77 protein-coding genes and 6 pseudogenes (1 of these 83 cut by a window edge) are annotated in these 86,222 nt (G+C 71.0%); 41 read left to right on the forward strand and 42 right to left on the reverse strand.

Going from position 1 to position 86,222, the window contains the following annotated elements:
* Positions 1-423, reverse strand: partial view of an AAA family ATPase gene (locus AB0D93_RS20015; RefSeq protein ID WP_362121002.1) — the 5' portion only. 2,361 nt of this gene lie to the left of the window's left edge; the window shows 423 of its 2,784 coding nt (coding positions 1-423); the start codon lies at positions 421-423; its stop codon lies beyond the left edge, outside the window.
* Between the two features lie 868 nt (positions 424-1,291).
* On the opposite strand from AB0D93_RS20015, the gene AB0D93_RS20020 reads away from it, so the two are divergent.
* Together AB0D93_RS20020 and AB0D93_RS20025 are read left to right on the forward strand one after the other, a co-directional pair.
* Positions 1,292-1,606: a hypothetical protein gene (locus AB0D93_RS20020; protein ID WP_362121003.1), complete on the forward strand. Its 315-nt coding sequence runs from the start codon at positions 1,292-1,294 to the stop codon at positions 1,604-1,606.
* A gap of 366 nt (positions 1,607-1,972) precedes the next feature.
* Positions 1,973-2,272 carry a hypothetical protein gene (locus tag AB0D93_RS20025; protein WP_362121004.1) on the forward strand — a complete coding sequence of 100 codons (300 nt, stop codon included), beginning with the start codon at positions 1,973-1,975 and terminating at the stop codon, positions 2,270-2,272.
* A gap of 139 nt (positions 2,273-2,411) precedes the next feature.
* On the opposite strand, the gene AB0D93_RS20030 is transcribed toward AB0D93_RS20025, so the two are convergent.
* On the reverse strand, positions 2,412-2,834 hold the full coding sequence (locus AB0D93_RS20030) for a hypothetical protein (RefSeq protein WP_362121005.1): 423 nt from the start codon (positions 2,832-2,834) through the stop codon (positions 2,412-2,414).
* A gap of 247 nt (positions 2,835-3,081) precedes the next feature.
* Here AB0D93_RS20030 and AB0D93_RS20035 point away from each other — a divergent pair, with 247 nt between their 5' ends.
* Together AB0D93_RS20035 and AB0D93_RS20040 are read left to right on the forward strand one after the other, a co-directional pair.
* Positions 3,082-4,227, forward strand: coding sequence for a glutamate--cysteine ligase (locus tag AB0D93_RS20035; RefSeq protein ID WP_362121006.1), 1,146 nt, complete (start codon positions 3,082-3,084; stop codon positions 4,225-4,227).
* A 157-nt stretch (positions 4,228-4,384) separates the two neighbouring features.
* Entirely contained in the window at positions 4,385-4,822 is a 438-nt protein-coding gene (locus tag AB0D93_RS20040; protein ID WP_362121007.1) for a PPOX class F420-dependent oxidoreductase, read from the forward strand.
* A 40-nt stretch (positions 4,823-4,862) separates the two neighbouring features.
* On the opposite strand, the gene AB0D93_RS20045 is transcribed toward AB0D93_RS20040, so the two are convergent.
* Positions 4,863-5,672 carry a hypothetical protein gene (locus tag AB0D93_RS20045; protein ID WP_362121008.1) on the reverse strand — a complete coding sequence of 270 codons (810 nt, stop codon included), beginning with the start codon at positions 5,670-5,672 and terminating at the stop codon, positions 4,863-4,865.
* A 347-nt stretch (positions 5,673-6,019) separates the two neighbouring features.
* Between AB0D93_RS20045 and AB0D93_RS20050 the strand changes: the two genes are divergently transcribed.
* Positions 6,020-6,661, forward strand: a complete 642-nt coding sequence (locus AB0D93_RS20050; protein ID WP_362121009.1) for a phosphoribosyltransferase — start codon at positions 6,020-6,022, stop codon at positions 6,659-6,661.
* 34 nt (positions 6,662-6,695) lie between these two features.
* A complete protein-coding gene (locus AB0D93_RS20055; RefSeq protein ID WP_362121010.1) occupies positions 6,696-8,108 on the forward strand; it encodes an RtcB family protein in 1,413 nt (470 codons plus the stop codon).
* A 42-nt stretch (positions 8,109-8,150) separates the two neighbouring features.
* On the opposite strand, the gene AB0D93_RS20060 is transcribed toward AB0D93_RS20055, so the two are convergent.
* Both AB0D93_RS20060 and AB0D93_RS20065 read right to left on the reverse strand, forming a co-directional pair.
* The gene (locus tag AB0D93_RS20060) at positions 8,151-8,609 is read right to left on the reverse strand and encodes an archease (protein WP_362121147.1); all 459 of its coding nucleotides are present in this window, start codon (positions 8,607-8,609) and stop codon (positions 8,151-8,153) included.
* Positions 8,610-8,763: 154 nt separating this feature from the next.
* On the reverse strand, positions 8,764-9,201 hold the full coding sequence (locus tag AB0D93_RS20065; protein ID WP_362121011.1) for a VOC family protein: 438 nt from the start codon (positions 9,199-9,201) through the stop codon (positions 8,764-8,766).
* 139 nt (positions 9,202-9,340) lie between these two features.
* Between AB0D93_RS20065 and AB0D93_RS20070 the strand changes: the two genes are divergently transcribed.
* The gene (locus AB0D93_RS20070) at positions 9,341-9,856 is read left to right on the forward strand and encodes a hypothetical protein (RefSeq protein ID WP_362121012.1); all 516 of its coding nucleotides are present in this window, start codon (positions 9,341-9,343) and stop codon (positions 9,854-9,856) included.
* Here AB0D93_RS20070 and grpE read toward each other — a convergent pair.
* From grpE to AB0D93_RS20095, 5 genes and pseudogenes are all read right to left on the reverse strand, one after another.
* Positions 9,822-10,388 carry a nucleotide exchange factor GrpE gene (gene grpE, locus AB0D93_RS20075; protein ID WP_362121013.1) on the reverse strand — a complete coding sequence of 189 codons (567 nt, stop codon included), beginning with the start codon at positions 10,386-10,388 and terminating at the stop codon, positions 9,822-9,824. The two genes, AB0D93_RS20070 and grpE, sit on opposite strands and share 35 nt — an antisense overlap.
* Before the next feature lie 2 nt (positions 10,389-10,390).
* Positions 10,391-12,271, reverse strand: coding sequence for a molecular chaperone DnaK (gene dnaK / locus AB0D93_RS20080; RefSeq protein WP_362121014.1), 1,881 nt, complete (start codon positions 12,269-12,271; stop codon positions 10,391-10,393).
* A 163-nt stretch (positions 12,272-12,434) separates the two neighbouring features.
* Positions 12,435-13,250: an alpha/beta fold hydrolase gene (locus AB0D93_RS20085; protein ID WP_362121016.1), complete on the reverse strand. Its 816-nt coding sequence runs from the start codon at positions 13,248-13,250 to the stop codon at positions 12,435-12,437.
* Between the two features lie 109 nt (positions 13,251-13,359).
* Positions 13,360-13,492, reverse strand: a pseudogene (locus AB0D93_RS20090) (gluconate permease); the annotation flags it as partial.
* A 97-nt stretch (positions 13,493-13,589) separates the two neighbouring features.
* On the reverse strand, positions 13,590-13,784 hold the full coding sequence (locus AB0D93_RS20095; protein WP_362121018.1) for a hypothetical protein: 195 nt from the start codon (positions 13,782-13,784) through the stop codon (positions 13,590-13,592).
* Positions 13,785-14,207: 423 nt separating this feature from the next.
* Between AB0D93_RS20095 and AB0D93_RS20100 the strand changes: the two genes are divergently transcribed.
* A complete protein-coding gene (locus tag AB0D93_RS20100; RefSeq protein WP_362121020.1) occupies positions 14,208-14,762 on the forward strand; it encodes a L,D-transpeptidase family protein in 555 nt (184 codons plus the stop codon).
* Positions 14,763-14,937: 175 nt separating this feature from the next.
* On the opposite strand, the gene AB0D93_RS20105 is transcribed toward AB0D93_RS20100, so the two are convergent.
* The gene (locus AB0D93_RS20105) at positions 14,938-15,381 is read right to left on the reverse strand and encodes a hypothetical protein (protein WP_362121021.1); all 444 of its coding nucleotides are present in this window, start codon (positions 15,379-15,381) and stop codon (positions 14,938-14,940) included.
* 747 nt (positions 15,382-16,128) lie between these two features.
* Here AB0D93_RS20105 and AB0D93_RS20110 point away from each other — a divergent pair.
* The gene (locus AB0D93_RS20110) at positions 16,129-17,289 is read left to right on the forward strand and encodes a hypothetical protein (RefSeq protein ID WP_362121023.1); all 1,161 of its coding nucleotides are present in this window, start codon (positions 16,129-16,131) and stop codon (positions 17,287-17,289) included.
* Positions 17,290-17,459: 170 nt separating this feature from the next.
* Entirely contained in the window at positions 17,460-19,766 is a 2,307-nt protein-coding gene (locus AB0D93_RS20115; RefSeq protein ID WP_362121025.1) for an FUSC family protein, read from the forward strand.
* A gap of 149 nt (positions 19,767-19,915) precedes the next feature.
* Here AB0D93_RS20115 and AB0D93_RS20120 read toward each other — a convergent pair whose 3' ends face one another.
* From AB0D93_RS20120 to AB0D93_RS20130, 3 genes are all read right to left on the reverse strand, one after another.
* Entirely contained in the window at positions 19,916-21,820 is a 1,905-nt protein-coding gene (locus AB0D93_RS20120; protein ID WP_362121027.1) for a glycosyltransferase family 39 protein, read from the reverse strand.
* A 23-nt stretch (positions 21,821-21,843) separates the two neighbouring features.
* The gene (locus AB0D93_RS20125) at positions 21,844-22,239 is read right to left on the reverse strand and encodes a hypothetical protein (protein WP_362121029.1); all 396 of its coding nucleotides are present in this window, start codon (positions 22,237-22,239) and stop codon (positions 21,844-21,846) included.
* A gap of 356 nt (positions 22,240-22,595) precedes the next feature.
* Positions 22,596-23,933: a hydrolase gene (locus AB0D93_RS20130; RefSeq protein ID WP_362121031.1), complete on the reverse strand. Its 1,338-nt coding sequence runs from the start codon at positions 23,931-23,933 to the stop codon at positions 22,596-22,598.
* A 646-nt stretch (positions 23,934-24,579) separates the two neighbouring features.
* Between AB0D93_RS20130 and AB0D93_RS20135 the strand changes: the two genes are divergently transcribed.
* Complete coding sequence (locus AB0D93_RS20135) at positions 24,580-25,092, forward strand: hypothetical protein (protein ID WP_362121033.1); 513 nt, start codon at positions 24,580-24,582, stop codon at positions 25,090-25,092.
* Between the two features lie 632 nt (positions 25,093-25,724).
* Here the strand turns inward: AB0D93_RS20135 and AB0D93_RS20140 are convergent.
* Both AB0D93_RS20140 and AB0D93_RS20145 read right to left on the reverse strand, forming a co-directional pair.
* A complete protein-coding gene (locus AB0D93_RS20140) occupies positions 25,725-25,967 on the reverse strand; it encodes a hypothetical protein (protein WP_362121035.1) in 243 nt (80 codons plus the stop codon).
* 519 nt (positions 25,968-26,486) lie between these two features.
* The gene (locus AB0D93_RS20145; protein WP_362121037.1) at positions 26,487-26,642 is read right to left on the reverse strand and encodes a DUF6131 family protein; all 156 of its coding nucleotides are present in this window, start codon (positions 26,640-26,642) and stop codon (positions 26,487-26,489) included.
* Between the two features lie 444 nt (positions 26,643-27,086).
* On the opposite strand from AB0D93_RS20145, the gene AB0D93_RS20150 reads away from it, so the two are divergent.
* A complete protein-coding gene (locus AB0D93_RS20150) occupies positions 27,087-28,367 on the forward strand; it encodes a phosphatase PAP2 family protein (RefSeq protein ID WP_362121039.1) in 1,281 nt (426 codons plus the stop codon).
* 173 nt (positions 28,368-28,540) lie between these two features.
* Here AB0D93_RS20150 and AB0D93_RS20155 read toward each other — a convergent pair whose 3' ends face one another.
* Both AB0D93_RS20155 and AB0D93_RS20160 read right to left on the reverse strand, forming a co-directional pair.
* Positions 28,541-28,789, reverse strand: coding sequence for a hypothetical protein (locus tag AB0D93_RS20155; protein WP_362121041.1), 249 nt, complete (start codon positions 28,787-28,789; stop codon positions 28,541-28,543).
* Between the two features lie 272 nt (positions 28,790-29,061).
* Positions 29,062-30,456 carry an MFS transporter gene (locus AB0D93_RS20160; protein WP_362121042.1) on the reverse strand — a complete coding sequence of 465 codons (1,395 nt, stop codon included), beginning with the start codon at positions 30,454-30,456 and terminating at the stop codon, positions 29,062-29,064.
* 306 nt (positions 30,457-30,762) lie between these two features.
* Here AB0D93_RS20160 and AB0D93_RS20165 point away from each other — a divergent pair, with 306 nt between their 5' ends.
* Positions 30,763-31,116, forward strand: coding sequence for a hypothetical protein (locus AB0D93_RS20165; protein ID WP_362121044.1), 354 nt, complete (start codon positions 30,763-30,765; stop codon positions 31,114-31,116).
* 11 nt (positions 31,117-31,127) lie between these two features.
* Here the strand turns inward: AB0D93_RS20165 and AB0D93_RS20170 are convergent, their stop codons facing one another.
* The 5 genes from AB0D93_RS20170 to AB0D93_RS20190 are packed head-to-tail and all read right to left on the reverse strand — an operon-like array spanning position 31,128 to position 38,452.
* Positions 31,128-33,632, reverse strand: coding sequence for an acyl-CoA reductase (locus tag AB0D93_RS20170; protein WP_362121046.1), 2,505 nt, complete (start codon positions 33,630-33,632; stop codon positions 31,128-31,130).
* Complete coding sequence (locus AB0D93_RS20175) at positions 33,629-34,795, reverse strand: acyl-protein synthase (RefSeq protein ID WP_362121047.1); 1,167 nt, start codon at positions 34,793-34,795, stop codon at positions 33,629-33,631. The genes AB0D93_RS20170 and AB0D93_RS20175 overlap by 4 nt, the downstream gene beginning before the upstream one ends.
* On the reverse strand, positions 34,792-35,925 hold the full coding sequence (locus AB0D93_RS20180) for a GNAT family N-acetyltransferase (RefSeq protein WP_362121049.1): 1,134 nt from the start codon (positions 35,923-35,925) through the stop codon (positions 34,792-34,794). The genes AB0D93_RS20175 and AB0D93_RS20180 overlap by 4 nt, the downstream gene beginning before the upstream one ends.
* Positions 35,922-37,193, reverse strand: coding sequence for an MFS transporter (locus AB0D93_RS20185; protein ID WP_362121051.1), 1,272 nt, complete (start codon positions 37,191-37,193; stop codon positions 35,922-35,924). The genes AB0D93_RS20180 and AB0D93_RS20185 overlap by 4 nt, the downstream gene beginning before the upstream one ends.
* Positions 37,190-38,452: a phenylacetate--CoA ligase family protein gene (locus AB0D93_RS20190; RefSeq protein WP_362121053.1), complete on the reverse strand. Its 1,263-nt coding sequence runs from the start codon at positions 38,450-38,452 to the stop codon at positions 37,190-37,192. The genes AB0D93_RS20185 and AB0D93_RS20190 overlap by 4 nt, the downstream gene beginning before the upstream one ends.
* A gap of 556 nt (positions 38,453-39,008) precedes the next feature.
* Between AB0D93_RS20190 and AB0D93_RS20195 the strand changes: the two genes are divergently transcribed.
* The 3 genes from AB0D93_RS20195 to AB0D93_RS20205 all read left to right on the forward strand — a co-directional run bounded on the left by AB0D93_RS20195 (position 39,009) and on the right by AB0D93_RS20205 (position 42,445).
* The gene (locus AB0D93_RS20195) at positions 39,009-40,646 is read left to right on the forward strand and encodes a sigma-70 family RNA polymerase sigma factor (RefSeq protein WP_362121055.1); all 1,638 of its coding nucleotides are present in this window, start codon (positions 39,009-39,011) and stop codon (positions 40,644-40,646) included.
* Between the two features lie 252 nt (positions 40,647-40,898).
* Positions 40,899-41,642 (forward strand): class I SAM-dependent methyltransferase, encoded by a 744-nt coding sequence (locus AB0D93_RS20200; protein ID WP_362121057.1) that lies wholly within the window; start codon positions 40,899-40,901, stop codon positions 41,640-41,642.
* Between the two features lie 317 nt (positions 41,643-41,959).
* Positions 41,960-42,445, forward strand: coding sequence for a hypothetical protein (locus AB0D93_RS20205; protein ID WP_362121059.1), 486 nt, complete (start codon positions 41,960-41,962; stop codon positions 42,443-42,445).
* A gap of 204 nt (positions 42,446-42,649) precedes the next feature.
* Here AB0D93_RS20205 and AB0D93_RS20210 read toward each other — a convergent pair whose 3' ends face one another.
* Positions 42,650-43,246 carry a TetR/AcrR family transcriptional regulator gene (locus tag AB0D93_RS20210; protein ID WP_362121060.1) on the reverse strand — a complete coding sequence of 199 codons (597 nt, stop codon included), beginning with the start codon at positions 43,244-43,246 and terminating at the stop codon, positions 42,650-42,652.
* 44 nt (positions 43,247-43,290) lie between these two features.
* Between AB0D93_RS20210 and AB0D93_RS20215 the strand changes: the two genes are divergently transcribed.
* Entirely contained in the window at positions 43,291-44,934 is a 1,644-nt protein-coding gene (locus AB0D93_RS20215; protein WP_362121062.1) for an FAD-binding oxidoreductase, read from the forward strand.
* Positions 44,935-45,124: 190 nt separating this feature from the next.
* Here the strand turns inward: AB0D93_RS20215 and AB0D93_RS20220 are convergent, their stop codons facing one another.
* Together AB0D93_RS20220 and AB0D93_RS20225 are read right to left on the reverse strand one after the other, a co-directional pair.
* Entirely contained in the window at positions 45,125-46,135 is a 1,011-nt protein-coding gene (locus tag AB0D93_RS20220) for a DUF6745 domain-containing protein (protein WP_362121149.1), read from the reverse strand.
* A 44-nt stretch (positions 46,136-46,179) separates the two neighbouring features.
* The gene (locus AB0D93_RS20225; RefSeq protein ID WP_362121064.1) at positions 46,180-46,506 is read right to left on the reverse strand and encodes a hypothetical protein; all 327 of its coding nucleotides are present in this window, start codon (positions 46,504-46,506) and stop codon (positions 46,180-46,182) included.
* A 168-nt stretch (positions 46,507-46,674) separates the two neighbouring features.
* On the opposite strand from AB0D93_RS20225, the gene AB0D93_RS20230 reads away from it, so the two are divergent.
* From AB0D93_RS20230 to AB0D93_RS20250, 5 genes are read left to right on the forward strand one after another with little or no spacing between them, the layout of a single operon-like run.
* Positions 46,675-47,631, forward strand: a complete 957-nt coding sequence (locus tag AB0D93_RS20230; protein WP_362121066.1) for an STM4015 family protein — start codon at positions 46,675-46,677, stop codon at positions 47,629-47,631.
* Positions 47,632-48,807 (forward strand): STM4014 family protein, encoded by a 1,176-nt coding sequence (locus AB0D93_RS20235; RefSeq protein WP_362121068.1) that lies wholly within the window; start codon positions 47,632-47,634, stop codon positions 48,805-48,807.
* A 46-nt stretch (positions 48,808-48,853) separates the two neighbouring features.
* Positions 48,854-49,711: an STM4013/SEN3800 family hydrolase gene (locus tag AB0D93_RS20240; protein ID WP_362121070.1), complete on the forward strand. Its 858-nt coding sequence runs from the start codon at positions 48,854-48,856 to the stop codon at positions 49,709-49,711.
* The gene (locus tag AB0D93_RS20245; RefSeq protein ID WP_362121072.1) at positions 49,708-51,060 is read left to right on the forward strand and encodes an STM4012 family radical SAM protein; all 1,353 of its coding nucleotides are present in this window, start codon (positions 49,708-49,710) and stop codon (positions 51,058-51,060) included. Before AB0D93_RS20240 ends, AB0D93_RS20245 begins: the two co-directional genes overlap by 4 nt.
* A gap of 9 nt (positions 51,061-51,069) precedes the next feature.
* Positions 51,070-51,930, forward strand: a complete 861-nt coding sequence (locus AB0D93_RS20250) for an STM4011 family radical SAM protein (RefSeq protein ID WP_362121074.1) — start codon at positions 51,070-51,072, stop codon at positions 51,928-51,930.
* Between the two features lie 7 nt (positions 51,931-51,937).
* Here AB0D93_RS20250 and AB0D93_RS20255 read toward each other — a convergent pair whose 3' ends face one another.
* Positions 51,938-52,375, reverse strand: a complete 438-nt coding sequence (locus AB0D93_RS20255) for a subtilase-type protease inhibitor (RefSeq protein WP_362121076.1) — start codon at positions 52,373-52,375, stop codon at positions 51,938-51,940.
* Positions 52,376-52,542: 167 nt separating this feature from the next.
* Positions 52,543-53,517, reverse strand: coding sequence for a hypothetical protein (locus tag AB0D93_RS20260; protein ID WP_362121077.1), 975 nt, complete (start codon positions 53,515-53,517; stop codon positions 52,543-52,545).
* A gap of 315 nt (positions 53,518-53,832) precedes the next feature.
* Between AB0D93_RS20260 and AB0D93_RS20265 the strand changes: the two genes are divergently transcribed.
* The 7 genes and pseudogenes from AB0D93_RS20265 to AB0D93_RS20295 form a co-directional block, all read left to right on the forward strand.
* Complete coding sequence (locus AB0D93_RS20265) at positions 53,833-54,186, forward strand: VOC family protein (protein WP_362121079.1); 354 nt, start codon at positions 53,833-53,835, stop codon at positions 54,184-54,186.
* A gap of 152 nt (positions 54,187-54,338) precedes the next feature.
* Positions 54,339-54,824 carry a DUF3761 domain-containing protein gene (locus tag AB0D93_RS20270; RefSeq protein ID WP_362121081.1) on the forward strand — a complete coding sequence of 162 codons (486 nt, stop codon included), beginning with the start codon at positions 54,339-54,341 and terminating at the stop codon, positions 54,822-54,824.
* Between the two features lie 201 nt (positions 54,825-55,025).
* Positions 55,026-55,421 carry a hypothetical protein gene (locus tag AB0D93_RS20275; RefSeq protein WP_362121083.1) on the forward strand — a complete coding sequence of 132 codons (396 nt, stop codon included), beginning with the start codon at positions 55,026-55,028 and terminating at the stop codon, positions 55,419-55,421.
* A gap of 1,009 nt (positions 55,422-56,430) precedes the next feature.
* Entirely contained in the window at positions 56,431-57,096 is a 666-nt protein-coding gene (locus tag AB0D93_RS20280) for a hypothetical protein (protein ID WP_362121085.1), read from the forward strand.
* 181 nt (positions 57,097-57,277) lie between these two features.
* Positions 57,278-57,952 carry a hypothetical protein gene (locus AB0D93_RS20285; RefSeq protein WP_362121087.1) on the forward strand — a complete coding sequence of 225 codons (675 nt, stop codon included), beginning with the start codon at positions 57,278-57,280 and terminating at the stop codon, positions 57,950-57,952.
* An 80-nt stretch (positions 57,953-58,032) separates the two neighbouring features.
* Complete coding sequence (locus AB0D93_RS20290; protein WP_362121089.1) at positions 58,033-58,416, forward strand: VOC family protein; 384 nt, start codon at positions 58,033-58,035, stop codon at positions 58,414-58,416.
* 26 nt (positions 58,417-58,442) lie between these two features.
* Positions 58,443-59,042: pseudogene (locus tag AB0D93_RS20295) on the forward strand (DUF5937 family protein); the annotation flags it as partial.
* Between the two features lie 51 nt (positions 59,043-59,093).
* Here the strand turns inward: AB0D93_RS20295 and AB0D93_RS20300 are convergent.
* A pseudogene (locus AB0D93_RS20300) lies at positions 59,094-60,277 on the reverse strand (NAD(P)/FAD-dependent oxidoreductase).
* Positions 60,278-60,560: 283 nt separating this feature from the next.
* Here AB0D93_RS20300 and AB0D93_RS20305 point away from each other — a divergent pair.
* Positions 60,561-61,433: a PP2C family protein-serine/threonine phosphatase gene (locus tag AB0D93_RS20305; RefSeq protein WP_362121091.1), complete on the forward strand. Its 873-nt coding sequence runs from the start codon at positions 60,561-60,563 to the stop codon at positions 61,431-61,433.
* Between the two features lie 25 nt (positions 61,434-61,458).
* Here the strand turns inward: AB0D93_RS20305 and AB0D93_RS20310 are convergent, their stop codons facing one another.
* Positions 61,459-62,028 (reverse strand): GNAT family N-acetyltransferase, encoded by a 570-nt coding sequence (locus AB0D93_RS20310; protein ID WP_362121093.1) that lies wholly within the window; start codon positions 62,026-62,028, stop codon positions 61,459-61,461.
* A gap of 104 nt (positions 62,029-62,132) precedes the next feature.
* Here AB0D93_RS20310 and AB0D93_RS20315 point away from each other — a divergent pair.
* The 7 genes and pseudogenes from AB0D93_RS20315 (at position 62,133) to AB0D93_RS20345 (ending at position 71,448) form a co-directional block, all read left to right on the forward strand.
* Positions 62,133-62,482 (forward strand): annotated as a pseudogene (locus AB0D93_RS20315) (hypothetical protein).
* 367 nt (positions 62,483-62,849) lie between these two features.
* Complete coding sequence (locus tag AB0D93_RS20320; protein ID WP_362121094.1) at positions 62,850-64,052, forward strand: serine hydrolase domain-containing protein; 1,203 nt, start codon at positions 62,850-62,852, stop codon at positions 64,050-64,052.
* Between the two features lie 709 nt (positions 64,053-64,761).
* Positions 64,762-68,067, forward strand: a complete 3,306-nt coding sequence (locus AB0D93_RS20325) for a lectin (RefSeq protein ID WP_362121096.1) — start codon at positions 64,762-64,764, stop codon at positions 68,065-68,067.
* Positions 68,068-68,766: 699 nt separating this feature from the next.
* Positions 68,767-69,291 carry a transglycosylase SLT domain-containing protein gene (locus tag AB0D93_RS20330; protein WP_362121098.1) on the forward strand — a complete coding sequence of 175 codons (525 nt, stop codon included), beginning with the start codon at positions 68,767-68,769 and terminating at the stop codon, positions 69,289-69,291.
* A gap of 391 nt (positions 69,292-69,682) precedes the next feature.
* Positions 69,683-70,042 carry a low affinity iron permease family protein gene (locus AB0D93_RS20335; protein ID WP_362121100.1) on the forward strand — a complete coding sequence of 120 codons (360 nt, stop codon included), beginning with the start codon at positions 69,683-69,685 and terminating at the stop codon, positions 70,040-70,042.
* Positions 70,043-70,045: 3 nt separating this feature from the next.
* Positions 70,046-70,192, forward strand: a pseudogene (locus tag AB0D93_RS20340) (AraC family transcriptional regulator); the annotation flags it as partial.
* Between the two features lie 233 nt (positions 70,193-70,425).
* Positions 70,426-71,448: a DMT family transporter gene (locus AB0D93_RS20345; RefSeq protein WP_362121102.1), complete on the forward strand. Its 1,023-nt coding sequence runs from the start codon at positions 70,426-70,428 to the stop codon at positions 71,446-71,448.
* Between the two features lie 143 nt (positions 71,449-71,591).
* Here AB0D93_RS20345 and AB0D93_RS20350 read toward each other — a convergent pair.
* Positions 71,592-71,873 (reverse strand): annotated as a pseudogene (locus AB0D93_RS20350) (SDR family oxidoreductase); the annotation flags it as partial.
* 68 nt (positions 71,874-71,941) lie between these two features.
* On the opposite strand from AB0D93_RS20350, the gene AB0D93_RS20355 reads away from it, so the two are divergent.
* Complete coding sequence (locus tag AB0D93_RS20355) at positions 71,942-74,266, forward strand: DUF4132 domain-containing protein (RefSeq protein ID WP_362121104.1); 2,325 nt, start codon at positions 71,942-71,944, stop codon at positions 74,264-74,266.
* Complete coding sequence (locus AB0D93_RS20360) at positions 74,266-74,658, forward strand: hypothetical protein (RefSeq protein ID WP_362121106.1); 393 nt, start codon at positions 74,266-74,268, stop codon at positions 74,656-74,658. Before AB0D93_RS20355 ends, AB0D93_RS20360 begins: the two co-directional genes overlap by 1 nt.
* Before the next feature lie 132 nt (positions 74,659-74,790).
* Here the strand turns inward: AB0D93_RS20360 and AB0D93_RS20365 are convergent, their stop codons facing one another.
* Positions 74,791-75,873 (reverse strand): hypothetical protein, encoded by a 1,083-nt coding sequence (locus AB0D93_RS20365; protein WP_362121108.1) that lies wholly within the window; start codon positions 75,871-75,873, stop codon positions 74,791-74,793.
* Between the two features lie 48 nt (positions 75,874-75,921).
* Entirely contained in the window at positions 75,922-77,049 is a 1,128-nt protein-coding gene (locus AB0D93_RS20370) for an SPFH domain-containing protein (protein WP_362121110.1), read from the reverse strand.
* Between the two features lie 287 nt (positions 77,050-77,336).
* Between AB0D93_RS20370 and AB0D93_RS20375 the strand changes: the two genes are divergently transcribed.
* Positions 77,337-78,086: a carbonic anhydrase gene (locus tag AB0D93_RS20375; protein ID WP_362121112.1), complete on the forward strand. Its 750-nt coding sequence runs from the start codon at positions 77,337-77,339 to the stop codon at positions 78,084-78,086.
* Positions 78,087-78,250: 164 nt separating this feature from the next.
* On the opposite strand, the gene AB0D93_RS20380 is transcribed toward AB0D93_RS20375, so the two are convergent.
* The 8 genes from AB0D93_RS20380 to AB0D93_RS20415 form a co-directional block, all read right to left on the reverse strand.
* Positions 78,251-79,030: a class I SAM-dependent methyltransferase gene (locus tag AB0D93_RS20380; protein ID WP_362121114.1), complete on the reverse strand. Its 780-nt coding sequence runs from the start codon at positions 79,028-79,030 to the stop codon at positions 78,251-78,253.
* A 73-nt stretch (positions 79,031-79,103) separates the two neighbouring features.
* Positions 79,104-79,652 (reverse strand): hypothetical protein, encoded by a 549-nt coding sequence (locus AB0D93_RS20385; RefSeq protein ID WP_362121116.1) that lies wholly within the window; start codon positions 79,650-79,652, stop codon positions 79,104-79,106.
* A gap of 50 nt (positions 79,653-79,702) precedes the next feature.
* Positions 79,703-80,614 carry an NAD-dependent protein deacetylase gene (locus AB0D93_RS20390; RefSeq protein ID WP_362121118.1) on the reverse strand — a complete coding sequence of 304 codons (912 nt, stop codon included), beginning with the start codon at positions 80,612-80,614 and terminating at the stop codon, positions 79,703-79,705.
* 167 nt (positions 80,615-80,781) lie between these two features.
* Positions 80,782-81,171 carry a hypothetical protein gene (locus AB0D93_RS20395; protein ID WP_362121120.1) on the reverse strand — a complete coding sequence of 130 codons (390 nt, stop codon included), beginning with the start codon at positions 81,169-81,171 and terminating at the stop codon, positions 80,782-80,784.
* A gap of 545 nt (positions 81,172-81,716) precedes the next feature.
* Positions 81,717-82,226 (reverse strand): hypothetical protein, encoded by a 510-nt coding sequence (locus AB0D93_RS20400; RefSeq protein WP_362121122.1) that lies wholly within the window; start codon positions 82,224-82,226, stop codon positions 81,717-81,719.
* Between the two features lie 13 nt (positions 82,227-82,239).
* A complete protein-coding gene (locus AB0D93_RS20405; protein ID WP_362121124.1) occupies positions 82,240-82,596 on the reverse strand; it encodes an NAD(P)H-binding protein in 357 nt (118 codons plus the stop codon).
* A 46-nt stretch (positions 82,597-82,642) separates the two neighbouring features.
* A complete protein-coding gene (locus AB0D93_RS20410; RefSeq protein WP_362121126.1) occupies positions 82,643-83,800 on the reverse strand; it encodes an IS630 family transposase in 1,158 nt (385 codons plus the stop codon).
* A 51-nt stretch (positions 83,801-83,851) separates the two neighbouring features.
* A complete protein-coding gene (locus tag AB0D93_RS20415) occupies positions 83,852-84,760 on the reverse strand; it encodes an aldo/keto reductase (RefSeq protein ID WP_362121128.1) in 909 nt (302 codons plus the stop codon).
* A gap of 67 nt (positions 84,761-84,827) precedes the next feature.
* Here AB0D93_RS20415 and AB0D93_RS20420 point away from each other — a divergent pair, with 67 nt between their 5' ends.
* The gene (locus AB0D93_RS20420) at positions 84,828-85,826 is read left to right on the forward strand and encodes a helix-turn-helix domain-containing protein (protein WP_362121130.1); all 999 of its coding nucleotides are present in this window, start codon (positions 84,828-84,830) and stop codon (positions 85,824-85,826) included.
* Positions 85,827-85,970: 144 nt separating this feature from the next.
* Here AB0D93_RS20420 and AB0D93_RS20425 read toward each other — a convergent pair.
* Positions 85,971-86,222: zinc ribbon domain-containing protein (locus tag AB0D93_RS20425; protein ID WP_362121131.1), on the reverse strand; the 252-nt coding region annotated here is incomplete at its 5' end.

Consider the following 86,222-nt stretch of genomic DNA (forward strand, 5'->3'; position numbering starts at 1 on the left):
GGCGTGGGCGTCGTCCACGGTGATGACCAGGGGGTGTTCGTCGCCCACGAGGCGAAGGAGGTACTCGGCCGTCTCGGCTGTGTGCGGGTGCGCCCGCTCGTGCCCGCCCTCCTCGGGACGGCGGTTTTCCGCCGGGGAGTACGCCGGGGGAGGGGCGTGCCGCGATACTGTGCACTCGGCCTCGGCGTTCCGGAGTAATTGCCGCGCAAGACTCATCGGCTGGTCCTGCTCGGTCGCACAGGCCGTACCGGTCAGTATGCGCGCGTCGGTGCTGTTCAGCGTGGTGAGGAATTCATGCATCAGCTGGGTTTTGCCGGATCCGGGGCCGCCCGTGATGACCACCAGCCGGCCGTGCCCCCGTGTGCTGTCGTTGAATGCCTCACTCAGAACCTGTAGTTCTCTTGAACGGCCGAAAAGTTGCATCGCGGGTCCCCCCTGATTTCTTTTCCGAGTGAGGTCCGCCCCGTTTCTCAGGTCTCGGGGCGACGTTGTGCGGCGGTGCAAGAGGAATTTTGTGACTGCGTAGGCCCGGTCACGAAGGCGGCGCGCCGGACTTTCCCCGGGTCCGGGCGGGCAACTCCTTACGGCCTGCGATACGCGGGCGTAGCAGGGCGATCGGGCCTTCCGGAGAGAGGCGTCGCATCCTGTGGTCCCCTGTTTTGTCGCGTACCGAGGGCGGACTTCCCGCGCTGGTCGCATTGATGTGCTGATTCTTACCGCTGGTACGACCGTGTGTGGTCGGGAAACCTGAACCGAATCATTTCGGTCAATGTCCGGCTGACCTTGTTTCGGGTCGTCCGCAGCTTTTCCGGTCGAGTGCCAAATGCAAGGTTAGGTGCTCATAGCAGAAAGAAACGCTATCTGTCCAGGTCAACGTTGTCAACTGCCGCCTCCTGTCGCTTCTTGCCTACTTCGAGGGTGGTCCGGCAGCCCGCCCTTTTACCGTCCTGTAATTTGCCGGACGGTTAAGGAAAGGATCCGGGCGCGATGCCTCGTGCCTTCGGTCACGCGAAAGCGCTTCCTGTGCCCGTTCGGGCAACCGTCATTGACCTGGGTGTCTCTGACTCTTAGTAATACTTTTGGAATGCCGTCACCGTCGTCGGCCGATCCGGGGTGATCCACGAGCGGCAAGAAATGCGCCAGGTTCGGCGTACCCGGGAGTGTTCCGCCGTAAAGCGCGCGACCCCTCAGCGGCCGTTCGGCCTGCGGCTGCTCTGCGGAAAGCGCGGCGGCCCGGGCGGGCCCGCGCTCGGCCGAGCGTCGTTTTCCGGACCGGGGCGCGAGAAGTCGGATGGAGAGTGGCCGCGTTGAGGGGCGTCGGCGTGGCGGCTCGGGCCGGCCCGCCCTGACCTTCGATCTCGTCGACTGGCCGTCGATCGCGGCCGGCGGCTTCTTCTGCCCCGAGTCCGTACCCGCATCTCGACTCGCCGACGAGTTGTCGGCGATGTTGTCCTCGCCCGACCCCGAGGTCCGCGACGCCCACGCCTACACCGCAGCGGCTCGCTGGATCCGAGAAGGACATCTCGACGACGTCCTCGAAGTGCTCGGTGACTCAGCCGCCAGTCGGTTCACTCGTCCGGAGGTGCACTGTGCGCACGCGGGATGACGGCACCGCACACCGAGTACCAGTACACACAGTTGGAGGACGCCCGGCTCGCCCGTGCGCTCACGCGTGTCCTCCAGCCTCCTGGCGTCGGCTGGCTCACCGTCGTGGCGCGGGCACTGGACGGCGGAGACCCCGGGCCGGTCCCGGTCTGGGCGTTCAACACCTTCGCCACGCTCCAGTCCTTCCACCTGCACCTGACGCGGGGCCGGCGAGGGCGTGCCGCCGCACGGCGAGGCGATCGCCGCACGGGTGGCCGATCTCCTTCGCCTGCCCTGCCCCTGGCTCGCCTGACAGGGGCAGTCCGAGCGATTACGCCCCGAAAGCCGATCGATCACGCCGTGAGGAACGACGTCTAGGATCATGGCCATGGACATACTGGGCTCTCTCGCTCTCGCCCTGGCCGTGCTCGGCGGCATCGTCGGTGCCGAAAGCCGCTTCGCACGAGCCGACCGGCGCCTCGCGCGCGTCGAGCGCAAACTCGACCTGATCATGGAACACCTGGGCCTGCGTGAGGAGTTCCCCCGGATGGACGAGGTGACCGCGCTCGTACGCGAGGGCAGGACGATCCAAGCGATCAAGGTGTACCGGGAGGTCACGGACGCAGACCTCAAGGAGGCCAAAGAGGCCGTCGACCGCCTCGGCCAGGACCTGTCCGGCAGGTCGTAGCCGCGCAGGGCCGGCCGTGACTGTCCGGCCCCGGCGGATGAACGTCCAGGCCGCCAGGAGGACGTGCTGCCCGCCGGGAGGCCCACGTGGGCCCGCCCCACGGAGAGCAGGTCGCCTCGCGGGGTGGCGGACCCGGGGGTCAGCCGATGAGTGAGCGGAACTGCTCGATCGTGCGGCGGCGCATGGTGAGGAAGGCGAGCCAGGAGCCGTCGCTGTAGTGCACCCGGAAGCGGGCCATCAGCTGCGTCCGGGGCCGGCGTTCGATCCGGGCCACCCAGGCCCGCGGCACCTCCCACACCGGAGTGCCGTCCAGGGGACGGACCAGCCCGACGCGCTGGTCGGTCACCCGCAGCAGCAGCGCGCCGGAGGTGCGTGGCATCCCCGCCGCGATGCTGCCCGCTGCACCGGACCGCGCGCCCACGGCGTTGACCAGCAGGCCTGCGACGGCCCCGCTGATGCCGACGCCCTTGGCGCCCGCGGCGGGAACGACCCTGCCGTACGCCAGCAGCTGTTCGCCGGGGGCCAGTTGACTGTGCGCGGAACGCTCCTGGAGGGCAGACATGCCCATGATCATAGGGGGTCCCCTCGCAGCCCCCTCAGCGGCGAACGGTGATGGTGGCCGGGTAACCGCTTGCCGCGGGGTCGGCCGAAGGCTCAGCATGACGTTTCCCACCCGTTGTTCGGCAGGGAGCGGCCCATGTGCCCGAGCGCGTGAACGGTGATCGCGAGCCGCGCGGAGCCCGCGACGAGTGGATGCCGGTGTCCCAAGTCTTCCGAAAGGGCTGGACGTGCCAGAGCCCCTTGATGCCGTGACGCCTGCCGCCGCCGGATCGGTGCACCCACCGGAGACGGCCGCACCGCCGACGGTCGGTGTGGAGGAGGAGTTCGTACTGGCCGACCGGCACAGCAGGTCGGCCGTCTACCGGTCCCTGTCCGTCGTGAGCGCCGCGCGCGCTCACCTCGGTGGGCCACATGCCACACCCGAGCTCGCGGAGTCCCAGGTGGAAACCGTCAGCGCGGTGTGCCGTACCGCCGTGGAACTGGAGACGGAGATCCTTCGATTACGCACGGGTGCGGCCGCCGCCGCGGCCGAGCACGACTGTCTGCTGGTGCCCAGCGGCATCGCGGTCCTCGGCCGTTCCGGACCACCACCCTTCCTCGACCAGGCACGTTACCGCGCCCTCGCGCGCCGCTTCGGACCCGTCATCCGCGGACAGGGCGTGAACTCCTGCCATGTGCACGTCGGCGTGGCCGACCGGGAGGAAGCCGTCCGGGCGGTCAACCACCTACGGGGCTGGATGCCCTTGCTGCTGGCCCTCACCGCCAACTCCCCGTACAGCGACGGGTCGGACACCGGGTACGAGAGCTGGCGCTCCATGGTGTGGAGCCGGTGGCCCTCGGCGGGGCCTCCTCCCTATCTGCGCGACGCGGCACACTACGCCTGGGTGGTCGACCAACTCGTGGCGAGCGGAGCGGCGTTGGATCCGGCCATGGTCTACTGGCACGTTCGGCCCTCCGCGCATCTGCCCACGATCGAGGTACGCATCGCGGACGTACTGCCCGACGCCGGGGCCACCACCGCGTACGCGCTGCTGGTCCGCGCCCTCGTCGGGCACGCCGTCGAGACGGTACGCACCGGCGAGCGCCCGCCCGAGGTGCCCGAGCCGCTGTTGAGGGCGGCATGCTGGCAGGCCGCCCGGCACGGGACGGCCGGCACCCTGCCCGCCACCCACACCCGGGACTGCGTCTCCACGACCGCGGGCCGGCTCACCGAGGAGCTGTGGAAACGGGTCGAGCCGCATCTCAGCCGCCACGGCGACGACCGGCGCGTCGGCGCCTGGCTCAGCGATGTCCAGCTCACCGGCACCGGCGCGGCACGGCAGAGGCGCGTCGCGGCACAGGACAAGGGCGGCTTGCAGGCCGTGGTGGACGACCTGGCGGTCGATCCACCGTGAACCCCGGGAGCCGACGCCTCGGCTCTGTCGCACATCGTAGTCGTCGACGCGCCTGCGTCCGGGCGTGGCCGTCTCCGTCCCACCGACGGCTGACGTTCCGTCAAAATGCCGCTGTGGCACAGTGGATCGTACGAGACGATCAAGGGAAAGGGCGGCCATGGCGGCGGAGTTGAACGAGCAGGTACGCAAGCGGCTGGACGAGCCGAACTTCTGGTACGTGGCCACGGTGACGCCGGACGGGGCGCCGCATGTCACGCCGATGTGGCTGGGGTTGGAGGACGGACTGATCGTCTTCAACACCTCGGTCGGCAGGATCAAGGAGGAGAACCTCCGCAACGACACCCGCGTACATCTCTCGCACGCCGACGCCGAGAACCCCTACGACCGGGTGCAGATCTCCGGCCGCGCGGTGCGCCTGGTGGAGGGCGAGGAGGCCGAGCGGGGCATGGACCGGCTGGCCCGCAAGTACCTGGGTCTGGACGGGTACCCCTGGCTGATCGAGGGCGAGCAGCGGGTACACGTGCTGGTGGAGCCGGAGCGCGTGCGTCACATCATCGGCGTGGAACCGTTCCGGCCGGGAGTCATCCCCTCCTGATCCGGCCGGGCACGGTCTGTGCGGACGCGCCCCGCGGATGTCACCGCATCGCGGGCCGGGACTCGTAGTGCAGGCTGTGAAAACGCCCGTTCTCCTCGTGGCCGGCGGGATCGTGGCCCAGCGCCCGCACCGCCGCGATCGCATACTCCTGCTCGCGCTCGTCGGTGAAACGCCGCTGGGGATAGGTGCGGGAGGCGTCGAGCGTGGTGTGCAGTCCGTGTGCGGCCATGGCCCGGACGATCGGGTCGTACGACACCGCCCGCAGCACGAACGCGCTGACCCATACCGGTCTGCGGGCGCTGTCCAGCAGCGCCGTGAACGTCCGGGCGGTGATGTAGCTGCCGCCGCCCGTCAGCGTGATCAGTCCGACCTCGGCGAGCGCGTGCCGCAGCCCGGGGCCGGGCGGGCCCTGTTCCAGGTCGTCGGTGAAGGCGGCGTCCAGGAGGCCCACCTCGACGGCGTACCGCACGGCGGGGGCCGCGACGTCCAGGCCGAACGCCGGCACCGCGTCCGCGCGGCGCCGCTCGGCATAGAACTCCCTGTCCCGGGCCGCGAGCTGCGCCGTCGACATCTCCTGGACAGCGGGGGAGGTGTACCGCTCGTACATGTCCGCCAGCGTCACGTCGTGGTTGAGCAGCGCGGCGTTGATCCCGTACGAGCAGCACACGTCCAGCACCGCCGGCCGGCCGGGGTGGCCGTCGTCGAGCGCCGCCCGTTCGGCGGCGGCCTGCCGGAAGACCGGCTGGGCGTGGTGCGGGATCTCGTACTCCAGCGGGGCCAGCCGGCCGAAGTACGTGCGGGGGTCCGGCCGGTCGTAGATGTCGTCGAACCGCGCCTTTCCGCTCGCCACGCTCTCGTCACCGTCAGAGCCCGACCCGGCCATGCCGTACCCCTCGTCGCAGGAAGCACCTCTGCCTCCATCATGTCCTGCCGTATGTGTCCTGGTATGTCTGCAACGCGGGGGTGCCCTGCGTGTCCGGTGTCGTGGGCCGCTGAAGGGGTACCCGGCCGAAACCCCTGGAGGGAGGTGTCGGCATGCCCGTGTACGAGCAGGACGGCCGGCGGTGCACGTCACCGGTCCGGAGGGCCGGACCGCCCGGCTCCCGGAGTACCGAAGCCTCCGACGGACCGTCGTAGGACCGCGCACCGCGGCCGGGTGGGGACTCGGCGAAGACGCGGGAAGGAAGTGGACACGGCATGCGGTTTCGAGATCGTGTGCACGCCGGACATGAGCTGGCCGAGCGGTTGCGTCTCCGGCAGGAGGCGGGAGCGCTGACCCACCCGGTCGTGCTGGCCCTGCCGCGAGGCGGGGCGACGGTGGCCCGCGAAGTGGCACGGGCCCTGGAGGCACCGCTCGACGTGCTGGTCGCGCGCAAGATCGGCGCGCCGTCCCAGGAGGAGCTGGGCGTCGGGGCGCTCGCGGGCGACGATCCTCCGCTGTTCGACAAGCGGTCCCTCGACTTCCTCGGGCTGAGCGAGTCCGATCTGGACGAGGTCGTGGAGCGGGAGCGGGCGGAGCTGCACCGCCGGGAGCAGCGCTACCGGCAGGGCCGCCCCGCGCCCGAGCTGCGGGACCGTACCGTGATCGTGGTGGACGACGGGGTGGCCACCGGGGCCACCGCGCGGGCGGCGCTGCGCTGGCTGCGCCGCCAGTCGCCGGAGCGAGTGGTGCTGGCGGTGCCGGTGTGCTCACCGGAGGCCGCGGACCTGCTGCGGCACGAAGCCGACGAGATGATCTGCCTGCAGCGGCCCGCCGGCTTCCTGGCCGTGGGGGAGTGGTACGAGGAGTTCGAGCAGCTGACGGACGACGACGTGCTCGCCGTACTGCACGGACAGTGACACCCGGGCGCGTCGCGCCGAGGCGGAGGCCGCGATGGATCTGGTCGAGGAACGATCCTTCCGCTACCGCATCGCACCGCACGGCGGTATGCGGGTGCCCGGCGTCGTGTTCGCCTCCCGGCAGTTGCTCGCGGACGCCGAGCAGTCCCTGGAGCAGGTCGTCCACGTGGCCGCGCTGCCCGGGATCGTCTGCGCCTCGTACGCCATGCCGGACATCCACTGGGGGTACGGCTTCCCCATCGGCGGTGTCGCCGCGACCGACGTGGACGCGGGCGGGGTGGTCTCGCCGGGCGGTGTCGGCTTCGACATCTCCTGCGGGGTGCGGCTGCTGGCCGCCGACTGCGACGCCGACGAGCTGCGGCGCGCACTGACCGCGGTGATGGACGGCCTGGACCGGGCGATACCGCGCGGGGCGGGCCCCGGCGGCGTGTGGCACCCGGACGGCCCCGGTGAGCTGGAGCGGCTGCTCGCCGGCGGCTCGCGCTACGCCGTGGAGCGGGGGCACGGGGAGGAGCGCGACCTGCTGCGCTGCGAGGACGGCGGCGCGGTCGGCGACGCGGATGTGACACAGGTCGGGCAGCGGGCCCGGGAGCGGGGTCTCGGCCAGGTCGGCAGTCTCGGCTCCGCCAACCACTTCCTGGAGGTGCAGCAGGTCACCGAGGTGTACGACCGCGAGGCCGCGGCCGCCTTCGGGATCGAGCCGGGCCAGGTGTGCGTGATGATCCACTGCGGGTCCCGCGGCCTCGGGCACCAGATCTGCACCGACCACGTGCGGTTCATGGACCGCGCCATGGCCCGGTACGGCATCACCGTGCCCGACCGGCAGCTGGCCTGCACACCGGTGGACTCGCCGGAGGGCCGGGCGTACCTCGGCGCGATGGCCGCGGCCGCCAACTACGGCCGGGCCAACCGCCAGTTGCTGTCGGACGCGGCCCGTGCCGTCTTCCGGCGCACCGCGCATGCCCGGCTGTCGCTGGTCTACGACGTCTCCCACAACCTCGCCAAGATCGAGACCCACCCGGTGGACGGCCGGCGGCGGCGGTTGTGCGTGCACCGCAAGGGAGCCACCCGCGCCTTCCCACCCGGGCATCCCGAACTGCCCGAGGACATCAGGGAGTTCGGGCAGCCGGTGCTGATCCCCGGCACACTCGGGACGGCGTCGTACGTGCTGGCCGGTGTACCCGGGGGCGACGCCTTCCACTCGACCTGCCACGGTGCCGGCCGCACCATGAGCCGGCACCAGGCCGCGCGCACCGTCACCGGCAGTGAGCTGCGGATGCGGCTGCGCCAGGCCGGGATCGCCGCGCGCCCGAAGTCCTGGCGGGGTCTGTCGGAGGAGACACCCGAGGCCTACAAGGACGTCGACGCCGTGGTCGCCGCGAGCGAGGGCGCCGGCTTGTGCCGTAAGGTCGCCCGGCTGGTGCCGCTCGGGGTGGTCAAGGGGTGACGTCGGCCGCCGGATGCCCGGCGCACGGGCGGCCGCGCACGGTCACACGTCCACGATCACCGTGCACGTCCAGCCGTACGAGTCCGGGCCGATGTGCAGCTCCTGCCAGGAGACACCCTTCGGCGCGGCGCCGACGACGGTGACGTCACCGAGGTCGGCGAGCGACAGCCGCACCTCCACTCCGCCGTCGTCGGTGGGCTCAGCCTCCACGTCCACCGGGACGCGGCCCGCGACCTCCAGCCGGAAGACCACCTCGTCCAGCAGCGCCACCAGCAGTTCCTCGTCGCCACCGGGGGCGAGACGGACGCGTTCGACGGCGGTGGGGTGCACGTCCGACACATCGGCGAAGGCGTCCACCAGGGCCCGAACCGCCTCGGTGAGGCAGTGCTCGCGGGTGGTGCCCCAGGCGTGCAGGCGTGTGTCGGCCGTGTGCGGCATCGCACAGTGGCCGTTCTCGCCCTCGCGCCGCGCCTTCAGTTCGTCGCCGATGTCGCCGACCATGGCCAACGCTCCGATGTTCGATCGATCTGGTGCAGTCGTCCACATGCGTCATTCATCGTTGCACTCCTTTCGCCGTTCCCGGAGCGGATCCACCACGCTGCGCGGGTGATGTCGGGCATCCCTGAACTGGACAGGCGCCTCCCTGTCCCCGCGCTCAGCCGGCCGGCGGAGGCTCTTCGCCGAAGACCCAGGGCGCCAGTACGACCAGCCAGCCGTCGGGGTCCTCGAAGGCGAGGGCGCCGTGTTCCGGCCAGTAGGGGTTCGCGGAGGGGACCGGGTCGTGCCCGTGGTCGGCCAGCCGTCGGGCGGCGACGGCGACGGCCTCCGGGCCCCGCAGGTAGAGCACCAGCTGGTTCTCCGGGTGCGGCTCGGGAATCCGGGGCGGCTCGCCGTGCTGCAGGAGCTCCATGTGCACCGGTGTGCCCGGCAGACCGAGGACGATGCCGTCGTAGCCCTGGTGACCGCGCCATTGGGCGAGGACCGGCAGGCCGAGGACATCGCGGTAGAAGGCGAGAACGTCGTCGTACTTCGCGGTCGGCCGCGCGAAACGGACCGCTCCCACGTCGAGGTGGCTGGGCCAGGAGTGAGACATGGGTCGATCCTGGCACGCCCCGGCCACGGGCGGATCGGGCCCGGGACCTACGACCGAAGACCTCCCGTGCCGGCCAGCGAGGAGGCCTCCGGCGCCCGGTCGCCCTCTCCGTGCGGGAGGATGGGAGGGAGGCGCTGACATGGCACGCATGCTCGTCGAGGCTGACGACCTGGTCGTGCGGCTGGCCTGGTGGGAGCAGGCAGCCGTACGCCGCGGTGACGTGCGTGTGCCGCTGGCCGCGGTGCGCCGGGTGACGGTCGAACCGGACTGGTGGCGTGCACTGCGCGGGGTACACCGGCACGGCATCCACATCCCCGGCACCCTGTGCCTCGGCACGCGCACCCATCCGGGCGGGAAGGACTTCGTGGCCGTGCGGCCCGGCCGGCCCGTGGTCTGCGTCGAACTGTGGCCGTCCGCTCCCTTCCGCCTGCTCGCCGTGGGCGCGGCGAGCGCACCCGAGGCCGACGCCGTGGCGTGCGAGCTCCGCCGGAGCGCACCCAGGGCCGACGCGTCCACGCCGTGGCGGCAGCCGCTGCCGGTGCCCGAGGAGCCGGACCCACGGCCGGCCGCCCTGCCGGCCATGGAGCCGGGGGCCCGCCAGAGTGGTCACCCCCCGGCCGTCACCCGCGCCGGTCCTCCTGCCCCGTGGACATGAGGCTCGGACACCGGCTTCCTGTCGCCGCTGTGCACCGGGGTCCCCCGCGACCGTGCCGGAGCGGGTTCATCGCGGGCGGTGGCGCGCCGGTGACCTCCACGTGGGCCGGACGGAGCAGCAGGGGACCGAGCCGGTAGCCGGGGCGCAGGATCTTCGTGCAGATCAGCTCGTCGGAGCCCGGCACGACGTGATGGGCGAGGGCGTCGTGGCACGCCGGGTCGAAGGGCTCGCCCTCCTCCCCGAACTCCTCGAGGCCCAGGGACCCCAGCTGGGTGCGAAGGGTGTTGTCGATGTCCTTCAGCCCCGTCGTCATCGGCTCGTGCGCGCACGTGCGGTCGACGGAGTCCAGGACGGGCAGCAGGGCGCGCAGGACGTTGGCCACGGCGATCTCGCGTACGGCGATGCGGTCCCGGTGCACCCGCTTGCGGTAGTTGTCGTACTCCGCCTGTACCCGCTGCAGGTCGGCCGTGCGTTCCTCCAGCTGACGCCGCAGCCGGCCGGCGTCCGTGTGCCGCGGACGGTCCTCGTCCATCGTCAGCCCGCTTCCGGCTTGTCGTCGTCGACGATCTCGGCGTCCACCACGTCCTCGTCGGAGGAGGCGGCGGACGACGCGGAGGAGGCGGCGCCGGCGGAGGACGTGTCCGCGCCGGAGGCCTGACCCTCCGTGCGGGACCTCTCGTACAGCGCGGTGCCGATCTTCTGCGCCGCCTCGGCCGTACGTTCCGTGGCCTGCCGGATCGCGGACGTGTCCTCGCCCTTCAGGCGCTCCTTCAGCTCCGCGAGCGCGCTCTCCGTCTCGCTCTTCGCGTCCGCCGGGATCCGGTCGGGGTTGTCCGCGATCAGTTTCTCGGTGGAGTAGACCAGCTGTTCGGCCTGGTTACGGGTCTCCGCGGCCTCCCGGCGCGCGCGGTCCTCCTCGGCGTGCTGCTCGGCCTCTCGGACCATGCGGTCGATGTCGTCCTTGGGCAGCGCCGAGCCGCCGGTCACGGTCATCTTCTGTTCCTTGCCGGTGCCGAGGTCCTTGGCGGAGACGTGCATGATCCCGTTGGCGTCGATGTCGAAGGCGACCTCGATCTGCGGCACTCCCCGTGGTGCGGGCGGGAGGCCCGTGAGCTCGAACATGCCGAGCTTCTTGTTGTAGGCCGCGATCTCCCGCTCGCCCTGGTAGACCTGAATGGTCACCGAGGGCTGGTTGTCCTCGGCGGTGGTGAAGATCTCCGAACGGCGCGTCGGGATCGTGGTGTTGCGCTCGATCAGCTTGGTCATGATGCCGCCCTTGGTCTCGATGCCGAGGGACAGCGGGGTGACGTCGAGCAGCAGGACGTCCTTGACCTCGCCCTTGAGGACACCGGCCTGGAGCGAGGCGCCGACTGCCACCACCTCGTCAGGGTTCACACCCTTGTGCGGGTCCTTGCCCGTCAGCTCCCGCACCAGCTCCGTCACCGCCGGCATCCGGGTCGAACCGCCCACCAGGATGACGTGGTCGATGCCCGCCACCTTGATCCCGGCGTCCTTGACCGCGTTGTGGAACGGCGCCTTGCAGCGCTCCAGCAGATCCGCCGTCAGCTGCTGGAACTGGGCGCGGGTGAGCTTCTCGTCCAGGTGCAGCGGGCCCTCCGAGGAGGCCGTGATGTAGGGGAGGTTGATGTTCGTCTCCGTCGAGCTGGACAACTCGACCTTGGCCCGCTCCGCGGCTTCCCGCAGACGCTGGATGGCCATCTTGTCCTTGGCGAGATCGATGCCGTAGTTGTTCTTGAAGTTCTGGGCCAGGTGGTCGACGATCCGCTGGTCCCAGTCGTCGCCGCCGAGGTGCGTGTCGCCGTTGGTGGCCTTCACCTCGATGACGCCCTCGCCGATCTCCAGCAGGGACACGTCGAAGGTGCCGCCGCCCAGGTCGAAGACGAGGACCGTCTGGTCGTTCTCCTTGTCCAGCCCGTACGCCAGCGCCGCCGCCGTCGGCTCGTTGATGATCCGCAGCACGTTGAGGCCGGCGATCTCCCCGGCTTCCTTGGTCGCCTGGCGCTGGGCGTCGTCGAAGTAGGCGGGGACGGTGACGACGGCGTCGGTGACGTCCTCGCCCAGGTGTGCCTCCGCGTCCCGCTTGAGTTTCTGCAGCACGCGTGCGGAGATCTCCTGCGCCGTGTAGCGCTTGCCGTCGATGTCGCCGTGCCCGGGGAACCGCCAGCCGTGCTCGCCCATGTGCCGCTTAACGGATCGCGCGGTGCGCTCGACATTGGTGACGGCCTGCCGCTTGGCGACCTCGCCGACCAGCACCTCGCCGTTCTTCGCGAACGCCACGACGGACGGCGTCGTCCGGGCGCCTTCCGCGTTGGTGACCACGGTGGGCTCGCCGCCCTCGAGCACCGAGACCACCGAGTTCGTCGTTCCCAGGTCTATACCGACTGGACGCGCCATCTGGACTCTCCCTCCTCGGCCGACCCCGTCCGCCACGCCGAGTACGAGTACCCCGGGTGGCGGCCGGATGATGTCCCCGGTCCAGCCCCTCCATTTTCGGCCACCTGGGTGACCTGTGCGAGCCCGCGGTGCGGGGCCCCCGTGCAGGGACGTCCGCGGCCGCTCAGCCGTGGGTGGGCAGCTGCGTGCTCAGGAAGTCCAGCAGGGCGGCGTTGAAGCGCTCCGGTTGCTCGGCGCCGGGCAGGTGTCCTGCGTCCTTGATGACGGCCATGGTCGCGTGGGGGACGAGGCGGTGGATCGCCTCGGCGTCCGCGACGGGCGTGTAGACGTCGTCCGCGCCGACGACGATCAGTACGGGCTCCCGTACGGCGGGCAAGGAGTCCCGGTAGTCGGGGCGTTCGGCGCGCCCGCGCAGTGCCGCCGCGGCGCCGCGGGGGTCGGTGGCACGCATCATGGCCAGCACTCGCTCGGCGACGTCCGGCATCGCGGTGACGTTGTACGCGGCGAGCATCTTGTCGATCACCTCGCCCGCGTAGCCGTCCATGCCCTCGGCCAGGAGCCGGTCGGCCAGGCGGTTGCGGAATTCCCTGCCCTCCTCGGTCTCGGCGGGGGCGGAGGTGTCGGACAGGACGAGGGCGTGCACCCGGCCCGGATGACGGCGCTGGAACTCCATCGTGATCTGACCGCCCATGGAGACGCCGCCGACCACCGCCCGCTCGATGGCCAGGTGGTCGAGGAGGGCGGCGAGGTCGTCGGCGAAGTCGGAGAGGAACACCTTGCCGGGAGTGACACCGCTGCGTCCGTACCCGCGCAGATCGGGGGTGATGACCCGGTATCCGGCTTCGCTCAGTGCCCTGGCCTGGGGCGCCCACAGAGTCCGGTTGAACGGGTGCCCGTGGATCAGCAGGACCGGCAATCCGGTCGAGGGGCCGAGGTCGTCGTAGTCGATGGTGGCGCCGCGCAGGTCTATGGCGTTCATGCCCGGCACCCTAACTCCATGATCGGCAGGGCGGCGGACGATTTCCGCGTGACGGAGACGTGGGCCGGTCACACGTGGAAGGCGTCGAGACTCGGCTCCATGGCGAGGACAGGCCGTGGAACAGGGTCGGTCCGACCGAGGCGTGGAAGGAGGCGGCGACCGAGGCCGGGCCCGGGTGAGGGGGGCAGGGAGCTGTGCATGGTGGACAGGGCGATCGACATCGGCAGCCCGACCCACGGCAAGGGGACGGGGGAGCGAGCGCATCCCGGTCGTGGTCGACCGTAGGTGCGCCGGGCCGGCCGGTACACCACTGCCCGGCCCGGCGGTGTCGGCTCCTGCCTAGACGTCGCGGCAGGGGACGCGTGCCGCGAGCTCGGCCGCGAAGTGCCGGGCCTGCGCCCCCCAGTCGTGGTCGGTCGAGCCGAAGTGCTGGAGGACGCCGAGCAGTTCGTGTGCCTCCGAGAGGGTGAACAGGGGCAGCCGCGGATCGTGCGGCTCGGGCATGCCGAGTGAGAAATGCAGGAGTTCGTCCATGCCGGGGCAACGGGTGCCGACTTCACGGGTTACGGTCGTCCACCAGGCCTGGGCAGTGTCTTTGCCCGCGTCTTTGCCGAAGGGTGTCCGTCCGCGTCGGCCGGGACGACGGTTGGGCCGGATGCCGCGTCCGGATGCGGGGTGCGTCCGGTTCGGCACAGGATCCTGATCATGCGGATGTTGATGGAGACCCCGTCCTCTCGTCGCCGGATACGACGGGGCGGTGTGCGTGGTGTCATATGCGCGGTCCTGGCCTGTGGAGTCCTGCTGACTGCCGTCACGGCATGCGGCCGCAGGGCCGAGCCGAAGATCGTCGGCGGCGCCCCGGGCGCCGCGTCCGCGTCTCCCGGCCATGTCCCGGGCACGGCGTCCGCCGCTCCCCGTCATACTCCGGGCGCTCGCCCTCCGGGTGTCGGAGCCCGGATGTGGAACCGGGTACCGCCCGGCACCGGACAGGCTTTGGTCGTCTACGGCGAGGGCCGGGACTCCCCCTACAGTTTCGCCGTCCTCTACCAGAAGCGGGGCTCCACCTGGAAGCGAACGGACGGCTGGCCCGCGCACAACGGCAGGCTCGGCTGGACGACCGACCATCACATGGACGACGAGCAGACCCCCGTCGGTGTCTTCACTCTCACCGACGCGGGAGGCACGCTCGAGGACCCCGGGAGCCGACTGAGGTACTGGCAGGACGACGCGGCCTACGAGGCCATGCTGAAGCCGGAAGAAGAGCACGCTCATGACTTCGACCACGTCATCGCCATCGACTACAACCGGGTCAAGGGTGCACCGCCCTTCGACTGGAGCCGCCCCGCCGGGGCGGACAAGGGCGGCGGAATCTGGCTGCACACGGACCACGGTGACGGTACGTCGGCCTGTGTCACCCTTCCGAAGTCCGGAATGAAGACACTCCTGCGCACCCTGGATCCGGCGCGGCATCCCGTCGTGGTGATGGGCGCCCGGGACCAGCTCGCGCCCTGAAGCCTGGCCGGCCGGGCCGGCGCCCGCGGGCAGACCGGGGCATGGCCTCGGGGCGCGACGCAGTCGGCGTGACCCGTCGGCCGCGTCGCCCGAGCCCGTGTGTCCGGCCGCGCCGGGCCCCTCCACGACCGGACCGTCAGCGGTGGCGGTGGCGTGAGGCCGACCGGTGACGGGATCAGCCCCGCTTGGAGTTGATCTTCACGATGCAGTCGGTGGAGAACTTCCACCAGCCCGTGCGGATGTGATGCCACGTCTTGTACGTAACGCCGGTGTGCGCGCACGCGTACCAGCCGGAGTAGCTCGTGCCCGGCGCGATGTAGAACGCGTCGATGTCCCTGTGCTGAGGTGCCCCGTAGACGCTGTGGGGCTTGGCATAGGCGACCTGGGCGGGCCGGCAGCCGTGGGTCTGGTAGTCCTGGTCGCGCCCGCCGCCGGACCAGTTCAGGCAGACGGCGATGTGGGTGTTGGTGTGGTTGTAGATCGTGCCGCAGACGTTGCCGATGCAACCGCCCATCGGTGTCATCTCGCCGGCGGACGCTGTCCCCGCCCCACCCACGAGACCACCGGCGGCGAGCACGCCCGCCCCGACGGCCGTACCGATCTTCGCGCTGAGTCGCATGGTCGCTCCAAGTGCGCCGTAGACAGCGGGTCGGCGCGGTCCCCGTCCACCGTGGATCACGGCCCAACGAGCGTGTCGGGCCGCGGCGGGCGAGGACAAGACTTCCGTGTCCCGCTCGCCCCCTGGGACGCGAGACCCGCCCTGACCAGCGCCGATACGGCGAAACGGGACGGCCATGCGGCAGCACCGGCCGCGCCTCGGGGCCGTCCGGGCCCGCCCTCCCCCCCCGCCCCTGTTCAGCCGAAGTGCGGGCGGCAGGCCGTGAGCGCACCGGGCAGGCCGGCGACGACGTCCCCGTCTCCGGCTGCCGTCTGTTCGGGCCCACCCGCCGCCCTTGCCGGCTGAACCTCCGGGCCGCCACGCCGATCACAACTCCGAGCCGATGACCGCCTGTTCAGTAGCGCCCCGCGTGTTGTGGGCCGTCGCCGACTTGTCGACGGCAGACTGGGAGGCCCGAGCCCGGAGCAGGCCATGTCGATCGAGCAGCGGTGGGCCGAGTCGGGTGTTACGCTGCGGCCGGCGGTCGAGGTGCCGCCCGGACTGGAACGCCCCTGTGCCCGGGTCCGCGTCCACGCCCGTCGGCCGCCGTGGAAGGGCGCCGACCCGGTTCCCGCTGGATTCGTCCGGCGGCGGCTCGCCGCGTGGGCGCGGAAGAGGCTGACCGGTCCGTACGGCTCAGGTGGCCGCGGCGGGACAACCGTCGCCCTGGTCTGTCCCTCTTCCTTTGCGAGCGAGAGGGGGGCCGTCATGAGGGCGAACTGGCAACGGGCGGTGGCCGTCGGTGTATGCGGCGGCGTGCTGAGTTGTGGGGGTCTGGTGGGGCCGGCCGCCGCCGACGAGGACCCTCCGACGATCAGTCAGGCGTTCGCGGGCCCACGACCCGGCGAGGCCATCGGTATCGATCTGCTCAACTACCAGAGGAAGCCGGGCGTACCCCTGGTGGCCGAATCGCCGGTCTTCGCGGCCCCCGTCCGGATGGACGACCCGGCGGGGGACACCGGCGGGGAAGGCGTCAAGGCGCCCATCCCGGCGTCGGCCGAACCGGGAACGTATCCGCTCGTCGTCAGGGCCCGGGGCAAGATCGTGGCCCGGGACACCATCGTGGTCAAGCCTCCGAAGCGTCCCTCCATCGACGTGGACGAAGACGGCGCGAGGCGGCCGGGTACCACCGTGAACCTGTTCTTCGACGACCTGTACCCCGGAGAGACCGGCAACTCCTTCACGGCCCACTCGACGGCGTTCACCTCGCCGGCCCGTCTGGCCCACGACAAGCAGGCCTGGAACAACACCCGCACGTTCAACGCCCTGAACGTGCCCATGTCGCACACCCTGAAAGACGGGACGTACGCGGTGTGGGTGACCGACGCGCACGGGAGGCGGAAGGCCGAAAGCCGGCTGGAAGTCCGCTCGGCCCGCCCCGGCGACGACGACTATCTCGGCAAGGCCGAGGGCCCCGCGTTCTTCGGGCAGTCGGGCCGTCTGTTCAACGCGCGGGCCAGGGGTTTCACGATCGCGGCGGGCAGCACCGTGTACGTCAGGTGGCAGGACGCGTACCCGGACCCCGGGGAGGAGGAGCGGATGACCGCGACATCCCCGGCGTTCCGGGCCCCGGCCAGGCTGAGCTTCGATCTCCCCAAGGGGCATGAGGGGGATGACCCGATCTTCTGGGGTGCGGCGCGGATCAAGCCCGGCCTGAGACCGGGTTCGTATCCCGTCACCGTCGTCAGCCACCGCGGGCGGGTGAAGAAGACCAGCTACCTCACCGTCAGCCAGGGCTCCGCTCGTGGCGACGGTGACGACGGACTGCCGACCGCGGTGTGGGCGGGCGTGGGCGGCGGGGCCTTGGTCCTGGGCGCCGGCGCAGCGGCCCTGCTGATCCGGAGGCGCGGGCGGGCGCCCCTCGCCTGACCGGGCGGCCGGGGCGAAAGGGCCCCGGCGGGCGGACGATCGCGAGAGCCCGCAGCCCCGTCGTGATCGTCCGCACTGGGGTTGCGGAGGCCCGCTCCGTGTCGGCATATGAAGGGTGTGGCGCGGGGGCGTCGTGGCCGGCCGCGTGACGGTGTCGGCGGGAGGTGTGCATGTCCGTGCGGATCCCGGGACCAAAGCCGGCCGTGCCCCGCTGGGGGACGTGGTGGAGCGAGCGCGATCCGGATCTGGCGGCGACACGGCGGGCCGGGCGGACCGCGATCGTGATGCCGGCCCTGTTCGCGCTGTGCGGTCAGGTCCTCCACTCCCCGACGATGGCGAGTTTCGCCGCGTTCGGATCCTTCTCGATGCTGCTGTTGGTCGACTTCAGCGGCCCGATGGTGGAGCGGGTGCGGGCGCAGACGGGGCTCGCCGTGGCCTGGGCGGTCCTGATCTGCGTGGGGACACTCGTCGCGCGCGTGACGTGGCTCGCCGTGGTCACGACGCTGCTGGTCGGCTTGGTGATCCTGTTCTGCGGTGTCGTCAGCTCACTCCTGGCGGGCAGCGCGACCGCGCTCCTGCTGGCGTTCGTCCTGCCGGTCACGACCCCGGTGCCGCTCTCCCAGTTGCCCGAGCGTCTCGCCGGCGCCGGGCTGGCGGCAGCGGCGGCGGTGCCCGCGGTCTGCCTGCTGTGGCCGCGGCCCGTCGCCGATCCGCTCACCGCGCCCGCGGCCCAGGTCTGCCGTACCGCCGCCACACACCTGCGCACGGATGCCTCCGGACTGGGCGGACACGGACCCGTGGCCGACGCCGCGCAGCGCCGGGCCGCGGCCGACCGGACCGCCGACGCCAGCGCGGAACTCCGACGCGCCTTCGACACCACCCCGTACCGCCCCACCGGCCTGTCCACCACCTCGCGCGCCGTGGTCCGCCTGGTCGACGAGCTGACCTGGCTGAGCACCATCCTGGCGGACCGGCCCGCGTACATCGGCGAGCCTCCGCCCTGCGACCCGGCCGCGCGCACGGTGCGCCTCGTCGCCGCCGACGTCCTGGATCACGCCGCGGACCTCCTGACGGGCCTGCGCGGGGACACCGGACCGCTGCATGCGGCCATGGCGGAACTGCGGGCCACCATGAAAGGGATGGAGACGAGTTCCACGGTCCGCCTCCCCGCCGACCACCCGGTCGGCGACAGCGCGGCGGACGTCTTCGGGTTCATCGCCACACTCGACCTCTCCTTCCGCGCCCAAGAGCTGGGCTTCGCCGTCCTTCAGGTCGCCGGCAACGTCGAACTGGCCGCCGGCGCATGGCAACGCCCCTGGCTCGACCGGCTCCTCGGCCGTGAACCCGGCGAGCGGACCGCACCGCTGGCCCTGGCCGGCGAACGGGCCGCAGCGCATCTCGGACGGCGCTCGGTGTGGCTGCACAACAGCCTGCGAGGCGCCGTCGGACTCGGCATCGCGGTGCTCCTCGCCGACCTGACGGGGGTGCAGCACTCCTTCTGGGTGCTGCTCGGCACCCTGTCCGTGCTGCGCTCCAACGCGCTCAACACCGGCCAGAACGCCCTGCGCGCGGTGCTCGGCACCGTGCTCGGCTCCTTCATCGGGGCCGGGCTGCTGCAACTGATCGGGCACCACGGCACCGCGCTGTGGTTCCTGCTCCCACTCGCCGTCCTCGTGGCCGGCATCGCGCCCGCCGCCATCTCCTTCACCGCGGGACAGGCCGCCTTCACCGTCACCCTCGTCGTGCTGTTCAACATCGGACAGAACCCCGACTGGCACATCGCCCTGCTCCGCGTGCAGGACATCGCCCTGGGCTGCGCGGTCAGCATCGTCGTCGCCCTGTTCTTCTGGCCCCGCGGTGCCGCAGCCGCCGTTCACAGGGCTCTCGCCGAGGCATACACCGACAGCGCCCGCTACCTGGTCGACGCCGTGCACTACGCACTCGGCCCTGCACACCCGGCCGATACCACCGCTCCCGCCGGCGAACCGGTGCAGCGCAACCGCGAGGCGGCGGCCGCCGCCCGCCGCCTGGACGACGCCTTCCGCACCTACCTGGCGGAACGCGGTGCGAAGCCCCTGCCGCTCGCCGACATGACCGCGCTGGTCACCGGCGTGGCGGCACTGCGCCTGGCCGCCGACGCCGTGGTCTCCTTGTGGCGGGGGGCCGGTCCGGCGCACGGAGACGCCGACCTGACCGATGCCCACCGTGCCATCGTCGGCGCCGCCTCCTGTGTCATGGACTGGTACTGCGGCTTCGCGGCGAGCCTCGGACACAAGGCGCCCATCCCCGACCCCGTCCCACTCCTGCCCACGTCCGCGTCGCAGCTCGTGGAGTCCGTCCGCACCGACCTCGTCGACGGGCGGGGCCAGGCCACGGCGACGGCCGTCCGCATCATCTGGACCGGTGACCACGTCGACGTCGCCCGCCGCCTCCAGCCGAGCCTCGCCGCCGCGGCGCAGGGGAGTGCCGTCCGCTGACCTGCCGGGTGCCGTGCTCGTGCGTCACCGGGAACAGCCCGTCCTCGGCATCAAAGCCGTGCCCGGCGCGCAAGCCGAGCACTTTCGGCGAGTCCCGGATGCCGGCACCGGGATGCGCCCGCCGGGGCACCCGGCGCAACCCCCGAGCCTCAGCCCTTCCCACCGCAGTCGTAGAGGCGGAAGCTGCCCTTGGTGCGCCAGCCGTAGTCTCCGGACCGGATGCGCGTGCAGTGGGCCTTCACCCAGGTTGTGGCCGGGGTGGTGGGTCGTACGGGAGTGAGCAGCGCGTAGCGCAGCTGGTGAGTGGTGACCAGCGTGGCGAGTTGGCCGGCGGTGGGGAAGGGGGTCTTGCCGGTGAAGCCGCCCATGACGAGGATCGGCTCGGACCGGGCGCGCAGGAGGCGTTCCGCCGGGTAGGCGGCCTGGGTCGCGAGCAGGTACTTCTCGCCGTGACGGTGCGCGGTGAGGTAGTCGAGCAGGGCGGTGTCACGGCTGCTGGGATCGTCGAGCCCGACCCGGCGAAGAGCGGACCGGTGGTGGACGGCCTTGTGGTAGGTACTGCCGACCGGACCGGCTGTCGGCGATGTGGACGCGCCGGCGTACAGCGGGTCGAGACTGGAGGCGGCCCAGGCCGTGGGGACCAGCAGAGTGGCCGCGATTCCGACGGCCAGGGAGCCCTGGAACAGGACTCCGGAGGAGTCCGAGCCGCTGATGTACAGGCCCATCGCGCCGCACACCGCGAGGATCACGGCCAGCGCCACCAGCCAGGAGGCGAACGCGGTCGGCAGGTCGAGGACGAGCGCCCAGGCCACCGTCAGCAGGATCGCCGCGGGCAGGAGCAGGCGCCGCCGACCGCCTGCCTCGTACTCGGACCGGAGGAGCGCGAGGCCGCCCCCGGCGAGTGCGGCGATCGAGGGTGCGAGCACGGCGGTGTAGTAGGGGTGGTTGCCGTTGGAGACGCTGAACACCAGGGCGTGGATGGCCAGCCAGCCGCCCCACAGGAGGAAGCCGGCACGCAGCAGGTCGGTTCGCGGTTCACGGGCGCGCCAGACCAGGGCCAGTACGGTGGCGAGGACGGCGAGCGGCAGGAACCAGGCGATCTGCGGGCCGACGGTGTGGTTGACCAGCATGCTCCAGCCGGTGTTTCCGGAGGTCCGGCTGGCGGCGGTCCCCGATACGGCGCCGAGCGCGGTGTCGTCGTCGCTGAAACGGCTCAGGCCGTTGTAGCCGAAGACCAGGCTGAAGGGATTGTTGTTGGACGTGCCGTCGACATACGGGCGGGCTCCCGCCGGCGTCACCCAGGCGAGCAGTGCCCACGAGCAGGACACGGCCAGCGCGACCGCACCGGCCAGCAGCAGGCGCAGGGCTCGTTGCAACCGGGTTTTGCCCGCGGTGAGTTGGTAGACGGCGGCGAAGACGGGCAGGACGAGCCAGGCCTGCAGCATCTTCGTCTGGAAGGCGAGCCCGACCCAGACGCCGCAGGTGATCAGCGGGAGCAGCCGTCCGGTCCGCACGGCCTTCTGCAGGGCCCCGGCGCCCGCCACCAGCAGCAGAGTCAGGGTGGTGTCGGGGATGGTGGCCCTGTTGAGGACCACGGTGACCGGCGTGAGGGTGAGCGTCAGCGCGGCGATCAGCGCGGCGAACGGCCCGGCCCAGGCCCGCACGATCCGGTGCAGCAGCCATACGGTGAGGACGCCCTCGACGACCTGTGGCAGGGCGGCCGCCCAGGTGTGCGGGCCGAAGAGCCAGACGGCGATGGCCTCGGGCCAGAACGCGCCGGGCAGCTTGTCCAGGGTGATCGAACCGCTGGTGTCGAGCCCGCCGAAGAAGAAGGCCCGCCAACTGGTCGCCATCGACCGTATCGCCGCGCTGTAGTAGGGGTGGATCGCGGCGTGCCCGATGCCCCAGGCGTACAGCAGTGCGGCGAGGACCAGCACTGCGGCCAGTGCCGGGAGTTCCCAGCGCGCCGGGGCTTCCGGCCGGCCGCCGCGGCGGCGCGATGCCCGGGTGTGCCCGTGGGTGCCTGCGTTCTGGGCGGTGGGGATGGTGGCCATGGCGGTGGTCCTTGGATCAGTGGTCAGGCGGAGTGGCGGACTGAAGACGGCGGCAGGCTGCCCGGAGGCTGCGGGCACAGGGGGCGCGTGCCGTCCGGCGGTGCGCCGCCCCACGGACCGTCGGCGATCGTGGCGTTGGCGGCGGAACGGCTGGGTTCGAGGCCGCGGTGAATCCGGCGGCCGGGGCCGTCCGGGCCCTTGCCGCCGCCCTGGTCAACGGCCGCGGCCGGCGACGCCATGCCGCCGGCGACGTCCGGAGCCGGTGTGCCGGTCACCGCGGACGCGTCTGTGGCGTGGCGCTCCGCCGGAGTCCCGGCGCCGGTCGCTGTCGACGGCGGGATGCCCGCGCCGGTCCGCTCCGCACTGGTCGGCCTGACGCCACGCACCCGCCCCGGTCGCTTGCCGGCCGGGCCGGCCACGGCGAGGACGGTTGTCACCGGCGGCGGCACGAGGGCGAGGCGCCCGGCGGGCGCAACCGCCGGGCAGCGGCACGGCGGCGGGGTGGAGGGTGCGCTGTGGTGAGGCGCCCGGGAAACGGTGGGCAGGGCAGCGGATCCTCTCTCGACCGGCGCGAGCGCTGGAATGTTCGACAAGCGCACACTTTAGTCGCATGCGACCACACGACAATCACACCTGCACCCCTGTGCCATCCGTGACGGGAGCGGTTCGGCCGGCTCAGGAGGCCCTGAGCCAGTTGTCCACGCGGTGAACGGGGCGGACTCAGCCGGACGGGCCGAGGCGGGCCCCCACGAGGGGCCCGGTTCCGGCAGTCCGGTCAGCGGACGAAGGCGATCTCCGGATAGCTCTTCGTAGGCCCGTCGAGCAGTGCGCTGTGCTTCTTGCGCAGCTCCTGGTCGAAGAAGGCGGCGAGGTAGACACGCTGGATCTTGATCGCCCGGTTGGGGTCGATCGTGCCGTACTGCTGCTGCACCTGGGCCTGGGACATCCCGAGCAGGGGCGCGACCTGCGGCACCAGCCACTCGTTGTCGCTGAACGACAGGTGCCTGGAGGTGTGCAGCTGGATGTCGACCCGATACCCCTTCAGGTGGGGCCAGAGCTTGCGCCACGACGAGTCGTTGTTCCGGTTGTGCGTGCCGGAGCTGAACAGCATGAACGGGCGGCTCAGGTCCTTGCCCGGCGCCGAACCGAAGAACTGGCCGTCCAGGTTGGCGCCCGCGGCGATGCGGTGGTCGAGCTGCATGGCGGTGTCGACCGCCGCGCCGCCCAGGGACCAGCCGAACATCCCGATGTGGGACGTGTCCACGGTCTTCGTCAGACCGGAGGGGAGCTTGGCGCGGTCGGCGTCCGGGTTGCCGCCCTTGGCGATGGTGCCGAGCTGGTTGATGACGAAGCGGATGTCGGCGGCGCGCACGTCGAGCGTGTCGGAGGAGTGCGCGCCGGAGGGCATGGTGTTGACCTCGATCCGCCCGTTCGGGAACTGCACCTCGTTGGCGTCGTGGGTGTGGTCGACGGCGATGACGATGTAGCCGCGGCTGGCGAGGTCCTCGGCCAGGGCGGTGCCCATCGCGCGGTCCGAGTGCAGCCCGGTCGAGTACAGGAGCACGGGCAGCTTGCCCAGCTTGGTGGTGACCGGGGCGAGGACGTGGCTGGACGTCGTCGGCAGCGAGACCTGCTGCGGCGAGAGCCCGCGCGAGCGGAGGAAGTGGGCACCCGACCCCGACGGCATCCACGGCGCCAGGGGGTATCCGGAGGTCGAGGCGGCCGGATACCAGTACGTCACCATCAACTCGCGCGCGCGGTTGCCGGGCACGTACGGGTCCGTGCGGGACTTGTCGACGAGGTGCTGGCTGAAGGTGCCGACCTGGTAGGGCCCGCTCGGCGCGGGAAGCTTGAGCTGGACGGCGGAGGAGCGGCCACGGCTGAGCGTGGGGGCGGGGTGGGCGGCCTTGGGCAGGGCCGCGCTGTCGTTCTCGGGCGCCCAGTTCGTGGGGTCCTCGTCGGGCGACGACCCGCTGGCCGTCGGCTTGGCGGACGCCTTTCCGGCGGCCATCGACGGTGTCACCCCGGCACTGAGGGCGACGGCGAGCACACCTGCGGTACCGACCGCTCGCGCTATGAGTCTGCGGCGGTCGCGCGGTCTGCGGTGGTGCATGAAACTCCCCTGGTTGATCACGGACCAGCGGCCCGGCTGTGGTCAGGGGCACACCGTACCGCTGCCCGGTCCAACGGAGTTCGGGACCACCTGTTCACGGTGAAGACCTGTGACACGAAGACGCGGAGGCCGGTGCGCGTACGCGCGACGAAAGCCTCGCGAAATGTCCTGTGTGCGGCCTCCGGGCCACCTGCCGGCGCCCCGCTTGCCGCCGCGCTTCGGCCTCAACTCCCGGACGGGCGACTGCTGTTCGTCCGCTGCTTCCGCGCCGGTAACCGAGTCCGCTTCCCGGGGGGCGCACGGCTCGAGGCGGCTCGATCCGCTTCGGCGGGCGGCGCTCCTCTCCACGGCGCGGCCGCCCTCTAACACGACCCACCTCGCATCCCGCAGCGACACGCCGAGCCGCCTGAGGTGAGTCGATGTCAGAAGATCACCCAAAAGGCCGAATAGTACGTCAATCTGCTTTTTTATCGGGTTACTTGATGTGTCGTCGGCGTCCCGTGCGGGTGGGGCGTGGGGCCGCGAATACCCCGAACGGCTCCGGACTCCGGTCATTCGATATGACCGGTATGACTGCTATGGGTATGTTGATCACAGCTGGCTGAAGGGCCGGCGTCTCTGTGACAGAGCAGACAGGAGAAGCACCATGAAGGTCCCCCGATCCACCGTAGTCACCGCCGCCGTCGCGGGTGCCGCGGCTCTGGCCGCGACCGGTATCACCTACGCCTCCGCGGCCTCCGCCCCGGTGCCCCAGGCGGCCCCGGCCGCCGCGGCCGCCCCGGGCGCTGCCGCCCCCCTCGACGGCGGCGCCGCCGGTGCGGGCAAGGGCAACGAGGGCTGGAGCAAGGGCAACGAGGGTGGTGGTCCGCGTCCGCACTTCGAGGGCCGGATCTTCGTCAACGAGCGGTCGTACTCCTCCCGCCCGGGCGACTGCATCACCGTGGTCAGCGGTCTGGGCGCCAGGACCCTGAACATCCGCAACGACAGTCACAAGGCCGTCGAGGTGTTCCGCGGGGCGGTCTGCGACAACGGCGCTCCGGTCGCCACCGTCGGACCCTTCAGCTCCAGCAACGGTCTGCGCGTGTGCCCGCCGGAGGGCATCCACGTCAAGGACGGAGTGGTGGCCAGCTTCCGAGTGATCCGTCACTGGGAGGACTAGCCGGCTGAGGAGCCCCGGCCTGCCGGAATCGGGCCGGGGCTCCGAGCCCCGACCATTGTCTGACGACACAGGTGCCATGTGCACCCTGCCGGAGAAGGCACCAGGCGCTGCTCACCTGGTGCCCGGGCGGCCGTCCTTTCGTTCACGGGCCGGTCCGCCCGCTGATTTCAGCCTGAGCGCCCCCAGTCGTGCGTGTCCCGATGCCATGGCTGCCGGTACCCTTCCCGGCGTTTCCTCACCCCCCGAACGGGTGAGCAAGGCGGGGACCGCACGCCGGGGGCGCTCTCCTTTCCTCTGGGCGACGACCCGGAGCCCTGGTCGTGGTCACGTGGTGCCCGGCCGGAGGAAGCGGGGGGTAATCGGCCACCTGCACGACGGAGTACTCGTCCCAGGCTCTCTGTCGCCTGCCGAGCCCTTCGCGCCGGTGCCCGTGCCCCGCCCGCACCACTTCCTGCGGCGCCGGACCGGGAGAGGTGAGCCGTCCGCCCCGGCGGACCGGACAGCCCTCGCCCGCGCGACGTCCTCGTTCGCGTTCCCCCGTCCGGATGCGGCGGCCACCTGCACCACGGCATACGGGTGCCTCCCGGGCCGAAGCGCGGGAGGCACCCGTGTCGTGCCGGACGGCGGGGCGGTCAGTGCACCCAGACGTCGATCACCGGGGACACGACCCGCATGTCGCTGTCGACGAGACGCAGCCTGTTGTGGCCCTTCACACCCAGCACGACGCGCATGGTGTACGCCGAGCCCGCGTCCGTCTTCACCGACGCCGGCAGATTGGCCCAGCCTCGCTCGCCCACCTGCTGCTGGAGGGTGACCCGGCCGCCGGAGGGCACGTCGGCGACGCCGCGCAGGCGGAACTCCTCCCAGGTGCGCACGTGCGTCGCAGAAGCGTCCGCTGAGGGCGACACCGAAGCCGTGGCCGCCGGCTTGGGCTGGGGGGAGGGGGGTGAGGCCGCGGCAACCGCCGTGCCGACGAATCCGGCAACCACTACTGCGGCTACCGCTCCGGCACCCCAGATTCGTACCGTCTTGCGCATGCTCTGTCTCCCGGTGGTGGGAAAGGGGATTACCGGAAGCGTATGAACATGAAGGGTCTATCTGATCATTTGACACGAACTGTTGTCGTTGGCGTACCTCATTCAGCTGCGGTGACCTCACCGGGTGCCTCAACTCGGGCTTGAGCGCGCGCAGGCCGCCGCGACCACACGGCCGGCCCGAGGGTGCGTGCACCCTCGGGCTGCGGTGCGCGGATCGCGTCCTCGTCCGTGGTGGCGTGCCGGGGCCGACGGGCGTCCGGGGGCCGGCAGGGGAGCTGCTGGCCACCTCTGCGTCGATGTGCCCCCGGGCGCGAGCCGGGAGGTTCGGCCCCGGCAGCCGGGCAGTGGCCTTGACGCTTACCAGTAGTGCCGTCGGCCGGCGACCGCGTGCCCCATCGAGCCCAGGATCCACAGGACGGCGCCGACGATCAAGAGGATGATCCCGATGGTCCACAGGATGGATATTCCTGTAACGAAACCGATGATGAGCAGGATGACACCGAGGGCGATCATGATGGGCCTCCTGTTGAATCGCTCCTGCCGTCCGGGTGCCCCGAACCCGAAGTCGATACGCCCCCGGCACCGTGCAGAAATCCCCGGGGCAATTCCAGCGGATCCCGGTGCCCTGAAGGTGGATCCCGGTGCCCCGAAGGCTGCCGGGATGACCACCTGATCTGTTTCGTTACATAAAGCGTCACAGTCGGTACCCTGAGCGACCTCGAAGTACTGCTGCTCGTGACGAGCGAAATCCACCCGCACCGCTCCGGTAACATGATCGAACTCATGAGGAGCCCTCCTCACTCGTCCGTCACCGGGAGAACTGCGACATCTGGCACGGACAGTGACGTTCACCATCAACTGACTAAATCGGCCGAACAATTGATACCTAAAGCGTCGCGGGTGTTGTCGCGAAGAAGCTGCAGAACTGAATGCGCCGCATGGCGTGAACCGCGAACGATGCTGTGGGCCACCGCGGGCGTGGTGGCCCTGGGGTTCCTTGTCGCGCTGGAGATCGCCGCGCGTCACTACGGCCTGCCGGGGCCGGTCACCAATCAGCTGCGCGAGGTGGTACTGCCCCCCAAGTCGGGTTTCCTCCTGTACGCCAGCATGGCGCTGATGATGGTGGTACTCACCTGGCGGCAGCGGCTGATGGCGGCCTGTGCCGCGATCGGTATCGACGTCGCCTTCCTGGTCGTGCGGTGGGCGGCCGGTGTCGAGGTGACCGACGGACACCCCTTCGGCAACGGCGCCCTGTGGGTGATTCTGGGCTGTGCCTTCATCGCGGTCACACGCCGCAAAGGCGCGGAACGCGTCCTGCTGCTGAAGGGCGTCGGCCTGGGCCTGTTGCTGGTGGCCGGCCGCAAGGCAGGCGATACCTGGCTGCTCATCACCTCGAAGACCCGCCCCGCGGTCCTGGACCAGTACGTGGCGACCGCCGACCACGCGCTGGGCAACCCGTCCTGGGTGGCGGGCCGGATCGTCAGGGCCGGCGGCCCGATCGGCGCCCATGTTCTCGACTACGTCTACATCCAGCTCGCGGTGGCCGCGGTCGTCGTCGCGATGTACCAGCTGCGCAACGTGGCGGTCGAGCGCCGGTTCCCGCGCCATCATCTGGTGCGCACCTTTCTGGTCATCGGCCTTCTCGGGCCCGCCGTCTACATGATCTTCCCGGTCGTCGGACCGGTCTTCGCCTACGGCGCCGACGGCGGGCACTGGGCGGTGGCCAACCTGTGGCCGGACACCCCGCCGGCCAATGTCCCGCACCAGATGCCGTTCGACGAGCTCACCCCACGCAACTGCATGCCCAGCCTGCACACGGCGTGGGCCACCGCCATTTTCGTCCATTCCCGCAAGGGGCCACGGATTCTGCGGTTCGCAGGGGCGTTCTGGCTCATCGCCACGCTCGGTGCGACGCTCGGCTTCGGCTACCACTACGGCGTGGACCTCATCGCCGGCGTGGTGTTCGCGCTCACGATCGAGGCGGCACTGCGCTCGCTCGAACGGGGCTGGGACCGGAGCGGAATCCAACTGGTCGCGCACGGCGTGACGGTCTTCGCGGTGCTCCTGGTCTCCTATCGGTGTCTGCCGACGCAGATGGCCGCGCATCCGTGGATTTTCGGACCACTGCTCATTCTGGCGATGGCCTCAGTGGTCCACGGTTATGTACGGACCACCCAGCGGTGGGAACCGAAGACCGCGGCAGTACGGCAGCCGGAGCCTCAACCCGAACCCGCTTGAGTTTCCTTCGACGGCCGGGAGAGGGCCGGATCGGGGGCCGTCGGCCTCCGGTAGTCGTCGGCAGGGCGGTCAGGGGGAGGCATGCTCCTCCTGACCGCCCTGGGGGTGGATGGGTGGACTTCTTGGCTGTGCGGTTATGCGGTTGGCGGGCAGGAGTTACCGTCGACTGTCCGTCAGTTGCAGAAGTTGAGGAGGTCGAGGATGCCGTTGCCGCACTGGAAGTGCTCCCCGTCTCCGCCGCCGTGGCCGCCGTGGCCGTAGGCTGGCGCGGCCTTCGTGGCAACGTGCGTGGCGGGCGTCGCGGCCACGGCGGACGTGGCAGTCGCCACCCCCGCCGCACAGGCGATGCCCAGGGCGGCAGTCACCGCGAGCGCTCGCGGAATCCGGGAAACGGTCTTCTTCGGCTGAGGTGTAGTGTTCATGCACTCACCATGCACACCCACGTGATCATGTGCTCGTCGAGCGCATCCGAGCGGGTGAGCGACCTTCCACCGGGCCGGATCAGGGTTCTCATGCGGGGATACGCCGGCCTCGGCTGCTCGCGATACGCAGCACTTGTCTCAGTCGGCCACGGCAATTCCATGACGGCCCGTCGCGTCGGCCGGTCGGCCGCCTCGGCTGATTGGGCCGGTGCGAAGCTCCGCCCGCTTCCGCCGAGTCGGCACCCGGCACCCGTGTCGGAAGGCGCGACACCCTAGGCGCCCCCCTTCGCGGGCACGCACCTCAGGGCGAGGCCCGCGGCGGTCAGGTAGGCGAGGGCGCCCACGGCCATGGCCGTGCGCAGCCCGGTGCCGTAGTCGCTGCCCGTGGCCAGCAGGCTGCCGCCCAGGGCCACGCCCGTCGCGCTGCCGATCTGACGGGTGGTGTTGAACAGGGCGGAGGCCGCCCCAGAGTACTCCGGGGGCGCGGCGGCCATCACGGTGGCTGTCGAGCCGGTGAGGGCGAAGGAGGTGCCGAAGCCGGCGGCCATCATCGGGGCCACCAGCTCCGGGTAGGCGGCATCGGCCCCGGCCGCCGCCCATCCGGCCAGCCCCAGCGCCGCCAGCAGCATCCCGGAGACGACCAGCGGCCGGTCCCCGGTACGGCGGGACAGCCGCCCGGACAGGACGGAGGCGAACGTGGTCATCGCCACCGCCGGGAACAGCGCCGCGCCGGCCGCCAGCGCACTGAACCCCCGTTGGTGCTGGAAGTACAGGCTGGCGGTGAACACCATGCCGTAGAAGCCGAAGTTGAACAGCAGGCCGACGGCGGCTCCGCCGCTCATCGTGCGGGAGCGCAGCACAGTGAGGGGCAGGGCGGGTGCGCGTGCCCACCGCTCGCGTACGACGAACGCGGCCCCGGCCACAACCGCCAGTGCCAGTCCGGCGACGACGGCGGGGTCCGACCAGCCGCGGCGGCCCGCCTCGTTGAGCGCGGCGGTGAGCAGGGCCACCGCCGCGATCACCGCGCACTGCGCCGGCCAGTCCAGGGCACGGGTGGCGCGCCGCGGGGAGCGGTCAACGTGCCGCAGTGTGAGCAGCAGACACGTGGCCCCGACCGGCAGGTTGATGAGGAAGATCCACCGCCAGCCCACCGTGGTGACGAGCAGCCCGCCGAGCAGCGGTCCCGCGGAGGCGGCGATGCCCGCCATCGAACCCCACAGGCCGAAGGCCCAGGAGCGGGCCGCAGGCGCCGGAAAGGACTGCTGGAGCAGAGCGAGCGAACCCGGCACGATCAGCGCCGCGCCGAGCCCCTCCACCAGCCGGGCCGCCACCAGGGCGGAGGCGCTGGGGGCGAACGCGCACGCGGCCGACGCGAGCGTGAACACCCCCACGCCGCAGCAGAAGACCAGCCGGTTGCCGAGCCGGTCGCCGAGCGCGCCGCCGGTCATCAGGAATCCGGCGAGGACCAGGGTGTACCCGTCGGTGATCCACTGGATGCCGGTGAGCGAGGCCGACAGATCCCGGCCCACCACGGGCACGGCGACGTTGATGATCGTCACGTCCAGGATCACCATGAAGTAGCCCGCGCACACCGCGAGCAGCGGCGCCGGGGAACGCCGGCCGGGCCGCACGGCCGGCTCGGCGGCGGGTACGGGAGCCCCGGTCACGACGGCCGCACCCGGTCCCGGGTCCCGGCCGGGAACCGGCTGAGGGGACTGCCCGGCAAGAACACACGTTCCGCGCAGAGCGCCGGCCCCGTCGGCGCTCGCGGGACCCGGCTGCCGTCTTCTCCTGCCACCCCTCCATCTTGGCGGCCGGGCGCGGACCGGACATCTTGGACCCCACGGCCGGACCTGCGGCCCGGGCAGCGGCCGCGGACGCCCTCCACCGGGTCGAGGGGGCCGGCGCGCGGCGGAACAGGGATCGGGCTCCCTCGCGCGCGGAGCCGCACTCCCGGATGGCAGGATCAGGGGGTGTCCGTCATCAGCAAGCTGCAGATCAAGCCCGGTCAGAGTGTCGCGGTCCTGGGCAAGCCCAACGACGTCCACCTGGAGATCGAGGCCGGAGCCGACGCGGCCTCGGCCGATGCGGTACTCGCCTTCGTGACCGCCTCCGCCGACCTCCTCGGGGCGGAGGCGCAGGCGGCGCTCGCCGCCGCGCGGCGTGATGCCCTCGCCTGGGTGGCCTACCCGAAGGGCGGGAAGCTCGGCACGGACCTGAACCGCGACACCCTGGCCGCCGCGCTGTCCGAGCAGGGAGTACGCCCCGTGCGGCAGATCGCCATCGACGACACCTGGTCGGCGCTCCGGTTCCGTCCCGGCGACTGACCCCGCCGGTCTCAGCGCAGGTCGACGACCGTGCGGAGCTTGCCACTGGCCGGGGTGCGCTCGAAGGCCTCCCTCGGGACGTTCTGCACGGCCAGGGACAGCAAACCCTCCTCCAGCGCAGCGGCAAGCTCCGCGACCTCGCCCGTGACCACGGTGCGTGTGACATCGGGGCCGGGGGCGTACTGCTCGTCCAGCCGGACCGTCAGCTCCTCCCGGCCGGTGCCGGGGGCCACCGAGAGCTGCACCTCACCGTGGTACGCGAGCCGCTCCTCCAACGCCCGTACGACCCGGCGGTAGTTGACGAAGTACGTGCCCACGCGCACCACGTCGCCGTAGCGCCCGAGCAGTTCCAGGCGGGGCACGGCGCTTCCGCACGCACAGCCGCCCTCCACCGCACGTCCCAGATCACCGATCTCGTAGCGCTCCAGGCGCTGCCCGGCCCTGGCCCGGGAGGTGAACACCAGCCGTCCCGGTTCACCCGGAGCCACCGGCCGGTCCTCGCACGGGTCCAGGATCTCCAGCGTGTGCAGGTCGGTGAGCACATGGTGGACCGAGCCGGCGGAGGACGCGCACTGGTAGCCCAGAGGGCCGAGGTCGGTGCTGCCGTAGGCCGCGGAACGGATCACCTGCACCCCGAAGTCCTGGGCGAGCACCCTGCGTTGTTCGGCGGTGAAGTGCTCGCCGCCGTAGAACACCTTCCGGATGCCGCCGTAGGCACGCAACCGGTCCGCCTCGGCATGGAGCAGCTGCCACAGGTAGGACGGCATCCCGAAGAGGGTGTCGGCGCGGTGGGCGACCAGCGCCTCGGCGACCGCGGCGTGGTCGGGGCCCGCGGCGATCGGGAGCTGGGTGGCGTTCAGTCGCTCCAGGATGGAGAAGAAGCTGATGAAGCTTCCGTACATGCCGCCGCTGTAGAAGAGGTTGGCCGCCCGGTCCCGTGCCGGGTCGAAGCCGGCCGCGAGCAGCCCGTCCGCCGCGGCGCGCATCTGGTTGTCGTAGTCGTCGCAGGTGAACACCGACAGCGCGGGAGCGCCCGTGGAGCCTCCGCTGCGGAAATACAGGTGTGCGTGGCGCGGATCCAGGGTGGCGAGCGCACATTGCACGCCCTCCTTGCCGAGGAGCGGCGCGTCCGGAGCAGGAGGCAGCACCGGCGCCGCCACCAGGTCGTCCAGACAAGGTACCGTGCGGAAGTCCGCGTCCGCGGCGCGCACGCTCACCCTGCGGCTGTAGCGCTGCAACGCGTAGACGCCGTCGTGCGGTTCGCCCTCGTAGCTCTCCAGCATGGAGCCGACCGGTGTGACGCGGGTGACGCCCGCGACGAACATCGCGCGGGACAGCGCGGCCACGTCCGCACGGTCGCCGCCGATCGCGGCGGTCTGCAGGTAACGCCGCATGGGCCGCAGGGTCGCGGTGATCGCGTGCCGCGGGAGCGGCTTGACCCGGACGCTGCGGTGCAGCGGCGAGGCGTCCAGTGCGAGGCGCGTGTCGGCCAGCACCCGCCAAGAACCGTCCTCGGCGGCGAACACACGGGTGAGGCCAAGGTGTTGTTCGAGCCGTGCGAGCTGCTGCACGGTGCTGATCTCCGCCTGCTCCGCGGGACCCGGCGACGGCGCCCGACGCCCGTCGGAGACCTTCGCCAGGCGTGCGGCGAACCGGCCGGCGAACGCGAAGAGTTCCTCGCGGTCGTCGGTGTCGAGATACACCACCTGCGGGCTGGAGCACGCCTGCTGCTCCAGGCGGCAGACGTCTTCGGCGAGCGCGTCGAGCAAGCCGTCCTCGGACGCGGCCTGCCGGGTCAGGTAGGCGAAGGAGATCCGGTGGCCCCATTCGACCACCCGGCAACCCGGCTGGGCCAGTTCACCCGCCGCGCGCACCGCGTCCTCACCGCCCCACACCGCGATCGCGTCGGCCGGACCGCAGACCGCCCGGAGCCAGTCGTCACGCGCGGAGGAGAAACGCAGGGCGACGATCCGCTCGGCGATCAGCCCGGACGGGTCGGCCGCACCGAGCGCGGCCAGCACGTCGAGGGGGAGGGACGAGTCGGAGCTGCTGGTCTTCAGCACGTTCAGGTTGCCGGCCAGCAGTCCCTCCACGACACTCAGCGCAGCCACGGCCGTGGCGTTGCCCGGCGCGATGTGCACCAGTAGACCGACGGGCGCCCAGGCCTCGTACACCGTCTCGCGGGCGTCCGGCCGGGTCAGGCGTTCCGGGCGCAGGCCGCCCAGCTCGCGCCGCAGCTTGCGCTCCAGCGCCTCCCGGGTGAGCGCGGTCGCCAGCTCGGCCAGCACCGGCGCGGCCTCCTCCGCGGGCAGCTGCGCGGCCAGCCGTCCGTACAGGGCGGAGGCGGGATCGGCCAGGTCACGGCTGACCGCGGCACAGGCGCCGAGCACCACGTCGGTGGGCAGTGGGCGCGTCAGGGCCTGGCCCGCGAGCTCGGCCAGACCGGCGAGCCGTCGGCCTGCCTCGGCGTCGTCGACGAACTCGCCCTGCCAGAGGTGGAGTACGGAGGTGATCACGACATTCCCTTCATCAGTTCGGCGGCGGCGACCGCGCAGCTGCGGTTGCGGCTCACCCCGGCACGGCCGTGCACGGTGAACCAGTCGGTGGACAGCGGGCAGGGACACTCCTCGCCCGGGTGCAGCGACGCGAGGTCGCCCATCAGCACGCTCTGCGCGGGCACCGAGGTGATGTAGGGGCTGACCAGGTGCAGAAAGCCACGATCGCCGTACGGCAGCGGGCGCAGCGTCCCGGTGTCACGGACGGCCGCTCGCGACCACACCGGCACGTGCAGCCGGTGATGGCCGCACTCGACGTACGGCACGCAGTGCTCGACGGAGCCGAACGTGTCGCGGACGCGCTCCGCGGGGATCCCGAGGCGGTCGCCGACCTCGGCGTAGAAGGCGGCCTTGCCGATCTGCCGGTCGGCGTGCCCCTTCCAGCCGCCGCCGAGCACCACCAGCGATCCCTCGGGCAGCCGCAGCGGTGGCAGGCCCATCGACCGCATCCGCTCCAGGGTGAAGTACAGGAACGCGGGGAAGCCCAGGATGCGCACCGGCACGTCGTCCTCGGCGTAACGCCGGAGCGCCGCGATGCAGCCGTGCACGTCGAACTCGTGGCCGGTGCCGGTGTGCCGCAGGGCGTGCGTGGTGTGCCGGGCCGGGGCGAAGTCGCACAGGTAGTTGTCGGTGAACGAGGTGCCCAGTTTCAGCGCGGGAGCGGGCTCGTAGCTGTACAGCAGGTAGTTCACCGGCTGCCCGGGGGTGATCCAGCCGTAGTGGTCGAAGATCCGGGCCACCATGCGCTGCGCCGAACGGATGGTCCACTCGTCGAAGAACATCTGTGACTTCTGGCCCGTGGTGCCCGAGGAGGTCAGATGCAGGAACACCTCGTCGCGCGGGACCGAGAGCACTTCATGACGCTTGAAGAAGGCCGCGGGCACCAGCGGGGTGCGCACGCCCTCGCCGACGGTGGGAGCGGGTACTTCGGCCGGGTCCTCGAGCAGGGCGGCGAAGAAGGGGGAACGGCGGGCGTGCCAGGCGTTGGTCTCCGCCATGGCGGCGGCGAACAGCGCGTCGGCGTCGGGGCCGTCGGCGTACGGCTCCGCCAGGTCGCACAGGCGCTGCACCTGGCCGAGCGCCGCCGGGTCGGGAACCTCGACGGGAGCGAGATGGGGTTTCATCGGGACACCTCGTGAAGGGGCAGGTAGGTGGTGGTCCAGGCACTCAGATAGGCACCGAGGTACGGCTGGAGCAGCGGGCTGACCGCGGTCGTACGGAAGTCGATCTGGCGGCTCGTGCGCGAGAGCACGACATAGTCGTGGAGCCGGTCGTGGACGCGGCGCATCGCGGGGTAGACCGCGCTCGGGACGAATCCCGAGGCGAGGAACACCTCCAGCGCCTCGGTGTCGGCCAGCGGCACCAGTGCCTCGACATAGTCCGCGCCCGCGCGCGCGACCGACGCGATCAACGCCTCCAGGGCTCCCGCCACCGCGGACGGGCGGGGATGGACCGCGACCAGCGCACAACTGCCCGCTACCGGGTCGAGATCGGCGTACGCCTCGAAGCGGCCGTCGCAGGCCACCAGGACCGCGTTGGGCGTGTGCAGCGGGAAGAAGCGGTCGTCGGGCGCGGGGAACAGCTCCAGGAAGCGGCGCCGCACGAAGGCCGGGGCCACGACCAGCTCCAGCGGTTCCGCGCCGGCGGCGGGCACCGCACCGCGGCAGGGGGCGGGTCGCGTCCGGGCGTAGTCGATGCCGACGCCACGGGACGCGGCGGACAGCAGCGCCGCCAGCCGGTCGGGCACCCTCGCCACGGGTTCGCGGCGCTCCAGCACGCCGTCGGCGTAGCGGGCGAACAGCGCGAGAGTCTCGCAGCCCTCGACCTCGACGGCGTTGGGCAGCAGACCGAGCGGCCGGAATCCGTTGCGCACGACGACGTGCTGCGGACCTTCGGTGACCAGCCGGACGGTGGCGTACACCGAGTCCAGCAGGCGTGTGGCGAAGGCCGCGTCGCAGACCGCACCGGTCAGCCGGGAGGCCAGACCGCCGCCACGATGGCCGGGGTGCACCGCGAGTCCGACCAGTTTGCCGATGCGGCCCCCCGGTTCGGTCAGCACGACCGCGGAGCCGACCACGTCGCCCGCGGGGGAGCGGGCGGTGAGCCAGTGCGCGGTGCCGTCGGTGATCAGCCGGCGCATGACCACCGGGTCACTGCCGAGCGGCACCGGGTACCCGTGCCCGTACACCTCGAAGTACAGCTGCCGCAGCTCGGCGATGTCCTGGACGGATGCGGGGGAGAGGACCACGGTCACGACGCCTCTCCGGCCGGTACCGGGGCCGGTGCGTCCGACGCGCGCCGCCCGTCGCGGTGCGCGCGGCTGCCGAGCCACCACAGCGCCAGCGCGACCGGCACGAGCCCCGCGCCCTGCGCCAGACACAGCGTTCCGGCCGCCAGGTGGTCGCCCAGCGCGCCGAACACGAGCGAGGACACGGGGAACGTGGCGCCCAGCACCGCCTGCATGACCGCGAAGAAGCCCGGCTTGTCGGCAGCGGGCACCAGCCGCTGGAACAGCGCGACGAACCGTACGCCGATCACCCCCACGCACCAGCCGGCCACGGCCATCGACGCGAGGGCCGCCGCATGCCCGGTGACCAGTCCCGGCAGAGCGAGGGCCGCGGCCATCACGGTCAGGCACGCGCTGCCGACGGCGACGGGACGGCCGGGCAGCCGCCCGCCCGTGAACGAACCCAGCAGGGTGCCCGCACCGAGGGCCGTCTCCAGTGAGGCGACGGTCGAGCCGGTCGCGTGCAGCGCCTCCCGGCTGTACAGCGGCATCACGACGTAGACGGCGGTGGTGAAGACGTTGGCGGCGGCGAAGCAGACCAGCACACGGCGGATGAACGGCAGACCGGCCAGCACCCGCCGCAGCGAGCGCCGCTCCGGGGCCGGACCGGTCCCGGCCCCACGGTGCGGAAGGCGCGTGGAACCGACCAGCAGGGCAGCGAGCAGGTACGCGCCGCCGCAGACGGCGGTGACACCGGCCAGTGCGCCCGCATCGACCACGAGGGGGCCGAGCAGTCCTCCGCACAGTCCGGCGACGGACTGGGTGGACAGTTCGAAGCCGGTGGCCGACTCGATGTCGGCGTCGTCGACGAGCTCCGGCACCGAGGTGGTCAGACAGGGATCGAAGACCGCCTGACAGCCGGCCAGCACCAGCCCCACCGGGTAGGCGGCGGCCATGGGCAGGGCCCCCGCGCCGGCCAGGGCGGCGGCCGTCACGGCTACCGCGCCCGCCACGGTCGCCGCGCCGGCCAGCACCGTACGGTGTGCGTACCGCGCGACGATACGGGCGATCACCGGGGCGAGGGCCACCGCGGGCACGGTGCTCACCATGAGGAACAGGCCGGAGTCGAGCCCGCGGTGCTCGCCGCCCGCGAACCCGACGAGCCACCAGACGGCACCGACCTGGAACATGCGGCTCGCCGCCTGGGCGAGGAGCTGACCGGCCCAGACCCTGCCGAAGGACGGATTGCGCAGGACGAGCGGCAGTCGCCGGGCGCCCGCGGGTGCCGCGCTCACCTGTGCGGCCGTTCGTCGACGACCCGGACCAGTTTGCCCGAGCGGGAGTTGACCGCGAGGTCCCGGTGCCGCACCCATTCGACGTCGATCGGGTTCACGTGCCCGGCGGCGGTGGCGCTCGCGTAGAAGGGCCGTTCGGCGAGAACCGCGGCCACCACGGAATCACCCAACGCGGGCGGCACCCTGCCGGGATCGGCGACCGCGAGCCGCAGCACCAGGCCGTCCCGGCCGTCCCGGCGCCGCACCACGAGCTGCACACCGGTCACCTCGCCGCCGGTGTCAGCGGCCGTGACGACGCCGTGGACGTCCTCGGTGTAGAGGGAGACGGGGCCGACCCGCACGCCTTCCTCGGCACGCCCGAGGATACGGAAGACACCCGCGTCCCGGTCCACCCACTCGGCCCTGTCACCGGCCGGATAGCGCACCACCGGCATGAGCCGTCTGCGGAGATCGGTGACGACCAGCCGCCCCGTCACGCCGTTGCCGTCCACGGGTTCGGCGCTCTCGTCACAGAGGATCTCGACCACCGTGTGCGGCGTGAAGACACGGTGCACGCGCGGATCGCCGCCGGGCACGGCCTCGCCGAGGAGTCCCGCGTCGACGCTCGCGTACCCCAGGGAGCGTGGCTCGGCGTTCGGGAACGCGGCCCGCAGCAGGGGGAGTTGGTCTCCGAAGAGGCACTCCCCGCCGAAGAGGAGCAGTTCCACGTCCGGCAGGGTCCGGTGCGCGCCGGCCAGACGCTCGGCGAGGGAGCAGAGCGTGGTCGGGGTGCCGGCGACGACCTCGACCCGGAATTCCGCCAAGGTCGCCACGGTGGATTGCCAGGGCGTCGCGCCACCGATGGGCAGACGGACGTTGGACACGGGGGAGCGGTGCAAGGCGTCGAGCACGAAGCTGAAGCTCGCGTACAGGTCGCCCGCGTAGAAGAGATCCGCCACCCGGTGACCGGGCCGCAGGCCGGCGGAGACGAGCCCGGCGCCGAACGCGGCGGTGAATTCACGCCATTCGGTGCGGGTGTAGTAGGAGAACTTCGGCGAGCCCGTGGTTCCGCCGCTGCGGAATACGACCGCCTCGTTCAAGGGGGCGGTGAGGAGCCGGTTGTCGCGGGGCGTGTTGGCTCGCCAGAATTCGGCCTGGGGCACCACCGGGAGATCCGTGAGGCAAGTCACGTGATCGGGAAGGTGGGCGTAGAGATCGCGGTAGAAAGGCGAGTTGTGCCGGGCGAAACGTATGAGTTCCGCAATTGGTTGAACGGGCATCAATTCCTGCTCGAAGGCGTGGGCCGCCGGCACGAGAAAAGCCGGCAGAGGGCGACGGATGGGTCCGCTGACGTGGACTTCGTTCGCTGAAGGTGTGCGTGAGCGGACGCTCGTGACGAGCGGGCGTCCGGAGGCGAGTTTATCTCACCATTCGGGACGGGCTTGCGCCAACTGGCCATCGGTTAAAAGGGCATTGATGCGCCACGGACGGGTTGTGGCGAAATTTGGTTCCCGGCCGGCCGGAGACGGTGATCACATCCAACGTGTCACCCGTAAAGGCTCTTTGAGGGGACTCAAGGGAACCTTATGGAAAACCGGGGACCGCCGGCAGACGGCTCGTGGCCGGATCGGCGGTCGCGAGGTCGCCGGTAGCCGGTCGCCAGGCTGTGCTCGGCATGGTGGACGTGCCCCGTCCGGCGGCCGTGGCATGCGCCCCCGAGCGGTGGTCCGCGCACCGACCGGGATTGCCCGGCGAAGAAGTGTTATCCGGGGCGCGTCGAACGGTCTCCCAGGTAACGGGCACAATCGTGCGGTCTCGAGGACAGGAAGCATGGGTATGAGCACGCAGGACGCGATGGAGACGGCGGCACTGGTCACGGCTGCCCGAGAGGGCGACACGCAGGCACAGGACGCCTTGGTCAACGCGTACCTCACCCTGGTCTACAACATCGTCGGCAGGGCCCTGAACGGCTCGGTCGACGTCGACGACGTGGTGCAGGAGACCATGCTGCGGGCCCTGGACGGCCTGGGCGGACTGCGTACGCCCGAGCGTTTCCGCTCCTGGCTGGTGGCCATCGCGATGAACCAGGTCCGGGAGCACCGGCAGAAACGTCTCTCCGCCCCCGGCGGGGTCGAGGAGGCCGAGGATCTGGCCGATCCGGGAGCCGACTTCGTCGACCTGACCGTCGTCCGGCTCCAGCTCAGCGGGCAGCGCCTGGAGACGGCGCGGGCGACACGCTGGCTCGAGCCCGACGACCAGGAACTGCTGTCCCTGTGGTGGCTGGAGTGCGCCGGCGAGCTCACTCGGGCCGAGGTCGCCGCGGCTCTCGACCTCACGCCTCAGCATGCCGCGGTCCGGGTCCAGCGGATGAAGGCACAGCTGGAGGCGGCCCGGGTGGTGGTACGAGCGCTCGACGCACGGCCGCTGTGCGAGGAACTCCGGGCCGTGCTGGCTTCCTGGGACGGCAGACCCTCGGCCCTGTGGCGCAAGCGAATAGCCCGGCACGCGCGCGGCTGCACGCGCTGCAGCGGGTTGTGGAGCGGGCTGATGCCCGCGGAGGGGCTGCTGGCCGGTCTGGCACTGATCGCGGCGTCACCCGCACTGCTTGGCCTGGTCTCGTCCGGCCCGGGAAGGCTTGCCCCGGCCGGCGCTGTCGCACCGCTCGACAGCCAGGGGAGCGGCACGGCACCGGGCCCCGGCGGCGGGCGGCGTGGCATACGGGGCCGTTCCGGTCCGCGCAGCCAGTCCCGCCGGCGTCGGCGCATGCGCCGACGGGCCGTCGGTGGCGCCGTGGTCGCGGCCTGCGTGGCGGGCGGCGGCCTGTGGTACTTCGGTACCGACCCCGGCGCCGACACCGCGAACGCCGAACGAAGTACGGCCGTCCCCATCCGGGACCTCTCCACGCCCGGCGCCGAGGACGGATCACCGTCGCCCTCGCTTTCTCCGACTCCGTCCCCTTCCGTGACGAGGCCGAAGAAGGCGAGCACCTCGAAGTCGGCGAGCCCCGCCAGGAGCAGCGCACCCGCAGCCCCGAAAACCCCCCGCAAGGCGACTGCCACGGCAAACGCGCCGCAGCCCCAGCCGGATGCGACCGACGTCACCGGCCAGGTCGTCGCGCTGGTGAACAAGGAACGGTCAGCCGCCGGCTGCGGTCCGCTCACCGAGGATCCGCAACTGCAAAAGGCGGCCCAGGGCCACTCCGACGACATGGCCGCACGCCACTTCTTCGACCACACCAACCCGGACGGCGCGGACCCGGGGCAGCGCATCACCGCCGCCGGCTACCGCTGGTCCACATACGGCGAGAACATCGCCCAGGGCCAGCAGACCGCCGCAGCGGTCATGGAGTCCTGGATGAACAGCCCCGGCCACCGGGCGAACATCCTCAACTGCTCCTTCAAGGACATCGGCGTGGGCGTCCACAAGGGCGCCGGCGGTCCCTGGTGGACCCAGGACTTCGGCGCCAAGATGTGAGGCGTTTCCGATGGGGCCTCGGCAGGAAGTCGAAGCCGCCGGGCCCTCCGGGAGTGCTTCTGCCAACGGCCGCGGTCGGATGATCGTGTTGGGTGATACGAGGCCACCCGGTCAACTTCTTTGTGCCATCCGCCAGTACGGCGGCCGGAGAGGGGCGGAGCAGACTTTCGCCCACGACCGCGCCCCGGCCGGCCAGTGAATCCGGAGGGCCGGCGCGGCCACGTACCGGACGGAACACAGAGGGGGCAGCACGTGGGCGTGCAGCAGTACGACGAGATCGGCGAGGCGTTCGAGGGGTTCAAGTCCCTGCCGCTGATTCGTTACGGGGAGGTACCGAGCTTCCTGGGCATGGTCGGGGACGTGAGCGGCAAGTCGGTTCTCGACCTGGCGTGCGGCACCGGGTTCTACAGCAGGGAGTTGAAGCGGCGCGGTGCCACGGACGTCCTCGGTGTCGACATCTCCGTCGAGATGATCGCCGCCGCGCGGGAGATGGAGCAGCGCGACCCGCTGGGTGCGCGCTACGAGGTCGGTGACGTGGCCGAGCTGCGGCCTCTCGACCGGCGCTTCGACATCGCGGTGGCAGTGCAGTGCCTCAACTACGCCGAGGACATCGCGGCGATGGAGCGGATGTGCCGCAACATCCACGGGAGTCTGGTGCCGGGCGGAGAGTTCTTCGTCCTCGCCCAGAAGCCCGACTACCGGTTCGACTGTGCGTCCCTGGACAAGTACGGGTTCCGCTGCGAGCCGACCGGCGAGGAGACCGAGACCGGTCCACGGGTGCGGGTCACGGCCCTCCTGGAGCCGCAGCCGATCAGCATCGTCTCCGGGGTCCCGCGCCGCGAGGTATACGAGAAGTGTCTGCGGGTGACCGGATTCAGTGAGGTGGAGTGGGTTCCGCTGCAGGCGTCCGAGTCCGGCATCCGTGAGTTCGGCGAGGACTTCTGGGCGGACCTCCTCGCGCACCCGCCGCTGGAGATGCTGCGCTGCCGCGCCTGATCGGCCGGCCGTCCGGACGGTCACTCCCGAAGGGGCAACCTCGGTGTCGAGCGGCATGGCCGCCCGTAGCGTCCTCCGGCCCGGCGGGCAGTGGGCCCTGACGCCCCGGAAGAGCTGCCTGCCGGATCGGCGGACCGGTGACGGCCGCTTCCCCGGACCGATCGTGCCCGGTCGACCACCCAGGTACGTCGCGCGTGTCCATGGCCAGGGCGGCGGACCGCGGCCCCTCGGGCGACGGCTCGCTGCCCCGGCAAGCGCTGGAGGCTAAACTCCGGCATCGTGAAATGAGGGCGTCGACAAGGGGCGTGGGGCCGGCGATGGATCTGGTACTGGACCCACCGCGCGGAGTCGCGCCGATCCACCTGGGCATGACGCTCGACGAGGCGCTCGCCGCAGTGCCCGACTGGGGCGAGCCCCGAGTACTGCAGCGCCCGCGCCGAAACTCGGCGAAGGCGTCATGGACCCTGGACCACGTCGGCGTACAGGTTCTGGCCGAAGGCGGCACACGCGTCACCGCGATCGAGCTGTGGTGGCCGGGGGAGGGCCGCACATCGAGCACCCGCGTCCTGCTCGACGGGGACGAGGTGTTCACCACCCCCGCCGCAAGGCTCTTCCAGCGCGCCGCCGAACGAGGCTGGACGGTGGACACGGCGCACCCCGAGCACCCGGTCGTTCCCGGGGTGTCACTGGGCTTCACCCGGCAGACCTCGCAGGAGGTCGAACGAGACGCGGCCGGCCTGCCGAAGTACGTCACCTCGGTTCTGGTGGCCGGCAAGGACTATTACCGGGACTCTTGCGGATAGTCCCTGGTCCGGCCCTACGGCCGTGACCTGGTCGCCGACTTGTTCCACGATGCCGACGGACTCGTGCCCGAAGGGGGCGGTGGGGGCGGGTCAGAGGTCGCGGGTGCGGGGGCCGGCGTATTCGGTGTCGGTGACGTGGCCGAGCCGGTCAGCCCGACATCGGCGGTCGTACCGCGGACGGTGCGGTGTTCACCACGGGTCAGGTCAGTCCGTACCCAGCGCCGTGAGGAGGCGGCTGCAGCGGGCTGTCATCTCGGCCGCGCTCTGCTCGGGGTGGTCGGACCACCAGCGCATCACGGCGGTCACGGCGTACTGCCAGACCTGGTTCAGGAGTTGATGATCCAGCGGGTCGTCGTGTCCGGCGTGGGTGAGGAGGCCGGTGGCGCCCGCGGCTCCCATGGCGGCGAGCCGTCCGCGGTAGTGGTTCACGGCGTGGCGCAGCTCGCCGGCCGGCGGCAGCGCCGGGTCGTAGAGGACGGACCACGCGTACCGGCAGCCTTCGACCGACGTGAAGATCGCGGAGAGTGTGTCCAGCGCGTGCCCGGTGGTACCACTGCGGGACCGGGCTGCGGCCACGGAGTCCACGAGGAGGCCGCCCACGCGGTGCACGCAGGCGAGGTAGAGGCCGTCCTTGGACTCGAAGTAGGTGTAGATCAGAGGTTTGGAGATCCCCGCCCGTCGTGCGACGGCAGCGACGGAGACACCGGCGTAGCCGTGTTCGCCGAACTCCTCCACGGCCACGTCGACGATCTGTCCCTCCCGGTCGGCACGAGAGACGCCCTTGGTTCCGGCCTTGCCCATGGGCGCCACTGTAGTCCACGATGTGACCTATTAGTAATTTACCCATGGGTCAATTCGAGGGGGCCGAGATCGTGGGACGGTCGTGGTGGGGATGGGGAAACGACGAGGACGCCGTGCGCGGTGCCGAACTCGAGACCCTGCTGACGCGTGTGCAGGCGCTGATGCCGGAGGAGTTGACCGATCACGAGCCCCCGGACATCTCCTCGCTGGACCTGCCCGGGCCCCGCGTCACCCCGCCGGCCTCGCTCGCCGCCCTGTGTTCGGCGGAACCGGAGGACCGGGCCGCTCACGCCCACGGCAAGGCGTTCCGGGACGTGGTGCGCAACCTGCACGGGGACCTGCGCCATGTGCCGGACCTCGTCGCCCGGCCCGCCGGGGAGCGGGACGTGATCGATCTCCTCGACTGGTGCAGCCGCGAGGGCGTCGCCGTGGTGCCGTACGGCGGCGGCAGCTCGGTGGTGGGTGGCGTCGAGCCGCGGTGTGACGGCCACCCCGCCGTGGTCACCGTCGACCTCGGGCGTATGAACCGGGTCCTGGAGGTCGATCCGACGAGCCGTGCCGCTCGGATCCAGGCCGGCGCACTGGGCCCGCACCTGGAGGACCAGCTGCGACCGCACCGGCTGACGCTACGCCACTTCCCGCAGTCCTTCGAGTTCTCCACTCTCGGCGGCTGGCTGGCCACCCGCGCCGGTGGCCACTACGCGACGCTGTACACGCACATCGACGATCTCGTCGAGTCCATGCGCGTGGTGACGGGGGCCGGGGTGAGCGCCTCGATGCGGCTGCCGGGCTCCGGCGCGGGACCGTCACCGGACCGGCTCTTCCTGGGCAGCGAGGGATCGCTGGGCATCATCACCGAGGCGTGGATGCGTCTTCAGGAGCGCCCCCGTTGGCGTGCCAGGGCGTCCGTGCGGTTCGGTGACTACACGGCGGCGGTGGCAGCGACCCGGGCGATCGCGCAGAGCGGGCTGAACCCGGCGAACTGCCGCCTCCTCGATGCGGCCGAGGCGCTGATCAACGCCGGTGTCGGCGTCGGCGGCGGGCTGCTCGTCCTCGCCTTCGAGTCGGCGGACCATCCCGTCCGTCCCCACCTGGACCGGGCCGTGGAACTGTGCCGTGACCACGGCGGAGAGCCGGCCGTCGACACCGACGCGGAGTCCGGGGGAGACGGGGAGGGAGTGCCGGAGAAGGCCATTGGCGGTGACACCCCCGCGGCGACCTGGCGCTCGTCGTTCCTGCGGATGCCCTATCAGCGTGACGCGCTGGCCCGGCACTCGGTGATCGTCGAGACCTTCGAGACGGCCTGCACCTGGGACCGCTTCGAGGTCCTCCACCATACGGTCACCGAGGCAGCCCGGCAGGCCATCCACGAGGTCGCCGGAACCGGGGTGGTGACCTGCCGGTTCACCCACGTCTACCCCGACGGCCCGGCACCGTACTTCGGGGTGTACGCGCCGGGCCGCTGGGGCAGCACGGTGGCCCAGTGGGACCACATCAAGGACGCGGTGTCCGAGGCGATCCACACGTGCGGCGGTACGATCACCCACCACCACGCGGTCGGGCGGGACCACCGTCCCTGGTACGACCGCCAGCGTCCCGGCCCCTTCGCCGCAGCTCTGACAGCGGCCAAGACCGCGCTGGACCCGGCCGGCGTCCTCAATCCCGGGGTCCTCCTTCCGGCGCCCTGACCCCTGGCCGCTGCGTGGAAACCCTGGTGGCGGACGGCCCGGAGCGACGGACGGGCGCGGCACGGACGGGGGACAGCGCGACGGAGCTTCCGTAGGTGTGACCAAGCGGGAGCGACAGGACGGACACGGCGTCCGCCGACGGCCGGGCCCGACGCGGCGACACCGGGCCGCCCCGTCGCCCCGCTCCGGGTCACGTCTCGCGCAGCGGCGCGTAGACAGCCGCGTCCAGCCCGAACGTCCAGGCGACTCCCTGGCGTGCCGTACGGGTGGCCGGCGGTACACGCAGCCAGTAGGTGCGGTGCGAACCATCCGGCTCGGGCGTGGAGTTGAGCACCTCGACCATCACCACGGGCTCGTCCCCGTCGAGGTCGATCCGCCACAGCGTGCCGGTCTCGTCCCGGTGGACCGGGCGGGCGCCCGAATCGGCCAGATACCGGTCGTAGCCGTAGAACTCCAGCATCACCCGCCGCAGTTCGGCGTTCTCCTCCGACCGGATCCGCTCCGGCGTGAGCGTGCGCAACTCCTCCACGAAGGACGCCGGGACGGGCATGCCGCGCCACGCGTGGAGGGCGAACCCGTCGGGGAAGGCCAGCGCCGGTCCGTCGCCGCGGTCGAGCCGGCCGGCCTCGTCCCGGTGCAGCGCCGAAGGCCGCTCGCAGACGACGGCCACTCTCTCGAACGGCCACCACCACCCCGCGCTGCGGCACACCTCGGCGAGCCCGTCGAGTGGACCCTCCCGGCCGGGGAACGCCGCGAGCCACGGCGCGTCGTGCTGCCCCAGAACGGCATCCAGCAGGACCAACCGCACCTCCGGGCCCCCGCCGAGCTCGTCCAGCACACCCTCCCGGATCCGGTCGACGAGCGCCTGCGTGAGATCCCACAGCCGCCCACCGGTGTCCGCCCAGTGCGTGGCCCATCCCGCGGCACCCAGCTCCTCGTGCAGCCGTCGTCGCTCAGCCGCCCACGGCGCGCTGCGCACCACCTCGCGCACACTCGCCCCCTTGTCCTGCAGGGCCCGCACCAGCCCGACTCCCTCGCAAGGCGACCTCGCCCACACCACACGCTCCGGCTCGGCCAGCCCCGTCAGCCGGTAGGCCCGACGGATCCCGGTCTCCGCCCGCCGCCGGTCGGCCGGAGCCGTCGAGGCGGCCCACGACCGCCACTGCGCCACCGCGTCCCCCGCCGTGCCCGCACGCGTCATCGCCGGGGCCTGCACCAACTCGGTCACGGTCCGCTCCCTCTCCCTCAGTCCGCCACGATCCGCACCGACCCCGGCACGTACTCCCGCTGCCGGACCACGCGGTACCACCCCGCGGGCAGCGCCATCGCCGCGTGCTCCTCGTGAACGACCCTGCCGCCCTTGGGCAGATGCAGCAGCATCGGCCCGAACGGCCCGGACTCGCGCACCAGATCCCCGGGCCCCACGACGGCGTGCGCGTGACCCGTGACCTCGCCCAGGGCCAGAACCAGCCGGCCCCGCCCGTCCCTCCGCTCGCGCGGCGCGCCCGCCACATGCGCCGGGATCGCTTCCTCGGCCACGGGCACGAGCAGGACGTCTCCCTGCCGGTACATGACTGCTCCCCTCCACCGCGGTGCGCGCCGCACCGCCTCCGTGCGATCGACAGTAGGGCCCGCCACTGACAACGCCCCCGAACCCGCCCCCAGGTCCGCGCTGTCAGTGCCTGTTGGTAGAACTGCCGACATCAGCACGCATTCGATTCCAGCCCGGGGAGCAGCCGCATGACCATCGGTGACCACCTGCAGTCCTTCCACGGACTGCCCGTGTATGCCTTTCCCGGTCCGGGCGAGAAGCCGGTCCTGCCCGAACCGGAGGGGTTCGCCTGGCGCATCGCCGCCGATGTCTACGACGCCGAGGAGGAGTGGACGGCCGCGTTCGCCCGCTTCCTGGACACGGTCGACACATCGCGTGTGCGCGCTCTGATCGTCGGCGCCTGGGGAGAGGCGTACGACTCCGACTCGGCACCCGTCGTCGAGGCGCTGCTGGGCGCCCGCGACCGTCTCCCCGCCCTGCGCGCGGTCTTCCTGGGCGACATGGTCATGGAGGAGAGCGAGATCTCCTGGATCCAGCAGACCGACGTCACCCCACTCCTGGCAGGTTTCCCCGAGTTGGAGGAGTTCGGTGTGCGCGGCGGATCGGAGCTGAGCTTCCCCGCCGTACACCACACGGGCCTGCGGCGCCTGACGATGGAGGCGGGCGGACTGCCCGCCGAGGTGGTACGGGGCGTCGGAGCCAGCGATCTGCCCGCGCTGGAGCACCTCGACCTGTGGCTGGGCACGCCCGACTACGGCGGCGACAGCGAGGTCACGGACCTCGAACCCCTCCTGTCCGGGGCCCGCCTGCCCCGCCTGCGCCATCTCGCGCTGCGCAACAGCGAGATGCAGGACGCCGTCGCCGCGGCGCTCGCGTCCGCCCCCGTGGTGGCCCGCCTGGAGACGCTGGACCTCTCCATGGGAGTCCTGACCGACGAAGGAGCGGCAGCCCTCCTCGGCGGCCAGCCCCTCACCCACCTGAAGAAGCTCGACCTGCACCACCACTACATCAGCGACCCCGTCCTGGACCGCATCCGCCAGACGCTGGAACCGGCCGGTGTCGAGCTGGACCTCGACCGCGGCGACGCCGAGGAGGACACGGACGGCGACGGAACCGTGTGGCGCTATGTGGCCGTGGGTGAGTAAGTGACCCCGCACCACGCAGGGCCCGGCGCGCGGCGGCCCGGCGCCGTGCGCTTCGCGGTGGTCGGCAATCCGGAGAACCGGCGCCTCGCGTTCTTCGACCGGGCCGTGCGCGCCGCCGGGTTGCCCGCCCCGCGTGTCGTCGCCTGGGCGGAGGTACTGCGCGGTGAGAGGTGCGAGTTCGAGCCGGACGAGATCGTCCGGCTGGACTCCCCGGGCGAGAACGCGGAGGTCGACCGGCTCCTGCGCGGCGCCGAGGACCCCACCCGGGTGGAGGGCTCGGCCCGCTGGTACGCGACGCTGATGGCGGCGCTGCGGGGTCTGCGCGGTGGCATCCGGCTGGACGATCCGGACGAACTCGCCGTGCTGTTCGACAAGCGTCGCTGCCACGCCGTGCTGTCCGCGGCGGGCGTGCCGGTTCCGGCCTCACCCACCTCCGGCGCCGGCGCGCCGCCGGTCCACGGCTGGGACGACGTCCGCGGTCTCATGAGAGAGCACCGGATGCCGCGTGTGTTCGTGAAGCCCGCCCACGGCTCGTCCGCTTCCGGCGTACTCGCCGTCGAGTCGGCCGGAGGGGGCCGGATCCGTGCCACCACCTCCGTCGAACTCGCCCCGGACGGACGGCTGTTCAACTCCCTCCGCGTTCGCCGCTACGAGGACGAACGCCGGATCGCGGCCGTCGTCGACGCCTTGGCCCCCGACGGCCTGCACCTGGAACGCTGGCTGCCCAAGGCCTCCCAACACGGGCGCGCCGCCGACCTTCGGGTCGTCGTCGTGGCCGAGAGGGCCACCCACGCCGTGGTGCGCACGAGCAGGTCTCCGCTGACCAACCTTCATCTCGGGGGGAGGCGCGGAGACCTCGAGGCCGTCCGCGCGGCCGTGGAGGCAGCGGGAGCCCGCTGGCCGGACGTCCTCGGTGTGTGCGAGCAGGCAGCGGCCTGCTTCCCGCGCACCCTGTGTGTCGGCGTGGACCTGCTGCCCGCGATCGGCTGGCGTCGCGTGGCCGTCGGCGAGGTCAACGCCTTCGGTGACCTGCTGCCCCGGCTCACCGGACTCCCCGGCAGCGGCGCCGAGGGCCAGGACACCTACGCGGCGCAGGTCGCGGCCGCCCTGTCCCGGCACGCCGCCTCGCACCATCCGCAAGAGAACAGAACGGGAACCACCCATGCCCTCGCCTGACCCGACGCGTCCCCACCCGCCCGCCGGCACGACCGGAGAACCGGACATGAACCGCATCGTCGGCAGCCACGACCTCCTGCTCGTCACCCTGGACACCCTGCGCCACGACGTGGCCGCCGAACTGGCGGCACAGGGCCGCATCCCCCACCTCGCCCGCCGCCTGCCCGGCGGCCACTGGGAGGAACGCCACGCCCCGGGCAGCTTCACCTACGCCTCGCACCAGGCCATCTTCGCCGGCTTCCTGCCGACGCCCGCGGCTCCCGGCCCGCACCCGCGACTGTTCGCCGCGCGCTTCGCGGGCAGCGAGACCACCGCGACCGGCACCTACGTGTACGACACCCCCGACCTCGTCTCCGGCCTCGCCAAGGCCGGCTACCACACCGTGTGCATCGGGGGAGTGGGCTTCTTCAACAAGCAGGGCCCGCTCGGCTCGGTCCTGCCGGGGATGTTCCAGGAGTCCCACTGGCGACCGGAGTTCGGCGTGACGTCCCCCACCTCCTTCGAGTCACAGGTGACGTGCGCCGAGGAGGTCGTAGGCCGGCTCCCCGCCGACCAGCGCCTCTTCCTCTTCGTCAACGTGTCGGCGCTGCACCAGCCGAACTGGTTCCACCTGGACGGCGCGACCCGTGAGGCCGGCGACACCCGCGCGAGTCACGCCGCAGCGCTCGAATACGTGGACCGGCACATCGGCCGGCTGTTCGCCGCGGTGAGCAGCCGCCGGCGTTGCTTCGCCATCGTCTGCTCCGACCACGGCACCGCCTACGGCGACGGCGGCTACACCGGACACCGCCTCGGCCACGAGTCCGTGTGGACCGTCCCCTACGCGCACTTCTTCCTCGACCCCGACCATGCTCCCCGCACCGCCCCGGACGATGAGCGCACGATCACCGAGGCCGCCCGATGACGCTCGCACCCCCTCACCCCACCGTCCGCAGCCCGTACCAGAGCTACGTCTACGCCTATCCCCACAAAACGGCCTACCGTCGCCTGCCCGACCGCCCCCTGCTCAGCACGCTGTGGGCGCCGGAGCCCAAGGACGCACTCTCCCTCTACCTGCACATCCCCTTCTGTGAGGTGCGCTGCGGCTTCTGCAACCTGTTCACCCGGATCGGCGCACCGGACGGCCTGACCACCGCCTATCTGGACGCCCTGGAACGCCAGGCGACGACCGTCCGCTCGGCTCTCGGCGAGGCGGCCGACCCCCGGTTCGCGACGGCTGCCTTCGGCGGCGGCACCCCCACCTTCCTGACCGCCACGGAGCTGGAGCGCCTGTGCGACATAGCCGAGCACCGCATGGGTGCTGACCTGCGCGCGATCCCCCTCTCCGTCGAGGCGTCACCCGCCACGGCCACCGCCGACCGCCTCGCGGTCCTCGTCGAACGGGGCACCACCCGGCTCAGCCTCGGCGTCCAGAGCTTCGTCGACACCGAGGCCCGCGCCGCCGTACGGCCTCAACGCCGCGCGGACGTGGAGGCGGCCCTCGCCCGGATCCGTGACACGGCCCTGCCGGTACTCAACATCGACCTGATCTACGGCATCGACGGCCAGACGGACGCCACCTGGCTGCACTCGCTGGACGCCGCCCTCGCGTGGCGCCCCGAGGAGCTGTACCTCTACCCCCTCTACGTGCGCCCGCTCACCGGCCTCGGCCGTCACCGCAGCGGACCGGACCCGGCCTGGGACGAGCAGCGGCTGCGCCTGTACCGCCTCGGCCGCGACCACCTCCTCGCGCGCGGCTACGTGCAGCACTCGATGCGCATGTTCCGCCGCGCGGACGCCCCACCCCAGGGTGCGGACGACTACGCCTGCCAGACCGACGGCATGATCGGCCTCGGCTGCGGCGCGCGCTCGTACACGGCCGACCTGCACTACTCCTTCGACTACGCCGTGGGCATGCACGAGATCCGCGCCATCATCGACGACTACGTGGGCCGCCCGGCCGCCGACTTCGGCCACGCCGAATACGGGCGGCGCATGACGGCCGACGAGGCACGCCGCCGTCATCTCCTGCAGTCCCTGCTGCAGACGGAGGGCATGCCCGCCGACGACTACCGGACGCGCTTCGGCACCGACGCCCGCGACGACTTCGCGGGCGAACTGGGCCGCTGGGCTGACCGGGGTTGGCTGGAGCAGGAAAGCGGTGCGCAGCGGCTCCGGCTGACGCCCGAAGGGCTCGCGCACTCCGACGCGATAGGCCCGGAGCTGTTCTCCCTGGCCGTGCGGGCGGCGATGGCCGCGTACGCACGCAAGTAGGCGGCTCGCATGGACCTGACCATCCTCTACCGCGGACCGCTCGCGTCCTGCGACTACGACTGCCCGTACTGCCCGTTCGCCAAGCGGCGCGACAGCACGGCCCAGCTCCGCGCCGACCGTGCGGCCCTGCACCGCTTCACGCAGTGGGCCGCCGCGCAGACCGGCGACCGCCTGTCGGTGCTGTTCACCCCCTGGGGCGAAGGGCTGGTCCGCTCCTGGTACCGGCGCGCCCTGGTGGACCTGTCGCGCCTGCCGCACGTCCGCCGGGTCGCGATCCAGACCAACCTCAGCTGCCGCACGGACTGGCTGGCCGACGCCGACCTGGACACCCTGGCCCTGTGGTGCACGTACCACCCGGGACAGACCCCGTACGACCGCTTCCTGACGAAGTGCCGTGACCTCGCGGAACGGGGCGTCCGGTACAGCGTCGGCGTCGTCGGTCTGCCCGCACACCTGGAGCCGGCCCGCAGACTGCGCGCGGACCTGCCCGAGCAGGTGTACCTCTGGGTGAACGCCGCAGAGGGCCACACCTACGACGACGCGGACGCGGCCCGGTGGACGGACCTGGACCCGCTGTTCGCGTACAGCCGTCATCCGCACACCAGCGCCGGACTGCCGTGCCGTACCGGCGAGTCGGTCATCTCCGTCGACGGCGAAGGCACCGTCCGGCGCTGCCACTTCGTGCCCACCGAGCTCGGCAACCTCTACGACGGCTCCTACCGGACGGCGCTCCGCCCGCGCCCGTGCCCCCTGGCCGCGTGCGACTGCCACATCGGCTACGTCCACCTCGAAACCCTCCCGCTCTACGACGTCTTCGCGGGCGGCGTCCTGGAACGGATCCCCGCGGGGCCCGCGGGACAAGGGCCGTGAGGCGGGGTCAGAAGCTGAGGAGGCTGCTCTGCGAGATCGTGTTGTTCATTTCGCAGGAGTTCGCAAAGGTGTGTTTCCAGGAGGCGCGAGTTCCCTGCCAGACGCCGTCGACCGTGATCGTCACCGGGGACCAGAGCCTGGTACAGGCCTGACCGGGCAGCCGCGACAGCAGGGAGTCGATCCGGCCGTCGGCGTTGCGCAGCTCCGCGCAGGCCGCGGCGGGAGCGGGATGGGTGCCGTCGGCGCCGGGCGCGCAGCTCAGCGTGACGGCGCGAGCCGCGGTGTCGGTCGAGCCGCCGGGGTAGGACATGGTCAGGACGAGCGCCGAGGGTGCGTAGAGGCCGGCCGGCGCCGCGGTGGCGGTGGCCGAGCCCGCGGCGAGCGTCGCGCCGATCAGGCTGACGGCGGCCGCGGTGAGGGTGGCGAAGCGCAGGTTGATGCGCATGTTGAGCTCCTTCGTGAGGGTCGGTGGCCGTGTGGGCCGGGAGCAGCTTCGCCTGAGCAACGGTGCAAGGCCAGTTGAGGGAACGTGTTTGAGACGTGCGTCAGCTGTGTGCGGCATGTGAATGACGTGTGTGCAGGTCGACGGCGCGCCAGGATCTCTGAAAGATCTCATTCACTCAAAGACAGTGTGAATCTCATTAGTCCTGACGGGGGGAACGGCCTGGTCGGACTGATCGTGACCCCCCGCAGAATGGCCGGAAGTCGGGACCCGCGGCACGTGGCCTTCGCCGGGCCCGGGCGAAGGTGGCGTCGCGCCGCCATCGACCTGCCGACTGCTCGCCGTCCAGAGTTCGACGGTGCCGTGTACAGCCGTACCGTGGCGGCGATCTTCCGTACGGTCGCATCCGGCACCTCGGCCGGCACGTTCTTCGCGCCGAAGAACGACCAGGAGACCAGATCCCCTGCCGTGTTCTTGAAGGCGAAGGTCCACGCCTTGCCGTCCGTGGCGCACTTCTTGGACTTCTCCACGCCCACGGACCAGGCAATGCCGAGGGTGCCCTTGAGGCCGGAGTTCGTGGTGAACGCCTCTACGGTGCTGGTCTTCACCTTCTTCTTGTCCGGCTGGGTGTACGCCCCGTACACCCAGGTCGCCGGGTCGGAAGCGGCGATCTCCCGAGTGCTTCCGTAGCCGTTGTTGCCCCTCGTGCCGACCTGGGCGAGTGGGGTGTCCTCCAGCGTTCCGTCCCGGTTCTCGTCCGAGGAGCACCACTTCTTCTGCAGCATCGCGACATTGCGTATCGCGATGAGTGGTTTGTCCTCCGGGTCCCCGTCCTTGGAGACATATGTGACCCAGTTCGCGGACTGCGTCTCCCATCGGGGCGGGACGTCGAAGGCGACTCCCTGGGTCGGATTCGTGACCGTTTTCCAGCCCTTGACCGTGGCGGTCTGGGCGTCGGGTCCCCGGGGGTTGGACGAACTCTGCGACGCCGACGCGGAGTTGGTCGGCTTCGGGTCGGGCGGGGCGTTCCTGTGGCCGTGGAGCACGACGAATCCGGTGACGCCCGCTCCGAGTACGACGGCCGCCGCGGCGACGACGGCGACGAGCGCGGTCCGGTTCCGGCCGCCACCCGGCTGCGGGGGCACGGGTGCTCCGGCGGCCGGCGGCGTGGGCGTCTGCCAGGGCTGAGGCTGCTGGTACGGGTTCGGCTGGTACGGGCCAGGACCAGGCTGCTGGTAGGGGTTCGGCCGGCCGGGCTGTGCGTACGGGTTCGACTGCCGTCCGGCCGGGGGCTGTTGCGGACCGTGCCCACCCTCCGGTGACTGCTCTCCTGGCCACATGTGCCGCAACGATACGGCACGCCTCCGGGCGGCGATCTCCGGACTTCGCCACCGCGACCGGGCGAAGGGGCGATGGTGTGGTGCCGGGCCGCCCGAACGCCGTCCTGGCAGGATGGCGGCATGGAACGTGTGCTTGGAATCGGTGGATACTTCATGCGGGCCGCCGACCCCGCGGCCCTGAGCGCGTGGTACCGCGACTGCCTGGGTCTGGACGCCGACGAGAACGGGGTGTGGCGTCAGGGGACCGGGCAGACGGTGTTCGCGACGTTCGACTCCGAGACCGACTACTTCGGGTCCCGCGCCCAGCAGACGATGCTCAACTTCCGGGTGCGCGACCTGGACGCCATGCTCGCGCAACTGCGCGCCAAGGGAGCGGACGTGGCCGCAGAGACCCAGGACATGGACGGTGTCGGCCGATTCGGCTGGGTCACCGATCCCGAGGGCAATCGGGTCGAGCTGTGGCAGCCCGCCTGACCGCGTCTTCGCCCGAGTCGCCGTCAGTCGCCCCGGGATGCGGTGTTCTGTACAGCAGTCGGATCACGAATAGGTGACCGTTACACCGAATCGTCACACAAGCTTCACAATCAGAGTTACGGTCATCCCTCCAACGCACCCTGGGGGGACACATGACCAACCCGTACACCATGCCGCCGCAGCCGCCCGTCAGAACGGCCCCGAGGTGGGCGCGGAAGCGGTACGTGCTGCCCGCCATCGGCCTCGCCTTCTGCCTCGGCATCGGCGCCGGGGCCGACAACCAAGGCAGTGGAACCGACGCCAAGCCGACGGCCCAGAAAGTGCGACCGACCGCCACGGTCACGGCGACTGCCACGGCGACGGAGACGGCGACGCCGGAGCCGCAGCCGACGGTGACGGCGACGAAGACGGTCAAGGTCAAGGTGACGGTCACCGCACATGCTGCCGCCGCGGGTTCGGGAAGCAGTGGTGGCTCGTCCGGCGGGTCGTCCGGAGGTGGCTCCTCCAGCTCCTCGGGCGGGAGCAGCGACGCGGGGAACGGCGCCACCGCCCTCTGCAACGACGGCACCTACTCGTACGCCGCCCACCACCAGGGCGCGTGCTCGCACCACGGCGGTGTGGCCGTCTTCTACAGGTAGGCCGGGGGTTGGGCCGCGACTGCCAACGGCCCGGTCGGCGGACCCTGCACTACCCGCTCCCGGGCGCCGTCGGCTGACCCGTGCCGGTGCGGCTCGTGGACCCGCCCTCCACGCACCAAGGCGTGTTCGGGCGGGACGGTCGCCGCAGTCCCGGTAGGCCAGCCCGCTCGGACTGGTGCCGGTCAGCGGCGCCGGGCGACGGTGACCCCGTCACGCACGGGCTACCACGTGCGCGTGCTGCGGGAGGCCGGACTGGTCCGGCTGTCCGAGACGCGCCAGGTGCGCGGCGGCACCGAGCAGTACTTCGCCCTGGTCAGCCAAGGCTTCAAGGTGCACCATGACGTGGCGGTCGGCCCGGAGTTCCTCATCCACGCCGCACTGGGCGAGATGCTGCCGGCCCAGCCCGGACAGGCCTCACACACCGCGCTGCGCCACCTCTGGCTCACCGACACCGAGGCACACGAACTTGAGGACCGGCTGCGGGCGATGGCCGCCGAGCGGCATCCGACCGACTCCGCTCGCGGCGAGCCGTACGGGCTCCTGGTCAGCCTCTTCCGCGCCGATGTGCCCAGTCTGCCGCCGGACGACGAGCCCTGATCCGCGTGGCCGACGCGTCCAATCGGCAAGACGTGTCGCAGCGTCGGCTGGTGTTCGCTGGTTCAGAGCCCATCCGCCGGTGGCTGACCAGCCAGGAGGCGGGTACGGAGGTTGGTACTTCGTGATTGTCGGCCTCGCGGCCGGTGCCTGCGGTTCCGCAGCCGTCGTAAGCCGTGCGGCCGTGCGGGATTCGGCACGATCGCGCGCCGGACGGGCGTTGGTTTCGCGGTGTACGTCCGGGGGAGTCGGTGTGCGTGGTGTCGTACGGGCCGGAGCAGCGCGTGCACGTCCCGGCGCTGCGCGCCGGCTGGCTCGGCCAGATGTTCGTGCCCTGGGCCTACCCCCTGACCAGGTACAGCGCCTGCTGCCGGACGGCCTGGCCGTGGACACCCTGCGAGGGGCGGGGCGTGGGTGAGCGTGACGCCGTTCGTGATGACCGGTGTGCGTCCGCCGGGGCCCCGCGGCCCTGCCCTCCTGCGCGGAGACCAACCTGCGTACATAATCTGCGCGGGCGCGACGGCCGGGACGGGCTGTGGTTCCTGTCCATCGAGGTGGCGTGCCCGGTGATGCTCGCCGCCCGTGCGATCGGGGCGCCGTACCACCTCGGGCGCCCGGAACGGTCGAGCGGCGATGATCTCCTGACCTACGCCGGGGCCCGGGGGAGTCGCGGGCCGTCGTACCGCATGCTTGTCCGGCCGGGCGCACCGGTCCGGCCCACCCGCCGGGACGTGTGCCGAGCTCGCGGTGGCGGGCCTGCACACGAGGCTACGGCGTGCTCTGGGAGACGCCGGCGCTGGTGCACTTCCGGGAGGGGGTCGGCAAGGTGCGCATCGGCGTCTCGCTCCCGGCGCGACCGGGAGCGAGGAGGCACGGATGAACCCGGTGCTGGTGGACCCTTCCCACGGGGTGACGTGGGGACGCAGGCGGTCCCGCTGTCGCAGGAGGGCCGCCGCGGCCGACTCACGGTCCATCACAGGCGCGTGAACCGAAACACCGGGCCGGCACCGTGATGTCCCGGGTCGCGTCTTCGGTCCGGTTGTGCTTCGACGGCTGGATCGCCGGCATCGGGACGACGTCCGGTACCAGGCTCGTGCTGGGCCACTGGGGCCGTTCGCCCTTCGGAGCGTTCAGCGATGTGATGGTGGAACGCCCCGACGGCGAACGCCTGTTGCTCGCTCCCACCCGTCGGACGGCGGACTTCATCGCCGCCACGTACGCCTTCGACGACGTGTGTGTCGTACCCCTGCGGGTGCGCGTCACGGGCGACGAGTGGGCCGTTACCGCGGGCCCGCAGCTCGATCTGCGGTTCGCCGTCGGCCGGCGCGGCCCGACGGGGCTGCTGCTGCGGGCGGTACCGGGGTCGCTGGCAGGCAGTGCCCGCTGGGCAGGGGTGACGGACCCGCTCTCCCGGCTGCTGCTGGGCGTGCGCACCCGTGGGACGGCCGGTGGCGGCCGCCGCGAGTGGTACGGCGCACACGATCTGCATCTGATCACCAGAGCGACCACCGTGCTTGAGGGGCGGGACCTCGGCGGCCTCACCGCCGTGGAACCGCCGGTCCGGTTCGGATTCGGCTCCACGCCCCGCAGACCCTGCCTCGTACGGGTGACGACGACGGTCAGCGCACCTCGTCCGACCGACCCCGGCACGCCCCGTCCTCCGGGAAGAGCGCCTTGACGCGGCGCTCCTTCGACGGGTCGCTCTCACAGCCGGTCGGGGGCCGGTGACCAGAGAACGACCACCGCCTGACAGGGCGCCGACTTGGGCACACGCATCGTCAAGGTGCACTATTCGTGGGACAGTTGTGAAACTTTGGTCGATTGATGCGACCGGCTGTCTGATGAAACCGGGGGGACCTATGACTTTCGTTCGTCGTGCCGTCACAGCGGCCGCTGCTGCCGCTGCCGTGCTCCTGGTGACGTCCTCGGACTTCGCCCTGGCCACCGACGAGCAGCAGTCGTACATCGCCGCGGACGGCACGATTCAGGGATGTGTGAACTCCAGCGGTCACCTGCGCCTCGTCGAGGTGGGCTCCGCCTGCCGGTCGTACGAGCGGTCCGTCACCTGGGCGCAGACCGGCACGCAGGGGCCCGCCGGGCCGAAGGGGGACACGGGAGCGCAAGGGCCCGCCGGACCCAAGGGTGACACCGGAGCACAAGGACCGGCTGGACCGGCCGGTCAGCAGGGGGACGCCGGCCCGCAGGGGCCCGCCGGTCCGAAGGGAGACACTGGAGCGGCGGGACCCGCCGGTGCCCCCGGGGTGGCCGGCGTGCACGTGGTGACCGTGTCGAAGGAGGTTGCCGTACTGGACATGGTCGACGTGGACGCCACGTGCCCCGACGGGGAGATCGCCACCGGGGGCGGCTGGTACCTGCCCGGTACCGCGGCACAGTCGTATGGTTCGGAACTGCACTCGAACCCGATCCTCTCCGGCACCAAACCCGTCGGCTGGACCGTGGGGTTCATGAACGGCGGCAACGAGCCGCGCTACACGGCCTCCGTCTACGCGATCTGCGCCAAGGCCGGGAACTGATCGCTGCAGCTCAAGAGGAGCGAGAGCGCCGGGCGAAAACGCGATCGTGCGGCTCGGGTTGCCTCCGTACACTGCCGGGCATGGCATGCCGCATCAGTGAGCTGGTCATCGACGCCGCCGACCCCGACGGGCTCGCCGCCTTCTGGAGCAAGGTCCTCGGTTATGTCGAACTCGGCAGGGAGGACGACGGAAGCATCGCGATCGGGCCGCCCGACGCCGCCTTCGGCGGCCCGCTGCCCATCCTCGTCCTCAGCCCCAGCAGCGACCCGCGGCCCGGCAAGCTACGACTGCACATCGACGTCAACGTCACCGACCGCGACCAGGACGCCGAGCTGGAGCGGCTGCTCGCCCTCGGCGCCAGGCCCGCCGACGTCGGCCAGACCGGGGCCGAGAGCTGGTACGTCCTGGCCGACCCGGAAGGCAACGAATTCTGCCTCCTGCGTACCCGGCTCCAGCCCCTCTGACCGGATGTCTTGAGCGCAAGCCCCGTCTCGAACAGTGCGCCGAGGCCTTCTTCGCCGCCGCCTGGACGGACGTCGCCGTACGGTTGGCCACCGACCTGCGCCTGAAGAACGACCTGCTCAGGCGCCAGGGCATCGGGGCGGCACTCGCATCGGTATCCACCGCGGTCACCCTGGCACCGGACGGCGACTGCCTCATCGTGGACAAGCTGCAGGACAAGGCGACCACCGCCAACGGCACCGGGGTGACCTTCATCCCCAGTGTCTTCGGCCACCCGCACCTGGTGGCGGTCCACGCGCCCGGGTGGCAGCCGGTGGTGCAGTACCCCGTCGCCGAGCCGGGTCCGGCAGAGCCGGTGTCACTGGAAACGGTCACACTGAGGCTGGAGGCACTCGCCCATCCGGTACGGCTGCGGCTGCTGCGCACCCTGGCCCGCGGCCCGCACACCACCGGTGAGCTGGCCCAGTTCTGGGATCTCTCGGCCCCGGAGGTTTCCCGCCACCTCGCTGTCCTGCGCCGCGCCGGCCTGCTCACGGCCCTACGGCGCGGCCGTTATGTCCGTTACACCCTCAACCTGCACGATCTCACGGCGCTGGGCACCGATGTGCTGGCGGCGGTCCTGCGCTGAGCGGCAGTACTGCGCCGAGCGGTCGGCCAGAACGTGCGCCGTGAGTCACGGTCAGGAAACAGTCCCGCGCATACCGCCGCGTTCCCCGTGATCTGCTTGATCCGCCTGGTCTGTGGTCTGCTCGTGCCCGGTGAGGATGTCGACCAGGCTGTGGGGCGTGTCGGCGCCGAAGAGGAGTTCGTGGAGGTGGGCGCCCTCGACGGCGGCCGTGGCGGCGCGGGGGAACATGGCCTGCTCGTACTCGGTGAGCGCGGCCTCGACGGCGTCGGGGTGCGCGGCCAGGGCCTCGTCGAGTCCGGCACCGTCGTACATGGCCAGGTTGGCGCCTTCGCCGTTCGGCGCCGCGAGGTGGGCGGCGTCGCCGAGCAGGGTCACTCCCGGCGCCCGGTCCCACCGGTGCCCGACCGGCAGCGCGTGGAGGGGTCGCGAGAGCGGCGTGGTGTCGCTGTCAGTGATGAGCGCGGTCAGCTCCGGTGCCCAGTCGCCGAACTCCTGTGCGATCCGTGTGGTCGCCGCCCGGGGGTCGGAGAAATCGACGGCGGCGAACCAGTCCAGCGGCTGGGTGAGCGCCACGTAGGTGTGGGGGTGCCGCCACTCTCCCGGTGAGCCTGGATCCCCTTCCCCGGCGCGAGCGCGAAGAGCGAGCCACCACCGACGGTTTTCGTGCCGGTGGGGTGCCAGGTGTCGGCGTCGAACAGCCAAGTCTCGACGAACGACCTGCCGACGTACTCGGGTGCGGCATCGGAGAGCGGCGGCCGGACCCGGGACCACGTGCCGTCCGCGCCGACCAGCAGGGCCGTGGCGATGCTGGTGCCGTCGGTGAAGGCCACCTCATGGCGACCTCCGTCGAGGGAACGGACGCCGCTGACCTTGTGCCCCCATCGGACGGTGCCGGCCGGGAGTGAGTCGAGCAGGATCCGCCGCAGCTCGCCGCGCTGTACCTCGGGGCGGCCGCCGGTGCCGTCGTCGGGTTCGTCGAGCAGGACGTTCCCGGCCGGGTCGAGGGCCCGGGTCGCCTGGAGGCCCTCCAGGATGAGGCCGCGGAAGTCGTCGATCAGCCCTGCCGCCCGCAGAGCCCGTAGGCCGGTGTCGTCGTGGATGTCGAGCATCCCGCCCTGTGTGCGCGCCGCCGGGGAGGCCTCCGCCTCGTAGACCGTGGCCGGGATTCCGTGCACGTGCAGGACGCGGGCAAGTGTGAGGCTGGTGGAATCCCGCTCTCTCCTGCCGTACGCCAAGTGAAGGCTCCACTCGCGCCCTGGATCACTACGCTCGGCATATGCCGTTATGCTGCCTTCTATGCCCCGGATTGGGTGGATGCGGCCTCGTCGTCCGCTCCGCAGGCGGTGGAGTCTCGCCCTGCTCTCGCCAGTGATCTTGACTGTGGTCATCACGAGCCTGGCGTTCTCCACTCCAAGAAAGATCGCTTTCAGTCGCCTCCTGACCGCAGTGCCCGCCCTCGCAGCGTCTGTGTGGCCCGTTCTGCCCACCGTTCTGCTCGGAGCGGTCTGCGTCGCGATCATGATCGGGCTGAGCCTTGTCTACCCTGACCTGGGCACCTGGTTCACCGTGGGTGCCATCGCCACGGTCAGTGTGTTCGCCGTGTACGCGTGCCGTGTCCGCATCCAGCGGGAGCAGGCCTTCCTCCAGCTCCGCCTCGTAGCCGACGCGGCACAGAAAGTGCTCTTGCGCCCCCTGCCCCGCCGGGTGGGCCGCCTCGAGATCGAATCGATGTACCTTGCGGCCGCCGCGCAGGCCCGCATCGGCGGGGACTTCTACGAAGCCGTCGCCACTCCGTACGGCGTGCGCCTGATCATCGGCGATGTCCGGGGCAAGGGCCTGCCGGCAGTGGGAGCGGCTGCGGCAGTGGTCAACTGCTTCCGGGAGGCCGCATACGACGAGGCGACCCTGGATGGCATCGTCCGCCGACTGGATGCCAGCAGCGCCCGGCACAGCTGCACCCTGGCCGCCGGGGACCTGCTGGAGCAGTTCACCACCGTGGTGCTCGCCGAGTTCCCCCACCAGGGCGACTGCATCAGGCTCATCAACTGCGGCCATCCGCCCCCACTGCTCCTGCACCAGGGCAAGCTCCAGGTCCTCGATCCCACCACGGCCTCGCCGATGCTCAACCTCGCCGCACTCATCGGCACCGACTACACCACCGACACGGTCGACTGTGCCCCCGGTGACCAGCTGCTCTTCTACACCGACGGCGTGATCGAGAGCCGTAACGGCGAAGGTGAGTTCTTTGCCCTGCAGGACTGGATGAGTCGCCAGACCTCGGCTGGGCCCAGGGCACTGCTCGACACGCTGCACCAGGATCTCCTGCAGCACAGCGGCGGTGGCCTCAACGACGACGTCGCAGCCCTCGCGGTGCGTGTTCGGGACATCTGAACGCTGCCACGGGGAGCCGGCTGGTTCAGCGCTCGCGCGTCCGTACGTGCAGGTGACCGTCGAGAGGGTGGGCGGGCGGTGCGGCAGGCAGGAGTGTGGTCAGGGCGTACCGGCTCTTCTGCGCGACGCGGCATGATGCTGTGTTGTCCACCTGATGCAGCAGTTCGAGACGCGTCAGCCCGTCAGCGGCGAAGGCGGTGAAGGCCCAGTCCGTCAGCGCCTGCAGTGCACGGGGCGCCACCGCCCGGCCACGCGCATGCGCCGCCGTCCAGTAACCGACCTCGGCGGACGTAGTGCCCGGTGCCACGTTCTTGAGGGCCACGTGTCCCGCCAACTGCCCGTCCGTGCCTGCGGTCCGGGACTCAACGACGGCGAACCCGAAGCGGTCTCCCGCCTCCCATCCCCGTCGCTGGTTCTCGATCCACTGTGCCGCGCCCGCCTCGTCGTCCACTGCTGAGTTCGTCCATCGGCGCAGGGCGTCATCCCGGGACAGCTCGACCAGCTCGGCGGCGTCGGCCGGGCCCCAGGGACGCAGCAGGAGACCGGGCGCCGACGGTGTGGCGTCTGCCTTCAACCGTACGGAGATCTTGTCCACCGGCCGAGAGTACGGAGGAAGACATCCAGCTGTCGACGCTCAGGCAGACCCCCAGGTGCTGCGCGTCGGGGAACCGGCACGGGCAGCTGATCGTCTACCCGGACGTGCCCTCCGTTCTCGTTCTTGGGGTCGATCCGAACACGGTGCCCGGCATGGACGGCGGAGCCATCCGCGCGGCCCTCGACCAGGAGCTGGCACGTTTTGGTGACCATGCCATAGACGCCTCCATGGCGCTGATCACGCTGGACGAGTCGGCAGAGCCCACGATGGTCGCGGCACCGTCCGAGCGCGACTGGGACGTCGTGGTCGTCGGTGGCGGGATCCGCAAGCGGAACCTCTCCTGCCGCTCTTCGAGCAGGTCGTGAACCTGGTCCGACGCCACGCGCCGGACGCCGCGGTCGCGTTCAACACCAGCGGCGGCGACAGCGTCGAGGCAGCCGAACGGTGGCTGTGAACCCAGCCCGGCCTGGTCTTCGTCCCGCCGTGGTGGCCGGCGATCCCCGCGAAGCCGGGGTTCTACGCCCGAGCCGGACAGCGCCCGCGTCACCGTCGTCCTGGAGAGGTGGTCCGCCTCGGCTGACTCGAACGAGTCGTCGCCCAGGACGACGCTCATCGGGCCGCGGAGCCGGAACGCCTGTCCGGACACCGCCGGTCGCAGCCGGGCGCACCGGACCGGCGGCAGAGCGATCCACGGAAGGTGTCGGCCCGGGCCGGGGGCCGGCCCCACCGGGTGCCCGGGTGGCAGCTCCATCGACCGCGAGGGCGGCGGGGAGTTGACTGGGCGGTTCAGAAGAGAGTGGGGCGAGCAGAGAGGTGTCAGCGTGACGGGGAAGCGTACGGCAGTCGTGGCGTGCATGGCGGCGCTCATGGCGTGCGGGGTGGGCGAGGTGTCGGCCGGGGCGCACGCGCGGGTCGACGGCTACTCGGCGGGGGATCTGAAGCGGGACCTCGCGGCGGTACGGGCCGCCGCCGGCGGCGATGTGAACGTGGTGGCCCGGGTCGACGGGCCGGGCGGCGCGGTGCTGCGGGCACGGTACGGGACCGTCGGCGCGGGCTCGACCGCGCCCGTGCCGTGGGACCCGGAGTTCCGGGTGGCGAGCACCAGCAAGACGTTCACGGCGGTGGTGGTGCTCCAACTGGCCGCGGAAGGGCGCCTTTCGCTGGACGACACGGTGGAACGGTGGCTGCCCGGAGTGGTTGGCGGACACGGCAATGACGGCTCGCTGATCACCGTGCGCGACCTCCTCCAGCACACCAGCGGCATCTACGACTACATCACCGATCCCGACGTGCAGGACAAGCTGCTGAACCATTTCAACGAGAACCGCTACGACGCCACCCCGCCCTCCCAGCTCGTCGCGATCGCAATGCGCCACGCCCCGCTCTTCACTCCGTCGCAGAACAACTCGCCCCGCCGGTGGGCCTACTCGAACACCAACTACCTGCTTGCTGCGATGATCGCGGAGAAGGCGGGCGGTGCGGGTTGGCGGGAGCTGGTCGAGAACCGGATCATCGCGCCGCTGGGCCTGCGGCACACCTACATCCCCGGCGAGAACCCGTATCTCATAGGCCCCCACGAACAGGTGACGATCGACGGACCCGGCGGCGAACGGGTGGACCTGACCGAGGAGAGCTACCAGCACACCGCGGACTCCGGAGTGGTGAGCACGCCGTCCGACCTCGACACGTTCTTCCGCGCCCTGGCCTCCGGCCGGTTGCTGCCCGCCACGCAGTGGGCGCTGATGCGCCAGACGGTCGCGTACGACGACCTGCCGGTACCGCCCGCGGGCAAGCAGGGCGGATACGGACTCGGCCTGCGGGTCGTGCCCCTGACCTGCGGGGGCGTCTACTACACGCACGAGGGCGATGGCTTCGGGGTGTACGGGCGACCGGCGGTCGGCGCGGACGGCCATCGGGCGGTGACGCTGTCGGTGACGTCCACCACCGCGCTCGTCGATGAGGAACGGCTCAACAAGGCGGTGCAGACCCTCACCGACCATGCGCTGTGCGCGGCTCGGCGCTGAGACGTCGGGTGGCGTCACGCGACCGCGCCGACGAATCCCGAGGTCCCCGAGAGTCAGGTTCAGCACGCCGACCGTTTCGCCGGGGGTGAGGCGGAAGCCGCCGGACCGCTTCCGTGCCGTCCCGGCGGCCGCCCGTCCCTGACGGCCGGCGGGCGGAGCCTGACGCTCGCCCCTGTCTTTGCCGGTTTGCACGCCGCGGCGGAGGCGCGGACGGCGTCCCCCGTCGAGGAGACCGCAACTCGGTCCGGCTGCCGCCTGGTCGGGCCACCCGGCGGGTCTGCGTTCTCGTCCTCGACCGCAGGAGGCTGCCTGAAGCCCGGCCGGAGCCGACCCCGATCCACCAGGGGTCCGGGACCGTCGGCCGGGCGCGAGAAAGTGGTGTCGAGGACAGCGACTGCGAACTTCGCGCTCAGAAACTGCTGTTGACCTCGTTGACACGCCGTAAGCTCACGCGTTTCACTCGACACCCGTGAATGGCAACGTTGTCAGGTCCCCTGGGGCGATCGGCACCGTTGCCGTTCACCGACGTCCGCGTCCCCGGCACGTCAGCACCTGTGCGAAGCACGAACCGCTGCGGAGGCAACCGATGGTCCGACCCCGACGTTCAGCTGCGCCACGTAACCGAAAGAGATTCCGCCAACGCCTGGCCGTCATCTCCGTCCTGGGTATCACCGCACTCCCGCTCCCGGCGATCGGTAGTGCCCATGCCGTGAGCGCCGGAACCCCGGCCCTGGTCCAAGACCCCGCGTCCCTCGTCAACCCCCTCATCGGCACCTCGGGAGAGGTGGACACCTTCCCCGGCCCCGACATGCCGGCCGGCATGGTGCAGTGGGGTCCGGACACGACGCCCGACCGCCCCTCCGGCGGCGGCTACGAGTACAACGACGACAAAATCTCCGGGTTCAGCCTCACCCACATCTCGGGACCCGGCTGCGGCGTCGCGGGCGACCTGCCCATCCTGCCGGTGACCGGCACGCTGTCGGGCAACCTCGGCAACACGTCCGTGGGCTTCAGCCACCACGACGAACAGACCGGCATCGGCCGCTACAAGGTGACCGACGCGAGCGGGGTCACCACCCAGCTGACCGACACCACCCGCGCCGGCCTGGGCACGTTCACCTTTCCCGCGGGCCGGCAGGCGAACCTGCTGTTCAAACTCAGCAGCGGTGCGACACAGGTGGACGGCACCCGCGTCCAGGTGGTGAACAACAAGGAGATCAGCGGCTCGATCGACAGCGGCCACTTCTGCGGCGCGAACAACCGCTACACCCTGCACTTCGACATCAAGTTCGACCAGCCGTTCACCGCCAGCGGTACCTGGGTCGGCAGCACGATCAACCCCGGCGCGAAGTCGCTGAAGGCCGGCAAGGCCCGGCAGAACCTGCAGGTACAGCCGTCGAAGCCGCTGAAGGAAAAGCACTTCACGGTTCCCGCGGCCCCGTCCCCGACCGTGCACGGGAGTACCGGCAAGTCCTCCGGCACGCCGTCCCCGGCCCCGGGCGCGAGCGGGGCGCCCCGGACGGCACCGGCGGGCAAGACCGCCGCGGGCGAGGCAGCCGAGCCGCCCACCACGGGCGCGAACGGCCTCTATCTGACGTTCGACACGTCCTCCAACCCGACGGTGAAAGCAAAGGCCGGCATCTCCTACACCAGTGACGCCAACGCGGCGGACAACGTTGCCACCGAGATCAGGAACTGGAACTTCGACGCCGTCGAACAGGCGAACCACGACGCCTGGAACGCGGTGCTGAACAAGATCCAGGTCGGCGGCGGCTCCACGGACCAGCAGGTGCAGTTCTACACGGCGCTCTACCACGCACTGCTGCACCCGAACGTCTTCTCCGACGACAACGGCCAGTACATGGGCATGGACAACCAGATCCACAAGCTGGCCAGGGGCCAGCAGGCCCAGTACGCCAACTACTCGGGCTGGGACACCTACCGTTCCCAGACCCAGCTGATGGCGATGGTCGAACCCAAGGTCACCAGCGACGTCGTCACCTCGATGCTCAACGGCTACGACCAGACGGGCCTGCTGCCCAAGTGGGCCTCGAACAACGGCGAGAGCTACGTGATGGTCGGTGACCCGGCCGCCGGCATCATCGCCGGCGCGTACGTCTTCGGCGCCCGCAGCTTCGACACGGACAAGGCGCTCGCCGCCCTGCAGCACGAGGCGACCGCCCCGAACAACGACCGCCCCGGCGAGTCGGTGCGGGATGCCAAGGGTTACCTCCCGCTGGACGAGAACGACTTCGGCTGCTGCAACTTCTACGGCCCGGTCTCCACGCAGTTGGAGTACGACTCCGCCGACTACGCCCTCGCCGCCTTCGCGAAGTCGCTGGGCAAGACGTCCGTCTACCAGAAGTTCGCCACGCGCGCCCAGGACTGGATGAACGTCTTCAACCCGCAGACCGGTTACCTGCAGGCGAAGAACAAGGACGGCCAGTTCGCGGGCGGTTTCACCCCGGGCACGTCCAACGGCTTCGTGGAGGGCACCTCGGCCCAGTACACGCCGATGGTCCCGTTCAACCTGCGGCAACTCATCCAGGCGCGTGGCGGTGACAAGGAGTACTCGTCCTACCTGGACGGCCTCCTCGACAACATCACCGACCCGGGCAACACCAACGCCAACCTGAGCAACGAGCCCAGTGTGGAGATCCCCTGGGAGTACGACTACACGGGCGAGCCGTGGAAGACCCAGAAGGCCGTCCGCGAGGCCCAGCAGAAGCTGTACTTCAACGCTCCGGTCGGTTCGTTCGGCAACGACGACCTGGGTGCGATGAGCTCGTGGTACGTGTGGTCCGAGCTGGGCATGTACCCGGAGACCCCGGGCACGGACACCCTGGCGCTCGGCAGCCCGGTGTTCCCGGTGGCCAAGGTCGCCCTCGCGGGCGGCAAGACGGTGCAGATCAACGCGCCGCAGGCGGCACCGGACGCCGCGTACGTGCAGTCCTTCGACGTCAAGGGCAAGGAGTGGGACACCTCCTGGCTGACGTACCAGCAGTTCAAGGGCGCGGGCACGCTCGACTTCACCCTCGGCACCCAGCCCGACAAGTCCTGGGCCTCCGACCCGTCGGCGGTGCCGCCGTCGGACACCACGGGCGGCGACCGGGTCCTGGCCGCGGCCGGCCCGTCCAGCGACGGCCTGGTGCTCCAGCCGGGCGCGTCCGGCGACGGCACGCTCGACCTCACCAATCTCGGCGGCACGGACGTCACCGTCGACTGGAAGGCGACGGCCCCCTCCGGCGTCACGCTCGACCCGGCGTCCGGGTCGGTGAAGGTGCCCGCCTCGGGCAGCGCCGAGGCGAAGGTCCATGTGACAGCGGGCGCGAGCGAGGGAACGTTCCCGGTCACCTTCGCGCTGACCGACCACGGCACCGGGGCGGCACTGAACGGGGCGGCCCTGCGCGTGGCCGTGGCCAAGGCTGGTGAGCTGTGGCCGTACAACACCAACGAGGGCATCTATCCCGACGGCACGAGCTTCTCGGGCGGCTTCGACGGCGGCGGCTGGGCGTTCTCGCAGAACGCGCTGTCGGCGGCCGGCGTCACCAGCGGCTCCACCGTCACCGCCGACGGCATCTCCTACACCTGGCCGAGCGTGACGTCCGGGCAGCTGGACAACCTGGAGATGGCCGGGCAGACCATCTCGATGCCGTCCGGCACGTCGGGTACGTCGCTGGGCCTGCTGGGCACCGCTACCAACGCACCGACCGACGGCAGCGGGGTCTCGGGCACGGTGACCGTCACCTACACCGACGGCACCACCGCGAAGGCGACGGTCGGTTTCTCGGACTGGACGCTCAACGGCGGTTCGAGCAAGCCGCTCGCGGATGACACCACGGCCGTCACCACGGGCTACCGGAACACCGGCAGCGGTGGCCGGGACGGCGTCAAGACCTACGTCTTCGCCACGAAGGTCCCGCTCGACGCGTCCAAGCAGGTGGCGTCGATCACCCTGCCCGTGACGGGCTCGACAGGCACCGACCACCTGTTCGCCTACGGCTTCGGCCACTGAGACACGGCAGACACCGGCAGACACCGGCAGACACCGTCGAAGGCGGGCCCCGGACCACCTGGTCCGGGGCCCGCCCGCGTCAGGAGTCGACGTGGGGGTCGTGGAGCAGTTCGTGGGGCCCCAGGCAGTCGGCGGCCCAGGTGGCAAGGCGTGAGGCGCAGGCGCAGGCCGGGTTGGGGCCGTGCGCGTCCCTGGGTCCGCAGCACCCTGTCCGGCCGGCCCCGCAGGTGATGGCGGTGAGACGAGGCAGGGCGTCGTCGGGCTGAGAGGGCCCGGCCCGCGCGGGCCGAGGGCCCGGGCCCCCGGCGGTTGGCTTCCCGGGCCGCTGCCGGCTCGGCCACTCGCTCCATGTCGCGCCGGTCCCGGTCTTCGTCGATTCGGTGTCCGTGGGGGCTGGCGGCGTGATGCCCGCCATGCGAGCAGGATCACATCCTATCCAGGGCCGTAGACCGGGATGCCCGTGAAAAGGGCAGACGTCTCAATATTGACCTATTTCGGACATTCATCCGATCCGGGGTAGTAGGTCACATCATTGCGTCCGGCTCTGGCGGCCGTTAATCATGGCTGTCGTCGCTGGGAGCCGGATCGGCCGGACCGAGTGACCCCCCCAAACTCTGCCCGTGTTCACGCACGGCCTGTGCCGCCGCGATCGACTGCGGCCGGCACCGACGATGTCCCCCACTGGAAGGTTGCTTTCGCATGACCATGATCAACCGCACCCGCATCGCCCGTCTGCGCAACCTCGCCCTCGCCGGCATCACCACCACCGGCGCCGCGGCCGCCGCCCTCACCCTGATGCCCACGACCGCCCAGGCCGCCGAAGCGACGCAGGTGCACACCGTCTCCGCGATCACGGCCTCCTCGAACGACGCCGGCGCCACCTCCCGGAGCAAGGCCGGCTCCGCCAACAACCTGGACGGCTGGATCAAGCAGTCCCTGCAGATCATGAAGTCCAAGGGCATCCCCGGCAGCTACGAGGGCCTCAAGCGCAACATCATGCGCGAGTCCAGCGGCAACCCCAACGCCCAGAACAACTCGGACGTCAACGCCAAGAAGGGCACCCCCTCCAAGGGTCTGCTCCAGGTCATCGACCCCACGTTCAACGCCTACCACGTCTCCGGCACCGCGCAGAGCGTCACCGACCCCGTCGCCAACATCACCGCGGCCGCCAACTACGCCGCCCACCGCTACGGCTCCATCGACAACGTCAACTCCGCCTACTGACCGGGCCGTCCTGGCGCAGGTGGCGTGGCCTGCTGGTCCAACAGACGTCGTTCGCCGCGAAATTGCGGTCAGCCGATCGGACACGGTCGGGCAGGACGAGGACCCCGACCTCCTGGAGTTGGTGCCGGGTGACGGCACCGGAGGTCTGTGGCGACTCCGGCGGACCCACCACGTCAGCAACCGCGACCCAAGCCCGCCTCGCGCACCGCTTGCCTGCCGTACCAGTCGCGGAAGCCCCTCTCTGGAGCCCGTCGCTCCACACGCGGTCGTCGAGCCCTGCGGCAGCGAGCGGCCGGACGCCACGGAACGTCTGAAGCGTGCCGGGAAGCCGCCTGTCCCTGGGGTCCGCGGGAACTCGTCGGATGGTCCCGTCTCCGGGAGGTGACCCGCGATGGTGGTTCGGCATCCCGCCGAGGGGCGGAAGGGCAGGTTCGAACGGTTCGCCGAGACCGCGTCGAACTTCACCAGTACATCGATCTTCTACCTGGTCTGCCTGGCCCTTGTGGCCTTCTTCGCCGCCGCGCACGCCGCGGGGCTGGCGCTCACCTGGCAGTTGCTGGCCGGCGACCTGATGACGTGCGTGAATCTGCTGTTGCTCGCCCTGCTGAAGAACGCCGAGCGGCGGGCTGAGCGTGCGATTCAGCGGAAGCTGGACGCGATAGCCGGGGCGTTGCTGGAACAGGAGGAGGGAAAGGCCCGCCAGGCGCAGGAAGACCTCCGCCGTGCGATACGCATGGATGAGGACGTCTGATCCGCTGCCGGGGATGCTGGTGCACGCATGGTTTCGCTGTGTAACGGCGCTTTCGCCCTCGCTGCCTCCGGGCTGCTCGACGGCCGACGTGCCACCACGGACTGGACAGCCGCAGCCGACCTCGTCCGTCGCCACCCGAGGGTCGACGTGAGCGCCGCGATGGCGCTCGGCCACAAGGCCATAGCCGTGGTCAGGCCGCGCGCCCGGTCTTCCCGTCAGCCTCCAGCCATCCCGCTCGCCGTGTCACGAGGACCGACCCCGGGTACGCGTGCTGTGTTCGAGCCGAACAGCATGGATCATGCGGAGGAAGAGAGAGTCGGCATGTCATGTCCTGTCCGCCCGGCGACCGGCGCGCGTCCGGCACGGAGCGCAGGGAACCACCGTTGACAGCCCGATTTCCGGGGCAGTCGACCCACCGCCTGGTGAAGGGGATCCGGCGTCCGGGCTGGGGTATGGCGATCGGTGCCCTGTGCGTGTCGGCCTCCGCCGTCCTGCTCGACCTGGCGCACACCGCCCCAGGAACGGCCTCGTTCTACCGGTGCCTCCTGGCGCTGCCCGCCCTGTCGATGCTGGCCGGTCTCGAGCGTCGGCAGGAAGGCGCACCGCCGCGTCGGCGGTACTGGCTCACGCTCGCAGCAGGAGTGCTGTTCGCCGGGGACATGCTCCTGTGGACCCAAGCGATCGGAGAGGTCGGAGCGGGACTGTCGACCGTACTGGTGAATGTGCAGGTGGTACTGGTGCCGTTGATCGCCTGGGCGGTCGACCGTGAGCCCGTACCCGCTCGGTTCCTCAGGTGCCTGCCGTTGCTGCTCCTGGGCGTCGTCCTGACCGGCGGTGTCCTGGAACAGGGCGTGGCGGTCGGCACCAGCCCGCGTTGGGGCACCGTGCACGCCGTACTGGCGGCGGTGTGTTACTCCGGATTCCTGTACCTGCTGCGTCGCGGCGGCCACGGCGGGCATGTGCGGCAGCTGTACACGGCGGTGGTCGCATGGGCTGCGGTGGCATCGCTTCTCGCCGGCCTCGCGTGGTACGGATTCGACATAGCGCCCGGCTGGCGGGTCCTGGGCTGGCTGCTGGCGGTCGCGGTCTGCAGCCAGGTCGTGGGCTGGCTGCTGGTCGCGACCGCCTCACCGAAACTGGCCAGCCACGTCGGCGCGATCCTGCTCCTGCTCACGCCGGTGGGCGCGGTGGCGATGAGCGCGGTGGTCCTGGGCGAACACCCCACGCCGCTGCAACTCGTCGGCTGCGTACTGATCCTGGTCGGCGTGTACTTCATCACCGCTCGCAAGCACAAGACGGACGACCGCCCCCGCGGGAAGCGCTTCCGGCAGCGCAACGGCTCCCGCCCGGACGACACCCACACCTCCCGGGGCCCGGGGAGGCGACGCGCGGACGCCGGGGGCTGACCACAGCCGAGCACGGGCTGCTCGATGCCGCCCTGCCGCCAGGGGCGGCAAGGCGAGGGGAGCCCGGCCAGAAGCCGTTCGCTTTGGGATGGGAGTCGCTCGGCCGGCTCGGCGAAGGCCGCCTGTCTGTCCAGGCCGAGTTGGTACCAGATGGCGGTGTCCACCCAGCCAGGGGAGACCACGTTGACGCGCACTGGTGCCAGTTCGATCGCCGGCCCGTAGGCCGGCGACGCGAGGGCGCCGTTGGCCGCGGCCATGATCGTGTTCGACCCGTTCGGCCGGTATGCGCTGATGCTCGAGGTGTAGGTGACCGACTTGGTGACCTGCCCGCCCGCGTACTTGCATGTGAACTGACGGGCAGCAGCTGCGTATACCGTCGTGGCCCAGCCGCGGACCGGGGCGTTGTCAGACCCTCCTGTCATCATCCAGCCATGCTGGAAAACCAGCGGACCGAATCGCTCATGGTGATCGACCAGATCAAGAGAGGTGCCCGATGGACCTCGCAGCCCGGCTGATGCAGGTACTGACCGACCCGGACTTCACGGTCGAGGAGCAGGACAGGCATCCGGACCTGTCACGGGTCTCCGACGAAGAACTCGGCAGCCTGCGCGTGGCGGCCTCCCGGATCGGTGCCGTCGCTGCCACGGACGCGATGAGCAGGGTCCGTTTCGCGGTCGAGGAAGCGGCCAGGGAACGGCGGCCACGGTATACGCCCGACGCGTGCCGCCGGATGTTCGAGATACTCGCCGAACAGTACGTCAAGCGCGGCTGGGCGGACTTCACCTTGGGCTTGGACGTGCTGGAGTGGTGCACTGGGCCGCTGCCCGACGTCCGCGCTCAGGCCTGCACCCTGGTCGGGTTCTGGCTGGAGAAGGACACAGTGCGCCAGCCTTACGCGCTCCTGGCGATCGCGGAACTGGCCGGTGAGGAGACGCTGCGCGCGGCCGTGGAGCGCCTCACTCGTGAGGTGGGGCCCATCGTCGCGGACGAGATCGCCGTCGCCGCAGGGCTCACTTCGGCCGAACAGGGGCTGCTGTCCCGGGCGGGCCGCGACCAGGTGTCCGTTCAACTGCCCACGCATGTGTGGCGCAGATCGGCGGACAACCCCGCCTACGTGGCCTTCGCCCGCCGCGCACTGGAAGCAGCGGCCGACCGCGCCGAGGCGATTGGGGCCGGTGAGATCCCCTACCGGGCGGACAAGGCGTTCACGGACCGGGAGATCACCTCGCTCGGACAGGCCCTTCGGGTGGCGCTGCTGCGCGACGAGCCCTGGCTGCCGGCGCTGTTGGACCGGCTGCTGCCCGGCATCTCCCAGGCCCCGACGACGGCGAGGACACTTCCGTCGCAGGCCCTGCTGTACGAGGTGGTCCGTGCCGCGCAGGAATTCCCGACGCCGGAGCTGGTGACCGCGATCCGCACCGTACGACGCAGTGTCCGGCACGCCGGGGTGCCCAAACAGCTGGACAGGATGCTCAAGAAGGTCGACGCGGCCCTGGCTGAACGCACCGACGTGGCACTCCGGCTGCCGAGAGGGGACTTCGACGACGACGGCGTCCTGCGCCGGACCGCCGGCGACTACCAAGCTGTCGTCACGGTCACCGACACCGCCACGCTGATCTGGGAGAAGGACGGGCGCCCGCTGCGCGGTGTCCCGGCCCCGGTGCGCCGCGATCACGCCGCTCTGGTCAAGGACCTGCGTGACCTGGTCAAGCGCGTCAACGCTCAACTGGTCACGCTCGTACGCGCGTTGGAGGGCGGCCTCACCGTCGACGCGGTCCACCAGTACGGCTGGTGGAGGACCGAGCTGGCCGGACACCCCCTCGCCCGGACCCTCGTACGCCGGCTGATCTGGGAGATCGAGGTCGCTCCCGGCGAGTGGCGGGCCGTACTGCCCGAGACGGACGCGCACCTTCCCGATGCCCCCGACGACGCTTCCGTACGGATATGGCACCCCCTGCGTTCCGACCCCCACGCCGTGCGGGCCTGGCGGGACCTGCTCACCGAGCAGCGCATACGGCAGCCCTTCAAGCAGGCGTTCCGCGAGATCTACCTCCTCACCCCGGCCGAGGAGCAGACCCGCGTCTACTCCAACCGCTTCGCCGCACATCTCGTCCACTACCGCAGGATGTTCGCCCTGTTCCGGGCCCGGGGATGGAAGAGCGAACTGCTCGGACCCTGGGACGGCGGGGACGGCGACGCGGCCGAGCGCACCCTCGCGGCGGGGGAGTGGCGGGTCCGCTTCTTCCACAACTGGGCCGACTGGGCGGGCGACGACGAACTGGCCTCCACCGACCAAGTGCGCTTCGACCGCCGGCTGGAGGGCACCTGGCGTGAGGCACCACTCGCCGACGTCCCCGCGTTGGTGTTCAGCGAGGCGATGCGCGACGTCGACCTGTTCGTCGGCGTGACCTCGATCGCCGCCGATCCCGACTGGACCGACGGCGGCCCGGAGCGCTCCTACTGGGAGCGGGCCGGCTTCGCCGAACTGACGCAGAGCGCACAGGCGCGCCGCGACGCACTGGAACGGATCCTGCCGCGCCTGAAGATCGCAGACCGGTGCACGCTCGACGGCCGTTTCCTGGTCGTCCGTGGCGACCTGCGCACGTACAAGATCCACCTGGGTTCGGCCAACATCCTGATGACACCGGACGACAGCTACCTCTGCATCGTGCCGACGCGCCGCTCAGCGGACGGCAAGGTGTTCCTGCCGTTCGAAGACGACAGGCTTTCCCTGATCCTCAGCAAGGCAGCGCTGCTCGCCGCCGACACCAAGATCACCGACGAGTCCATTCTCATGCAGATCAAGCGAGGTGCCTGATGGGCACGGTGACCTTCCGGGACGAGACCGCCACGGGCAAGCCGGTCACCGAGTGGAGGCTGTCCGGGCTGCCCGAGCGGATGACCGTACGGGAGCTGATCACACTCCGGGTCCGCGAGGAGGTCGCCCGGTACAACGCCCGTCCGGGCGACCGCTTCAACGGCCTCGTCCGCCCCGATGACGCGGAGACCGAGCTGAACGGCTACCGACTGCGCGCACCTCGCCCTATCGACTGGGAGCGCCAGGCCGAGATCGCCGAGCGCGCCTTCCTGTCCAACGGGTTCTTCGTGCTGGCCGGTGATCGCCAGGCCGAGGAACTCGACGAAGTCGTGGATCTCACGGTCGACCCGGACCTGGTCTTCATCAAGCTCGTCGCCCTCGTCGGCGGCTGAGATACCTGCACTGCACGATCCCTGACCCGGAACACATGAACGGCGCCGAGGTCCCGGCGAGGAGGGCCGGTCCGGCGGCCCGCCGACAGTGAGGCGGCGCTGTTCCCCAGCCGCGGCCGACGACGGCGCCCCTCAGTTGCGCAACATCACCACGAGCAGCACCACCAGGGCGGTCAGCAGGGCGCCGCCCACCGACGCCAGGGTGATCTTCACCGCGCTGTACGGCCGCTCGCCGATGACCTCGCCGGTACGGGCGTTGACCATCACCGGCCACGCCTTGCCGGCGTGGAGGTAGGTCAGGAACCAGACGGGCAGCAGCACCAGCTTGTAGGTGAGACCGCTGTAGAAGGTGGACATCGAGTGCACCCGCTGCTCGTCGCCGCCGATGTCCCGCTTGCAGTCGGCGCGGATCACCGGGGCCATCCGCGCCTTGGCCGACTCCAGGCCGGCCTCCGGCTCGACGTCGTACCGGACGGTGCGGAAGCCCGCCAGGTACTCCTCCTGGTAGGGAACCGTCTCCTCCAGCGGCCAGGGGGCCAGCTTGTCCAGTTCCTTCACCGGCACCTGTCCGCTGCCGGGCACCAGCACGTCGTCGAAGTACCGGCTGACCGTCCCGGACGTGTGGTGCCAGCGCGTGTGCCGCACCTGCCGGGTGCGGCCCTCGGAGTCCTCCTCCTCCACCCAGTAGTGCTCGCCGCGTTCGCCGGTGTACTGGGTGGTGGTCTGCGCGTCGTACGTCCAGTGCGGCAGGTAGCTGCCGCGGAAGGTCTCCGCCTCGGTGACCTTCTTCAGCTCGTTGGGCGCGAACCAGCGGGACCTGGTCCACGCCGCCAGCGCGTCACGAGCCTGCTCGCGGTCCACCCCGAAGGGCAGTACCGCCTCCGGTACCACGCGCTCGGTGCCGGAGGCGTCCGCGACCAGCGGGGTGGCGCAGAACTGGCACTTGTCGCTGAGTGTGTCGCTCTCGGTCACCGCGTGGCAGCCGGGGCAGGTGTACACCTTCACCCGGCCCGGCACGGCTGCCCGGCGGGGCAAGGCGGCCAGCTCCTCGATCGGGTGCTCGGTCACCTGCCGGGGTATCGGCGTGATGTCCTGCTCGTGCCTGCAGTACGGGCAGCGCAGCGCGTACGTCCCGGGCGCGTACTCGCTGACCCCGCCGCACGCCTCGCACTGGAACGCCCGGTCGTGCGCGGGCGCGACGTCCTGGTCCGTCAACTCACTTCTCCTTGCGACCTGTTGCCGGGGGATTCCGGGTGGCGGATCTCATCCCTGCGGGGGCAGCGGCGGCGGGACGTCGGCGAACAGCGGCAGCAGCTCAGGGACCTGCTCCGCGGGCTGCCAGGAGGCCTGCCCGCTGCGCCAGACCAGCGTGGTACGCGTCAGGTTGCCGGCCGCGACCTGCCCGGCCAGCGCGCTCTCGGCGTACGGGCCCTGCTGCTGTCCGGCGACCGCGAGGAACCAGCGCGGTGCCGTGGGCAGCGGCGGCGGGACGTCGGCGGGGGCGGACTGCGCCGGGGCCTGCGTCACCGGGGCCGGGGGAGCCGTCGCACCGGGCATGCTCTGCACGATCCGCTGACCCAGCGCCATGCCCACGCCCAGCCCGAGAGCGTCGCCGCCGGTGCCGGGGTTGGCGGCGGCGATCGGAATCGCGTCGGCCGCCTGCAGCTTGGCGTAGTCGTCCAGGTTGCCGGTGATCGTCATCCGGGAGCGGGTGTCGATCGCCGCCTCGATCTCCGGCGGCACGCTGATGTTCTCGATGTAGAACCGGGGGATGGCGATGCCGGTGGAGGACAGCTCCAGGGTGAGAGCCTTCGCCAGTTGCTGCCCGATGCCGTCCTGCCGGGCGGCGAGGTCCAGCAGCGGCACGCCGGACGAGCCGAGCGCGGAGCCCAGCTTGGAGACGATCAGCTGCCGCAGGTGCTCGCCGACCTCCTCAGTGCGGAACTGCGGGTCGGTGCCGACCAGTTCGCGCAGCAGCGCGGCGGCGTCCACCACCTTGGCGGCGAAGGTGCCGAAGGCACGGACCCGGACCATGCCGAAGTCGGCGTCCCGCAGGATCACCGGGTTCTGGGTGCCCCACTTGAAGTCGGTGAACTGCCGTGTGGTGACGAAGTAGACCTCGGCCTTGAACGGCGACTCGAAGCCGTGCTTCCAGCCCTTCAGCGTGGACAGGACCGGCATGTTCTGGGTCGACAGGGTGTACGTGCCGGGCTCGTAGACGTCGGCCAGCCGGCCCTCGTTGACGAAGACGGCCACCTGCGACTCGCGCACCACGAGCCGGGCGCCCATCTTGATCTCGTTGCCGTGGCGCGGAAAGCGCCACACGATGGTGTCCCGGCCGTCGTCGGTCCACTCGATGATGTCGATGAACTCACCGCGGATGCGGTCCATCAGCCCCACGACAACCCCCCACTCCCCGCGTTTCCGGAGACCGTCGCTCCCCGGCCGGTCCCGGAAGGGTGACCGCGCGGCGATCCAGCGATCAGCCGACAGTATGCCCATTGCGGTCCGCGCGGCTACGGGCGGGGGCGGGTCCCCCACGCAGGTCCCTGTGGGCCGTTGGGGGGCAAAGACGCCCGCGCTCGCTTGTGCCTGCCGCCGGGTCACCCCACCGCGCCGAACAATTGCCCTGGCTTGCAGGCAGGAGCAGGTTCGTGCGGTGTGGAAGGGACCGACCCATGAGCACAGCAGGGCGTCTGGATCGTAGAGCCGTGCTCGCCGGCTCACTCGCGGGCGCCACGGTCGTCGCCCTCGCGGGGTGCTCATCGACCAGCGCCGCCACGTCGGCGGCCGGTGTTTCGCCCAGTGTTTCGCCCAGCGTGAGGCCGACCACCCCCGCCACCGCGTTCGCGCGGCTGATGGAGGGCAACGAGCGCTGGGTGAGCGGAAACCTTCAGCACCCCGACCGTGATCCGAACCGGCGTCAGCTGGTCGCTCAACAACAGGAGCCCTTCGCGGCGGTTCTCTCGTGCATCGATTCGCGAGTTCCGCCCGAGCTTCTCTTCGACACCGGACTGGGCGACCTCTACGTGATGCGCACGGGCGGTCAGGCGGTCGGCCCGGTGGTCACCGGTTCTGTCGAGTACGGTCCCATGACGAGTGACACCCCGCTCGTCGTCGTCCTCGGGCATCAACGCTGCGGTGCCGTCAAGGCCGCCTACCAGTCCCTGCGTGACGGCAAGCCTCTGCCCGGCAACCTGGAGGCGATCGTCCAGGCTCTGCGGCCGGCGTACGAGCAGGCACTGAGGGAGGGCGGAGCCGACCCGGTCGAGACGATGACACGGGCCCAGGCGAAGTCGACCGCCACCGCACTTCGCTCCAACCGGGACCTTGCGCCACTGGTGCGCAAGGGCTCCCTGGCGGTGGTCGGCGGGTACTACTCGCTCGACACCGGCAAAGTGGAGGTGCTGACCGGCAGACCAGCCTGATCCGGTCGGAGCGACGAAGAGGCGTTGCTGGGCCGGTGACGGGGCCGGACCGGTGAAGTTCGCCGAGGTGGAGGAGGCAGGGGCGACCGACGGCCCACAAGGAGGGCCCGTGATCGTCGTGGGACGGCGCGTGGCGTGTCGTCAGTCGTCGTCGACGTGATGCTTCACAGCCGCCGGACGCGCAGCACGCCGGTCGTCATCGGGAGAGTGAACTCGCCGCGGGCGGTCTCCGGTCTACTGGCGAGGAATGCCCGAATCCGGCCCAGCGTGGCCTCCCGTTCCTCGTCTGGCATGACCAGCACCCCCGCGCGCGTCGCGATGGTCGCGACGAGGGAGTCAGCGGTACGGCGCTGCCCGTGCGGGAACTCGGCCTGCTCCGGCGTGCCGAACCGGGCGGGGACGCCGGACTTGGGAACGTGCATGCCGGCCGTCTCGGCGCGCCAGCCGGCCGGTGTGTCACGCGGGCCGACGGCCGCGCTCCCGCTGACCCGCGCGAGTCCGGCGACCCAGTCGACCTGGTCGTCCATCAGGTTCCACAGGCCGGCCAGGATGCCGCAGGGTGCGAGGATCCTGGCGATCTCGGGTCCCGCGACAGCCATGTCGAACCAATGCATGGCGTTGCCGGCCAGCACCGCGTCGACGGAGGCGTCCGGCAGCGGTATCGCCTCGGCACTACCCGACAGGGCACGGACATCCGGCAGTGAGCGGCGCAGCTCGGTCAGCATTCCCGGGTCGGGCTCGACCGCGACGACTTCGGCGCCCAGTGCGACCAGCGTGGCGGTCAGCTTGCCGGTTCCCGCACCGAGGTCGAGCACGCGCGGGCCGGGCGCGGGTTGAAGCGCCCAGCGCACCGCGGCTTGCGCGTAGTCCGGGCGGTGTTCGGAGTATGCGACCGCCGCCGCGCCGAACGACGAGGCGTGAAGGAGCCGTTCATCCTGATCCACGCGGTGACGCTACCGGTACCGCCGGCGGTCGGCTACCCCACCTCACCGCTTCGGCGACGGCACCCCGATGGTGCTATCCCGAATCCCCGGACATGAACTCGCCGATCAGCTCTGCCGGATTGGCGTGCGAGGTCAGCCGGAACATCGCGTCGGGGTCGAACATGTCGTAGAGGATCACCGGGACCGGTCGTCCCAGTGTCTCCACGATCCGGCCGCTGTCGTGCAGGTGCCGAGCGGCTGCCACGCACACCTCGTAGAACCACTCGACGAGCAGCTCGGGGCGATCGCCCGGCTCTTCCCCGTCCTCGTACCAGATCCCGCGGGACTCCGCCTCCCTCCGGTGCACCTCCGCGGCGCCCGGATCACGCCCGGCGACCCTCACCCCTTCAAGTCCCGTCTCCGGGAAGAACGCGTAGCTCCAGCGCGCCTCCCAGGCGTCCGACGCTTTCTCCGCCGACTCCGCGGCGTCGGCCTCGGTCGTGTAGCCGATCGCCACGTACGGAGACCGCGGATCCTGATCGACGCTGTCGACACGGAACGTCACCGCGTAGATCCCGCTGTCCGCAGGAAACGCTCCGACGACCTCGCCGGCGACCCGTTCCACATGGTCCTGAAACGCCACATGACCTCCTCCGCGCCCCGGTCGAAGATCATAATGTGCCGCGCGTCGGGTCACGCCGTCGTCGAGGCCGCGGCTTCGTCGTCGACGGGGATGCCCAGTCGGCCGGCCACGGTGGTGAGGGCCGTTCCCAGGGGAAGTGCGACCCGGGTCAGGGCGTGCCGGTCGCCCCGGGTCGGATCCCGGTTGACGATCAGCACCGGCGTTCCGGCCTGGGCCGCCTGACGGACGAACCGGAGCCCGGACATCACCGTCAGCGAGGAGCCCAGGACCAGCAGTGAGGTCGCTTGACCGACCAGTTCGCGGCAGTGTGCGACCCGCTGCGGCGGAACGTTTTCGCCGAAGAACACCACGTCCGGTTTGAGGATGCCGTCACAGACCGTGCAGGGCAGTACACGGAAGTCCGCGACCTGTTCGTCGGTGAGATCCGCGTCACCGTCCGGGTTGATCGCGGCGGCCACCGGCTCGAAGCCGGCATTGGCCTCCTCCAGCCGCCGGGCGAGTTCACGGCGTGGGCTGGAGGCGCCGCAGGTAAGGCAGACCACCCGGTCCAGGCTGCCGTGGAGTTCCACGACGCCCTGGCTGCCGGCGGCCTGGTGCAGACCGTCGACGTTCTGGGTGATCACGCCCGAGAGCAAGCCGCGTCGCCCGAACGCGGCCACGGCCCGGTGCCCGGCATTGGGTCGGGCGCGGCCGAAGGTGCGCCAGCCGAGGTGGCTGCGCGCCCAGTACCGGCGTCGGGCCCGGGCACTGGCGGTGAAGTCCTGGTAGGTCATCGGGGTGTGCCGGCTCAGGCTCCCGCCCTCGCCCCGGTAGTCGGGGATGCCCGACTCCGTGGAGATGCCCGCCCCGCTGAGCACCAGCACACCCCCGGTGCTCAGCGCATCGGCGACCGGCTCCGGATCCGTGGTGCCCGGAGGCAGGTCCTCGGTGGGCGTCCAGCTCAAGGTGGGGCGCATGCGCATGCCGCCAGGGTACGGACCGCGCTGCTCGCCCGTGGCCGGTGCCGGCGGCCGGGCAAGCAGTGAGCCGCTGGGAGGCCTGCCACCAGGGCCCTGGGCAAGGGTGTCCGACCGCGGGGGAGACCCCGGCCGCCACCGGCCGACGAGGCGCTGTCGGCGCCCGTTCACCGTCATTCAACGAACGGCCAGAGGTAGGCCACCCCCGCGATGCAACCCGTGGCCGAGCCGAGTATCCAGTACAAGGAGAAGGTGTTGAGGGGCACTTTGGCCCAGGGCTTCTCCTCCTGTTCCGCAATGTCGGATGCGACCCTTTTCGCGACCGGCACCAGCATGATGAGGAACATCACCAGGGTGCAACTGTAGAAATACAGGGTGTGGGATGCGGAGTAGCCTTTTATCGCGGCATCGGGCAACAGGAAAATCCAGCCGGCCAGTGGGGCGACAACCATGCGCCGCTTCGCCTTCGGTGTCGGCATGCACCAGTACATCGCGGCCATGTAGACGACGGTGACACCGGCCGCGATGAGCCCCCAGTCGTCAGTGGTCAAATGGGCAGGCATGATCGCGGCTCCTCGCAAGGCGAAACACAAGGTGAATTTCTACGGCCGGGAGTCACGGTCCCGCAGGGCGCTTATGCCGTTGAGGCGTCAGCGAAAGGGCGATAGGCGTGCGCTGTGCGGCGCGTATCGCACAATCCCCAGTCGGCTGTGGTCTCTGGTCGACGTGTGCGGCGGGTCCGAATTCCTCGGCGAAGACTGCTCGAACGATCATACGCAGCTGGTCGCCTACCGTGAGCGGCAACTTCCGGCAGCGAAGCTCAGCTGAACGCTGCCGCCTCCCGGCAACTTCAGCGAATCCGGTCGACGGGGACAACCCGGCGCCAAGCTCCCTGTCTCGACCGGGTCCGCCGACTCACCCGCGGACGACCCGCCACCCGACCCGAGCTGGACGTCACCAGCGGCGCCGCAAGCTCCACGGCGCACGTGCGCAGTGGGACGTGCCGCGTCGCCGCGTTTCCGGCCAGTGGTGGTACCGGGGGTGCGGCTGTACGGCGCCTGCGGAGAGGAGGGCGCCTTCGCCTTGAACGAGGATCGAAGGGATTCCCTCAGCTGAACTCGACCGCATGGTCGACGGCCCACCTCGCGAAGGTGCCGGCCGGTCGGCCAGTGAGGCGCTCGACATGATCGGTGGTGCGGTGTGACTCCGGCCGGCGCAGCGAGGCAGCGATCAGCGCTTCCACCAGGCGCTCGGGTCGTCCGTCTGTGAGCATGCGTGACCGCGCGAGGTCAGCCGAGACCGCTTGGAAGCGCAGACGGCGACGGAGCGCGGCACCGAGAAGGGCGACCTGGTCGGCGCGACTCAGTACCTCGGGACCTGTCAACAGGTGTGGTCCGTGGTCGAGTTGGCCGTGGTGGTCGAGCAATGCCGCTACGACGGCATCAGCGACATCACGCTCGTCGACGACGGCTGTGCGCGCGATGTCCGGGCCTGACACCACGTCGCCCGCCCGCACCTGCGGGATCCAGCCACGGGTGTTGGACGCCAAGGTGTCGCTACACAGCACGATGGGGCGCAGACCAGCATCGCGGAGCAGCGCTTCCATCTCCTCGTGCACCTGGACGATGGGATCACTCTGGCGAGCGTCCGTCGTCGACCGCTGTCGAGGACAGGTAGACGACACGGGGTGCCGTCGCGATGAGTTCCGCAACCAGGCCGCGGGCAGGGGCCGAGTCGAGCAGCGGCCAGATCAGGAAGACAGCGTCGATGCCCCCAAGCGCCGCGCGCACGGCAGCGGGATCTGCGAGGTCGCCGACCACCCGCTCGACTCCGGGCCGGGGACCGCCCTCGTCGCGCACGAGGCATCGTACGAGCGCGCCATGTCCTCGGAGGCGATCGACGACCTCACGGCCGAGGTTGCCGGTCGCGCCGGTGACCAGGATCGATGGACGGCCAGGGGAGCCCGTGGGGCCGGTGACATCAGGCATGATCGAGACGCTAAGTGGTCGGCTCCGGAAGTCCTTCGGGGGTTGATCAAGCTGCGAGCGCGACGGAGGATTCTTCCTGGTGATCGGTGGTGTGCCGATCGAGCCTGGCCAGCAGATCGTCCAGGTCGGAGGTGGTAAACCTCCACTGGAACGGCTGTGCCGTGGCGTTGTAGCGGTCTTCGAATGCTCGGAGCCGGTTCCGGACCTGGGTGAAGTCGTTGGGCGAGACGACCTTGCGCTGCACGATCGAGAAGAAGATCTCGATCTGGTTTGTCCAGGAGGCGTGGACGGGGGTGTGGACCATGACCGCATTCGGAAACGCCTTGGCCAGACGGTCAATTGCCTTCGTCTCGCGGTGAGATGAGCCGTTGTCGACGATCCAGAAGACGCGTCTGGCGCTGGCGTAGGGCTCGGTGATCATGACCTGTTCGACCAGGGCCATGAACGGCGTGATGCCGGTGGTGGCCTCGCAGCGGCCAAAGACTCTCGCCCGGTGAACGTCGTAGGCGGCCAGGTAGGCCACGGCGCCGCCGCGGCCGTACTCGTGGTTGACGCGCATCGCCCGGGCCCGGCCTGGAGCGAGGGTCGGGTGACATCGGCAGCGGGCCTGGACCGAGGTCTTCTCGTCGCTGGAGATCACGTACTCGTCCGAGCCGAGGGGTTCACCTTCGTAGGTGCGGGCGTAGAGGTCAAGGATGCGCTGGCCCTTGGCGCGGAAGTCCGGGTCCCGGATAAAGATCCAGGACTGGTACTGCCAGGGCTTGAGCGCGTCCTGGCGAAGCCAGCGGCGCACGGTGGACGCCGAGACGGTGTCGGTGACGCCGCGCGCGGTCAGTTCGGCGGCCAGCTCCGGGCACGACCAGCGCGCCAGCGGCACCCCGGTCTCGGCCGGGATCTGGCAGGCCAGGGCCTTGGCCTCGGCGACCTGCACGGGCGTGAAGCGGGCCGGGCGCCCGCTGCGCCTGCGGTCGGCCAGAGCCAGCAGACCGCCGCCGGCGAACCGGCCCCGCCAGGTGCGCACGGTGTCCACGTGCACCCCCACCTCGGCAGCAATCTGCGCATTGGACCTGTCCCGGGCCGCCAGGAGCACGATCTGCGACCGGACCCTGCTCTGGTGCGGAGTCTTGTGACCATAGGCCGCCTTCTTCAACCGGTGTCGCTCGGCGGCAGTTAGGGATATGTGGCGGGCGGCAGGAACTGGCAAAGCAGACAGGCCAATCAGCAGAAGTGGATCACAACGCCATGGGGATCTTGCTCATGCGGCTTCGTGGTGGAGTGCGTCCAGGGCGGTGAGTTCGTCCTCGGACAGGCGCAGGGAGCCGACGGCCACGTTCTGGGCGAGGTGGTCGAGGTCGCCGGTGCCGGGGATGGCCAGAACGTGGGAGCCCTGGTGCAGGGTCCACGCCAGCCGGATCTGGGCCGTGCTCACGCCGTGGGCGCGGGCGATGGCGACCACCTCCGAGTTGTTGTCGGTGGTCGCGCCACCTTCGCGTCCGGTGCCGGCGATCGAATAGAACGGCACGAACGCGATGCGCTGTTCACCGCAGAGGTTCAGGAACGCCTTCTGCTCGGGTGATGCGCCGATGCCGTACATGTTCTGGACGCAGACCACGGGCGCGATGGCCTGGGCCTCGGCGAGGTGGTGGGGGCGGATGTTGGACAGGCCCAGGTGACGGATGAGTCCGGCCTCGCGCAGGTCGGCGAGTGCGCCGAAGCGTTCGGCGATCGAGTCGGTGCCGACGATGCGCAGGTTCACCACGTCGAGGTGGTTGCGGCCGAGCTGACGCAGGTTCTCCTCGACCTGGCCGCGCAACTGCTCGGGGGTGGCATGCGGCAGCCACTGGCCGGAGGGATCGCGGCCCGGTCCGACCTTGGTGGTGATGACGAGGCCGTCTCCGTAGGGGGCCAAAGCGCGGTTGATCAGTTCGTTGGCGGAGCGCAGCGGCGAGAAGTAGAACGCGGCGGTGTCGATGTGGTTCACGCCGAGCTCGACCGCGCGGCGCAGCACACGGATCGCCTGGTCGCGGTCGCGTGGGACGGCGTCGACCGCGAACGCCTCGCCGTGTTGGGGCAGGCGCATCGTGCCGAAGCCGATTCGGTTGACCGTCAGGTCGCCGAGTTTCCAGGTGCCCGATGTCGCTGTGGTGATCGTATGTGAGGTCATGGCGGGATGATCTCCGCGCGGTAGGCTGGCCCGCCATTCATTCACACATACCTGAATCCATTGAGGAGTGGTCGTCCTGGCAGAGCTGGCGTTCTCGGCGAGCGATCTGGCGCAGGTGCGGTTTGCCGTCTCGCCGATGTGGGAGATCGCGCCCAGCTTCCGGCTGCTGACGTCCGCCGCCGCACATCCAGTCCACCGGGCCTGGGCCGACCAGGTGCGCCCGCGTCTGGTGGCCGCCGGGCTGGACCGGGGCTGGCTGGCCGAGTTGATCCCGCCCACCGGCGGCTACGTTCCCGACTTCCTCAACCCGGCCCCCGCCGGACCGGCCCCCACGCCGGCGGCAGAGTGGGATGCAATCCTCGCTTCACCCGCCGACCGGGTACGTCAGGACCTCGACCACCTGGCCCGCCACCAGGGGCATCTCGGCCCCCGGCTACGGACCCTGCGCTCAGACCCGCGGACCCGCCTGGCCAAGGTCACAGAAGAGATCGAAACGTACTGGGAACTGGCACTCGCCCCCTACTGGGCACGAATCCAGGCGGTGTTGGATACAGACATCCTCTACCGGGCCCGCATGATCGCCGAGCACGGCGCGGGCCGTCTCTTCAACGACCTGCACACCTCCGTGAGCTGGGACGACAACGGGCTACAGCTGGCCCACCGAAAGCAGCCGCTGACCCGTAACACGGCAGGTGCAGGACTGCTGTTGATCCCCTCGGCCTTCACTGGCCCAGGACTGCGCACCCGAACGACGCCTCCGGACCCGCCTCAGCTCGCCTATCCCGCGCGCGGTGTCGGCTCACTGTGGAAGGCGCGGCGCGCGCCCCGGGCCGACGCTCTCGCCGCCGTACTGGGCCGCTCGCGGACCCTGTTGCTGATCGAACTGGAGACCCCGGCCTCCACCACGCAGTTGGCCCACCGCACCGGGCTGTCCCCGGCCGGGGTATCCCAATATCTAACCGCGCTACGCAACGCGGGCCTGGTCAGCGCCCACAGAGCCGGCCGCTCCGTCCTCTACGCCCGCACCACCACCGCCGAGACCCTCCTTCAAACTGCCTCCGACTGAGGCTCCGAATGTCAACCCCCGAAGGACTTCCGGAGCCGACCACTAAGGGTTCAGGTCGACATGAAGGCAAGGCTCGTATCTTGAAGGCTCCCCCCTGAATGGAGGGGATTGGTCACCCTCCAGGGCTGAGTGGGGATTTACGGCTCAGGCTGCCACCTGGGCCTGCGGCCCCGGTGGTCTTACGCCCTCGACACCGTCCGGGTTCCAACCTGCCCGGACCAGCATCACGCGCGCGGAGTTCTTGTCCCGGGGGGACACCACTCCGCACGAGGTGCAGGCATACGTTCTCATCGCCAGAGGGAGTGCGTGCTTGGTTCTCGCTCCGCACGTTGCGCAGTCCATCGTGGTGTGCGCGGGATGCACGAGACGGACATCCCGCCCGTGCTTGCGGCCCAT

It is taken from the genome of Streptomyces sp. NPDC048191 (assembly GCF_040652655.1).
Taxonomy (GTDB): domain Bacteria; phylum Actinomycetota; class Actinomycetes; order Streptomycetales; family Streptomycetaceae; genus Streptomyces.

Bases quoted from the DNA above. Each gene is read 5' to 3' on its own strand.
- AB0D93_RS20020 (WP_362121003.1), top strand. From the start codon at position 1,292: ATGGAGAGTGGCCGCGTTGAGGGGCGTCGGCGTGGCGGCTCGGGCCGG.
- AB0D93_RS20025 (WP_362121004.1), top strand. From the start codon at position 1,973: ATGGACATACTGGGCTCTCTCGCTCTCGCCCTGGCCGTGCTCGGCGGC.
- AB0D93_RS20030 (WP_362121005.1), bottom strand. From the start codon at position 2,834: ATGTCTGCCCTCCAGGAGCGTTCCGCGCACAGTCAACTGGCCCCCGGC.
- AB0D93_RS20040 (WP_362121007.1), top strand. From the start codon at position 4,385: ATGGCGGCGGAGTTGAACGAGCAGGTACGCAAGCGGCTGGACGAGCCG.
- AB0D93_RS20050 (WP_362121009.1), top strand. From the start codon at position 6,020: ATGCGGTTTCGAGATCGTGTGCACGCCGGACATGAGCTGGCCGAGCGG.
- AB0D93_RS20055 (WP_362121010.1), top strand. From the start codon at position 6,696: ATGGATCTGGTCGAGGAACGATCCTTCCGCTACCGCATCGCACCGCAC.
- AB0D93_RS20060 (WP_362121147.1), bottom strand. From the start codon at position 8,609: ATGGTCGGCGACATCGGCGACGAACTGAAGGCGCGGCGCGAGGGCGAG.
- AB0D93_RS20065 (WP_362121011.1), bottom strand. From the start codon at position 9,201: ATGTCTCACTCCTGGCCCAGCCACCTCGACGTGGGAGCGGTCCGTTTC.
- AB0D93_RS20070 (WP_362121012.1), top strand. From the start codon at position 9,341: ATGGCACGCATGCTCGTCGAGGCTGACGACCTGGTCGTGCGGCTGGCC.
- grpE (WP_362121013.1), bottom strand. From the start codon at position 10,388: ATGGACGAGGACCGTCCGCGGCACACGGACGCCGGCCGGCTGCGGCGT.
- dnaK (WP_362121014.1), bottom strand. From the start codon at position 12,271: ATGGCGCGTCCAGTCGGTATAGACCTGGGAACGACGAACTCGGTGGTC.
- AB0D93_RS20085 (WP_362121016.1), bottom strand. From the start codon at position 13,250: ATGAACGCCATAGACCTGCGCGGCGCCACCATCGACTACGACGACCTC.
- AB0D93_RS20095 (WP_362121018.1), bottom strand. From the start codon at position 13,784: ATGGACGAACTCCTGCATTTCTCACTCGGCATGCCCGAGCCGCACGAT.
- AB0D93_RS20100 (WP_362121020.1), top strand. From the start codon at position 14,208: ATGTGGAACCGGGTACCGCCCGGCACCGGACAGGCTTTGGTCGTCTAC.
- AB0D93_RS20105 (WP_362121021.1), bottom strand. From the start codon at position 15,381: ATGCGACTCAGCGCGAAGATCGGTACGGCCGTCGGGGCGGGCGTGCTC.
- AB0D93_RS20110 (WP_362121023.1), top strand. From the start codon at position 16,129: ATGAGGGCGAACTGGCAACGGGCGGTGGCCGTCGGTGTATGCGGCGGC.
- AB0D93_RS20115 (WP_362121025.1), top strand. From the start codon at position 17,460: ATGTCCGTGCGGATCCCGGGACCAAAGCCGGCCGTGCCCCGCTGGGGG.
- AB0D93_RS20120 (WP_362121027.1), bottom strand. From the start codon at position 21,820: ATGGCCACCATCCCCACCGCCCAGAACGCAGGCACCCACGGGCACACC.
- AB0D93_RS20130 (WP_362121031.1), bottom strand. From the start codon at position 23,933: ATGCACCACCGCAGACCGCGCGACCGCCGCAGACTCATAGCGCGAGCG.
- AB0D93_RS20135 (WP_362121033.1), top strand. From the start codon at position 24,580: ATGAAGGTCCCCCGATCCACCGTAGTCACCGCCGCCGTCGCGGGTGCC.
- AB0D93_RS20145 (WP_362121037.1), bottom strand. From the start codon at position 26,642: ATGATCGCCCTCGGTGTCATCCTGCTCATCATCGGTTTCGTTACAGGA.
- AB0D93_RS20150 (WP_362121039.1), top strand. From the start codon at position 27,087: ATGCTGTGGGCCACCGCGGGCGTGGTGGCCCTGGGGTTCCTTGTCGCG.
- AB0D93_RS20155 (WP_362121041.1), bottom strand. From the start codon at position 28,789: ATGAACACTACACCTCAGCCGAAGAAGACCGTTTCCCGGATTCCGCGA.
- AB0D93_RS20175 (WP_362121047.1), bottom strand. From the start codon at position 34,795: ATGAAACCCCATCTCGCTCCCGTCGAGGTTCCCGACCCGGCGGCGCTC.
- AB0D93_RS20190 (WP_362121053.1), bottom strand. From the start codon at position 38,452: ATGCCCGTTCAACCAATTGCGGAACTCATACGTTTCGCCCGGCACAAC.
- AB0D93_RS20195 (WP_362121055.1), top strand. From the start codon at position 39,009: ATGAGCACGCAGGACGCGATGGAGACGGCGGCACTGGTCACGGCTGCC.
- AB0D93_RS20205 (WP_362121059.1), top strand. From the start codon at position 41,960: ATGGATCTGGTACTGGACCCACCGCGCGGAGTCGCGCCGATCCACCTG.
- AB0D93_RS20210 (WP_362121060.1), bottom strand. From the start codon at position 43,246: ATGGGCAAGGCCGGAACCAAGGGCGTCTCTCGTGCCGACCGGGAGGGA.
- AB0D93_RS20215 (WP_362121062.1), top strand. From the start codon at position 43,291: ATGGGTCAATTCGAGGGGGCCGAGATCGTGGGACGGTCGTGGTGGGGA.
- AB0D93_RS20220 (WP_362121149.1), bottom strand. From the start codon at position 46,135: ATGACGCGTGCGGGCACGGCGGGGGACGCGGTGGCGCAGTGGCGGTCG.
- AB0D93_RS20225 (WP_362121064.1), bottom strand. From the start codon at position 46,506: ATGTACCGGCAGGGAGACGTCCTGCTCGTGCCCGTGGCCGAGGAAGCG.
- AB0D93_RS20230 (WP_362121066.1), top strand. From the start codon at position 46,675: ATGACCATCGGTGACCACCTGCAGTCCTTCCACGGACTGCCCGTGTAT.
- AB0D93_RS20240 (WP_362121070.1), top strand. From the start codon at position 48,854: ATGAACCGCATCGTCGGCAGCCACGACCTCCTGCTCGTCACCCTGGAC.
- AB0D93_RS20245 (WP_362121072.1), top strand. From the start codon at position 49,708: ATGACGCTCGCACCCCCTCACCCCACCGTCCGCAGCCCGTACCAGAGC.
- AB0D93_RS20250 (WP_362121074.1), top strand. From the start codon at position 51,070: ATGGACCTGACCATCCTCTACCGCGGACCGCTCGCGTCCTGCGACTAC.
- AB0D93_RS20255 (WP_362121076.1), bottom strand. From the start codon at position 52,375: ATGCGCATCAACCTGCGCTTCGCCACCCTCACCGCGGCCGCCGTCAGC.
- AB0D93_RS20265 (WP_362121079.1), top strand. From the start codon at position 53,833: ATGGAACGTGTGCTTGGAATCGGTGGATACTTCATGCGGGCCGCCGAC.
- AB0D93_RS20270 (WP_362121081.1), top strand. From the start codon at position 54,339: ATGACCAACCCGTACACCATGCCGCCGCAGCCGCCCGTCAGAACGGCC.
- AB0D93_RS20280 (WP_362121085.1), top strand. From the start codon at position 56,431: ATGTCCCGGGTCGCGTCTTCGGTCCGGTTGTGCTTCGACGGCTGGATC.
- AB0D93_RS20285 (WP_362121087.1), top strand. From the start codon at position 57,278: ATGACTTTCGTTCGTCGTGCCGTCACAGCGGCCGCTGCTGCCGCTGCC.
- AB0D93_RS20290 (WP_362121089.1), top strand. From the start codon at position 58,033: ATGGCATGCCGCATCAGTGAGCTGGTCATCGACGCCGCCGACCCCGAC.
- AB0D93_RS20305 (WP_362121091.1), top strand. From the start codon at position 60,561: ATGATCGGGCTGAGCCTTGTCTACCCTGACCTGGGCACCTGGTTCACC.
- AB0D93_RS20330 (WP_362121098.1), top strand. From the start codon at position 68,767: ATGACCATGATCAACCGCACCCGCATCGCCCGTCTGCGCAACCTCGCC.
- AB0D93_RS20335 (WP_362121100.1), top strand. From the start codon at position 69,683: ATGGTGGTTCGGCATCCCGCCGAGGGGCGGAAGGGCAGGTTCGAACGG.
- AB0D93_RS20355 (WP_362121104.1), top strand. From the start codon at position 71,942: ATGGACCTCGCAGCCCGGCTGATGCAGGTACTGACCGACCCGGACTTC.
- AB0D93_RS20360 (WP_362121106.1), top strand. From the start codon at position 74,266: ATGGGCACGGTGACCTTCCGGGACGAGACCGCCACGGGCAAGCCGGTC.
- AB0D93_RS20370 (WP_362121110.1), bottom strand. From the start codon at position 77,049: ATGGACCGCATCCGCGGTGAGTTCATCGACATCATCGAGTGGACCGAC.
- AB0D93_RS20375 (WP_362121112.1), top strand. From the start codon at position 77,337: ATGAGCACAGCAGGGCGTCTGGATCGTAGAGCCGTGCTCGCCGGCTCA.
- AB0D93_RS20390 (WP_362121118.1), bottom strand. From the start codon at position 80,614: ATGCGCATGCGCCCCACCTTGAGCTGGACGCCCACCGAGGACCTGCCT.
- AB0D93_RS20395 (WP_362121120.1), bottom strand. From the start codon at position 81,171: ATGCCTGCCCATTTGACCACTGACGACTGGGGGCTCATCGCGGCCGGT.
- AB0D93_RS20405 (WP_362121124.1), bottom strand. From the start codon at position 82,596: ATGCCTGATGTCACCGGCCCCACGGGCTCCCCTGGCCGTCCATCGATC.
- AB0D93_RS20415 (WP_362121128.1), bottom strand. From the start codon at position 84,760: ATGACCTCACATACGATCACCACAGCGACATCGGGCACCTGGAAACTC.